The 113,672-nt window shown below is 62.3% G+C and carries 110 protein-coding genes and 1 tRNA gene (2 of these 111 running past the window's edge); 31 read left to right on the forward strand and 80 right to left on the reverse strand.

Annotated elements, in window-relative coordinates:
* From ABEB22_RS00530 to ABEB22_RS00545, 4 genes are all read right to left on the reverse strand, one after another.
* Positions 1-221: the start of an ATP-binding protein gene (locus ABEB22_RS00530; protein ID WP_406871158.1), read on the reverse strand. The gene continues 2,488 nt to the left of window position 1, outside the view; only the first 221 of its 2,709 coding nucleotides appear in the window; it begins with the start codon at positions 219-221; its stop codon lies beyond the left edge, outside the window.
* Between the two features lie 55 nt (positions 222-276).
* Positions 277-546: a hypothetical protein gene (locus ABEB22_RS00535; RefSeq protein WP_350934300.1), complete on the reverse strand. Its 270-nt coding sequence runs from the start codon at positions 544-546 to the stop codon at positions 277-279.
* A complete protein-coding gene (locus ABEB22_RS00540) occupies positions 533-958 on the reverse strand; it encodes a response regulator (protein WP_339112252.1) in 426 nt (141 codons plus the stop codon). The genes ABEB22_RS00535 and ABEB22_RS00540 overlap by 14 nt, the downstream gene beginning before the upstream one ends.
* Positions 959-1,029: 71 nt before the next feature.
* Positions 1,030-2,400, reverse strand: coding sequence for a short-chain fatty acyl-CoA regulator family protein (locus ABEB22_RS00545; protein ID WP_350934305.1), 1,371 nt, complete (start codon positions 2,398-2,400; stop codon positions 1,030-1,032).
* Positions 2,401-2,554: 154 nt separating this feature from the next.
* On the opposite strand from ABEB22_RS00545, the gene ABEB22_RS00550 reads away from it, so the two are divergent.
* Entirely contained in the window at positions 2,555-3,748 is a 1,194-nt protein-coding gene (locus ABEB22_RS00550) for a mechanosensitive ion channel domain-containing protein (RefSeq protein WP_339112250.1), read from the forward strand.
* Here ABEB22_RS00550 and ABEB22_RS00555 read toward each other — a convergent pair whose 3' ends face one another.
* The 10 genes from ABEB22_RS00555 to ABEB22_RS00600 all read right to left on the reverse strand — a co-directional run bounded on the left by ABEB22_RS00555 (position 3,749) and on the right by ABEB22_RS00600 (position 13,134).
* Complete coding sequence (locus ABEB22_RS00555) at positions 3,749-4,192, reverse strand: hypothetical protein (RefSeq protein WP_339112249.1); 444 nt, start codon at positions 4,190-4,192, stop codon at positions 3,749-3,751.
* A 119-nt stretch (positions 4,193-4,311) separates the two neighbouring features.
* Complete coding sequence (locus ABEB22_RS00560) at positions 4,312-5,295, reverse strand: ABC transporter substrate-binding protein (protein WP_350934310.1); 984 nt, start codon at positions 5,293-5,295, stop codon at positions 4,312-4,314.
* Positions 5,296-5,348: 53 nt separating this feature from the next.
* Positions 5,349-6,191: an ABC transporter permease gene (locus tag ABEB22_RS00565; protein ID WP_406870612.1), complete on the reverse strand. Its 843-nt coding sequence runs from the start codon at positions 6,189-6,191 to the stop codon at positions 5,349-5,351.
* The gene (locus tag ABEB22_RS00570; protein ID WP_406870613.1) at positions 6,188-7,051 is read right to left on the reverse strand and encodes an ABC transporter permease; all 864 of its coding nucleotides are present in this window, start codon (positions 7,049-7,051) and stop codon (positions 6,188-6,190) included. Before ABEB22_RS00570 ends, ABEB22_RS00565 begins: the two co-directional genes overlap by 4 nt.
* 108 nt (positions 7,052-7,159) lie before the next feature.
* Positions 7,160-7,939, reverse strand: a complete 780-nt coding sequence (locus ABEB22_RS00575) for an ABC transporter ATP-binding protein (protein WP_339112245.1) — start codon at positions 7,937-7,939, stop codon at positions 7,160-7,162.
* An 81-nt stretch (positions 7,940-8,020) separates the two neighbouring features.
* On the reverse strand, positions 8,021-9,475 hold the full coding sequence (gene hydA, locus ABEB22_RS00580) for a dihydropyrimidinase (RefSeq protein ID WP_406870614.1): 1,455 nt from the start codon (positions 9,473-9,475) through the stop codon (positions 8,021-8,023).
* Between the two features lie 64 nt (positions 9,476-9,539).
* The gene (locus ABEB22_RS00585) at positions 9,540-9,932 is read right to left on the reverse strand and encodes a tautomerase family protein (protein WP_339112243.1); all 393 of its coding nucleotides are present in this window, start codon (positions 9,930-9,932) and stop codon (positions 9,540-9,542) included.
* Positions 9,933-10,107: 175 nt separating this feature from the next.
* Entirely contained in the window at positions 10,108-11,358 is a 1,251-nt protein-coding gene (locus tag ABEB22_RS00590; protein ID WP_339112242.1) for a Zn-dependent hydrolase, read from the reverse strand.
* A gap of 499 nt (positions 11,359-11,857) precedes the next feature.
* On the reverse strand, positions 11,858-12,370 hold the full coding sequence (locus ABEB22_RS00595) for a hypothetical protein (protein ID WP_350934318.1): 513 nt from the start codon (positions 12,368-12,370) through the stop codon (positions 11,858-11,860).
* 137 nt (positions 12,371-12,507) lie between these two features.
* Positions 12,508-13,134: a TetR family transcriptional regulator C-terminal domain-containing protein gene (locus ABEB22_RS00600; RefSeq protein WP_339114493.1), complete on the reverse strand. Its 627-nt coding sequence runs from the start codon at positions 13,132-13,134 to the stop codon at positions 12,508-12,510.
* A 283-nt stretch (positions 13,135-13,417) separates the two neighbouring features.
* On the opposite strand from ABEB22_RS00600, the gene ABEB22_RS00605 reads away from it, so the two are divergent.
* The gene (locus tag ABEB22_RS00605; RefSeq protein WP_406870615.1) at positions 13,418-14,308 is read left to right on the forward strand and encodes a hypothetical protein; all 891 of its coding nucleotides are present in this window, start codon (positions 13,418-13,420) and stop codon (positions 14,306-14,308) included.
* 66 nt (positions 14,309-14,374) lie between these two features.
* On the opposite strand, the gene preA is transcribed toward ABEB22_RS00605, so the two are convergent.
* Both preA and ABEB22_RS00615 read right to left on the reverse strand, forming a co-directional pair.
* Positions 14,375-15,673 carry an NAD-dependent dihydropyrimidine dehydrogenase subunit PreA gene (gene preA / locus ABEB22_RS00610; protein ID WP_406870616.1) on the reverse strand — a complete coding sequence of 433 codons (1,299 nt, stop codon included), beginning with the start codon at positions 15,671-15,673 and terminating at the stop codon, positions 14,375-14,377.
* A 3-nt stretch (positions 15,674-15,676) separates the two neighbouring features.
* The gene (locus ABEB22_RS00615; protein ID WP_406870617.1) at positions 15,677-17,020 is read right to left on the reverse strand and encodes an NAD(P)-dependent oxidoreductase; all 1,344 of its coding nucleotides are present in this window, start codon (positions 17,018-17,020) and stop codon (positions 15,677-15,679) included.
* Positions 17,021-17,034: 14 nt separating this feature from the next.
* Here ABEB22_RS00615 and ABEB22_RS00620 point away from each other — a divergent pair, with 14 nt between their 5' ends.
* The 3 genes from ABEB22_RS00620 (at position 17,035) to accC (ending at position 19,135) form a co-directional block, all read left to right on the forward strand.
* Entirely contained in the window at positions 17,035-17,211 is a 177-nt protein-coding gene (locus ABEB22_RS00620) for a hypothetical protein (RefSeq protein ID WP_339112237.1), read from the forward strand.
* Positions 17,212-17,286: 75 nt separating this feature from the next.
* Positions 17,287-17,778: an acetyl-CoA carboxylase biotin carboxyl carrier protein gene (gene accB / locus ABEB22_RS00625; RefSeq protein WP_339112236.1), complete on the forward strand. Its 492-nt coding sequence runs from the start codon at positions 17,287-17,289 to the stop codon at positions 17,776-17,778.
* 10 nt (positions 17,779-17,788) lie between these two features.
* Positions 17,789-19,135 (forward strand): acetyl-CoA carboxylase biotin carboxylase subunit, encoded by a 1,347-nt coding sequence (gene accC / locus ABEB22_RS00630; protein ID WP_406870618.1) that lies wholly within the window; start codon positions 17,789-17,791, stop codon positions 19,133-19,135.
* Between the two features lie 91 nt (positions 19,136-19,226).
* Here accC and ABEB22_RS00635 read toward each other — a convergent pair whose 3' ends face one another.
* Positions 19,227-19,937: a class I SAM-dependent methyltransferase gene (locus ABEB22_RS00635; protein WP_406870619.1), complete on the reverse strand. Its 711-nt coding sequence runs from the start codon at positions 19,935-19,937 to the stop codon at positions 19,227-19,229.
* Positions 19,938-20,009: 72 nt separating this feature from the next.
* Between ABEB22_RS00635 and aat the strand changes: the two genes are divergently transcribed.
* Complete coding sequence (gene aat, locus ABEB22_RS00640) at positions 20,010-20,648, forward strand: leucyl/phenylalanyl-tRNA--protein transferase (protein WP_406870620.1); 639 nt, start codon at positions 20,010-20,012, stop codon at positions 20,646-20,648.
* Here aat and ABEB22_RS00645 read toward each other — a convergent pair.
* The 5 genes from ABEB22_RS00645 to uraH form a co-directional block, all read right to left on the reverse strand.
* On the reverse strand, positions 20,612-20,995 hold the full coding sequence (locus ABEB22_RS00645) for a DUF2155 domain-containing protein (protein WP_406870621.1): 384 nt from the start codon (positions 20,993-20,995) through the stop codon (positions 20,612-20,614). The genes aat and ABEB22_RS00645 overlap by 37 nt on opposite strands.
* A gap of 4 nt (positions 20,996-20,999) precedes the next feature.
* Positions 21,000-21,374, reverse strand: coding sequence for an NADH:ubiquinone oxidoreductase subunit NDUFA12 (locus ABEB22_RS00650; protein ID WP_339112231.1), 375 nt, complete (start codon positions 21,372-21,374; stop codon positions 21,000-21,002).
* A 133-nt stretch (positions 21,375-21,507) separates the two neighbouring features.
* Complete coding sequence (gene clpX, locus ABEB22_RS00655) at positions 21,508-22,773, reverse strand: ATP-dependent Clp protease ATP-binding subunit ClpX (protein ID WP_350934334.1); 1,266 nt, start codon at positions 22,771-22,773, stop codon at positions 21,508-21,510.
* Positions 22,774-22,899: 126 nt separating this feature from the next.
* Complete coding sequence (locus ABEB22_RS00660; RefSeq protein ID WP_339112229.1) at positions 22,900-23,529, reverse strand: ATP-dependent Clp protease proteolytic subunit; 630 nt, start codon at positions 23,527-23,529, stop codon at positions 22,900-22,902.
* A gap of 235 nt (positions 23,530-23,764) precedes the next feature.
* On the reverse strand, positions 23,765-24,121 hold the full coding sequence (gene uraH / locus ABEB22_RS00665; RefSeq protein WP_406870622.1) for a hydroxyisourate hydrolase: 357 nt from the start codon (positions 24,119-24,121) through the stop codon (positions 23,765-23,767).
* A gap of 148 nt (positions 24,122-24,269) precedes the next feature.
* Between uraH and puuE the strand changes: the two genes are divergently transcribed.
* The 3 genes from puuE to ABEB22_RS00680 are packed head-to-tail and all read left to right on the forward strand — an operon-like array spanning position 24,270 to position 26,994.
* A complete protein-coding gene (gene puuE, locus ABEB22_RS00670) occupies positions 24,270-25,685 on the forward strand; it encodes an allantoinase PuuE (RefSeq protein WP_406870623.1) in 1,416 nt (471 codons plus the stop codon).
* The gene (locus ABEB22_RS00675) at positions 25,685-26,518 is read left to right on the forward strand and encodes a bifunctional allantoicase/(S)-ureidoglycine aminohydrolase (RefSeq protein WP_406870624.1); all 834 of its coding nucleotides are present in this window, start codon (positions 25,685-25,687) and stop codon (positions 26,516-26,518) included. The genes puuE and ABEB22_RS00675 overlap by 1 nt, the downstream gene beginning before the upstream one ends.
* The gene (locus ABEB22_RS00680) at positions 26,515-26,994 is read left to right on the forward strand and encodes an ureidoglycolate lyase (protein ID WP_406870625.1); all 480 of its coding nucleotides are present in this window, start codon (positions 26,515-26,517) and stop codon (positions 26,992-26,994) included. Before ABEB22_RS00675 ends, ABEB22_RS00680 begins: the two co-directional genes overlap by 4 nt.
* A gap of 77 nt (positions 26,995-27,071) precedes the next feature.
* Here ABEB22_RS00680 and ABEB22_RS00685 read toward each other — a convergent pair whose 3' ends face one another.
* Positions 27,072-28,268, reverse strand: a complete 1,197-nt coding sequence (locus ABEB22_RS00685; RefSeq protein ID WP_350934647.1) for a deoxyguanosinetriphosphate triphosphohydrolase — start codon at positions 28,266-28,268, stop codon at positions 27,072-27,074.
* 100 nt (positions 28,269-28,368) lie between these two features.
* On the opposite strand from ABEB22_RS00685, the gene ABEB22_RS00690 reads away from it, so the two are divergent.
* From ABEB22_RS00690 to ABEB22_RS00705, 4 genes are all read left to right on the forward strand, one after another.
* On the forward strand, positions 28,369-28,701 hold the full coding sequence (locus ABEB22_RS00690) for an iron-sulfur cluster assembly accessory protein (RefSeq protein WP_339112224.1): 333 nt from the start codon (positions 28,369-28,371) through the stop codon (positions 28,699-28,701).
* 52 nt (positions 28,702-28,753) lie between these two features.
* Complete coding sequence (locus ABEB22_RS00695; RefSeq protein ID WP_350934345.1) at positions 28,754-29,368, forward strand: NYN domain-containing protein; 615 nt, start codon at positions 28,754-28,756, stop codon at positions 29,366-29,368.
* A 108-nt stretch (positions 29,369-29,476) separates the two neighbouring features.
* The gene (xth, locus tag ABEB22_RS00700; RefSeq protein WP_339112222.1) at positions 29,477-30,283 is read left to right on the forward strand and encodes an exodeoxyribonuclease III; all 807 of its coding nucleotides are present in this window, start codon (positions 29,477-29,479) and stop codon (positions 30,281-30,283) included.
* A gap of 41 nt (positions 30,284-30,324) precedes the next feature.
* Positions 30,325-31,743, forward strand: coding sequence for a hypothetical protein (locus tag ABEB22_RS00705; protein ID WP_350934347.1), 1,419 nt, complete (start codon positions 30,325-30,327; stop codon positions 31,741-31,743).
* A gap of 55 nt (positions 31,744-31,798) precedes the next feature.
* On the opposite strand, the gene proB is transcribed toward ABEB22_RS00705, so the two are convergent.
* The 10 genes from proB to ABEB22_RS00755 all read right to left on the reverse strand — a co-directional run bounded on the left by proB (position 31,799) and on the right by ABEB22_RS00755 (position 41,428).
* Positions 31,799-32,896 carry a glutamate 5-kinase gene (gene proB / locus ABEB22_RS00710; RefSeq protein WP_406871159.1) on the reverse strand — a complete coding sequence of 366 codons (1,098 nt, stop codon included), beginning with the start codon at positions 32,894-32,896 and terminating at the stop codon, positions 31,799-31,801.
* A 32-nt stretch (positions 32,897-32,928) separates the two neighbouring features.
* Positions 32,929-33,960, reverse strand: coding sequence for a GTPase ObgE (gene obgE, locus ABEB22_RS00715; RefSeq protein ID WP_350934349.1), 1,032 nt, complete (start codon positions 33,958-33,960; stop codon positions 32,929-32,931).
* A gap of 133 nt (positions 33,961-34,093) precedes the next feature.
* The gene (locus tag ABEB22_RS00720; RefSeq protein WP_350934351.1) at positions 34,094-35,122 is read right to left on the reverse strand and encodes a GNAT family N-acetyltransferase; all 1,029 of its coding nucleotides are present in this window, start codon (positions 35,120-35,122) and stop codon (positions 34,094-34,096) included.
* 27 nt (positions 35,123-35,149) lie between these two features.
* On the reverse strand, positions 35,150-35,689 hold the full coding sequence (locus ABEB22_RS00725) for a GNAT family N-acetyltransferase (protein WP_339112218.1): 540 nt from the start codon (positions 35,687-35,689) through the stop codon (positions 35,150-35,152).
* 231 nt (positions 35,690-35,920) lie between these two features.
* Positions 35,921-36,190: a 50S ribosomal protein L27 gene (gene rpmA, locus ABEB22_RS00730; RefSeq protein WP_339112217.1), complete on the reverse strand. Its 270-nt coding sequence runs from the start codon at positions 36,188-36,190 to the stop codon at positions 35,921-35,923.
* A 19-nt stretch (positions 36,191-36,209) separates the two neighbouring features.
* The gene (gene rplU, locus ABEB22_RS00735; RefSeq protein WP_339112216.1) at positions 36,210-36,593 is read right to left on the reverse strand and encodes a 50S ribosomal protein L21; all 384 of its coding nucleotides are present in this window, start codon (positions 36,591-36,593) and stop codon (positions 36,210-36,212) included.
* Positions 36,594-36,791: 198 nt separating this feature from the next.
* Positions 36,792-37,895: a histidine kinase dimerization/phosphoacceptor domain -containing protein gene (locus tag ABEB22_RS00740; protein ID WP_406870626.1), complete on the reverse strand. Its 1,104-nt coding sequence runs from the start codon at positions 37,893-37,895 to the stop codon at positions 36,792-36,794.
* 152 nt (positions 37,896-38,047) lie between these two features.
* On the reverse strand, positions 38,048-39,886 hold the full coding sequence (locus ABEB22_RS00745; RefSeq protein WP_406870627.1) for an ABC-F family ATP-binding cassette domain-containing protein: 1,839 nt from the start codon (positions 39,884-39,886) through the stop codon (positions 38,048-38,050).
* A 126-nt stretch (positions 39,887-40,012) separates the two neighbouring features.
* On the reverse strand, positions 40,013-40,750 hold the full coding sequence (locus tag ABEB22_RS00750) for a GNAT family N-acetyltransferase (RefSeq protein WP_406870628.1): 738 nt from the start codon (positions 40,748-40,750) through the stop codon (positions 40,013-40,015).
* Between the two features lie 198 nt (positions 40,751-40,948).
* Positions 40,949-41,428 (reverse strand): outer membrane protein assembly factor BamE, encoded by a 480-nt coding sequence (locus ABEB22_RS00755; protein WP_406870629.1) that lies wholly within the window; start codon positions 41,426-41,428, stop codon positions 40,949-40,951.
* Positions 41,429-41,659: 231 nt separating this feature from the next.
* On the opposite strand from ABEB22_RS00755, the gene ABEB22_RS00760 reads away from it, so the two are divergent.
* The 8 genes from ABEB22_RS00760 (at position 41,660) to ABEB22_RS00795 (ending at position 47,763) form a co-directional block, all read left to right on the forward strand.
* Positions 41,660-42,220 (forward strand): DUF177 domain-containing protein, encoded by a 561-nt coding sequence (locus ABEB22_RS00760; protein WP_339112211.1) that lies wholly within the window; start codon positions 41,660-41,662, stop codon positions 42,218-42,220.
* A gap of 313 nt (positions 42,221-42,533) precedes the next feature.
* On the forward strand, positions 42,534-42,740 hold the full coding sequence (rpmF, locus tag ABEB22_RS00765) for a 50S ribosomal protein L32 (protein WP_339107683.1): 207 nt from the start codon (positions 42,534-42,536) through the stop codon (positions 42,738-42,740).
* 150 nt (positions 42,741-42,890) lie between these two features.
* A complete protein-coding gene (gene plsX / locus ABEB22_RS00770) occupies positions 42,891-43,931 on the forward strand; it encodes a phosphate acyltransferase PlsX (RefSeq protein WP_339114490.1) in 1,041 nt (346 codons plus the stop codon).
* Positions 43,932-43,935: 4 nt separating this feature from the next.
* Positions 43,936-44,910 carry a beta-ketoacyl-ACP synthase III gene (locus ABEB22_RS00775; protein ID WP_339112210.1) on the forward strand — a complete coding sequence of 325 codons (975 nt, stop codon included), beginning with the start codon at positions 43,936-43,938 and terminating at the stop codon, positions 44,908-44,910.
* A gap of 123 nt (positions 44,911-45,033) precedes the next feature.
* Positions 45,034-45,333, forward strand: coding sequence for an integration host factor subunit alpha (ihfA, locus tag ABEB22_RS00780; protein ID WP_339112209.1), 300 nt, complete (start codon positions 45,034-45,036; stop codon positions 45,331-45,333).
* A gap of 90 nt (positions 45,334-45,423) precedes the next feature.
* Positions 45,424-46,419: a MerR family transcriptional regulator gene (locus ABEB22_RS00785; protein ID WP_406870630.1), complete on the forward strand. Its 996-nt coding sequence runs from the start codon at positions 45,424-45,426 to the stop codon at positions 46,417-46,419.
* A 102-nt stretch (positions 46,420-46,521) separates the two neighbouring features.
* Positions 46,522-46,599 (forward strand) — tRNA-Pro (locus ABEB22_RS00790).
* A gap of 84 nt (positions 46,600-46,683) precedes the next feature.
* Complete coding sequence (locus ABEB22_RS00795; RefSeq protein WP_350934366.1) at positions 46,684-47,763, forward strand: 2'-deoxycytidine 5'-triphosphate deaminase; 1,080 nt, start codon at positions 46,684-46,686, stop codon at positions 47,761-47,763.
* Between the two features lie 6 nt (positions 47,764-47,769).
* Here ABEB22_RS00795 and ABEB22_RS00800 read toward each other — a convergent pair whose 3' ends face one another.
* The 7 genes from ABEB22_RS00800 to ABEB22_RS00830 all read right to left on the reverse strand — a co-directional run bounded on the left by ABEB22_RS00800 (position 47,770) and on the right by ABEB22_RS00830 (position 55,696).
* Positions 47,770-47,988 (reverse strand): hypothetical protein, encoded by a 219-nt coding sequence (locus ABEB22_RS00800; protein WP_339112207.1) that lies wholly within the window; start codon positions 47,986-47,988, stop codon positions 47,770-47,772.
* 11 nt (positions 47,989-47,999) lie between these two features.
* Entirely contained in the window at positions 48,000-48,668 is a 669-nt protein-coding gene (gene scpB, locus ABEB22_RS00805; RefSeq protein WP_339112206.1) for an SMC-Scp complex subunit ScpB, read from the reverse strand.
* Positions 48,665-49,444, reverse strand: coding sequence for a segregation and condensation protein A (locus ABEB22_RS00810; protein WP_406870631.1), 780 nt, complete (start codon positions 49,442-49,444; stop codon positions 48,665-48,667). Before ABEB22_RS00810 ends, scpB begins: the two co-directional genes overlap by 4 nt.
* A complete protein-coding gene (locus ABEB22_RS00815) occupies positions 49,444-50,436 on the reverse strand; it encodes a glycoside hydrolase family 3 N-terminal domain-containing protein (protein ID WP_406870632.1) in 993 nt (330 codons plus the stop codon). The genes ABEB22_RS00810 and ABEB22_RS00815 overlap by 1 nt, the downstream gene beginning before the upstream one ends.
* Entirely contained in the window at positions 50,436-51,767 is a 1,332-nt protein-coding gene (locus ABEB22_RS00820; protein ID WP_339112203.1) for an SPOR domain-containing protein, read from the reverse strand. The genes ABEB22_RS00815 and ABEB22_RS00820 overlap by 1 nt, the downstream gene beginning before the upstream one ends.
* A 180-nt stretch (positions 51,768-51,947) precedes the next feature.
* The gene (gene argS, locus ABEB22_RS00825; RefSeq protein ID WP_339112202.1) at positions 51,948-53,690 is read right to left on the reverse strand and encodes an arginine--tRNA ligase; all 1,743 of its coding nucleotides are present in this window, start codon (positions 53,688-53,690) and stop codon (positions 51,948-51,950) included.
* A 110-nt stretch (positions 53,691-53,800) separates the two neighbouring features.
* Positions 53,801-55,696 (reverse strand): cation:proton antiporter, encoded by a 1,896-nt coding sequence (locus ABEB22_RS00830; RefSeq protein ID WP_406870633.1) that lies wholly within the window; start codon positions 55,694-55,696, stop codon positions 53,801-53,803.
* A 330-nt stretch (positions 55,697-56,026) separates the two neighbouring features.
* Here ABEB22_RS00830 and ABEB22_RS00835 point away from each other — a divergent pair, with 330 nt between their 5' ends.
* Positions 56,027-58,186: a DEAD/DEAH box helicase gene (locus ABEB22_RS00835; protein ID WP_406870634.1), complete on the forward strand. Its 2,160-nt coding sequence runs from the start codon at positions 56,027-56,029 to the stop codon at positions 58,184-58,186.
* Positions 58,187-58,329: 143 nt separating this feature from the next.
* Here the strand turns inward: ABEB22_RS00835 and ABEB22_RS00840 are convergent, their stop codons facing one another.
* The 23 genes from ABEB22_RS00840 to ABEB22_RS00950 all read right to left on the reverse strand — a co-directional run bounded on the left by ABEB22_RS00840 (position 58,330) and on the right by ABEB22_RS00950 (position 80,639).
* Complete coding sequence (locus ABEB22_RS00840; RefSeq protein WP_406870635.1) at positions 58,330-60,003, reverse strand: ribonuclease J; 1,674 nt, start codon at positions 60,001-60,003, stop codon at positions 58,330-58,332.
* Positions 60,000-60,779, reverse strand: a complete 780-nt coding sequence (locus ABEB22_RS00845; protein WP_339112199.1) for a type III pantothenate kinase — start codon at positions 60,777-60,779, stop codon at positions 60,000-60,002. Before ABEB22_RS00845 ends, ABEB22_RS00840 begins: the two co-directional genes overlap by 4 nt.
* Positions 60,780-60,791: 12 nt before the next feature.
* Complete coding sequence (locus ABEB22_RS00850; RefSeq protein WP_406870636.1) at positions 60,792-61,550, reverse strand: biotin--[acetyl-CoA-carboxylase] ligase; 759 nt, start codon at positions 61,548-61,550, stop codon at positions 60,792-60,794.
* On the reverse strand, positions 61,540-62,979 hold the full coding sequence (gene nuoN, locus ABEB22_RS00855) for an NADH-quinone oxidoreductase subunit NuoN (RefSeq protein ID WP_406870637.1): 1,440 nt from the start codon (positions 62,977-62,979) through the stop codon (positions 61,540-61,542). Before nuoN ends, ABEB22_RS00850 begins: the two co-directional genes overlap by 11 nt.
* Before the next feature lie 12 nt (positions 62,980-62,991).
* Positions 62,992-64,521 (reverse strand): NADH-quinone oxidoreductase subunit M, encoded by a 1,530-nt coding sequence (locus tag ABEB22_RS00860; protein WP_406870638.1) that lies wholly within the window; start codon positions 64,519-64,521, stop codon positions 62,992-62,994.
* Positions 64,521-66,635: an NADH-quinone oxidoreductase subunit L gene (nuoL, locus tag ABEB22_RS00865; protein WP_339112196.1), complete on the reverse strand. Its 2,115-nt coding sequence runs from the start codon at positions 66,633-66,635 to the stop codon at positions 64,521-64,523. Before nuoL ends, ABEB22_RS00860 begins: the two co-directional genes overlap by 1 nt.
* A gap of 3 nt (positions 66,636-66,638) precedes the next feature.
* The gene (nuoK, locus tag ABEB22_RS00870; protein ID WP_339112195.1) at positions 66,639-66,944 is read right to left on the reverse strand and encodes an NADH-quinone oxidoreductase subunit NuoK; all 306 of its coding nucleotides are present in this window, start codon (positions 66,942-66,944) and stop codon (positions 66,639-66,641) included.
* A 102-nt stretch (positions 66,945-67,046) separates the two neighbouring features.
* Positions 67,047-67,649 (reverse strand): NADH-quinone oxidoreductase subunit J, encoded by a 603-nt coding sequence (locus ABEB22_RS00875; RefSeq protein ID WP_339112194.1) that lies wholly within the window; start codon positions 67,647-67,649, stop codon positions 67,047-67,049.
* On the reverse strand, positions 67,646-68,068 hold the full coding sequence (locus tag ABEB22_RS00880; protein ID WP_339112193.1) for a carboxymuconolactone decarboxylase family protein: 423 nt from the start codon (positions 68,066-68,068) through the stop codon (positions 67,646-67,648). The genes ABEB22_RS00875 and ABEB22_RS00880 overlap by 4 nt, the downstream gene beginning before the upstream one ends.
* A 6-nt stretch (positions 68,069-68,074) precedes the next feature.
* On the reverse strand, positions 68,075-68,566 hold the full coding sequence (gene nuoI, locus ABEB22_RS00885; RefSeq protein WP_339112192.1) for an NADH-quinone oxidoreductase subunit NuoI: 492 nt from the start codon (positions 68,564-68,566) through the stop codon (positions 68,075-68,077).
* Position 68,567: 1 nt separating this feature from the next.
* On the reverse strand, positions 68,568-69,605 hold the full coding sequence (nuoH, locus tag ABEB22_RS00890; protein WP_339112191.1) for an NADH-quinone oxidoreductase subunit NuoH: 1,038 nt from the start codon (positions 69,603-69,605) through the stop codon (positions 68,568-68,570).
* 23 nt (positions 69,606-69,628) lie between these two features.
* Positions 69,629-70,030, reverse strand: a complete 402-nt coding sequence (locus ABEB22_RS00895) for a hypothetical protein (protein WP_350934394.1) — start codon at positions 70,028-70,030, stop codon at positions 69,629-69,631.
* 9 nt (positions 70,031-70,039) lie between these two features.
* Complete coding sequence (nuoG, locus tag ABEB22_RS00900; protein ID WP_406870639.1) at positions 70,040-72,037, reverse strand: NADH-quinone oxidoreductase subunit NuoG; 1,998 nt, start codon at positions 72,035-72,037, stop codon at positions 70,040-70,042.
* Between the two features lie 63 nt (positions 72,038-72,100).
* The gene (locus tag ABEB22_RS00905; RefSeq protein ID WP_339112189.1) at positions 72,101-72,397 is read right to left on the reverse strand and encodes a hypothetical protein; all 297 of its coding nucleotides are present in this window, start codon (positions 72,395-72,397) and stop codon (positions 72,101-72,103) included.
* Between the two features lie 17 nt (positions 72,398-72,414).
* On the reverse strand, positions 72,415-73,710 hold the full coding sequence (gene nuoF / locus ABEB22_RS00910) for an NADH-quinone oxidoreductase subunit NuoF (protein WP_339112188.1): 1,296 nt from the start codon (positions 73,708-73,710) through the stop codon (positions 72,415-72,417).
* 102 nt (positions 73,711-73,812) lie between these two features.
* Positions 73,813-74,571, reverse strand: coding sequence for a hypothetical protein (locus tag ABEB22_RS00915; RefSeq protein WP_339112187.1), 759 nt, complete (start codon positions 74,569-74,571; stop codon positions 73,813-73,815).
* Between the two features lie 43 nt (positions 74,572-74,614).
* The gene (nuoE, locus tag ABEB22_RS00920) at positions 74,615-75,505 is read right to left on the reverse strand and encodes an NADH-quinone oxidoreductase subunit NuoE (protein WP_339112186.1); all 891 of its coding nucleotides are present in this window, start codon (positions 75,503-75,505) and stop codon (positions 74,615-74,617) included.
* Positions 75,505-76,743, reverse strand: a complete 1,239-nt coding sequence (locus tag ABEB22_RS00925; RefSeq protein WP_339112185.1) for an NADH-quinone oxidoreductase subunit D — start codon at positions 76,741-76,743, stop codon at positions 75,505-75,507. Before ABEB22_RS00925 ends, nuoE begins: the two co-directional genes overlap by 1 nt.
* A 28-nt stretch (positions 76,744-76,771) precedes the next feature.
* Positions 76,772-77,398, reverse strand: a complete 627-nt coding sequence (locus tag ABEB22_RS00930; RefSeq protein ID WP_339112184.1) for an NADH-quinone oxidoreductase subunit C — start codon at positions 77,396-77,398, stop codon at positions 76,772-76,774.
* 12 nt (positions 77,399-77,410) lie between these two features.
* Positions 77,411-77,944, reverse strand: coding sequence for an NADH-quinone oxidoreductase subunit B family protein (locus tag ABEB22_RS00935; protein ID WP_339112183.1), 534 nt, complete (start codon positions 77,942-77,944; stop codon positions 77,411-77,413).
* Entirely contained in the window at positions 77,935-78,300 is a 366-nt protein-coding gene (locus ABEB22_RS00940; protein WP_339112182.1) for an NADH-quinone oxidoreductase subunit A, read from the reverse strand. Before ABEB22_RS00940 ends, ABEB22_RS00935 begins: the two co-directional genes overlap by 10 nt.
* 410 nt (positions 78,301-78,710) lie before the next feature.
* Entirely contained in the window at positions 78,711-79,904 is a 1,194-nt protein-coding gene (locus ABEB22_RS00945) for a DegT/DnrJ/EryC1/StrS family aminotransferase (protein ID WP_406870640.1), read from the reverse strand.
* A 60-nt stretch (positions 79,905-79,964) separates the two neighbouring features.
* A complete protein-coding gene (locus ABEB22_RS00950) occupies positions 79,965-80,639 on the reverse strand; it encodes an HAD hydrolase-like protein (protein WP_350934407.1) in 675 nt (224 codons plus the stop codon).
* 139 nt (positions 80,640-80,778) lie between these two features.
* Here ABEB22_RS00950 and glmU point away from each other — a divergent pair, with 139 nt between their 5' ends.
* From glmU to ABEB22_RS00965, 3 genes are read left to right on the forward strand one after another with little or no spacing between them, the layout of a single operon-like run.
* Complete coding sequence (glmU, locus tag ABEB22_RS00955) at positions 80,779-82,113, forward strand: bifunctional UDP-N-acetylglucosamine diphosphorylase/glucosamine-1-phosphate N-acetyltransferase GlmU (protein ID WP_339112179.1); 1,335 nt, start codon at positions 80,779-80,781, stop codon at positions 82,111-82,113.
* Between the two features lie 3 nt (positions 82,114-82,116).
* The gene (gene glmS, locus ABEB22_RS00960) at positions 82,117-83,931 is read left to right on the forward strand and encodes a glutamine--fructose-6-phosphate transaminase (isomerizing) (protein ID WP_406870641.1); all 1,815 of its coding nucleotides are present in this window, start codon (positions 82,117-82,119) and stop codon (positions 83,929-83,931) included.
* Entirely contained in the window at positions 83,928-84,848 is a 921-nt protein-coding gene (locus ABEB22_RS00965; RefSeq protein WP_406870642.1) for a DNA alkylation repair protein, read from the forward strand. Before glmS ends, ABEB22_RS00965 begins: the two co-directional genes overlap by 4 nt.
* Positions 84,849-84,964: 116 nt before the next feature.
* Here ABEB22_RS00965 and ABEB22_RS00970 read toward each other — a convergent pair whose 3' ends face one another.
* A complete protein-coding gene (locus tag ABEB22_RS00970) occupies positions 84,965-85,738 on the reverse strand; it encodes a gamma-glutamyl-gamma-aminobutyrate hydrolase family protein (RefSeq protein ID WP_339112176.1) in 774 nt (257 codons plus the stop codon).
* Between the two features lie 198 nt (positions 85,739-85,936).
* Positions 85,937-88,093 (reverse strand): malate synthase G, encoded by a 2,157-nt coding sequence (locus tag ABEB22_RS00975; RefSeq protein WP_406870643.1) that lies wholly within the window; start codon positions 88,091-88,093, stop codon positions 85,937-85,939.
* A 175-nt stretch (positions 88,094-88,268) separates the two neighbouring features.
* Here ABEB22_RS00975 and pepN point away from each other — a divergent pair, with 175 nt between their 5' ends.
* From pepN to ABEB22_RS00995, 4 genes are all read left to right on the forward strand, one after another.
* A complete protein-coding gene (gene pepN / locus ABEB22_RS00980) occupies positions 88,269-90,812 on the forward strand; it encodes an aminopeptidase N (protein WP_406870644.1) in 2,544 nt (847 codons plus the stop codon).
* 252 nt (positions 90,813-91,064) lie between these two features.
* Positions 91,065-92,582, forward strand: a complete 1,518-nt coding sequence (gene gatB / locus ABEB22_RS00985; RefSeq protein ID WP_339112173.1) for an Asp-tRNA(Asn)/Glu-tRNA(Gln) amidotransferase subunit GatB — start codon at positions 91,065-91,067, stop codon at positions 92,580-92,582.
* 179 nt (positions 92,583-92,761) lie between these two features.
* Complete coding sequence (locus ABEB22_RS00990; RefSeq protein WP_350934420.1) at positions 92,762-93,322, forward strand: DUF4177 domain-containing protein; 561 nt, start codon at positions 92,762-92,764, stop codon at positions 93,320-93,322.
* Between the two features lie 173 nt (positions 93,323-93,495).
* Positions 93,496-94,122 carry a DnaJ domain-containing protein gene (locus tag ABEB22_RS00995; RefSeq protein WP_339112171.1) on the forward strand — a complete coding sequence of 209 codons (627 nt, stop codon included), beginning with the start codon at positions 93,496-93,498 and terminating at the stop codon, positions 94,120-94,122.
* 107 nt (positions 94,123-94,229) lie between these two features.
* On the opposite strand, the gene ABEB22_RS01000 is transcribed toward ABEB22_RS00995, so the two are convergent.
* The 8 genes from ABEB22_RS01000 to acs form a co-directional block, all read right to left on the reverse strand.
* A complete protein-coding gene (locus ABEB22_RS01000) occupies positions 94,230-96,248 on the reverse strand; it encodes an exonuclease domain-containing protein (RefSeq protein WP_406870645.1) in 2,019 nt (672 codons plus the stop codon).
* A complete protein-coding gene (locus tag ABEB22_RS01005; protein ID WP_339112169.1) occupies positions 96,248-96,646 on the reverse strand; it encodes a response regulator in 399 nt (132 codons plus the stop codon). The genes ABEB22_RS01000 and ABEB22_RS01005 overlap by 1 nt, the downstream gene beginning before the upstream one ends.
* Positions 96,639-97,172, reverse strand: a complete 534-nt coding sequence (locus ABEB22_RS01010) for a hypothetical protein (protein WP_406870646.1) — start codon at positions 97,170-97,172, stop codon at positions 96,639-96,641. Before ABEB22_RS01010 ends, ABEB22_RS01005 begins: the two co-directional genes overlap by 8 nt.
* Positions 97,173-97,198: 26 nt before the next feature.
* The gene (locus ABEB22_RS01015) at positions 97,199-99,046 is read right to left on the reverse strand and encodes a DUF294 nucleotidyltransferase-like domain-containing protein (protein ID WP_406870647.1); all 1,848 of its coding nucleotides are present in this window, start codon (positions 99,044-99,046) and stop codon (positions 97,199-97,201) included.
* Positions 99,047-99,161: 115 nt separating this feature from the next.
* Complete coding sequence (locus tag ABEB22_RS01020; RefSeq protein WP_339112166.1) at positions 99,162-100,904, reverse strand: sodium:solute symporter family protein; 1,743 nt, start codon at positions 100,902-100,904, stop codon at positions 99,162-99,164.
* Positions 100,905-100,919: 15 nt separating this feature from the next.
* Positions 100,920-101,177 carry a DUF4212 domain-containing protein gene (locus tag ABEB22_RS01025; protein WP_339112165.1) on the reverse strand — a complete coding sequence of 86 codons (258 nt, stop codon included), beginning with the start codon at positions 101,175-101,177 and terminating at the stop codon, positions 100,920-100,922.
* A 122-nt stretch (positions 101,178-101,299) separates the two neighbouring features.
* The gene (locus ABEB22_RS01030) at positions 101,300-101,992 is read right to left on the reverse strand and encodes an adenylate kinase (RefSeq protein WP_350934432.1); all 693 of its coding nucleotides are present in this window, start codon (positions 101,990-101,992) and stop codon (positions 101,300-101,302) included.
* 4 nt (positions 101,993-101,996) lie between these two features.
* On the reverse strand, positions 101,997-103,931 hold the full coding sequence (gene acs, locus ABEB22_RS01035) for an acetate--CoA ligase (protein ID WP_350934649.1): 1,935 nt from the start codon (positions 103,929-103,931) through the stop codon (positions 101,997-101,999).
* A 508-nt stretch (positions 103,932-104,439) separates the two neighbouring features.
* Between acs and ABEB22_RS01040 the strand changes: the two genes are divergently transcribed.
* A complete protein-coding gene (locus ABEB22_RS01040; protein WP_339112163.1) occupies positions 104,440-104,982 on the forward strand; it encodes a pyridoxamine 5'-phosphate oxidase family protein in 543 nt (180 codons plus the stop codon).
* A gap of 33 nt (positions 104,983-105,015) precedes the next feature.
* Here ABEB22_RS01040 and ABEB22_RS01045 read toward each other — a convergent pair whose 3' ends face one another.
* The 3 genes from ABEB22_RS01045 to ABEB22_RS01055 form a co-directional block, all read right to left on the reverse strand.
* Positions 105,016-107,304, reverse strand: coding sequence for a glycosyl hydrolase family 28-related protein (locus ABEB22_RS01045; RefSeq protein ID WP_406870648.1), 2,289 nt, complete (start codon positions 107,302-107,304; stop codon positions 105,016-105,018).
* Between the two features lie 165 nt (positions 107,305-107,469).
* A complete protein-coding gene (locus ABEB22_RS01050) occupies positions 107,470-108,102 on the reverse strand; it encodes a hypothetical protein (protein WP_406870649.1) in 633 nt (210 codons plus the stop codon).
* Positions 108,103-108,216: 114 nt separating this feature from the next.
* Positions 108,217-109,863, reverse strand: a complete 1,647-nt coding sequence (locus ABEB22_RS01055) for a lysine--tRNA ligase (protein ID WP_406870650.1) — start codon at positions 109,861-109,863, stop codon at positions 108,217-108,219.
* A gap of 120 nt (positions 109,864-109,983) precedes the next feature.
* Between ABEB22_RS01055 and ABEB22_RS01060 the strand changes: the two genes are divergently transcribed.
* Positions 109,984-110,412, forward strand: a complete 429-nt coding sequence (locus tag ABEB22_RS01060; protein ID WP_406870651.1) for a tellurite resistance TerB family protein — start codon at positions 109,984-109,986, stop codon at positions 110,410-110,412.
* A 3-nt stretch (positions 110,413-110,415) separates the two neighbouring features.
* Here ABEB22_RS01060 and dacB read toward each other — a convergent pair whose 3' ends face one another.
* From dacB to ABEB22_RS01080, 4 genes are all read right to left on the reverse strand, one after another.
* Entirely contained in the window at positions 110,416-111,846 is a 1,431-nt protein-coding gene (gene dacB / locus ABEB22_RS01065) for a D-alanyl-D-alanine carboxypeptidase/D-alanyl-D-alanine-endopeptidase (RefSeq protein WP_406870652.1), read from the reverse strand.
* Positions 111,847-111,904: 58 nt separating this feature from the next.
* Positions 111,905-112,522, reverse strand: coding sequence for a nicotinate-nucleotide adenylyltransferase (locus tag ABEB22_RS01070; protein ID WP_406870653.1), 618 nt, complete (start codon positions 112,520-112,522; stop codon positions 111,905-111,907).
* Positions 112,523-112,608: 86 nt separating this feature from the next.
* Entirely contained in the window at positions 112,609-113,640 is a 1,032-nt protein-coding gene (locus tag ABEB22_RS01075; protein WP_339112156.1) for a GGDEF domain-containing protein, read from the reverse strand.
* A protein-coding gene (locus ABEB22_RS01080; RefSeq protein WP_339112155.1) for a heme NO-binding domain-containing protein crosses the window boundary here: on the reverse strand, positions 113,637-113,672 show its 3' portion. It continues 588 nt past the right edge of the window; only the last 36 of its 624 coding nucleotides appear in the window; its start codon lies off the right edge, out of view — the gene reads right to left on this strand; the stop codon is at positions 113,637-113,639. Before ABEB22_RS01080 ends, ABEB22_RS01075 begins: the two co-directional genes overlap by 4 nt.

Raw genomic sequence — 113,672 nt, forward strand, 5'->3', positions numbered from 1 at the left:
AGATAGATGGTCACGAACTCCAGCCCGGAGCGCGCGGCATAGCCCACGGCCCCGTAGAAGGTCCATGCAGTGCAATAGATTGACAGCGACAGTGTATAGACCCACGGGCTTTGCAGGATGCCCATATGTCCACGGCGCGCCCGCCCCTCGGCCCAGAAGGCCACCCCGAACAGGAGGATCACATAGGCCAGACAGACGAGGATCAGCCCATCAAAGCTCATGCCCGTAAGCGTCGCCTGCTCCAGCCCCGTTCCGAAGACGCCCGTCATCCGGGCGCTAGTCATCGCGGTCCTCTGGCTGCGTCCCCGCCTCGGCCAGCACATGCTCCAGCCTGCGCGAGAGGATTGCCGTTACCACGATCAGCCCGGCCCAGACGGCAAACAGATAGAGCCCGAGCACCGCCACATGTGCGGGCCGGAGGACGAAGAACCCGGGCAGCACGAACAGGACCAGCCCCAGAAGCGGCAGGAGCCGCAGCGCATCCATCACCCTCCGCAGCCGATAGGAGCGCCGCGCCAGAAACAGCGGGGCCTTAGCCGGTGCCATGCGAGAGCCCTTGGTTCAGGCCGGTCTCCGTCGTGCCACGCCCCGGGGCCAGAATCCCGTCGATCGCTTCCAGCAGATCGGCATTGGCGAAGGGTTTGGCCAGAAAGGCCGTAGCTCCCGCCTCATCGGCCGCAGCGCGGTCACGCGCCTGTCCCCGTGCGGTCAGCATCAGGACAGGGATCGCCTTCAGACCCGGATCCGCGCGCAGGGCCGCAAGTATCTCGAGCCCCGAGCATCCCGGCAGCATCATATCCAGAATGATCGCATCGGGCCGCGTCTCGGCAATGGCCGCCATCGCCCGCGCACCATCCGCCTCGCTGGACACCGCAAAGCCGCGCCGCGTCAGAATGAACCGCAGCGCTTCGGTGATATTCGGTTCGTCCTCAATCAGAAGAACATGGTCTTTCGGCATGCCCGTCTCCTTCTCCCGCTCCGACTATCCCCCGCGAGGGGAACCATGTCAAATCTTCCCGACACCCCACGCTACCCCAGATCCGAGCGCACGGTGCCGAGGATCGAGGGTTCCCGCCGTGCGGTGCAGGCCGTGCGCGGGCAGATCCGGCAGGTGACCCCGATAGGACGGCGCGGACCGCTGGCCAGCGCGGGAGAAAGCGGCACGATCAGCATATGCGAATGCAGCACCAGCGGCTGGCCAAATCCCTGCCCCGCCGCCTGCGGCACGGCGATGGAATAGGTGGCGAAACTCTGGCTCACCCGTCCCGCGATCTCTACGTCATGGCGCAGCGGCTGCATCGGCTGGCGCAACGCCTCATAGATCGGCCAGAGCCCGCAACCCGCCCCGTAACGCGGCAAGGCAAAGCCTGTGCAGGGCCTGCGGAAGATGATCGCGCCCGACGCATCGCAGATCACGAGACCCAGTTCGGGCGCATGCACATGGCCCGCCGGAAGCTGGGCCAGACGGCGCAGAACCAGACCGGCGGGCACGCCCAGATCCGTCGCAATCGCCCCGGGCGCGAGCCCGTGCCGCGCCAGCGCCGCCTCCAGCGCGGCCATCGGCAGCGCCCTGATATCTTCGCGCATGAGCCCCAGCCAGTTGCGCACCAGCGCGCGCGCCGCCTCGGAGGCAAGACTGCGCGCGCCCGTGACGATGGCATCGATACCGGCAGCGGGGTCGGCCTCCAGTTCGGCCACATGCCAGTCCCGTTCGCGCAACCATGCTTCCATCTGCTCGAAAGGGCCGGACTGGGCGAGATCCGCTCCGCTCTGGCTGTCGAGATAGCCCACCAGCGCCTCCGCCGCGCCCGACAGGCGCAGGCTCTCGCCGGAAATCGTCTGCAGGAACCGCGCCTGCCATTCTGGCTCGATCTGGGGCTCGTCGGTCAGGATGGCCGCCGTAGAGCGCAGGCTGGTGACGGCCGAGATCACCTCATGCAGCCCGTCGATCAGGAACGGATCCTCCGACAGCCGTTCGGAGAGTTGCTCGACCAGCCGGTTGAGCCCCGTAATCTGGCGCTGGCGGTCCGACAGGAGCGCCGCCCATCCCGGAAAACGGCCCACAAATTCCTCGATCCGGTCAAGCTCTGCCACAGGCGCCGCCAAGGGAGAGGACACCGCCCTGGCCGGGCTGGCAGCCTCGGTCGGCAGGGAGGCCGCCGCCTCGCGCAAATTGTCAAACAGCGCCCCCTCCGCCCCCTCGGCCAGCGCCAATGTTTCGATCTCTAGAGCCTCGGCGATCTGGACCAGAAGCGGATCGGCTACCCGCCTGCGGTTATGCTCGATCAGATTGACATAGGCCGCCGACATGCCAATGCGCTGCGCCAGATCCGCCTGTTTCATACCAAGTGCCATCCGCCTTTCGCGGATGCGCGTGCCGGTCAATGCCGCGCGTGCCATACCATTCTCCCCCAAACCCCTTTCGGGGCCTCTTCTCAAAGGGATAGCGCACCAAACCCCATGTTGGAAGCAAAATGCCGCTTATCACAGGCACCTGCCTTGACATCAGCGCGCTGCGCCGCAGCATATAGGCAAACCATCAGCGGAGAAGACTATGGCCACCGACACCACGCCCGAGGCGCTGGACGCGTTACCCGACGGATTGCAGACCCTCGAGACGGCGGTGAGCGATGTGATGGAGACAGCGGTCGATCAGGCCACGCTCTACCTGCCGGACTGGACCGTGTCCGTTATGGTTTTCGTCGTATGTTTTGTTGCTGCGCTCGCGCTGCACCGGATGGTGCGCTCGACACTGGACCGGATGGTGCGCAACAAGGATCTGTTCTGGCGCTCTCTGGTGACGCGTTCGACCAAGCCGCTCCGGCTGTTGCTGATCATCATCGCGCTTGGCGTGGGGGTGAATGCCGCCCCGATCTCCGCCGAGACAGCGCGGCTGTTCAGCCATCTTCTGCTGGTGGCCTTCATCCTCTGTCTGGCATGGATCGGCCATACCGCGCTCTATATCTGGACGACGCTGCATATGCGCCGGTTCAAGCTGGATGCCGAGGACAATCTTCTGGCGCGCAAACATGTGACCCAGACCCGTATCCTGTTGCGGGTGGCCAATGTGGCCATCGTCGTGCTGGCGGTGGCGGCCGCACTCATGACGGTGCCCGCCGTCCGTCAATATGGTGTCTCGCTGCTGGCGGCGGGTGGTGCCGCCGGTATCGTGGTGGGTCTTGCGCTCCAGCCGATCCTGAAAAACCTCATCGCCGGTATCCAGCTGGCCCTGACCCAGCCGATCCGCATCGATGATGCGCTGATTGTCGAGGGGGAATGGGGCTGGGTCGAGGAGATCACCTCGGCCTATGTCGTGCTCAAGCTCTGGGACTGGCGCCGTCTTGTGGTGCCCCTGAGCTATTTCATAGAGCAGCCGTTCCAGAACTGGACCCGCGACAATGCAGAACTGATCGGCACCTGCATGTTCTATCTCGACCATTCCGCAGATGTGGGCAAGCTGCGCAAAGTCGCGCAACAACTGGTCGCACAGAACCGCCTCTGGGATGGCAAGGTCTATGCGATGCAGGTCACGGATTTCCGCGAGCGGGTGATGGAGATCCGTGTGCTGGTCTCGGCGCGCACGGCGCCGCGCGTGTTCGACCTGCGCTGCGAGACCCGCGAGGCGATCATCGACTACATCCAGCGCGAGATGCCCCATGCCCTGCCACGCACCCGCGCAGAGGCCAGCATCAATGCCGAGCCGGGCACAGGACGCAGCCTGCAGGACAATCTGTCCCCCTTGGGCTGATCACTGGAACTCGCGGAATTTCATACCGTAATTCGTGGCCTTGTGGCTGCATTCGCCGACCGTGAATTCCAGCCATTCCTTCCGCGGATTGGGCCGCTGCACACGGTCGATATCGCGGGTCAGTTGCACCCGCGCCTTCACAAGCGCAGCGCCCATGCCGCTCCCGCTGATTTCGCGCAGACGCGTCATCCAGAAATTACGCGCCTCGCTCAGATAGGACCCGGGCGGCACACGGTTGGGATGGACATCCTCCGCCACCACCATGCAATAGGCCGCCTCCACAGCCTCCGAAGGTGTGTTGAACAGATAGGAGGCAGGTGCGGCGAACTGGCTTTGCGACACGGCATAGAACGCCCAGCCAAAGCCCCCCAGCATGGCCGGAAACAGCCCCCATTTGACCCAGGCGGGAAGCCCCTCTTCCTGATACGGTCTCGATCTACTCATCACGCCCTCCTTTGGGCCTCTATGCCCCAGAGTCGCAGAGCGCGATGAAAATACGATTAAAATGTAAAAGACGCGCGGGATTACTCCCGCGCGCCTGGACTTTCCCGATCAAGACCGCCTTATTCGAGCGCCTCGTCGGTGATCTCCAGCGTATAGGCTCCCTCCGGCTTTTTGGTGATGACCGGGTCGGAACCGCCATTCATAAGCACTTCGACCGTGCGATCATAATCTGCCGGATCAAGCGCGCCGTTCGAACCCGCGGTCAGCTTGGCGACCTCGGCCATCATGCGCTTCTGGTGTTCTTCGGTCTGCGCGCCGGTCATGTCGTTATCGAGCACAATCTCGGCCGCCTCGTCGGGATTCTCCTCGGCCCATTTCCAGCCCTTCATCGAAGCCCGGACGAACTTGACCATCTTCTCCTTGAAGGCCGGATCTTTTAGATTATCCTCAAGCACATAGAGACCGTCTTCCAGAGTGGCCACGCCCTCGTCCTCGTATTTGAAGGTCACGAGATCGTCGGGCGAAATCCCCGCATCGATGATCTGCCAGTATTCGTTATAGGTCATGGTCGAGATACAGGCCGCCTGCTTCTGCAGCAGCGGATCGACGTTGAAGCCCTGTTTGAGCACGGTCACGCCGCCCTCCGACCCATCGGTCGGGATACCCAGCGTGCTCATCCAGCTCAGGAACGGGTATTCATTGCCGCCAAACCACACGCCCAGCGTCTTGCCCTTGAAATCCTCGGGCGAGGTGATGCCGCTCTCCTTGAGGCAGGTGAGCATCATACCGGAAGATTTGAACGGCTGCGCGATATTGACAAGCGGGAGCCCCTTCTCGCGTGCGGCCAGCGCCGAGGGCATCCAGTCCACGGTCACATCGGCGCCACCACCGGCCATCACTTGCGTGGGCGAGATATCGGGTCCACCGGCGAGGATATCCACATCGATCCCCTCGTCATCGTAAAAGCCCTTGTCCTTCGCGACATAATAGCCCGCAAACTGCGCCTGCGTGACCCATTTCAGCTGCAGCGTCACATCGGCGGCAAAGGCCGGGCTTGCGGTGGCAAGGGCTGCAAGCGCCGCGCCCATCATCCAGTTCTTCATCTTACTCTCCTGTTGATTATCGTTTATTTCCATATCCCTGAAGCCCCCGCCGCTTATCCCCTTTGCGACGGATGCCAGAAGGTGAGCCCTTTCTCCACAAGCGCGATCAGCCCGTAGAATCCGGTCCCTGCCAGTGCTGCCACGGTAATCTCCGACCAAACGAGCGCCATGTCGAGTTGCCCCACCGCCGTCGAGATGCGGAAACCCATTCCCCGCGTCGGAGAGCCGAAAAATTCAGCAACAATGGCCCCGATCAGTGCCAGCGTGGTGGCAATCTTCAGCCCGTTGAAGAGGAACGGCAGCGCCGCCGGCAGGCGCATCTTCACCAGCGTCTGCATATAGCTTGCCCCATAGGTGCGCATCAGATCGCGCTGCAGCGGATCTGTGGCTTTGAGGCCCGCAACCATATTGACCAGCACCGGAAAGAACACGGTGACAATCACCACCGCTGCCTTGGACTGCCAGTCAAAGCCGAACCACATGACGAAAATCGGCGCGATCCCCACAATCGGCAAGGCGGCCAAGAAGTTCCCGACCGGCATCAGCCCGCGCTCCAGAAACCGCGAGCGGTCCACCAGAACCGCCACCACAAAGGCCGCGACACAGCCCATGATATAGCCCGAGAGCGCACCCTTGAGGATGGTCTGGCGGAAATCGATCCAGAGCACGCCGGTCGAGGCGGCAAAACGCTCGGCAATCAGGCTCGGAGCCGGCAGGATCACCTGGCTCACGCCAAAGCCCCGCACGATCCCTTCCCAGAGCACCAGAAGCGTCACCCCGAAAAGAGCGGGCACAAAATAGCGCGCCCAACGGCGTTCCGGCCAACGCGCGGCAATGAAGGAATTCAGCGCAATCGCCGCAATCCAGAAGACAATCGCACAGATCAGAACGCTCATCTTGCCAGCCCCATTCTCTTCAACACGATCCTCTCGACGAGCCCGACCAACGCCACCAGCACCGCCGCCAGACAGGCCGCCGCAATCAGCGCCGCCCAGATCTGGATCGTCTGCCCGTAATAGCTGCCCTGCAACAGACGCGCCCCGAGCCCCGCCACAGCGCCCGCAGGCAGCTCGGCCACGATCGTGCCCACAAGAGCCGCCGCCACCCCCACCTTCAGCGAGGCAAAGAAATAGGCCATCGAGCACGGCAGCCGCAGCTTCCAGAACATCGCGGCTTTCGGCGCGCCATAGGTGCGCAACAGATCGATCTGCATCGCATCGGGCGCCCTGAGCCCCTTCACCATGCCCACCAGCACGGGGAAGAAACTTAAGTAAGCCGCAATCAGCGCCTTGGGCAGCAGCCCCTTCACCCCGAGGGAGGCCAGCACCACAATCACCATCGGCGCAATCGCCAGAACGGGGATGGTCTGGCTCGCAATCGCCCAGGGCATGAAACTCATATCCAGCGCTTTGTTATGCACAAGCGCCACCGCCAGCAAAAGCCCCGCCACCGTCCCGATGATAAACCCGAGCCCCGTGGCCTCCAGCGTGATCCAGCCATGATAGACCAGAGACCGTTTAGAGGTGATCTTCTGCCCCGTGATCCCGTCCCATAGCCCTATCACCACCTGATGCGGCGCAGGCAATACGGGGCGGTCGAGCGCCATGGTCTGTCCGACCATCTCGCCAAAGCCCACGCTCTGCCCCGCCCGCTGCGCCTGATCATAGACCCATGCGCTATTGAGCCACACCGCCGCCCCGTACCAGAGAGCGATAATCGCCAGAATGACCGTCAGAACCGGAAAAACCCGCGTCATGCGCGCCCCTCCTTCCCGAGGTCCGCCCTTCCAGCGTCCCTAAATATCCCGGGGGGTTTGGGGGGCAGCGCCCCCCATCGGTTGATCATATCGTCGCGCATGGACCCCTCACACATGGGCATGCCCTGCATGCAGACCCTCACGCACACGCTGCGCGATCTCGAGGAATTCGGGCGTATCGCGGATCTCGAGCGGGCGCTCGCGCGGCAAAGGGCTCTCGATCACATCGGTGATCCGCCCCGGACGCGGGCTCATCACCACGATCTTGGTTGACAGATAAACTGCCTCGGGGATCGAATGGGTGACAAAGCCGATGGTCTTGCCGGTCCGTGCCCAGAGCGCCAGAAGCTCCTCGTTGAGCTTGTCGCGCACGATCTCATCCAGTGCGCCAAAGGGCTCGTCCATCAGAAGGATATCTGCATCAAAGGACAGCGCCCGCGCAATCGAGGCGCGCTGCTGCATACCGCCAGACAGCTGCCACGGGAACTTGCGGCCGAAGCCCTTCAGATCCACCAGCTCCAGCACCTTTTCCACCCGCGCATCCATCTCGGACTTGGGATAGCCCATGATCTCCAGAGGCAGCTTGATATTTCCGGCGATGGTGCGCCACGGATAGAGCCCCGCTGCCTGGAACACATAGCCATAGCTGCGCGCCTTGCGCGCCTCGTCGGGCGAGATCCCACCCACCGTCAGCGCACCCGATGTGGGCGTCTCGAGCGCGGCAATACAGCGCAAAAACGTCGTTTTGCCACAGCCCGATGGCCCGATAAACGACACGAACTCGCCGCGCTCGATGGAGAGGTTCACATCCTTGAGCGCCTGCACCGGCCCGTCATTGGTCTCGAAGACCAGATTGACGCCGCGGGCTTCAATAATCGGTTTCTTCATTTTCCCCGTTCTTCCATCCGACCCGTTTTCCGGGCTCTGTAGGTGAGGATGCCCAAGTTTATGGGCATCCTGCAAGAGATCTCAGACGCCGCTGGCCGGAATACCGGCGCGGACGACCGGCCGCGGTGCGGTCAGCTCTTTCCATGTCGACAGCGCCTTGGACACGGCCGTCCCCGGCGGGCGCGAGACAAACTGCCCATGCCCTTCGGGGGCCGCGACGCGGCCCTCGGTCGCGGCCACCACCCCGCGCGAAAGGGTATAACGCGGCAAGCCCTTCACCTCCTTGCCCTCGAAAACATTGTAATCGATGGAGGATACCTGCGTCTTGGCGGAAACCACCTTGCTGGCCTGCGGGTCCCAGACCACCAGATCCGCATCCGCACCCACAAGGATCGCGCCCTTCTTGGGATAGATATTCATGATCTTGGCGATATTGGTCGAGGTCACCGCCACGAATTCATTCATCGTGATGCGGCCCGTATTCACCCCGTAGGTCCAGAGCATCGGCATCCGGTCCTCGAGCCCGCCGGTGCCATTGGGGATCTTGGTGAAATCCCCCACGCCATAGCGCTTCTGTTCGGTGGTGAAGGCGCAGTGATCGGTCGCCACACAAGACAGCGTGCCGGAGGCCAGCCCCGCCCAAAGGCTATCCTGATGCTGTTTGTTGCGGAAGGGCGGCGACATCACACGGCGTGCCGAATGGTCCCAATCCTTGTCGAAATACTCGCTCTCATCGAGCACCAGATGCTGGATCAGCGGCTCGCCATAGACGCGGCGGCCCAGCATCTTGGCACGGCGGATCGCCTCATGGCTCTCCTCGCAGGAGGTATGGACCACATAAAGCGGCACGCCCGCCATATCGGCAATCATGATCGCGCGGTTGGTGGCCTCGCCCTCCACAATCGTCGGGCGCGAATAGGCATGGGCCTCGGGGCCGGTATTGCCCTCGGCCAGAAGACGCGCCGACATCTCGGCCACCACATCGCCATTCTCGGCATGGACCATCGGCAGCGCGCCCAGCTCGGCACAACGCTTGAACGAGGCGAAGAGCTCGTCATCATTGACCATAAGGCTGCCCTTATAGGCCATGAAATGCTTAAAGGAATTGATGCCGCGCTCGGTGATGGTCTTCATCTCGTCAAAGACCTGCTCGCTCCACCAGGTCACCGCCATATGGAAGCTATAGTCACAATGCGCGCGGGCAGCCTTGTTATCCCATTTACGCAGCGCATCGAGCATGCTCTCGCCCGGATTAGGCAGGGCGAAATCGATCACCATCGTGGTGCCGCCCGAAACCGCCGCCGCCGTGCCTGCGTCGAAATCATCCGACGAATATGTGCCCATGAAGGGCATCTCCAGATGGGTATGCGGGTCGATCCCGCCGGGCATCACATAGCAGCCCTCGGCCTCGAGCACCTTATCGCCCTTGAGGCCAGTGCCGATCTCGATGATCTGGCCGCCCTCGACCAGCACATCGGCCTTATAGGTCAGATCGGCGGTCACGATCGTGCCGCCCTTGATGACGGTTGTCGTCATTGAACTCTCCCTTGGTATCGCGAGACGGGCGGGAAATCCCCGATCCCGTCCCGCGAGGGAGAGATCAGGCCAGTTCGCCCGTCAGGAATTGCGCCTGACCGAAGCCGAAGCTCCAGTCGGCCTTGGTGTTGGACATGACCGACACCATCAGATCCTTGGGATCGAGCCCGATGGCTTTCTCCAGCTTGGTGCTGAGGATGTCGTAGAATTTCTGCTTCATCTCGTCGGTGCGCGGCGACGAGAACACCTGCACGAGGATCGGGCTGGGACCGCGCTTGAACCCCAGACCGGTATCCTCCAGAACCATATGGCCCGGCTTGTGCGGCGTCACGATCTGGTAGCGGTCGCCCTCCGGCACCCCGAAGGCTTCCAGAACCGCCTCGTGACCCATATCGAGCATGGCTTTGATCTCGGTCTCGGGGCGGCCCTCGATGACATGAAACTGGATAATCGGCATTTGGTCTCTCCTTCATTGTCGCAATGGCGCAACCCTTCGGGATCGCGTCTTCTTGGCAATGAGATCGGTCCATCAGCCCCATGTTTCAAGCATCCTTATTGCAGGTCTGGCTTTGCGAAAATGCTGGTATGCGTCAGGCGAATGCCATTGGATGCCACATTATCCGCAAAATACGTCAGCTCACGATCTCCGCGGTTTCCAGCACGGCGTGGCACAGCACATCGCAACCGGCCGCAGCCCATTCGGGGCTGATTTCCTCGGCCTCGTTATGCGACAAACCATCCACACAGGGGCACATGATCATCGTGGTCGGCGCCACTTTCGCCGCCCAGCAGGCGTCGTGACCGGCCCCCGAGATAATATCCATATGGCTATAGCCCAGACGTTCGGCCGCATTGCGGACATTGGTCACCAGTTCCGGCGCAAAGGTCACAGGGTCGAAATGGCCCACAGGATCGATAGCGCAGCCCACACCGATCTCGGCGCAGATCTCGGCGGCTCGGGCCTCGATCTCGGCGCGCATCGCATCGAGCTTGGCCTGATCGGGGGTGCGGATATCGACCGTGAACACCACCTTGCCCGGCAGCACATTGCGCGAGTTGGGGGTGAAGGTCACCTGCCCCACGCCGCCCACGGCGCCCGGTTGGTTCTTCATGGCCACATCCTGCACCATCTCGAAGATCCGGCTCATGGCAAGGCCCGCATTCACCCGCATATCCATCGGCGTGGAGCCCGTATGCGCATCCTTGCCGGTCAGCGTGAACTCGAGCCACCACAGACCCTGACAATGGGTTACAACACCAATGGATTTCTCGGCGGCCTCAAGGATCGGGCCCTGTTCGATATGATATTCGTAATAGGCATGCATCTTGCGCGCGCCAACCTCTTCCTCGCCCTTCCAGCCGATACGCTCCAGCTCGGCCCCATAGGTCTTGCCCTCCAGATCCTTGCGCGAATAGGCGTGATCAAGGCTGATTTCTCCGGCAAACACCCCCGAGGCCAGCATGGCAGGCGCAAAGCGCGCGCCCTCCTCATTGGCCCAGTTGGTCACCACGATCGGATGTTTGGTCTTGATATTGAGGTCGTTAAGAGTGCGCACCACCTCGAGCGCGGCCAGCACGCCCAGCACCCCGTCATATTTCCCGCCCGTGGGCTGGGTATCGAGGTGGCTGCCGATATAAACGGGAAGCGCATCGGGGTCCTCCCCCGCACGGGTGGCAAACATCGTCCCCATCTTGTCGACGCCCATCGACATCCCCGCCGCTTCACACCAACTCTGGAACAGGGCGCGTCCTTCGGCATCCTCGTCGGTCAGGGTCTGGCGGTTATTGCCCCCCGCGACGCCCGGCCCGATCTTGGCCATTTCCATAAGACTATCCCAAAGGCGTGCGGAATCGATGCGGAGGTTTTCTCCGGGTGCAGACATATTCAAATACTCCCTGTCACCGGAGCGTCTTGCGGGGGCGCTCTCTTTGTGACGAATTCGTTTCTGACCAAGTGGTCAACTTTATTGAGCACCCCTGCCCGAAACGGGTCAAGGCTTTGCCGGATCTGTCTCGGGATGAACGAAAAAACTGCGAAAAGACGCCTATTTTTTTGGCACCCACCTCCAGCGATATCCCGATGCTAGACGCTAGACCGCAGGGCCAGTCCGTGGCTGCAATGCCGGTCTGCGCCAGACGCAAAAAGTGCAGAGCGATGCGCTATGGACGAGTCGGGCCATGATGTGCCCGCCTAGCTCTGTCTCCGTTTGCAGACAAGCCGGATCGGACGTCCTCACGCACCAATGCGGAAGCCTGCCAAAGGCAGCTCCCGGCGTAAGAGATATTCTTGCGGCGCAGAAACAGGTTTATGCGGACCATGCGTCATCATTCGGGCCTGGCACCGCCCAGCGCGGGAAGCCACGATAGTTCCGCAGTCGCGCCCTAGCGGGTTACATCCAACACGGTCATCGCCGTAGCTCTCTCGGCTGCATGAGGCGACGCGCCGCCTACCCTATCTGCGGGCCCCGAAACCACGTCCACGGAAGGGTCTACAGACACGGACCAGCCCGTCTCTGTCTGGAAGAGTTCATGGGTTAAACTGGAATAGGCGGCACCAAATCCAGTTTCCATCTCGGCAGAGGACTGACTCGGGAAGGTGCTCGCCCGCACCCGTGCCGCCTGCTGCTCGAGCAGGGACACGCGAAAGGCGGGGCTAGGCCCCGCAGGCAGGGACAGGATCTCGTTATCCGCCACATTCGTCTCGACGTCTTCTTCCGACAGGCTATCGGAGAGCGTGTCGCGCGCCGCAACGGTCTTTGCCAGAGCCTCGGCCCTGCCAGAACCGGATTGACCCGATTGCGTGTCTACATTTGCCCCTTGCCCGCTATTGGTTGATGACGCCCCAACCATGGCTTCGACCGTCGTCGCAGGAGCGACTTTCGGCAGAGACGACATCAATAGCGGCGACCAACCAACCGGGGGCAGAAAACCCGATATGCGATCCATCACCATGGCCCTTTCCCAAGAGCCCCCACGTTCAAAGCGTGACTCGGAGTTGTTACCGAAACCTTAAGTGTTGCAGAAAGACGGGGTTATAGTGAATCGTCCCGAGCGTCCTTGCAGGGATCAACCGAAAGCAACCGGTTGAATAGGAACTCCAGAAATACCTCCGCCTCGGCGAAAGGATCGCGCTCCTGCCCCAGAACGGTGCGAACCTGCACATCGAAATCCGCATAATGCTGCGTCAGTGACCAGATGGAGAATATCAGATGATGCGGATCAAGGCGGGCGAGCTTTCCCTGATCGATCCATGTTTGAATGATACCTGCCTTCTCATCCACCAAAGTCTTAAGCTGTCCTGCCAGCCCCTCGTGGAAACGTGGCGCGCCTTGCAGAACCTCATTGGCGAACAGCCGTGATTCGCGCGGCATTTCGCGCGACATTTCCAGCTTGCGGCGCATATAGGTCATGATTTCGGTCTTCGGATCACCTTCGGCTGTCATCTCGTTCAGCGGCGCCAGCCACAGATCCAGGAGCCCCGACAGAAGCTCCACATGGATCGCCTCTTTCGAAGGGTAGTAATATAGAAGATTTGGCTTCGACAGCCCCGCCTCGGTGGCGATCTGGTCCAGCGTCGCGCCACGGAATCCATGTGCCGAAAATACCTCCAGCGCCGCCTCGAGAATTGTCTGGCGATTGCGTTTCTGGATACGGGTCAGGGGTTTTCCACTGCTTTTGCCCGCAGCAGCCTGCACCGCCGTCGAGACAGGCCCTTTTGCTCCGGTGGTCTTGCTTTGCTTGGCGGCAGACAAATTCTTATCGGTCACTCATTTCCTCCGGGCTTCCCTTCCGGCATAGCCAGCAATACAGATTTCATCAAGTTTCCATCTCGAAAAATGCCCTTACATGACACCGGAAATGCCCCTCCGCGCGAAACTGTCATTGGCTGGAGCACAAAGAGGCTGATATGATGCTTGGCGCAATTCTTTTTCGGTGCATATGATGAGATCACGCTCCCTGCCCTACCTGCTGACCGGTGCATTGGTGGCAGCCTTCCCTGCAACAGTTCTGCCCCTGCCCGCCCATGCGGCCTTGCAGAGCTGCGAAACCTCGATCCGCGGCAAGACGAGCCAGTTCGTCTATGACGACAGCAACCCGCGCGTGGAAGAAAGCCTCAGCCTGCGCGAGAAGATCTTCGGCTCGCGCGGCAAGGTCACCTGCCCCGGCATCGTGACCCTGCGTGCAATGACGCCCGAACTGGACGATACGGGCCGCGCGCCGTTCTGCCTGCAATGGGACAAGGATGCCGATACCTATATTGGCTATGCGCAGGGCGCGCGTGACGGGTTCGGCCATTGCGAGCAACCCTCGCGTAGCTTCTGCGAGAGGGTCAACGGCTCTGGCGACGCCGCCAAGCAGATGACCGAGAATACCAACGGTTTTGCCAAAGATGTTGCAGGTAATGTCGCAGGCGACAAGATCGGCTCCATCGTGGTCAAGACCACGGGCGACAAGCTGAAGGGGCGGCTGAAGGATGCGGGCGTGGCGGCCGTTGCGGCGGCTTCTCCGGTCGGCCTTGCCGCCGTGGCCGTGACAGCGGTGGCCGTGGGCGGCACGATGTATGTCTGCTCCGAGAAAGGCGCCAAGGGCGCGGATGTCGAGGGCACCACCGAGCAGATGCCCGATGGCACCAATGTCGACGCAGCGCTCGCCAATCCCGATGACGGGGCCGAGCTGCTGGGCTCGGAACTGCCGATGATGACCGATACCAAGGCCATTACCCCTTCCGTCACGCAGCCCGTGCAAGAAGGTCCGCTCAACGCCATCAATCCCGATACGGGGATCGGCGTGACCGAGCCCGATGCCGATATCTCCAACAAGAACAAGCACTGAGCCCCTCCACCCTGTGACACGATATCCCTACAATGGAAAAGGGCCGGATCGCTCCGGCCCTTTCGTTCATTCCGCTGCCTGCGAGGCCGGATTATTGGGATGGGTCGTCCAGTTCGCATAGGGCGCGACCTCGCGCCCCGTGCGCGGATCCATCTCGCCCAGTTCCAGCTCGCGCATTGTGATGCACTCCACCGGGCAAACATCGACACACAGATTGCACGCCACGCATTCCTCATCCTTCACCGAATAGACACGATCTTCGCTGACGGCGATGGCCTGATGGCTGGTATCCTCGCAGACCGCATAGCAACGCCCGCATTTGATACAGTCATCCTGATTGATCTCGGCCTTGGTCACATAGTTGAGGTTGAGATACTGCCAGTCGGTGGTATTGGGCACCGCGCGGCCCACCAGCTCGTCGATCGAGGTGAAGCCCTTCTCGTCCATATATTGCGACAGACCCGAGATCATCTCCTGCACCACCTTGAACCCGTAGGTCATGGCCGCCGTGCAGACCTGCACATTACCCGCCCCGAGCGCCATGAACTCGGCGGCATCGCGCCACGTCGTCACACCACCGATCCCCGAGATGGGCAGACCTGCGGTTTCGGGCGAGCGGGCGATCTCGGCCACCATATTCAGCGCAATAGGCTTCACCGCAGGGCCACAATAGCCGCCATGCGACCCCTTGCCATCAATCGTCGGCTGCGGCGCGAAACTGTCCAGATCCACGCTGGTGATGGAGTTGATCGTGTTGATCAGGCTCACCGCATCGGCGCCACCACGCTTGGCGGCCTCGGCGGGCTTGCGGATATCGGTGATATTGGGCGTCAGCTTCACGATCACCGGCTTATCGTAATACTGTTTGCACCAGCGGGTGACCATCTCGATATATTCCGGCACCTGCCCCACCGCAGAGCCCATGCCGCGCTCGGCCATGCCATGCGGGCAGCCGAAATTCAGCTCGATCCCGTCGGCGCCGGTTTCCATGACGCGCGGCAGGATCGCCTTCCATGCCTCCTCCTCGCAAGGCACCATGATCGAGGCGATCAGCGCGCGGTCGGGATAGTCCTTCTTGACGCGGGTCATCTCGTCGAGATTGGTCTGCAGGTCGCGATCGGTGATCAGCTCGATATTGTTGATCCCCAACAAGCGGCGGTCGGCCCCATAGACCACGCCATATCGCGGCCCCGAGACATTGACGACCGGCGGGCCTTCCATCCCGAGGGTCTTCCAGACCACCCCACCCCAACCGGCCTCATAGGCGCGGCGGACGTTATATTCCTTATCGGTCGGCGGCGCGGAGGCCAGCCAGAACGGATTGGGAGATTTGATACCGAGGAAAGTGCTCGACAGATCGGCCATGTCTCAGCCCTCCATCAGGAAAGAGTGGATATCTTCAGCCGCATCGCGCCCCTGCGCGACCGCCGTCACGGTCAGATCTTCGCCGGCATGGGTGCAATCGCCCCCCGCCCAGACGCGGGCCATGCTGGTGCGCCCGATCCCGTCGGTGATGATCTTGCCACCCGCAATCTTGATCTCCTCGGGCGTGTCACCCAGCGTCTGACCGATGGCCTTGAAGCACTGGTCCGCCTTCAGACGGAAGGTCTCGTCGGTCATCTCCAGCCCGTTCGGACCAGCTTTGGTATAGGCAAACTCGATCTCGCGGACCGCACCATTCCCGATGATCCCCACAGGCGCCGCATGTTCGATGATCCGCACGCCCTTGGACAGCGCCAGATCCTGCTCGAAGCTTGATGCCGGCATCTCGGCGCGCGAGCGGCGATAGACGATAGTGACGTTGAGCGCGCCGAGAAGTTTGGCCTGCACCGCCGCATCCACAGCCGTCATGCCGCCCCCGATCACCACCACATCGCGCCCGATCGGCAACGCGGCCAGATCGGAGGCCTGACGCAGATCGGCGATGAAATCCGTCGCCGGAAGGATGCCGTCCTTCTCCTCGCCCTCGAGGCGCAGCGCATTCACCCCCGACAACCCCATGCCAAGGAAGACCGCATCATACTCGGCCAGCAGTTCGGCCAGATCGCCGTCCCCCTTCCGGCCAAGCATCCAGTTCTCGACCATCGTGATGCCGCTGATCTGCATCAGCCACGCCACCTCTTTTTGCGCGAAATCATCGGGCGCCTTATAGGAGGCGATCCCGTATTCGTTCAGACCACCGGGCTTGCGGCGGGCATCATAGATGGTGACCTCATGGCCTTTCAAAGCCAGACGGTGCGCCGCCGACAGGCCCGCAGGCCCTGCGCCAACCACGGCCACCGAGCGCCCCGTCAGCGCCGCGCGGGTATAGGGATGGCTCTGTTTTGCCATCAGCGTATCGGTCGCATGGCGCTGCAGCAGGCCGATCTCCACCGGCTTGCCTTCGGCCGTCTCGCGCACACAGGAACCTTCACAAAGGTTTTCCGTCGGACAGACGCGCGCGCACATGCCCCCCAGAATATTACTGTCAAAGATGGTCCTTGCGGCAGCCTCGGGCGTGCCGGTCGAGATCTGCCGGATGAACAGCGGAATATCGATGGAGGTCGGGCAGGCCGTGACGCAGGGCGCGTCATGGCAGAAATAGCACCGGTCCGCGGCCACCCGCGCCTCGTGGTTATCCAGAGGCGGATGGAGATCGCTAAAATTCGAGGCCAGAGCCTCCGCGTCGGTCCGCCCCGCCACTATTCCGGCTGTGAGCTGGCTGTTGGACATGATGCCCTCCCTGCTTGCAACTTTTTCCCAGCTTGCGCACCTTTTATTTTTTATCAAATGGTAAAATAACAAATGCGGCAAAAATTTCGATCATTGCCAAAGAACTGGTCGATGACCCTCTCACTGCCGTGATTTTCAGCAGCGCCGAGATGGCTCTTGGCGCTTTTCACCGCGCCATGCTTGGCGTATAAGCCCCCCAGAACGCCTGTGGACAAAGGATCATTGGCATTCCACACAGGCTATAACACGCACCTTTCGAGGACCTCATGAGCAACAATATCCGTGAAACCGACGTCGCCTTCATCCAGGCGCTAGCCGAGCTTCTGAATACGAATGATCTGGCAGAGATCTCCGTCACCCGCGAATATGGCGAGGATGACAGCCTGAAGGTGCGCGTCTCGAAACAGTCGACTGTTGTGACCCAGGTCGCAGCTGCGGCACCTGTTGCGACGCCCGCACCTGCCGCAGCTCCCGCTGCCGCCCCTGCTGCTGCCGCTCCCGCCGCCGAAGATCTCAGCGCCCATCCGGGTGCGGTGACCTCGCCCATGGTCGGCACCGCCTATCTGTCGCCCGAGCCGGGGGCTGCCGCCTTCGTGACCGTCGGCGCGCAGGTCAAGGAAGGCCAGACCGTGCTGATCATCGAAGCGATGAAAACCATGAACCACATTCCGGCGCCGAAATCGGGCACCGTGAAGCGCATCCTCATCGATGACGCATCGCCCGTCGAGTTCGGCTCGCCCCTGATGATCATCGAATAAGGCAGAGCCAATGTTTGACAAGATCCTTATCGCGAACCGGGGGGAGATCGCGCTGCGCGTGATCCGCGCCTGCCGCGAAATGGGCATCGCCTCGGTCGCTGTCCACTCGACCGCCGATGCCGATGCCATGCATGTCCGCATGGCGGACGAGTCGGTCTGTATCGGTCCGAACTCGTCCTCCGAGAGCTACCTGAAAGTCAGCCAGATCATCGCGGCCTGCGAGGTCACCGGCGCGCAGGCGATCCACCCGGGCTATGGCTTCCTGTCCGAAAACGCCGCCTTCGTGCAGGCGCTCGAAGATCACGGCATCACCTTCATCGGCCCCTCGGCGGAACATATCCGCATGATGGGCGACAAGATCACCGCCAAGGAAACCGCAAAACGTCTGGGCATTCCGGTCGTTCCGGGCTCTGCCGGTGGTGTGCCCGATATCGAGACCGCGCGTGAGGTCGCCGAGGGTATGGGCTTCCCCGTTATCATCAAGGCCACCGCAGGCGGCGGCGGGCGCGGCATGAAGGTCGCGACCTCGCTCGAGGATCTCGAAGTAGCCTTCCGCACCGCGCGTTCGGAAGCCAAGGCCGCCTTCGGCAATGACGAGGTCTATATCGAGAAATACCTCCAGAAGCCGCGCCATATCGAGATCCAGGTCTTCGGTGATGGCAAGGGCCGTGGCGTCCATCTCGGCGAGCGTGATTGCTCGCTGCAGCGCCGCCACCAGAAGGTGCTCGAAGAAGCCCCCGGCCCCTGCATCACCCCCGAGGAACGCGCGCGTATCGGCAAGATCTGCGCCGACGCGATCGGCGAGCTGGGCTATGCCGGCGCCGGCACGATCGAGTTCCTCTACGAGGAGGGCGAGTTCTACTTCATCGAGATGAACACCCGTCTGCAGGTCGAACATCCCGTCACCGAAGCGATCTTCGGCGTCGATCTTGTACGCCAGCAGATCCGTGTGGCGGCAGGTCTCGGCATGGAGTTCACGCAGGACGACCTTAAGATCAACGGCCATGCTATCGAAGTCCGGATCAATGCCGAGCGCATCCCGAACTTCGCGCCCTGCCCCGGTAAGGTCACGGCCTTCCACGCACCGGGCGGTCTGGGTGTGCGGGTCGATAGCGCGCTCTATGCGGGCTACAAGATCCCCCCCTATTACGACAGCCTGATCGGCAAGCTGATCGTGCATGGTGCCGACCGTCAGGAAGCGCTTGCCCGCCTCCACCGCGCGCTTGGCGAGATGATTATCGACGGGATCGACACCACGATCCCGCTATTTGATGCGCTTCTGCAGGAGCCCGATATCCAGTCCGGCAATTACTCGATCCACTGGCTCGAGAAATGGCTGAAAGCGAAATACGAGTAACGGTTTCGCGTCCTGTCCGGACGGTGCCACAGGCGCCAGAATAGCAACAAGGCCGCCCGTTCAGGGCGGCCTTTCCGTTTGGTTTGCGGCGCTACAGATCCTTCGGGCGCAGCAGGCAGGTATAGCGCCGTTTCTCGCCTGCACGGTAGTAATCCCCCACAAAATCGCGCTGGCCTTCAGGCAGTTCCGCCCAATCGACCCATTCGATATCGAAGCCCTGCACCTCGGCGATCAGGTCCATTGCCTTGCGCGAGGGGATCCCGATCGCCGTCACCTCCTGCCCCGCGAACTGGGCAATCGCATTCAGGTCCTTATGCGTCCGCTCGCGCTGCAGCGCGATCACGGCACCCGGTCGGTCGAGAAACTCGCTATCGACCACCACCAGCTTCGGCCCCAGCTGACGCACCAGATCGAAGAGCCGCATATGGTCCATGACATGATAGAGAATGCCCAGCACACCCACGACATCATAGCGCCGGCCCGCATCGATCTCGGCCTGCATACCCGCAAAAATATCGCCGCATTTGAGCGTGACCTTTTTCTTCAGATGCTCGCGCGGAAACTCGGCAAAGCGGTCGATCAATGGCTGGCGGCCTTCGATCCCCACCACCTCCTCCGCACCCGCCGCCGCAAAAGCATAGGCCCAGCGGCCATCATGCGCGGCCAGATCCAGCACACGCTTGTCCGCAATCTCGGCCTCGAGCGGCTTGATGACCATGCGATGGCGGGCATTCATCCGCGCCACCGTTCCCGGATCTTCGGAATACCGGTCGATCTCCGGCAGAAAGTCAAAGAAACCCATTATTTGCGCTCGCTCTCAATTCGGTCCATCCTCACAATAGCACGACCCTAAAACGATAATGCAGGCAATAAAATGGCAGAATCGCTGACCGCAGAGCTCCTGCTTGCAGGCTATGCCAATGGCATTTTCCCCATGGCCGAAAGCCGCGACGACCCACGCCTCTACTGGTTCGAGCCGAAACTGCGCGGAGTGATTCCCCTTGAGGGTTTCCACCTATCGCGCTCGCTGGCCCGCGAGATCCGGCGCATGCCCTATCGGATCCGCGTCAATTACGCGTTCCGCGCCACGGTCGAGGGCTGCGCCGCGCGCGACGAGACATGGATCAATGAGGCGCTCTTCTCGCTTTATGACCAGCTCCACATGCATGGGTTTGCCCATTCGATGGAGGTCTGGGACGGCGATGCGCTTGTAGGCGGGCTTTTTGGGGTGAGCCTTGGCGGCGCATTCTTTGGCGAATCGATGTTCTCGCGGCGCAAGAATGCGTCGAAAATCGCGATTACCTATGTGGTGGACAGGCTCAAAACCTGCGGCTTCACGCTATTTGATACGCAGTATCTGACACCGCACCTCGCCAGCCTCGGCGGGATCGAGATCCCCCGCGCGCAGTATCGTGCGCAGCTGGAACAGGCTCTGGAGGTCAAGGGCGACTTCGCGCGCCGCCCTCTACCATCAGCTCAGGAGTTGGTGCAGCGGATGACCCAGACGTCGTAACGCTGGTTATCCAGCGCCGAGAGCGCAGGGCTCGACGCGATCATCCAGCCGGAAAAGGCTGTCTTGTCGGTCTGGTTGTCATGGATTGTCAGATGGGCAAAAGCGTTGGAGCTGGGGTCGTCGGACGGATAGCGGCACTGGTCCAGCGTCACTTCCAACGTGCCATAGGTCACCGATTGCCCCGTTTTCAGGGCAATATCGGAGGCGATGCCATTGATCTTGTCGAGCCCGCGCAGCTGCGCGCCCGACGCATCGGCCAACCCCGTCATCACGCCGGTCTCCTGTGCCATGGCAGCAAAAGGAGAAAGGCCGAGAACGGCCACACAAAGAGACGTCAGAATACGCATTCTTTTACTCGGGCTGCCAGGCTTCGTAATCACGGCGCTCGACCGGCATTACGCGGCGCAACGATCCCGCCGGCGCATAGGCTGCGGGCGTGCCGGTGAGGTTTTCCTCATGCGGCTTTTCCCATGTCTTATGGACCATAGGGCGCTCGGTCGGCGGCTCGGCGAAGGTATGGTGCAGCCAGCCATGCCAATCGGGCGACACGCGGCTTGCCTGGCTCTCGCCATTATAGATCACCCAGCGACGCTTGCCGTCCTTGGTCTGGTAGAAGATGTTGCCTTGCTCGTCCTCGCCGACTTTCTTGCCATTGCGCGACGACCAGATCCGCGTGTTAAGCGTCTGGCCATTCCACCAAGTCAGAATTTGAAGCAGGGTTTTCATCTTGTTCCTCCGCAGGCTTTCCCGAAGCCCCTTATATCGCAGCACGGGATAACGTCCAGTGCGCAGATATCCTCAAGCAACCGGAATCCGGTCACAAAAACGCCGCCCCAATCCCTTGGAGCGGCGTATGATCTCAGCTGGCAGAACTGCCTTCTTTCTTGGCATCCGCATAGATCAGCAGCGGCTTGGCGCTGGTCTGGGTGACAGCCTCTTCATTGACCACCACCTCGTTGACGCTGTCCATGCCCGGCAGTTCGAACATCGTATCCAGAAGGATATCCTCGAGGATCGAGCGCAAACCACGCGCACCGGTTTTCCGTTCGATCGCACGTTTGGCAATCGCCGACAGCGCATCCTCGGTGAAGGTCAGATCCACGCCCTCGATCTCGAACAGACGCTGGTATTGCTTGACCAGCGCGTTCTTCGGTTGGGTCAGGATGATGACAAGCGCCTCTTCATCCAGATCGGTCAGCGTCGCGATGACCGGCAGACGCCCCACGAATTCGGGGATCAACCCGAATTTCAGCAGATCTTCCGGCTCGAGTTCGCTGAACAGCTCGCCCACACCGCGGTCATCATTGTTCTTCACATCGGCGCCGAAGCCCATGGCCGACCCCTTGCCGCGCTGTGCGATGATCCGGTCGAGCCCCGCGAAGGCGCCGCCGCAGATGAAGAGGATATTCGTGGTATCCACCTGCAGGAATTCCTGCTGCGGATGTTTGCGCCCCCCTTGCGGCGGAACGCTGGCCACGGTGCCTTCCATGATCTTCAGAAGCGCCTGCTGCACGCCCTCGCCCGACACGTCGCGGGTGATCGAGGGGTTGTCGGACTTGCGCGTGATCTTGTCGACCTCGTCGATATAAACAATACCGCGCTGCGCGCGCTCGACGTTATATTCCGACGCCTGCAGAAGTTTCAGGATGATATTCTCGACATCCTCGCCCACATAGCCCGCTTCGGTCAGCGTGGTCGCGTCGGCCATCGTGAAGGGCACGTCGAGAATGCGTGCCAGTGTCTGGGCCAGAAGCGTTTTACCGCAGCCGGTCGGGCCGATCAGCAAGATGTTCGACTTCGCAAGCTCGATATCCTGTTTCGTGCCGTGATTGAGACGTTTGTAATGGTTATGCACCGCGACCGAGAGAACGCGCTTGGCCTTCTCCTGACCGATGACATAATCATCCAGCACGTTGCAGATATCCCGCGGGGTCGGCACGCCTTCGGAGGATTTCAGCCCTGCCGATTTCGTTTCCTCGCGGATAATGTCCATGCAAAGTTCAACGCATTCATCGCAGATGAATACAGTCGGCCCGGCAATCAGCTTTCGGACCTCGTGCTGGCTTTTGCCGCAGAAGGAACAGTAAAGGGTGTTCTTGCTGTCGGAGCCTGTAGTGTTCGCCATGATATCCCTCTGCAGTAACGGCCGGGCGGGTCCGGACCTTCTGGGCGGCGGGCCACCCGCTGCCAAAGTCTAGGGCAGCCCGACCGTCATGCCAATGTCAAATTACCTCTCCCGGTTAAGGGAGGGTCACTTCTTCTCTTCAGATTTCCCGCGATTTTCGAGAATATCGTCGATCAGACCCCAGTCTTTGGCCTGCTCTGCCGACATGAAGTTATCGCGCTCGAGTGCGGCTTCAACGGTCTCGTAGTCATTGCCGGTATGCTTGACATAGATCTCGTTGAGGCGGCGTTTCAGTTTTGCCGTTTCCTGTGCGTGGATCATGATATCGGTCGCCTGACCCTGATACCCGCCAGACGGCTGGTGGACCATGACACGCGAGTTAGGCAGCGAGAAACGCATGTCTTTTTCGCCTGCGGTCAGCAGAAGCGAGCCCATCGAGGCTGCCTGACCGATGACCAGCGTCGACACCTTCGGCTTGATGTATTGCATGGTGTCATAAATCGACAGACCTGCCGTCACCACACCGCCGGGGCTGTTGATATACATCGAAATCTCTTTCGACGGATTCTCGGCCTCGAGGAACAGAAGCTGCGCGCAGATCAGCGTCGACATGCCATCATGCACGGGGCCGGACAGGAAAATGATGCGCTCTTTCAGCAGGCGCGAATAAATGTCGTAGGAACGCTCACCGCGCGAGGTCTGTTCGACCACCATCGGCACGAGCGTGTTCATGTAGGTATCCATCGGGTCTTTCATGGAAATCTGCCCTTCCCTGTCATTAGTCAGACATGTCTAACGCCAAAATCGTTACTTGAGTCTTATGATCGCGCACCGCCCTTCGCAAGGGACGTTCACGGTTTGCTCAACGCTTTCGTATTAAAACCTCTCGATTTTTCCTGTGACTGCAAGCTCAGCCCAAACCGCTTTGGACCGTTCCGCATCGAAGGCGTCAAAATTTTCATCTGTCACCGTATAAATTTCGGTCATCGCCTCAACTGCCTCGATAGGTCGACATACCGAAGGCCGAAAGCAGCAGCGGCACATGGTAATGCGCCTGCGCATCGCTGATACCGAACCGGATCGGCACCTGATCGAGAAAGAGCGGCTCGGGCCCGCCTTGTCCGCTCTCGCGCAGATACTCGCCCGCCTCGAACAGCAGTTCATAGGTTCCCACCTCGAAACCCTCCGTTGGAAGAATCGGCTGATCCGTTCGTCCGTCGGCATTGGTGCGCATCACGGCAAGCTTTTCACGGGCCTCGCCCTTCAGCCGGTAAAGCGTCACCTGCAGGCCTGCCGCCGGACATCCCCGCGCGGTGTCCAGAACATGTGTGGTCAGATAGCCGCTCATCGGGAGCCTCCTCGTTTTGTCACAGCTTGGCGCGGGCGCGGGGAAGGTGCAACCCGTTCTCTGCCGCTTTGTCGCGCCCGTTTCCGTAAGCGGGCTCTTGAAACCCCGCGCATTTGGACGTTTGATCACCGCAGGACAGGAGAGCGAAATGACCCGATATCCCAGAAACATGCGTGGCTATGGCCGCAACGCCCCCGATGCCGCCTGGCCCGGCGGCGCGAAGATCGCGATATCGCTGGTCCTGAACTACGAGGAAGGTGGCGAGAACAACATCCTGCATGGTGATGCCGCCTCCGAGGCCTTCCTTTCCGACATCGCAGGTGCGGCCCAATGGCCCGGCCAGCGGCACTGGAATATGGAATCGATCTACGAATATGGCGCACGCGCGGGCTTCTGGCGGCTGCACCGCCTGTTCACCCGTATGAACCTTCCGGTCACCATCTACGGCGTCGCCACAGCGCTGGCACGCAGCCCCGAACAGGTCGATGCCATGAAAGAGGCCGGATGGGAGATCGCCAGTCACGGGCTCAAATGGGTCGAACACAAGGATATGCCCGCCGAGGAGGAGACGCGCCAGATTGCCGAGGCGATCCGCCTGCATACCGAGGTCGTGGGCACCCCGCCCAAGGGCTGGTATACGGGCCGCTGCTCTGCCAATACCGTGGCGCTTACTGCAAAAACCCACGCGTTCGACTGGATCTCGGACACCTATGATGACGATCTGCCCTATTGGCTGACGCTCGATGGGCGTGATCAACTGGTGATCCCCTACACGCTCGAAGCCAATGACATGCGCTTTGCCACGGCGCCCGGCTATATCGAGGGCGAGCAGTTCTTCCAGTATCTCAAGGACAGCTTCGACACGCTCTATACCGAAGGCGTGGCAGGGCAGGCCAAGATGTTCTCGATCGGCCTGCATAACCGCCTGATCGGGCGTCCGGGCAAAATCGCGGGACTCAGGCGCTTTCTCGATTATGCACGCGCCCATGAGGGTGTCTGGTTTGCCACCCGTGGCCAGATCGCAGCGCATTGGGCCGAGGCGCATCCGCCGGTCCATAAACCGCGCCCGAGCGAGATGGACCAACAGAGCTTCGCCAAGACCTTCGCCCATATTTTCGAGCATTCCGAATGGATTGCCTCGCGCGCATGGGAGCTGGAGCTGGGCCCTGCCCATGATTGTGCCGCAGGCGTTGCCAATGCGCTCTCGCGGATCTTCCGCAGCGCGGGCCATGAGGCACAGCTGGCCGTCCTGCGCGCCCACCCCGATCTGGCGGGAAAACTGGCCCAAGCCAAGCGCCTGACCGCCGAGAGCACCTCCGAACAGGCCAGCGCAGGGCTTGACGCGCTCACCGATGACGAGCGCGGCCTCTTCGAGGAACTCAACGCCGCCTATGTCGAGAAATTCGGCTTCCCCTTCATCATCGCCGTGCGCGACCATGACAAGGCCTCGATCCTGAGCGCCTTCCGCACCCGCCTCACCCATGACGCCGATACCGAGTTCAAGGCCGCCTGCCAGCAGGTCGAGCGGATCGCGCGTCACCGCCTGAACGATATGGATATCTGATGAGTTCTCTTTACTACGCCCCGCCGGGTGGTCTGCGCGACCAGAATTCGCGCACCGTCGATCGTGCCGTCTTCACCGAGGCCTATGCCTTCCTGCCCGCCCATACGCTGTCGGATATCACCACCTCCTACCTGCCGGGATGGGAGAAATCCCGCGCATGGGTGCTGGCGCGCCCGATGTCGGGCTTTGCCGAGACCTTCGCCCAGATCAGCGTCGAGATCGCCCCGGGCGGCGGGGCGAAAAAGCCCGAACCCGATGCGCAGGCCGAAGGGGTGATCTTTGTCCTCAAAGGCGCGCTTGAGCTGACCCTTAAGGGCGAGACGCATCAGATGAGCGATGGCGGCTATGCCTTCCTCGCACCGGGCGAGGACTGGTCACTGGCCAATACTTCCGATGCGCCCGTCTCGCTGATGTGGATCCGCAAGATCTGGGAGCCTGCCGAGGGCATCGCGAAACCCGAAAGCTTCGTCACCTCCGATCAGGTGACCGCCGCCCGCCCGATGGAGGGCACCGAGGGCAAATGGGCCACCACCCGCTTTATCGAACCCGATGACATGCGCCACGACATGCATGTGAATATCGTCACCATCCAGCCCGGCGCCACGATCCCCTTCGCAGAGACCCATGTGATGGAACACGGGCTCTATGTGCTGCAAGGGCGCGGTGTCTATTTGCTCAACAAGGACTGGGTCGAGGTCGAGGGCGGCGATTTCATGTGGCTGCGCGCCTTCTGCCCGCAGGCCTGCTATGCGGGCGGCACCGGACCGTTCCGTTACCTGCTTTATAAGGACGTGAACCGCCATATGCCCCTGCGCGGGATGCTGGGCCGATGATCCGGACCGAACCGCTGACCGCCGAGGCTTTCGCCCCTTTCGGTGATGTGCTTGATGCGACGGGCGCGCCCGACAAGATCATCAATGCGGGCAAATGCGGACGCTATCACGACCGCGCCAATCTGAGTTTCTTCGAGGGCCGCGCGGGTGTGTCGATCTTCAAGGCAGAGATCCGCACCCTGCCCTATGACTGCGACCTGCTGGAACGTCATCCCGATGGCAGCCAGTGTTTCATTCCGATGTCGGAACACCCGTTCCTGATTATCGTGGCCCCTGATGCGGGCGGCACACCGGGCGCACCGCGTGCCTTCCTGTCGGATGGCGCACAGGCGATCAACTTCCACCGTGGCACATGGCATGGCGTGCTGACGCCGCTCGACGGGCCGGGCCTCTTTGCCGTGGTCGACCGTATCGGCGCGGGCGCCAATCTGGAGGAGGTCCCCTGCGATCCGCCCTTCACCGTGGTCGCTGGCTAGCCCTGCCGCCGGCCCTCGGGCACCAATAAAAAGGGGGGCCTGCGCCCCCCTTTTCCGTCAGCTCTCCCGGACCCGGCTCACAGATCCGGATCGATCAGCCGGTGATATTCCTGAATGGCGAAACGGTCGGTCATGCCTGCCACATAATCGAGCACCACCCGCGCCAGCAGGATCTCGGCATCACCACCCGAGGCCAAGGCCTTGCCCACATCGCCCTGCCAATCCGAGGGCAGATGCTGCGGGTTCTCCATGAAATAGGGGAAGAGCCCGTTAACCATCGTGGTCACCCGCTTGCGCTCCACGATCACCGAGGGCGCGCGATACATACGGGTGAACAGGAAGCGCTTGATCGCCTTGAGGTTCTGGTAGAGCGGCTTCGAAAAGCGGATGATCGGCCCGTCCATCGAGCGGATGTCATCCACCGTCTCGGGACGCAGCGATTCCAGCCGGTTCTGCGCCACCGCGATCACATCCTCGACCATCACGCCGAAGACACGGCGCAGGGCCTCATGCTGGCGGCGCGAACGGTCGAGCCCCGGATAGAGCTTGTCGACCGCCTCGAAACACTCGCCAATGACCGGCAGCTCGCACAGATCATCCTCGGTGAAGAGCCCCGCGCGCAACCCGTCATGCAGATCATGGTGGTTATAGGCGCAATCATCGGCCACCGCCGCCACCTGCGCCTCGGCGCTGGCATTGGACGCCAGTTCCATATCCCACATCGCATCCACCTCGGCCAAGGCGTAAGGCAGATCCTCGCGGCGTGCGACGGTGTGGCTTCCGCCTTTGTCGGAGATCACCGGACCATTATGTTTGGCAATGCCCTCAAGGGCTTCCCATGTCAGGTTCAGCCCGTCGAACTCGGCATAGTGGCGTTCCAGCTTGGTCACGATGCGCAGGGCCTGCGCGTTATGGTCAAAGCCGCCATAGGGCGCCATCAGCTCGTGCAGCGCATCCTCGCCGGTATGGCCGAAGGGCGGATGGCCCAGATCATGCGCCAGCGCCACGGTCTCCGCCAGATCGGTATTGAGCCCCAGATGGTTGGCAATCGTGCGCGCCACCTGCGCCACCTCGATCGTATGGGTCAGGCGCGTGCGGTAGTAATCGCCCTCATGTTCGACAAACACCTGCGTCTTGTGTTTGAGCCGTCGGAAGGCCGAGGAATGGATGATCCGGTCGCGGTCCCGTTGAAACGCGGTGCGGAACGTGGAATAACTTTCCGGAATAAGTCGGCCCCGAGTCTTTTCGGGGTGACAGGCATAAGGCTTGAGCACGGCAACCTCTTCTTGTCGCGGCATATGAGACTACCTATATCCCCCACCCTAGGGAAGAACTAGGGAAGAACAGGCCCATCGGGGCAGAAAGCGTGTGAAAATGCTGCAGATTCCGCCAAAAGTGACCGAGCGCGCCTTCGCGCGGCTCGCCGAGATCAACGAAGATGCCGATACACCGCGCGCGCTGCGCGTGGCCGTCGAGGGCGGCGGCTGTTCGGGCTTCCAGTATGACATCAAACTCGAGGAGCAATCCGCAGAGGACGACCTGATCCTGCAGGGTGCAGGCCAGAAGGTCCTGATCGACCCTGTCTCACTGCCGTTTCTGGAAAACGCGGTGATCGATTTCACTGACGAGCTGATCGGCGCGCGCTTTGTGGTCAACAACCCCAATGCGGTGTCATCCTGCGGCTGCGGGATCTCCTTCTCGATGTGATAACAAGGGGGCCTCCAGTATTCCGGAGGTCCGCTCTTTTTGAAGGCCGCCCATGCGGATACCGTTCATTCTTCTTGTCGGGTCGGTGATTGGCGCAATTACAGCCTTTACCCTGAACCAGCCCGACCTTGCGCTTGTTCTTGTTTTTGCCGCGATTGCCGCCCTGATCCTCGCCCTGCGCGGGATCTCTGCGCGCGATTTTTTCCGAGGCGCGTTCTCGCGACCTAGACGTGCGGCAAGGCCCCGTCCGGTCAAGCCCCCCGTTCGCAGACGCAAACCCGTCGTCATCGACGGATCGAACGTCATCCACTGGCGCAGGAACCTGCCCGAACTCCTGCCCCTCCAGCGCGTCATTGCCCGTGCCAAGGCTGCCCATTACACGCCTCTCGTGATTTTCGACGCGAATATCGGCTACAAGATCTCCGATCACTATATGTCGGAGGCCGAACTTGCGCCGCTGCTGGGCCTCGAGCCCGACCAGATACAGGTTGTCGATCGTGGCGCCCCCGCCGATCCCGAGATCCTGCGCCATGCCACCCGCCTCGGCGCGCCTGTCATCACCAATGACCGCTATCGCGACTGGCTCGATCAGTTCGCCCGTCACAAACGCGGCATCAAACTGATCCGTGGCCATTACAAAGGCCAGAGGCTTGTCCTCGATCTCTAAGCCAATCTGCTGAGATCAATTCAGCAGGAAATCCTGTTTCTCAGCACGGTTCATGGTTGTTACGTCAGCGCCTCTTGCCTATCACGGGGAAAAGAACGGGAGAGCCGCATGAAGATCGCGACATTCAACATCAACGGTATCAAGGCGCGTATCAATGCGCTGGTCGACTGGCTCAAGGAAGCCGATCCCGATGTGGCCCTTCTACAGGAAATCAAATCCGTCGATGAGGCTTTCCCCCGCGAGATCATCGAAGATCTGGGTTACCGTGTCGAAACCCATGGCCAGAAAAGCTTCAACGGTGTGGCGATCCTGTCGAAACTTCCGCTCGAAGACATCATCCGCGGTCTGCCCGGAGACGAGAGCGACGAACAGGCCCGCTGGATCGAGGCCACCGTGATCGGGGATCGCGCGGTGCGCGTTTGCGGGCTCTACCTACCCAATGGAAATCCCGTCGAATTCGATGCCGATGGCACGCCGATTGCGGAGGGAAAATACGGCTATAAACTCGGCTGGATGGAGCGTATGCACGCCCGCGCCACCGAGCTTCTGGCGCTGGAAGAGCCGCTGGTTCTTGCAGGGGATTACAATATTATCCCGCAAGACGAGGATGCCGCCAAGCCCGAGAGCTGGCAGAAGGATGCCCTCGCTCTCCCCGAAAGCCGCGCCGCCTTCCGCCGAATCCTGAACCTCGGCTTCACCGAAGCCTTCCGTGCCCGCACCTTCGGCCCCGGTCATTATTCCTTCTGGGATTATCAGGCAGGCGCATGGGCGCGCAATAACGGCATCCGCATCGACCATCTGCTGCTCAGCCCGCAGGCCGCCGATCTGATGACCGATTGCCAGATCGACCGCGAGATCCGCGGCCGCGATAAGCCCTCGGACCATGTGCCCGTCTGGATCACCCTTAACGCCTGACCGCTTTCACGATTAGCCTCTTTTCCATAAGGACCCCGATCATGGCCACCAGCCTCGAACAGCTCAAAGCCACAAAGCTGTTGGACAAAACCATAGGGGTCATGCTCGGGCTGATCATCGTCTTCACCATTCTGTCGAATTGGGACGTGTTTTTCTTTGCCGGGCCTGCCGCCAAAGTGCTGACCGTGCTCTCGGTGCTGGCGCTGGTGCCGAGCGTAAAGGGATCGCGCCGTGTCTTCGTGGTGGTGGCCTTCGCACTGGTGGTCTATGCCTTTGTATTCTACAGCGCGCCTTGGACCGTAATTTCCGAGGGGCTTGCGCGGGCCAGCTTCATCGTTGCCTTTTTCTGCGCACTGGCCACGCTGCGCCACGTTGCGGGCATTTCCGACAAGATCACCCGCGCTGCGGTTTTTCTGGCCAGCCAGCCCCCCGGACGGCGCTATAGCGCGCTCACGCTCGGGGTGCAGGCCTTTGCACCGATGCTGAATTACGGCGCGATCTCGGTTCTGGGCGGGATGTCACGGGCCTCCTCGGACCGCGAGCCCGACCCCGAAATCCGCAAGATCCGCATCCGCCGTATGCTGCAGGCTGTCCATCGTGGTTTTGCCGCGAGCCTGTGCTGGTCGCCACTCGGCTTTGCCATGGTCATCTCCACCTCCATCGTCGATGGTGCCGAGATCAACCATATCATCCTGCCCGCACTGGTCTCCTCCGCGATCCTGATCGGGGTGGGCTGGACGATGGACCAGATCTTCAAACCCACCATCCCCGCAGGCCATCACGCCACGCCTCTCTCGGCCACTCTGCCTACCACTGCCCGCGACCTCCTGCCTGTCCTGTGGCTGATCATCCTGATCGCCATTCCGGTGATCGTGCTCGATCTGGTGGCGGGGCTTTCGGCGGCAATGTCGGTGCTGCTGATCATCCCGCTTCTTTCGGCAGGCTGGCTGCTGGTGGGTGCGCCCCCCAAGGAGCGCGGCCACCATTTTGCGCTCCATGCCTGCGAATTCGGCTTTATCGAGCTGCCGTCCTTCCGCAACGAGATCGTGCTTTTGTCGATGGCCGGCTTCATCGGCTCGACCGCAGGCACCATGCTGGCACCGATCGTCGCGGCCAGCGGCCTTGATCTGGCGGCGCTGCCGGTCTGGCTCCTCCTGATCCTGCCGATCCTGCTGATCCCGCTGGGCGGGCAGCTGGGGATGAACCCGATCCTCTTTGTCTCGCTGTTCGGGCCGCTGTTGCCGAGTGCAGCAGAGCTGGGCATCTCGCCCACCGCCATCGTGCTCTCGATCACCGCGGGCTGGGCGCTGTCGGGGGTAACCTCGCCCTTCACCGCCTCGGTCATGCTGGTGGCGCGGCTCGGAGATGTAACCCCGGCTACGGTCAGCTGGCGCTGGAACGGCCTCTATACCGCCACCTGCGCCGTGGCGCTGGCCGTCTGGCTGATGTTCTGGGCCTGACATGACAAAAGGCGCGCGGATCGCTCCACGCGCCTTTTCAATCCGTTGATCCGGTTCAGGTCAGCGAGACCATGTCATCACGATGGATCAGCGCCGCCCGTCCCGGATAGGTCAGGATCTCGGCGATCTCCTGCGACTGGTGGCCCGCAATGGCGCGCGCCTCCTCGGACGTATAGCGGGTCAGACCCTTGGCCACGATCTGCCCGTCAGGCGCGATCACCGTCACCGGCTCGCCACGACCGAACTGCCCCGACACGCGGGTCACACCGGCCGGCAGCAGCGATTTGCCCCGTGCAAGCGCCTGCACCGCGCCCTGGTCCACATGGATCTGGCCCTGTGGTTTCATCCCCGAAATCCAGCGTTTGCGCGCGGTTCTCGGGTCGCCCTCGGGCAGGAACCAACTGGTGCGCGCGCCCTCTTCGAGCGCCTTGAGCGGGTGCTGCACGAACCCATCGGCAATCGCCATCGCGCAACCGCCTGCCACCGCCACCTTGGCCGCCAGCAGCTTGGTCTTCATGCCCCCCTTGGAGACGCCGGAGATCGGATCGCCCGCCATCGCCTCGATCTCGGGGGTGATATGCGGCACGATCGGGAAATGCTGCGCCGAGGGGTCGGTTTTCGGATTGGCCGAATAGAGCCCGTCCACATCCGACAGGAGCACCAGCTGATCGGCCCCGATGGTCACCGCGATCGAGGCGGCCAGACGGTCGTTATCGCCGAAGCGGATCTCGTCGGTGGCCACGGTGTCGTTCTCGTTGACGATCGGCACGACACCGAGCCCCAAAAGGGTTTCGAGCGTCGCGCGCGAGTTCAGATAGCGACGGCGATTGGCCGTGTCATCGAGCGTCATCAGCACCTGCGCGGTGGTCACCCCATGCGGCGCCAGCATCTCCTGATAGCCCTGTGCCAGCCGGATCTGGCCTACGGCTGCGGCTGCCTGCGACTGCTCCAGCGCGAGATCGCCCGAGGCAAGCTTCAGGATCCGGCGTCCAAGCGCGATGGAGCCCGAAGACACCAGCACCACATCGGTCCCCTGCCCTCTGAGCCACGCCACATCCTCGGCCAGCGCCTGTAGCCAGGCAGTCCTGAGCCCGGCCTGATCGACCAGAAGGGCCGATCCGATCTTGATCACTACCCGTTTGGCTTGCGACAGGCGCGGTGCCTGCCCTGCCGTGATGCCCGCAGTTAGGGTTGCCACGATCCGCCCTCATCCTCGCCATTGCCGCCGCGGTCTTCCACAATCTGCGCCCAGAGCGCGCGCAGCACCCCCTGAACATTCTGTTGCGCGACGCTCGACATCAGATAGACCTTGCCGCCCACGGCCTCTTCCAGCTCGGCCTTGCGTTCGGCCAAGGTATCCTCATCCAGCGCGTCGATCTTGTTGAGAACGGTCACGCGGGGCTTGTCGAAGAGCGCCTCGGAATAGGCTTCCAGTTCGCCCACGATGGTCTCCCAATCCTCGGCCACCGTCTCGGAGGTGCCATCGACCAGATGCAGCAGCACCGAGCAGCGCTCGACATGGCCCAAGAACTGGTCGCCCAGCCCACGGCCCTCGGAGGCGCCCTCGATCAGACCCGGAATATCGGCCATGACGAATTCGCGCCCATCCACACCCACAACGCCGAGGTTAGGCACGAGCGTCGTGAACGGGTAATCCGCGATTTTCGGGCGGGCATTGGAGACCGTCGCGAGGAAGGTCGATTTGCCCGCATTGGGCATGCCCAGAAGCCCCGCATCCGCGATCAGCTTCAGGCGCAGCCAGATGGTGCGCTCGACGCCTTCCTGACCGGGATTGGCCTTGGAGGGCGAGCGGTTGGTGGAGGATTTGAAGCGCAGGTTGCCCCAGCCGCCATTCCCGCCTTTGGCCAGCAGGATGCGCTGCCCGACCTCGGTCAGATCGGCGATGACGGTTTCCTCGTCTTCCTCGATGATCTCGGTGCCCACCGGAACCTTCAGTACGATATCGTCGCCATCCTTGCCGGTGCGCTGGCTGCCCATGCCGTGCTGACCGGTTTTCGCGAAGAAGTGCTGCTGGTAGCGGAAATCGATGAGCGTGTTCAGCCCCTCAACCGCCTCGACATAGACCGAGCCGCCCTTACCACCATCCCCGCCATCGGGACCGCCGAATTCGATGAATTTTTCGCGCCGGAAGGAGACACAACCGGCACCGCCGCCGCCGGAACGGATATAGACTTTGGCGAGGTCGAGAAATTTCATCGGATAGGTCCCTTCGGGGTTCGGCTTGGATTTGGGGCGTGATGTGGCGTTGATACCAAGCGCGCTGGATACGCTGCCTGCGCGCGCGGATCAAGGTCGGAAGTGGGGGCCAGCCCCCACACCCCCGGGATATTTATGGACAGTGGAAGACCGGATCGGGAGCAGTGTAGCACATTTCCCAATCAGAGGCGGACCGGTCCCGCTGCGCAGATTGGCCGCGACCGGAGCCCGTATGTCGGAAACCCGCCTTTTCGAGAAGGTGGCGGGAGGCGGGGTTATCGGTGAAGACGCGCGCTTGCAATTGGCGAAGCCCCCAGAAGCTTTCGAGCCACGCGATGAAGCTTGCGAGGGCTTCGCCCATAAGGCCCTGCCCCGAATGGGCGGGGTCGAGGAAATAGAAAAGATGCGGGCAGTCCCCGAGGCCGATCCCGATGGAGCCTATGAGCCGTCCCTCTCGCCGCAGCGCCAGACGACAGGGCCGCGCTGCCTGCCAGGCAGCGCGCGCAACGAAGCCTTGCGCCTCGGGAAGCGCCCAGTCGGCAGGAAATATCTGCAACATACGCCCGACCTCCGGCAGGGTGACCAGCCGGTGGAAGGCGCCTGCATCGCTGCTCTTGAGGGGCGTGATCTCCAGACGGTCGGTTATCAGGCGCGGGACGGCGCGTGCCGCCCAATCGCTGCGGGACAGGCGGAGCGGCTGATGCGGACGAAGACTGCCCCATGCGACGCTGAGCCGTTTGTCGGGGGCGCCATCGGGCTGAAAGCCCAGCCGGTGCAGGATGCGGGCCGAGGCTCCATTGCCGATGAAATAACCCGCAGCAAGGTCAAGAACCCGCGGATCTGCGAAATGACGCGCCACCAAAAGATGCGCGGCCTCAAAGACATAGCCATAGCCGCGCGCATGCGGGCTGATCCAGTATCCCAGCTCGCCCACCATACCGATCATGCCGGCAAAGCCTCGCGCATCCTCGATCGCCCAGACCAGATCACTGGTCATACTCCGCTCGAGAAAGGCCATGGCATCGGACATCCGGTAGGGATGCGGCGCACGGCCCAACCAGCGCGTGGTCTCGAAATCCGAAAGACCTGCGACAATATCGGGGGCATCCTCGGGCCGGAAAGCCCGAAGGTTCAGGCGCGAGGTATAAAGGGAACGCGCCATGGTATCCTGGCGCGTCCCGATCATGGGTCAGGCCATTTTTCGCAGATAGGTCCAGGTCGGCACCGAGGCATTACGCGCCACCGACCAGCTTTCGGCATCACCCAGATATTCGAAGCCCGCATTTGTTACGACGCGACCCGAGCCGGGATTGTCCTGGAACACCTCGGCCAGAAGGGTGCGTGCGCCATGCGGATTGGCATCGACGATGGCCTGCACCGCTTCGGAAGCATAGCCCGCATTCCAGAAGCCCGCGCCGAGCCAGAAGCCCACTTCGGATTGCGTCTCGGAGATGCGGGTCAGCGAGACCACGCCCAGCAATTCGCTGGAGCCCTGTGCCGAACCGTCGATGGCCCAGACATCCTCGTCGCCCTGTTTGCCAAGGATCCGCGCGATGAACTGCTCGGAGGCGCCCGGTGGCAGCGGATGCGGAATGGCGCGGGTGCCAGAGGCGACACGTTTGTCCGAAGTATACATGGTCATGAGGCCCGCGTCGGATTTGCGCAGCGGGCGCAGGATGAACCTTCCGGCTTCGATTACAGGTTGGTCAGGGATCGCTTCCTGATACATGTCGTCCTCCGTGATGCCCCTGAGTTTAATCCATTTTCGGGGCGAGAGATGGCAATTAGTATGCCAAGGTAAAAATCATATGAAGACCTTACGTCACCCCGTCGGACAAACCGACTTGCGCAAGAGTATTCGGCAGGTTTTCCCGCATTGCTCCTCCACAATGCAGAAAAGAAAAAGGGGACCGGCAGATGCCGATCCCCTTTCGATGTTCCGTATGACGGAAAGGTCGGCTTACTCGGCCGCCTCCGCAACAGGAAGAACCGAGACGAAGGTGCGGCCCTTGAGGCCCTTCTTGAACTCGATCTTGCCTTCGGCAACGGCGAAGAGGGTGTGGTCTTTGCCCATCATGACGTTCTCGCCGGCCCAGACTTTGGTGCCGCGCTGACGCACGATGATGTTGCCCGGGATAGCTGCCTGACCGCCATAGAGCTTGACGCCAAGACGACGACCTGCGGAATCGCGACCGTTACGGGACGAACCGCCTGCTTTCTTGTGTGCCATGGGTGGTTAACTCCCCTGATTACTTGGTTTCGTGAGCCGCACGACGTGCGACGGCGGTGCCAACAGCTTCTTTGACCGAAGCATCTGCGCCCGAGGCGACGATGTCGGTGACGCGCAGCAGCGTCAGCTTCTGGCGGTGACCACGGGTACGCTGCGAGGAGTGCTTCCGGCGGCGCTTGTGGTAGGTGATGACCTTGTCGGCTTTGATCGAATCGATCACTTCGGCCTGAACGGCTGCACCTTCGACGAAGGGCGCGCCGACGACCAGATTGTCGCCGCCAACCATCAGAATTTCATTGAACTGGACTTTGTCGCCAGCTTCGGCTGCAATCAGTTCCACGCGGAGCACGTCGCCCGCCTGAACCTTGTATTGCTTGCCGCCAGTCTTGAGGACCGCAAACATCGCGTCTTCCTTTACGTTTCCGCGTCCTATGGCCCCTTGCGGAGTTCCTTGGCCGTGAGGCCGCCTTCGGACAGCGCGCCCCTCTCGGAGCGATGACAATGATAAACCCGGCAGACAGAATCATGCCGGGTTGGCGCCTTATGCAAGATCACAGACCGTAAGTCAACCGTAGCGCGACAGAGCGCGCCCGACAGGCGGTCAGACCGGATCGCGGGTCTCGCGCGGCCGGAAGCGGACCGCCACCGCAAAGCCCGCCGCGACCGGCACGATCTCGTAGGTTCCGGCAGCCTGCGCCGCGGAGGCCTCCATGATCTGCAGCCCCAATCCTTTGCGTTTCACGCCCCCCTCCGGCAACCCGACCCCGTCATCGGACAGCTCGAGAGAAGCATCCTCGGGGCCAAGCATACGCAGAACCACACGGATATTGCCGCGACGCCCGTCAGGATAGCCATGTTTGATGGAATTGGCGACGAACTCGTTGACCAGCGTGCCCAAGGCCGCTGATTGCTCGGCCACCACAGCCAGATCGCAGGTTTCGCAGGCGATACTTACGCGGTCGGGCGTCTGCCCTTCAAGATAGCGCGCCACATCCGTCAGATAGACCCCCAGATTGACCGCCGCACCGCTGTCGGAACGATAGAGCTGTTCGTGCAGCATCGCGACCGTCTGGATCCGGCGCTGGATCGCGCGCAAAGCCTCCCGCCCTTCGTCGGAGGCTACGTTACGCGCCTTGATCGACGCCAGCGCCGCCAGCGATTGCAGCGAGTTCTTCACGCGATGATCCACCTCGCCGCGCAACTCGCGCGCAAGCCGCAGCGTGCGGCGCAATTCCAGCTGGGCCATCACCTGACGCGCCATCACCCGCAGGGTCTGGCGCTGCAGATCGCTCAGCACACGCGGACGGTGATCGAGCGCGCAAAGGCTGCCGATAGCCAGACCGTCCTTGTTGATCAATGGCATCCCCGCATAGAACCGCAGATCGGGATCATCGGTGCACAGACAATTGGTCTGTGTCCGCGGATCTGCCAGCGTATCCTCGATCTCGAGGATGTCGTCCTGCAGCACGGTATACGCGCAGATCGCCTGCTCGCGCGGCGTCTCGGCAGCTTCCAGCCCGCGTTTTGCCTTAAACCATTGCCGATCCTCTTCCACGAGAGAGATCAGCACCACAGGCACATCACAGACCTCGCGCACGAAATCGACAACTTCCTCGAATTCCGCCTCGAATTCGGTATCGACGATATCATAAGAACGCAGCGCCTTCAGGCGCTCGGCTTCACGCGGGTGCAGCGGGGCTTGCATGGTCGTCTCGTTCACTCACTCAGGGCAAAGGTCACAGGCTCAACAGTTTGTGAAAGCTAGTCGCCGGACCCGCATCTGACAAGGCGACAATTCCCGCCCTGTCATCACTTTTCCGGGCCATGCTCTGTCAGGCTCCCCCGTTTGCGGTCCGTTCAGCCCTGAGCCTTCTCTTCCAGCTCCATCCATTCCTCCTCGGCACTGGACAAGGCATCCTGCCGCTCGACCAACGCATCGGTGGCTTTCTGGAATTTCACCGGTTCCTTGGCAAAGAGATCGGGCGCCGAGAGAAATTCCTCCAGCTTGGCGATCTCGGCCTCGAGCCGTTCAATGACTTTCGGCAATTCTTCCAGCCGGTGCTTCTCGGTGAAACTCAGCTTGGCCTCCGGTTTCGCGACGGATACGGCGGCAGGCCCGGCGGCGGCCGCAGCTGGCTTGGTCGAGGATGCCGAAGGCTTGGTGCCGGCCTTTTCCTCCGCCGCGGTCAGCGAGCGCTGGTGACGGTAATCGCTCCAGCCACCGGCATAGACCACCGCACGGCCATTGCCCTCCATCGCGATCGTGGTCGAGGCCACCCGGTCGATGAAATCACGATCGTGGCTCACCAGCAAAACGGTGCCGTCATAATCGCCCAGAATATCCTGCAGAAGATCAAGCGTCTCCACATCGAGATCGTTGGTCGGCTCGTCGAGCACCAGCACATTCGAGGCCTTGGCCATAATCCGTGCCAGCAAAAGCCGCGCGCGCTCGCCGCCCGAAAGCGATTTGATCGGCGCGCGCGCCTGGGCCTCGTCAAAGAGGAAGTCCTTGAGATAGGCCACCACATGTTTGGGTGTGCCGCGCACCATCACCTGATCCGATGCCCCGCGCACCGCCATATCGGGGTCGTTCACCAGCCCCTCCCACAGCGTCTGCTCGGGATCGAGCGCCGCACGGGTCTGGTCGAAAATCGCGATCTCCAGATTGGTGCCCAGCGTGATCGTGCCGGCATCAGGCTCAAGCTGCCCCATCAGCATTTTCAGAAGCGTGGTCTTGCCCACCCCGTTCGGGCCGACAAAGGCGATCCGGTCGCCACGCAGCACCCGCAGGTCGAAATCCTCCACGATGGTCTTGCCACCAAAGACCTTGGTCAGGCCCTTGGCCTCGATCACGCGCTTGCCCGAGGCCTTGCCCGAATCGATCTCCATCGCGGCCACGCCCTGCCGCTTGATCTGGCTCGAGCGCTCGGCGCGCATATCCTGCAATGCCCGAAGACGCCCCTGATTGCGCTTGCGCCGTGCGGAAATCCCCTCCACGGCCCATTTCGCCTCGACCTTGATCTTCTTGTCCAGCTTGGCACGTGCCTCGTCCTCGGCCGCCCAAACCTCTTCGCGCCATTCCTCGAAATGCTCGAAGCCGCGCTCCAGGCGCCGCACTTTCCCGCGATCGATCCACAGGGTCGCCCGCGTCAGCGCCTTCAGGAAGGCCCGGTCATGCGAGATTACCACATAAGCGGCTCTGGTGGATTTCAGCTCCTCTTCCAGCCAGCCGATCGCCTCGATATCAAGATGGTTGGTCGGCTCGTCCAGAAGCATCAACTCGGGCGCCTCGGCCAGCAGTTTCGCCAGAGCGGCACGGCGGCGCTCGCCGCCAGAGGCCGTCTCGGGCGAGGCCTCCATGTTCAGCTTCAGCCCCTCGGCCACCATTTCGACCCGGTAACTCTCGGCCGGATCGAGCCCCGAGGCCGCATATTCGCCCAATGTCGCATAGCCCGACAGATCGGGCTCCTGCTCCATATAGCCGACCGAGATCCCCGGCGGGATCACCACATCGCCATGATCGGCTTCGACAAGCTTCGCCATGACCTTCATGAGCGTCGACTTGCCGGTGCCGTTGCGGCCCACAAGCGCCACACGGTCGCCCTGCTGGACAACAAGATCGAGACCGTCGAACACGGGATCGCCGCCATGGGCCAGCGAAATATCGGAAAGCTGTAAAATAGGTGCACGTGCCATAAGGCGCAGCTAATCACGCGTCGCGCAAAGGTCAATCACCCTTCGCACGGCGGCCCTCTTCCAATGTCCATAAATATCCCGGGGTGAATTGGGGCAAAGCCCCAAGAGGGGCAGCGCCCCTCCCCCTCAGCCCGCCACAGCCCGCAAGGCCCGGGCACGGGCTGCCGGAATGGCCGCGATCTCGAGACCGGTAAACACATGCAGCGTGCCCAGATCGGGATCGATCACCGCATGATCGGACACCCATCCCCCCATCGCCAGATAGCTGCGCAGCAGCGCCGGCATGCGCAGCAGGGCCTGTTTCCGGTCCCCTGCCACACCCGAGAGCGCGCGGGCATAGGGCACCACTGCACCAGCCTTGACCTGCGGCAGCCAGCGCGCGGGCGCCAGATACCCCTGCGCCAGATGCACGAGACTATCGGCATGGGCGCGCCAGTCGGTCCCCTTGAACGACGAGCATCCAAACAGCATCCCCACCTGCGCCTCGTCCACAAAATGGGTAACCGCCCCCCATGCCACACGCAGGATATCGGCGTCATGATGCTCGGGATGGATACAGAACCGCCCCATTTCGACCATCGGCGCAGGATAGGCCCGCAAAGGATCCAGCCCGTAGAACTGCGCCGAATAACTCCGCCCGATCTGCGCGCCGGAGGCGAGCTGCAAAAGCCGCAGACAGCACACAAGCTGCCCCGAGCCGCTCTCCTCGATCATCACATGCTGGCAGATCGCATCATAGGCATCGGCATCCACCGCCCCTGCCCCCCGGAAGCACAGCCCCCTGAGCGCCTGCACAGCCGCCAGATCCTCCGCCGAGCCTGCCAGCCGCGCCAGATAGCGCCCCCTCATCAGCGAATAGCTCATCCATGCCTCCGATACCGCCTCACGGCCCTGACCGTCCTGCGTCCATACTACTCCAAGACTAGCTTTCGCGCGTGAAGAAAACGCGTCATATACCCCGCCACTCCGCCCCGCGCCGCTTTTCGCGCCACACTACAGGCGAAAATGCAAAACGCGCCGCAGATGCGACGCGTTTCGTAAAACCCGCAACCCGAGAGCAGATCAGTTGCTCGGGCTATTATCCCCGAGGAGCGACCCCGCATCCATGCGGCCCACCGAGCCCAGAAGCTGGCGGATCAGGCCGATGCCCTTCACATTCGCTTCGGTCACACGATGGGTCGGCGAGACCACATGACCATCTTTGAGCGAGTAGCGCTCGATATCGGAAACAACGCCCGACTGGGTGAAGCTGACAGCCAGCACCTGACGGTCGATCTCTTTCGACGCGCTCCAGCCCATCCGCTTCCAGCGCGAGCCCACATAATACCAGTCGGATCCTTCCAGCACGCCCGAGGAACTGGGACGCCCGACAAGTGTATCGAGCTCTTCCTTGGTCGTCTGGCCGACTTTCACCTGCGACAGGTCCTCGTCGGTCGGCACATAGCCGTGATTGCGATAGATAGGCGAACATGCGCCAAGCCCGATCACTGCACAAAGGGCTGCCCCCTGCATCAGGCGGCGCGGTGCGAAACCAATGCTCACTGTATCCCCCTTGCCTCGCGGCCATTGGCCTTTTATCTCGATTACAATACCTGCACACGGCCCTCAAGACCGTAACCGCAAGGTTATAGGATGCTTGGTGCCGGAAATTGCCGGAGAAAACAACCCGCCTTTGCGGCGCTCGGGGGGCGTTCCCTCCGCCGCACACGGCCGATAACAGACCCGAAAGGCTGCCCGACCCTGCCGGACAGCCCCCATAGAAGGACACGCGTCATGACAGACGGCACGCCACTCGAAATGCCTTGGTCCCATCCGGTGACGGTAAAAGACCTTAATGCACGCAAGCCCCTGCGCTTCGAAATCTCGCCCGACAAGGCGCAGCGCAAGGCCATCGCCGACTGGGCGGATATCGTCTCGGTCGGGACGCTGATGTTCAAGGGCGAGCTTGCTCCCGCCGGCAAGCATGATTTCATCCTGACCGGCAAACTGATCGCCCAGATCACGCAATCTTGCGTCATCACGCTCGAGCCGGTGCCGGGCGAGGTGCGGGAATCGGTCAGCCGCCGCTACCTGCGTGACTGGGTCGAGCCCACGGCAGAAGAATCGGAGATCCCCGAGGATGACAGTGCCGAGGCCCTGCCTGCTGTGATCGATCTGGCGCATGTGGCACTCGAGGCCTTCGAGCTGGGCCTGCCGCTCTATCCGCGCAAGGAAGGTGTGGAACTGGGCGAGACCGTCGTTACCAAGCCCGGCGAGGCACCTTTACGCGACGCGGATCTCAAACCTTTCGCAAACCTGAAGGCTTTGATGGACAAAAAGGGCGGAAACGCGTAAGCGGGCGGTGAACGCGCGAATCCCGGCCCTTCCACAAGGCCGAACGGCAGGGGCCAAGCCCCCGAAGGACGGAGCATCGCACGATCATTCTGCCCTCTCTATGGGCAGGCCGGACCTTGCCGCGAATTTTCTGCGTCACCGCCTCAATAAAGGGCTTGCACGCTGGGAAAATCGCAGTATGTTCCCGGCCTCATTCGAGTTTTGGGTTCACACCAGAGTCGTCCCTTGTGGAGACCCCGTGAAACCTAGGAAAATCAAGGCCATATGGCCAATCACCGCGGGCGATGCGCCCCCTAACATCCGAGGTTGAGACATGGCTGTCCCTCAGAATAAAGTCACGCGCTCCCGCCGCAACATGCGCCGCGCGCATGACGCACTTGTCGCTGCAAATCCGGCTGAATGCCCGAACTGCGGCGAGCTGAAGCGCCCGCACCACGTTTGTGGCGCTTGCGGCCACTACGACGACCGTGAAGTCGTCGCAGCTGCTGACGAAGTCGATCTTGACGACGACGCGGCATAAGCCGCGTTGCCCGACGATACAGCTATCGGCATGCTTAACCGGCAAGACCAGTCGCTGGACGCAGGGCAGGATACGACTGCTGTGACGCAGGGTCGCGATGCGACCGCAGCGCCGGAGCAATCCGGCGCTATCGTCATTTCTGTCGACGCGATGGGGGGCGATCATGGCCCCTCTGTCGTGGTCGACGGTATCGCGCGCGCCGCGAAGAAGTCTCCTGATCTGCGCTTCCTGCTCAATGGCCCCGAAGCGGAGCTTCGCAGCCTCGTTGCGGCACGCGGTCTGGAGAATATTGTGACCATCCGCCACGCGAAAGACGTGGTGCGGATGGAGGACAAGCCTTCCCAGGTCATGCGTAATGGCAAGGACAGCTCCATGTGGGCCTCCGTCGATGCCGTGCGCGAGAAATCTGCACAGGTTGCCGTGAGCTGCGGCAATACCGGCGCGCTGATGGCGCTGTCGATGTTGCGTCTGCGCAAACTCCCGGGGGTCAACCGTCCGGCCATCGCAAGCTTCTGGCCCTCGCAGAATACGGCGGGCTGGTGCGTCATGCTCGATATGGGCGCCGACATCAAAGCCGATGCGCCCGACCTTCTGACCTATGCGCTGATGGGCAGCTCCTATTGCCGCAACGCGCTCAATATCGAGCGTCCGCGTGTGGGCCTGCTGAATGTCGGCACCGAGGAACATAAGGGCCGCGCCGAGATCCGCGAGGCCTATGGCCTGTGCCGTGATGCCCAAGAGCGCGGTGATTTCGAATTCGTAGGCTTTGTTGAGGGCAGTGATCTGTCGTCGAACAAGGCTGACGTGATCGTGACCGACGGGTTTACCGGCAATATCGCCCTGAAAACCGGCGAGGGCACCGCCAAGCTTGCGGGGCGTCTTCTGAAGGAGGCGCTGACCTCTTCGGTGATGTCCAAACTCGGCGCGATGCTTGCCATGAAATCGCTCAAACGCCTGTCCGAAAGGATCGATCCACGTCGTGCCAATGGCGGGGTCTTCCTCGGCCTGAACGGCACAGTGGTGAAATCGCATGGCTCGGCCGATGCGCTGGGGGTGGCAGCCGCCATCGATCTGGCGGCACGTCTGGCCGCTTCGGGCTTTGCTGAAAGACTCGCGGCGCGGGTTGCAAGTGACCTCCCCCTTGGGCAGGATGCCGCAACTACCGACGCTGCCACTTATAAAAACGAGTAACCCTATGACGATCAGAGCCGTGGTCCGTGGTGTCGGGCATTACCTGCCCGAACGCATTGTTGAGAATGCAGAATTCGAGGCCACGCTCGAGACGTCCGATGAATGGATCCGCTCGCGGACCGGCATCGAGCGGCGCCATTTCGCCGCCGAAGGGGAAACCACCTCGCAACTGGCGGTCAAGGCCGCCGAGGCCGCGCTGAAAAGTGCCGGGATGGAGGCCAATGAGATCGATGCGATCGTCGTGGCAACATCCACTCCCGATTTCACCTTCCCTTCTGTCGCCACCATGGTGCAGGCCGGTCTCGGTTCGACCAACGGCTTTGCCTATGATGTGCAGGCTGTCTGCGCAGGCTTCATCTTCGCGCTGACCAATGCCAACGGGCTGATCGTGTCGGGTCAGGCCGAGCGCGTGCTGGTGATCGGCGCCGAGACCTTCTCGCGGATCATGGATTGGGAAGACCGTTCTACCTGCGTGCTCTTCGGAGATGGCGCAGGCGCGCTGATCCTCGAAGCCGCCGATGGCACCGGCACCTCCGATGACCGCGGCATCCTCGCCTCGGATCTGCATTCGGACGGGCGCTACCGCGAACTCCTTTATGTCGATGGCGGTGTGTCGAGCACCGGCCAGTCGGGCCATCTGCGCATGCAGGGCAATCAGGTCTTCCGCCATGCGGTGACCAAGCTCGCCCAGACCGCGCATACCGCTTTGGGCAAGCTGGGCATGACCGGCGAGAATGTCGACTGGATCGTGCCGCATCAGGCCAATGCCCGGATCATCTCGGCCACCGCCGAGAAGATGGGCGTGCCGATGGAGCGCGTGATCGTCACCGTGCAGGACCATGGCAACACCTCGGCTGCCTCGATCCCGCTGGCCCTCTCGGTCGGTGCTTCCGAGGGCAAGCTGAAGACCGGCGATGTGGTCGTGGTCGAGGCGATCGGTGGTGGATTGGCATGGGGTTCGGCCGTCCTTCGCTGGTAATCGGGCGGCTTTTACGGGACAATCGCGCGAAATATCGCAATAATCCCTGCCAAGCCACTGGCGATATTGACTTTGCTGGCTGACATGCCCATCCTTGAATGAAAATTCTCTTCAGGGGGCACCATGTCCAAGACACTGACGCGTATGGATCTCAGCGAGGCCGTCTTCCGTGAAGTCGGTCTCTCCCGCAATGAATCGGCCCAGCTGGTCGAAGATGTGCTGCAGCATGTCTCCGATGCGCTCGTCGCGGGCGAAACCGTGAAGATCTCCTCTTTCGGCACCTTTTCCATCCGCGACAAGGCCTCGCGTATGGGTCGCAATCCCAAGACCGGCGAGGAAGTTCCGATCAGCCCGCGCCGTGTGCTCAGCTTCCGCCCCTCGCATCTGATGAAGGATCGCGTGGCCGAAGGTAACTCGAAATAATCCATAACCGATGATCAGCGCCCCGCAAGGGGCGCATCATGCTATATAGGCCCGGGAATATCCGATTTTCGGGAAAGGAATTCACAAGTCATGGCAAAATCTGCCGATGCCTTCCGGACGATCTCCGAGACCTCCGAGATTGTGGGCGTGCCCTCGCATGTCCTGCGCTTCTGGGAGGGGAAATTCCCGCAAATCAAGCCGACCAAGCGCGCGGGCAACCGCCGCTATTATCGTCCGGACGACATTGCCCTGCTCTGTGGTATCCGCCAGCTTCTCCACGAGGACGGTCTGACCATCCGCGGCGCGCAGAAAGTGCTGAAGGAACAGGGCATCCGGCATGTGAGCGATTTGGGTCGGGAACGGCTTGAGGCGGCAGAGCCGCTGATGGAGCCGTCCGAAAACCTCTTGGCAGAGCGCGAGGCCAAAGAGGCCGATGCGGTTTCTGACAGCATGCCAGTGCTGTCCGCAGACGATGAAGCGCCACAAACTGCTCCGGTCGAAGACGACGCCCCGCATCAGCCCCATAGTTTCCTGCCGGAATTTGACCCCCTTCCCGGCGAAGAGGTCATGGACAGCGTCCCCGAAGACACGGCCGAAGCCGCCCCCGGGATGCACGACGCCGCCTCCCCTTCAGACCTGCCGCCAAGCTTTGACGATGTCTGGGCGCAGACACCGCTTTTCGACGATGAGCCGGAGGAGGAGGAAGACTTCTCCCCGCTGATCGAGGACGAGACCGACGCGCCGGAAACAGAAGCCGCTGCCGGGGACGACGCCGCGCGGGGAGCGGAAACACCCCCGGTCGATGCCCCGGTCGATGCCCCTGTGCCGCAGGCAGAGGCCGTGATGCCGCCCGCGCCCCGCCCGAGCCCCGAGCAGAGCGCCGCAGCCCTTGCCGAGATCTCGGCGCCGCAGGCCAGCGCCGAGGAACCCGACCATCTGCCGCCCACCCGAATCTCGGTGGTCGTTGCGCGAATCTCCACGATCCGCCCTGAGCAGATGACGCGCACCGAACAGGTTGCCCTGCGCCGCGCCGCCGACAAACTGCATGCGCTGCGCCGTGAACTGTCGCGCGAAATCCGTCCCTGACGTGTTTTTAGGGGGCCCGGGAAAGCAGATGAAAAAAGACGGAAAAATCTTCGTTTTCGCTCTTGCACCCCGCGCCGCTTTCCCTCTATATGCGCCTCATGTCGGGCCATGGCGCAGCCTGGTTAGCGCGTCCGTCTGGGGGACGGAAGGCCGTGAGTTCGAATCTCGCTGGCCCGACCATCAGAACAGCCCACCCTTCGGGGTGGGCTTTCCTGTATCTAACCGACAGTTTTCGAAAGACATTTCCCGAAGGAGATCCGCCCCGTGACGATTGGTGTTCTTTCCGACAGCGCCATCGAGGCGATGATCTCCAAGGGCGAGATCTCCGCCGATATTGCGGTAACTCCCGAGCAGATACAGCCTGCCAGCCTCGACCTACGGCTGGGCCTTGTGGCCTATCGGGTGCGCGCCTCCTTCCTTGCGGGACGTGGCATCTGTGTGACCGACAAACTTGCCGATTTCGAGATGCACCGGATGGATCTCTCCAATGGGGCGGTGCTCGAAAAGGGGTGTGTCTATCTTGTGCCTTTGATGGAATCGCTTGCGCTGCCGCAGGGCATCAGCGCGGTGGCTAATGCCAAATCCTCCACCGGTCGTCTGGATCTGCTGACCCGCGTCATCACCGATCACGGCACCGAATTCGACCGTATCCCCGAAGGCTATAGCGGCCCGCTTTTTGCCGAGATCTGCCCGCGCAGTTTCTCGGTTCTGGTGCGACCGGGAATGCGGCTTAATCAGATCCGTTTCTCGGGCGGTCAGGCGGCACTCTCGGATGACGAGTTGCGCGCCCTGCATATGCTGGAGCCGCTTGTCAGCGGTCAGGCGGTGATTGACCACGGTCTGGGCTTCTCGGTCGATCTACGCCCCGAGACGGGCGATCTGGTGGGCTACCGCGCCAAACCCCATACCGGCGTGATCGATCTGGACCGGATCGGCGAATACAATCCGACCGAGTTCTGGGAAGAGCTGCGCACGACCGAGGGCCGGATCATCCTTGATCCCGGCGCGTTCTATATCCTTGTCTCGCGTGAGGCGGTGACCATTCCGCCCGATTTCGCGGCCGAGATGGCACCCTATCTGGCGATGGTGGGCGAATTCCGCGTGCATTACGCGGGCTTCTTCGATCCGGGGTTCGGGCATGGGGCCGCTGGCGGGCAAGGCTCGCGCGGCGTGCTGGAAGTGCGCTGCCATGAGGCACCCTTCGTTCTGGAACATGGCCAGATCGTGGGCCGGCTGGTCTACGAGCACATGGCCGAGCGCCCCAAGCGTCTCTATGGCGCCGATCTCAAGTCGAACTATCAGGGACAGGGCCTGAAGCTCGCCAAACATTTCCGGGCGAGCTGAGCAGCCTCAGAGGCGCCGCCCCATCTTGGTCATGCGCGAGAGCTTCTTCGCGCCCCCTGCCATCTTCTGCAGCTTTTTCTGGCGCTCGCGTTCCTCGGGTGTCATCGGAGTGTCGTCGCCCGCATTGCGGCCACGTTTGGAGGCCATCTTGATCCCCCGATTGACGCCGTAATTGACCCCTTTGCGGATCAGCTGATTCATAATCATTCGCAGGATCTGGTTCATTTCTAAGGCTCCTATTCCTCGAACATCTCGCTTTGCCCTGCACCGTTATCCGAGACCTCGTCATCGTCATCCTCGGGCTCATCTTCACCGGGCATGCGTCTACTATCAAGCAATCCGGCGCTGCGAAGTTCCGCAAGCTGCGGAAGATCGCGGGCGGATTCGAGGCTGAAATGGTCAAGGAATCCTTGGGTCACCACAAATGTGACCGGACGACCCGGCGTCATACGGCGGCGACCGAACCGGATCCAGTCCAGCTCCAGCAGCAGATCGATCGTCCCGCGCGAGACGGCCACGCCACGGATCTCCTCGATCTCGGCGCGGGTGACCGGCTGGTGATAGGCGATGATCGCCAGCGTCTCGGTGGCCGCGCGCGAGAGTTTGCGGCTCTCGACCGTTTCTTTCTGCAACAGGAAGGACAGATCGGGCGCGGTGCGCATGGCCCAGCCTTCGCCCACCCGCACCACATGCACGCCGCGCCCCTCGTAGCGGGCACGCACGCGCTCCAGAGCCTCGCGCGGGTCCGCGCCCACGGGCATACGCGTCTGCATCTCGCGTGTGGTGATCGGCTCGGGCGAGGCAAAGAGCATCGCCTCGACCATCCGCTCCTGCGCCTCCATCGGCGGGGCCGAGAAGAGCTGCGGTTCGCGGTCTTCGACCATGGTCTCTACGGGATCGCTCATGATGTCTTCCGGATTGAGATGGGAGAGAAGGTATCGCTCTGGCGGATCTCGATGGCGCCCTGTTTGGCCAGTTCCAGCGAGGCGGCAAAAGTGGCCGCTGTCGCAGACCGCCTGCGCGCGGGATCGACCCGCCAGCTCTCGGGCAGATAGCTCGACAGATCCATCCACTCGCCCGAGAAGCCGATCAGATCGCGCAGCTGGTCGAGCGCCTGTTCGAGGCTGAAAATATTATGCCGGTCAAACGCATAGGGGCGGAACTCGTCGCGTGTGCGCACGCGCGAATAGGCGCGCATCAGATCCATCAGCGTGGCCGAATAGGTGATCTTCTTCACCCGCACCACTTCTTCGGAGATCCCGCGCGGGAAGATATCGCGCCCCAGCTGGTCGCGCGCCATCAGTTGCGCGGCTGCATCCCGCATCGCCTCCAGCCGTTCCAGCTGGAAGGCAAGATGGGCGGCCATATCTTCGGCGGAGGGGCCCTCGGCATCGGGCTCGGGCGGCAGCAGCAGGCGTGATTTCAGATAGGCCAGCCACGCTGCCATCACCAGATAATCGGCGGCCAGCTCGATACGCAGTTCGCGCGCATGATCGACAAAGGCCAGATATTGCTCGGCCAGAGCCAGCACCGAGATCTTGCGCAGATCGACCTTCTGGCTGCGCGAAAGCGTCAGCAGGAGATCGAGCGGGCCCTCGAACCCGTTCACATCGATGATCAGCGCCTCGGCGGCCAGACGCTCGGCCACGCGCATATCCTGGGGTTTGGGGGACGTGGCCATCAGACCCCGCTTGCCTGCAAGAGGTCTGCAAGCTCCCGCTCCAGCACCGCGATATCCACGGCCTCGCGCATCGCGCGGCGCGCGATGGCCGCTGCGGCACGGGTCTTGGCGGCATCGCTCAATGTCCCTGCTCCCACCACGGCCTCTTCCATCTCGGACCGTTCGCCATTGCAGTGGAGCGTAATATCGCAGCCCGCAGCCATCGTGGCCTCGGCGCGCTGGCGGATGCTGCCCGAGAGCGCCTGCATCGAGAGATCATCGGACATCAGCAGACCGTCAAACCCGATCACCTGCCGGATCAAATCGACCATCACCGGCGACTGGGTCGCAGGGGCATCATCGAAAGCGGCAAAGCGGATATGGGCGGTCATTGCCATCGGCATATCATGGAGCGGCTGGAAAGCCGCGAAATCCTGTGCGATCAGATCCTCGGCGCAGGCCTCGACCAGCGGCAGATCCTTATGGCTGTCGGCCGTGGCCCGACCGTGGCCCGGAATATGCTTGATCACCGGCAGCACACCGCCTGCCAGAAAGCCCATCGCGCTTGCACGGGCATTGCGGGCCACGGTGGCGGCATCCTCGCCCATACAGCGGTTGCGCAGGAACGGATGTGTCTGCGGTCCCGCAATATCGCAGCAGGGCGCACAATTGCTATCGACACCCACGGCGCGCAGCTCGTCCGCCATAATCCGCGCCCGCAGCCAGAAGCTGCGCTCGGGATCGGGGAATGCCGCCTGTTCGAGCGGCGGCAGCCATTCGCGCCAATGGGGCGCACGCATCCGCTGAACGCGCCCGCCCTCCTGATCGATCAGCACCGGCGCATCCCGGCCCACGGCCTCGCGCAGATCGGAGGTCAGGCGCAGCACCTGATCGGGCGTATCGATATTGCGCGCAAACAGAATGAACCCCCAAGGCTGCGCCTCGCGGAAAAATGCGCGCTCGGTCTCGGTCAGGGTCAGGCCCGACAGTCCAAGGATCGTGGCTGAAGTCATTATCGCACCGTTGCCGGAATACAGGTTGCACCCTCGGCGACAAGTGCCGCGCAGAACTGGCGCGCCTGCGCCAGATCATCGAAGCCCTGCACCCTGAGGCGGAAGAAGGTCCGGCCACCCGCGGTGGCCTCCTGCACCACGCGCTTCTTGCCTTCCATCAGGGGGCCGAAACGGGTGGCGGTCTGGTCCCAGGCGCTGCGCGCCTGATCGATATTGTCGAAGGCCCCGATCTGCACGAGCCGCGTGCCTGCCGGAAGGCTGCCCGCATCGATCTCCACGGGACCGGAGCTTTCGGAGGGTGAGGCAGACGCCCCGCCACCGCCCAGCGAGGCGGCCACCGCCTCGGCCACCAGATCATGATCGGGGCGGGCCAAGGGACGCGGCGAACGGATCACACCGGGAATGGTGTCGGCGATCGCATCGGCCGAGGGCGGCGCCACCGCCTCCTGCGTGCCCTCTTCGGCATCATCGACCACCAGAGCGGTGCTATCGGTCATATCGGCATCTTCTGCCGCATCCTCATCGATCGCATTGGGCACGGCCAGCGAGCGGGTCGCGCTCTGCATTTCGGGCGTGGGCGCGGCATCGCTATCGGGGACCGGCACGATGACCTGATCGGGCGCGTCCTCGGCTTCCATCGGAGCGGTCGCCGCATCGATCGGCTTCAGGTCGGACATCGCCTTATCGCCTTCGGCCAGCACGGCCTCGGGCGGGGCGAGCGTTACGCGCTCGGGCGCGGGAGCGGCCACACCGGTGCCCGCCACGCCATTGACCGACAGGCCCACATGCTCGGCCAGCTCGCCACCCGGATCCTCGGGGGCCACGCGCGCGGGGCCGTCCATCGCCTTGATCACCGGCACGCCCTGAATGTCGCGCATCGCGAGCTTGTAGCCCCAGACCACCACACCGAGGATCAGCGCGACCGAGGTCAGTGCCCCTGCCACATTGACCCAGCGCTGCAGCGGGCGTGCGCGAGCGGGCAACTCCTCGTCCTCGAACACCTCCGCGCCATAGCGGGGATCGAAGGCAGGCGCTTGCGAGGGATGCGGCTGGTTGCTGTAATTGGGGGTAAAGCTGCGCGCAGGTGCCGTGCGCGCCTCGCTTTGCGCTGTTACGGGTTCTTGCGGCTCTGTCCCCTGTTCGGACTGCTCCCACGGATCGTAATCATCATCCGCCGTGATGAATTCGTGATCGTCGGGCTGGCGGTTGGGACGGTAGGCGCCGAATTCCAGCGCCTCGTCATCCACATCGTAATCGTCGCGTGGCCGGAACGCCTGAGACGGCATGAAGAAGCTCGACTCGCCACCAGCGCCCACAGAATCGCGCCGCATACGCCCTGCCGACGGCATGGAATAGCCGGAAGCGCGCCGCCGTGGCCGCGCGCTCTCGTTTCCGGATGCTTCCTCCTCATAGGAGGCATCATCCCCCTCGAAGGGTCTGTGAAAGACTGCCATATTCCGCCTCGCCGCCGGTTTCCCGGTCCACTACCTTCTCATCCAGCGGCGTGCGTTTTAGCGCATCTCTTCAGCCGGAGTGACACCAAGGATACCAAGTCCGGCAGAAATCACAACCGCCGTGGCGCGGGCCAGAGCGATTCGTGAGGTGGTCGCAGCCTCGTCACCTTCCTGGAAGAAGCGCAATTCGGGCTTGTCATTGCCGCGATTCCACAGGCTGTGGAGGTCGGAGGCCAGCTCGTAGAGGAAGAAGGCCACGCGGTGCGGCTCATTGGCACGGGCGGCGATTTCCACCAGACGCGGCCATTCGGCGATCTTGCGTGCAAGCGTGGCCTGTGCGGCATCCTCAAGCATGATATCGGCCTGCGAGAGCTTGGCATCATTGAGATCCCAGCCCGCTTCCGCCGCCTTGCGCATGACCGAACAGACCCGCGCATGTGCGTATTGCACATAGAAAACGGGGTTATCCTTGGACTGCTCGAGCACTTTGTCGAAATCGAAATCGAGGGCTGCGTCATTCTTGCGGGTCAGCATATGGAAGCGGGTCACATCGGCGCCCGCCTGCTCGACCACATCGCGCAGGGTCACAAAGGTGCCTGCACGTTTGGACATCTTGAAGGGCTCGCCATTCTTGAACAGCTTCACCAGCTGGATCAGCTTGATGTCGAGCGGAACGCGACGGTCCGAAAGCGCCGCCACGGCCGCCTTCATCCGCTTCACATAGCCACCGTGATCGGCGCCGAAGACGTCGATCAGCATGTCATAACCGCGTTCGACCTTCGTCCAGTGATAGGCGATATCGGGCGCGAAATAGGTCCAGCTTCCGTCGGATTTTTTCACCGGACGGTCGACATCATCCCCGAACTGGGTCGATTTGAACAGCGTCTGCTCGCGCTCTTCCCAATCCTCGGGCAGCTTGCCCTTCGGCGGCTCAAGCACACCCTCATAGATCAGACCCATATCTTCTAGGCGCTTGAGCGCCGCCTCGATTTGGCCCGTGCCATAGAGCGATTTCTCGGAATAGAAGACATCCATCTTCACACCTAGCGACGCCAGATCACTGCGGATCATCTCCATCATCGCTTCGGTGGCGAACTCGCGGATATCCTCAAGCCAGAACTGCTCGCCTTTTTCCAGCAGGCTGTCGCCATATTTATCCTTGAGCGCCTGCCCCACCGGAATCAGGTAATCGCCCGGATAGAGACCCTCGCGGATCTCGGGCTCGAGGCCGCAGGCCTCCCGGTAGCGCTCATAGGCAGAGCGCGCCAGCACATCGACCTGCGCGCCACCATCGTTGATGTAATATTCGCGCGTGACATCATAGCCCGCGAAATCCAGCAGGCTCGAGAGCGCATCGCCGAAGATCGCGCCACGGGTGTGCCCGACATGCATCGGACCGGTCGGATTGGCCGAGACATATTCGACATTGACCTTCAGACCCTTGCCCAGATCGGCACGGCCGAAATCAGGGCCTGCGGCGAGCGCCGCACGGGCCACATCGCCCCAAACGGACGCATCGAGACGCAGGTTCAGGAAACCGGGCCCTGCCACTTCGGCGGAGGTCACACGCGGCTCCTCGCGCAGCTTGGCAGCCAGCGCCTCGGCCAGATCGCGGGGCTTGGCGCCTGCGGGCTTGGCCAGCACCATCGCGGCATTGGTCGCCATATCGCCATGCAGCGCGTCTCGCGGCGGCTCGACGGTTACGTTGCTCAGGTCCAGCCCCTCGGGGAGCGTGCCGTCCTTCGTCATCTCGTTCAGCGCGTTGATCACGACCGCGCGGATATTGGCAAACAGGTTCATCTGGGTCTTCCTCTGGTTGCCTCTCCACTGCCAGAGGCGGCGGTCAAGGTCAACTGTTGCGGCACGGACCACGGGGTTTTGCGTGGGTCACTGCCCCGTATCGCGCCACATCAGGGCAGCGGCGCGACCGGACCGGGGGCGGTGTCGGGTTTCTCGTCTACCTCGGTCACCGCCACGCTGGCCGCCTCGTCGGAGCCTGCATCGGGCGGCAGGAGCGACAGTATCCGCACCCCCGCATCGGCCTTCAGCTCCTCGGGCTTGTCGATGAAACCGATCTCCCCTTTTGGAGAAATCCGCAGAAGCGGCACGGCCATCGGGCGCAGCGCGCGCCATTGTGCCAGCGTGAACTCCTCGGTCAGGCGGGTCACGCGGAAGCTCCAGCCCTCGCGCACCATATCGCGGAACATATCGAAGGTCCGCCCCGCCCCGAAGGGCTGTCCGCCCAGCTGCGCAGGCAGCGCATGACGGCGCTGGTCCTCGCGCTGACGGGCGACCTGCCAGACGTTGGCACGGCCCAGCTCTGCGCCGAGATCGGTGCAGACCAGCGTGTTGTAGGCGTCGTTATCGGTGACCGCCAGAACATTGGAATAGGAGAGCCGCTCGATCGTATCCTCGGCGGCCTCCCCCAGAATATCGCCATAGAAGGTCTTCAGCCCCGCCGCCCGTGGCCGGATCAGGTGCTGGTGGTTGGAATCGGCGATCAGCACCGGCACATCGGCCTTTTGCAACGCCTCGCCCAGACGGGTGGAAAACCGCGAGCCGCCCACGATCAGCACGCCCGGCTTCTCGGTATCGGCCAGTCCCAACGCCCGCGCCAGAGGTGCCAGTGTGAACCCGTGCAGCACCACCGTGACCGTCACCAGCAGGAAGGCCAGCGGCGCGATCATCGCGCCATCGGCCACGCCGGCATCGGCCAGACGCTGCCCGAAGAGCCCCGCCACCGCCACCAGAACCACCCCGCGCGGGCCGGTCATGGCGATAAAGACGCGCTCTTTCCACGGGATTTTGGTGCCCAGAAGCGACAAAAGCACCGTAGCAGGGCGCGCGATGGCGATCACCGCCACTAGGAAGCCCAGTGCCTTCCAGTTCAGGAGCCGCAGCTGCGAGATATCGAGGCTCGCTGCCAGCAGGATGAACACCCCCGACACCAGCAGAACAGTGGCATGCTCCTTGAACCGGCGCAGTTCGGTATAGGAGGGGAGATCGGCATTGCCGATCACCAGCCCCATCATGGTCACTGCCAGAAGCCCGCTTTCATGCAGCACCGCATCACTCAGCGCGAAGGTAAACAGCAGCGCCACGAACAGCACCGGCACCTTCATGAATTCCGGCACCCGCCCGCCCTCGAACGCCCAGACCATCGCCCGCCCGCTGGCAAGGCCGAAGACCAGCGCGAAGAGAATGCCGAGCCCTGTCTCGAGCGCGGCCTCGCCCAGCCCCAGATCGGCATGGAACACCAACACGACCCCATAGGCCAGCACAGCAGCCAGCGCGCCGATCGGGTCGTTGACGATGGCCTCCCATTGCAGAAGCTGTGCCGGTCGCCGTGCCAGACGCGCGGAGCGCAGAAGTGGTGCGATCACCGTCGGGCCGGTGACGATCATGATGCCACCGAAGACGGCGGAGCTTTCCCAGGAGAGATTGGCTGCCAGCCGCAGGGCAAGCGTCGACATCAGCCAGCCCAGAGGCGCACCGATCAGCACGAGCCGCATCACACCGGCCCGCGCATCGCCCAGTCGGTGGAGGTCAAGCGACATGCCCCCCTCGAACAGGATCACCGCCACCGCCAGACTGATCAATGGGCCGGTCAGGTCACCGAAATCGCGCATCGGGTCGATGAGCCCCGTCACCGGCCCGACGATAACGCCCGCGATCAGCATGAAGACGATGGCCGGAAGGCGGAGCCGCCATGCCAGCCACTGGGCACCGACGCCGACCGCGCCCACCGTGGCGAAGGCCATGACAGGACCGAGGCCTGCAGCATGCGTGACGATCTCTGAAGTCATTCCAAGTCCTCGCTTTCGGGGGGACGCCAAGCTTTGTCACCTTGGGTCATGGCTGTCAAAACCAAAGCAAGGAGATAGCGCTCCCGGACGGCGCAGGCAATTGCGCTGATCGGTCGCACGGGTCCGCCGGGCTGCATTGCAGGCATAATGGCCACCATTATGGCGAAACAATCGCTACATCCGCCGCTGCATGGCCCTTTACATTGACCTTTTGCTGAAATTCGGCTAGTGCACACGCCATCCCATAATCCGGTGGGAGCTAGCCGGGGCGCCTGAACCGTCGCGTCCCTTATTTTCTGCAGACATTGCTCTGCTGTTATCAGGACGCGTATGACCAAGTTTTCCGAGCTGAAACTCGACCCCAAGGTTCTTCTTGCCATCGAAGAGGCGGGATACACTTCGCCCACTCCGATTCAGGAAAAAGCGATTCCCCCTGCCCTCGAGGGCAAGGATGTTCTGGGGATCGCCCAGACCGGGACCGGCAAGACCGCGTCCTTCACCCTGCCGATGCTGACCCGCCTGCGCCGTGGCCGTGCCCGCGCGCGGATGCCGCGGTCGCTGGTGCTCGCACCGACGCGCGAACTGGCCGCGCAGGTCGCCGAGAATTTCGACCTCTATGCCAAACATACCAAACTGACCCGCGCCCTGCTGATCGGTGGCGTGGCCTTTGGCGAGCAGGACAAGCTGATCGACAAGGGTGTGGATGTGCTTATTGCCACTCCGGGCCGCCTTCTGGACCATTTCGAGCGCGGCAAGCTGATCCTGACCGATGTGAAGGTGATGGTGGTCGACGAGGCTGACCGGATGCTGGATATGGGCTTCATCCCCGATATCGAGCGCATCTTCCAGCTGACGCCTTTCACCCGTCAGACGCTGTTCTTCTCGGCAACGATGGCTCCCGAGATCGAACGTATCACCAATACCTTCCTGCAGGCGCCGGTGCGCGTGGAAGTGGCCCGTCAGGCCACCACCTCGCAGACCATCACTCAAAAGCTCATCGAGATCACCCCGCCCCGCAAGGATCAGGCCGCCAAGACCAAGCGCGAACTGCTGCGCGCGGTGATCACCGCCGAGGGCGAGAAGCTCGATAACGGGATCGTCTTCTGCAACCGCAAGACGGATGTGGATATCGTTTCGAAATCGCTGCAAAAATACGGTTTTGATGCGCAGCCGATCCATGGCGATCTGGACCAGTCGCAGCGGACCCGCACGCTGGAAAGCTTCCGCGATGGCAAGCTGAAAATCCTTGTGGCCTCCGATGTGGCGGCCCGCGGTCTGGATGTGCCCAGCGTCAGCCACGTCTTCAACTACGATCTGCCGATGCATGCCGAAGACTATGTGCACCGCATCGGGCGAACCGGTCGCGCGGGCCGTCTGGGCACCGCGATCTCGCTGGCGACGCCTTATGACGAGAAATTCCTCGGCCAGATCGAGGATCTGGTCAAGACGACCCTGCCCCGCGCGGAAATTCCCGAAGGGTTCGAGCTGTCCGACGCCGCAAGCCAGGCTCCGCGCCCGCGCACCGAACGTGGTGGCCGCTCGTCCTCCTCGCGCAGCGAACGCGGCGGGCGCAATGGACGTGACCACAAACGTCCCGTCCCCGATCACGGTCAGGAAGCGTCGAAAGAGCCGCTGAACGTGGCTGTCCCCGAGGCAAAATCCGTCGAGGCTAAAACCGCCGAACGCCGCTACGATGACCGCCGCGACAGCGAGCGCCGCGAAGAGGCTCCGCGCGCCGAAGCCGAGACCCCGCGCAGCCCCCGCCATGATCATGGAAAATCCTACGAACACGGCCGTGCGCAGCCGGAGCGTCATGGCTCCGACCGCTACCGCCGCAATCGTCGTGATGATGGCCCCGATGTGGTCGGCATGGGCGACCATGTGCCGGAATTCCTGCTGCGCGAATTCGTGATTTCGCGTCCGAAGGATGACGAGCATGACGAGGACAGCGTAGTCGAAACGACGGCCGAGGTGACAGTCGAGGCCGCGGCTCCGGCAGCCCCGGTCGAGGCGAAGGCCGATATTCAGGCCGAGGCTCAAACGCAGGTGCAGGAAGAGGCAGAAGCGCCGAAACCCACCCGTTCGCGTCGCCGCAAGGCTGCTCCGAAAAAGGCCGAAGAGACCAGCGCCGAGGCGGCAGTCGAAGCGTCGACCGACGCGGCTGCTCCGGTCGCAACGCCCGAGGCGGACGTAGCCTCCGAAGCCGTCCCCGCGGAACCGGTTGCAGCCGAGCCTGCAGGAGAGACAGCAGCATCTGCCGAAGCTGCGGCAGAGGAACCCGCTGCAAAGCCCAAGCGCACGCGCACCCGCTCGACAACGGCAAAGCCCAAAACGCCCAAGGCCAAAACCACGACCACCAAGGCCGCAGCCAAGCCCAAGGCGACCACCACGCGCAGCCGCAAGAAGAAGACCGATGAACCGGTCGAGGCCGCAGGGGACGCCACCGCCGCTCCGGCAGCGGAAACGCCGAGCGAAAGCAGCGAAAGCTGATCGATCAATCCAGATGCAAGAAAGGCGGCCCCGCGGGCCGCCTTTTTCATGTCTGCTCTATCGTCACGCGCCGCAATGGGCCGACATAAAAATACCCGCCGCGTGCCAGGCACGGGCGGGTATCAATGGCAGGTATTGGGTGCCTATTCGTCCATCAGACGCGAGACGACGACGGTCACTTCCGGCTTCTTGCCGATCTCCTCGAGCGAGCAGGTGCGGGCCTGGCGGCGCAGCACATCCTCGATCTTGTCGTCATCCTTCATCACTTTGCCCGGTGCGCGATCGAGTGCCTCGGAGAGTTCCTGTTCGAGAACCTCCTCGAGCGCGATGCCAGAACGGCCCTTGACCGGCAGGCCCATCGTCTCGACCCACGGATCGCCCAATGGCGCCCCGTCTTCGTCGATGATCACATTCACCATGATATGCCCGTTCAGTGCCATGCGGATACGCTCGCGCACCACACCGTCCAGCGCGCCGATCAGAACGGTGCCATCCAGATAGAGACGGCCCGTCTCGATATATTCCACGACCTTCGGCTGGTCGCCGGTCAGATCAAGCATGGTCCCGTTGGTTGCGATTTCCGAGGCGATACCTTTGGACTGCGCCAGTTTCATATGCTCGCGCAGATGACGGTGCTCGCCATGCATCGGGATCAGGGTCTTGGGCTTGAGCAGATCATGCACCGCCTCCAGATCGGGACGGTTGGCATGGCCCGAAACGTGATAGAGCCCGCCGCGATCACCGATCACCTCAACCCCCATCTCGGAGAAGGCATTCATGATCTTGATCACGCCGATCTCGTTGCCGGGAATGGTTTTCGAGGAGAAGAGGAACGCATCGCCCTCTTTCATCTCGAGACCCAGATATTTACCGCGCGACAGCGCCGCCGAGGCCGCGCGCCGCTCGCCCTGCGAGCCGGTCACGATCAGCATCAGGTTTTCGCGCGGGATGTCGGCGGCCTCTTCGGGTTGCACCACGGAAGGGAAATCCTTCAGCACGCCGGTTTCCTTGGCGGTCTGAACCATCCGTTTCATCGAACGGCCGAGCAGGCAGATCGATCGGCCCGCCGCGACCCCCGCATCGGCCAGCGTTTTCAACCGAGCGACGTTCGAGGCGAAGGTGGTCGCGACGATCATGCCATCCTGCATCTGGATGAGCTTCGTCAGCGGCTCGATCAGAGTCGCCTCCGACTTGCCCGGCAGATGGCTGAAGATATTGGTGGAATCGCAGGTCAACACCTTGATGCCGCCCGTTTCCTGCGCGATCTCGTGCCACATCTGCACGTCGAAGGGTTCGCCGACGATCGGATTTGCGTCGAGCTTGAAATCCCCCGAGTGGACGATCCGGCCTTCGGGCGTGTCGATGATCAGCGCCGAGCTTTCGGGGATCGAATGCGAGATCGGCGCGAATTGCACCTTGAACGGACCCGCCTCGATCACGTGCGGACGCGGCTCGACCACGTTGATCTGCGTGTTCACGCCGTTCTCGTTGAGTTTCTGCTGGCCAAGGCTCGCCGTAAAGGCACGCGCATAGACCGGCTTGCGCAATTTGGGCCACAGGAAGGGCAGCGCCCCGATATGGTCCTCATGCGCGTGGGTAATGAAGATCGCCTCGATGCGCTCGGCATTCTGTTCCAGCCATGCCGCATCGGCCATGATCAGATCGACACCCGGCGATCCGTCCATATCCGGAAATGTCACGCCCAGATCGACGACGATCAGCCGTTCGGACCCTTCGGGACCATAGCCATAGACATAGGCATTCATCCCGATTTCGCCTGCCCCGCCTAGCGGGAGATAGATCAGCCTGTCGCTCATGCGCTTGCCAGCCCCTTGTTATAATCATGGATCAATCGCAGACCATGGATGGTTAGGTCGTACTCGACACTGTCAAAGAGATCAAACCCTTGCTCGAAAAGTTCTGCAAGCCCGCCGGTGGCAATCACCTTCATCGGGCGCGCACGTTCCAGCCGGATCTGGCGCACAATGCCTTCGACAAGACCGATATAGCCCCAAAAGACGCCGGATTGAATACAGGCGACGGTATTTGTGCCCACAGCCTTCTCCGGCATGGTGACATCCACATGCGGCAGGGCCGCCGCCGAGGCATGCAGCGCCTCCAGCGACAGATTGACGCCCGGAGCAATGACACCGCCGATATAGGCCCCGTCGGGCGCCACCACATCGAAGGTAGTTGCCGTACCGAAATCGACGACGATCAGATCACCGCCATGCCGGTCGAAACCTGCCACCGTATTCACCAGCCGGTCCGGACCAACGGTGGTGCCGATATCGACACGCGGCGCCACAGGGAGCTGGCATTCAGGCTTACCCACCACCAGCGGCCGGCAGTCGAAATAGCGGTTGGCCAGAACCCTCAGGTTGAACACCACACGCGGCACAGTCGAGGAAATCACCACCGCCCCTATCCGCACCTTCATATCGTGCAGCATCATCAGCGAGGTCAGCCAGACATAATATTCATCGGCCGTGCGTTTGTGATTGGTCTCGATGCGCCAGGTGCTCAGAAACTCGGAACCGTTCCAGATGGAGAAGACCGTATTGGTGTTCCCGCAATCGATACAGAGAAGCATCGCGCCCCCCTTTCAGAAAAAGATATCAGCGGCAGAGATTGCCAGCCGTCCCTCGGGACGGTTCAGGATCATCGCACCGCTCTCGTCGATGGTTTCAAAAATGCCGTCATGGCTCTGGGTGCCCGTCCGTGCGCGGATAGGCTGGCCAATACGCGCGGCACGTGCCAGCCAAGCCGTGCGGATCGGCGCAAAACCATAGGTCTGGTAATCTGTGGCAAAGCGGTCGAAAGCGGGGGCGAGATAGGCCAGAAACTCGTCCGGCGTCGGCGCATATCCCAAGGCCTGTGCCACGCTTACCGGCGCCACGGCGCCCGCTTCCACGAGCCCCGCCTCGGGCGCCTGTGCCAGATTGACGCCGATACCGATGCAGAGCCATGCCTCCGGCCCCTGTCCGATGGTCTCGAGCAGGATGCCCGACACCTTGCCACCGTTCAGAAGCACGTCATTGGGCCATTTGATCGCCAGTTGCGCCTGAGGCCCACAGATCTGGCCGAGCGCCTCGTCGAGCGCCAGCGCCGCGACAAAGGAATATAGCGCCGCCCGGGCGGGCTCCATGCGGGGCCGGAACAGATAGCTCGCGGAGAAATTCCCCGAGGGCTGCACCCATGCACGTCCCCGCCGCCCATGACCCGCCATTTGCTCATGCGCCAGAATCCAGATTGGCCCCGCTTGTTGCGGAGCCATTCTGGCCGCTTCGGCCATCGTGCTATCGACCCGGGGCAGGACCTTGCGCGCCACTGCCTCGGGCCATTGGGGTAGATCAGTGGACAAGTGCTGCTGCTGCCGCCTGTGCGACACCCTCGATACCGAAGAGGTTGATCGAACCTGCCACCATGATGATCCCGGACCCGATGAGGAGCACGCGCTGCGGTGTCGCGATGCGCTTGTCGATGCCCAGCTCTTCCTCGTCACCGAAATACATGTAGTAGACGATACGCAGGTAGTAGAAGGCGGCGATGGCCGAGCCGATCACGGCAAAGACCGCAGGCCAGACATAACCCGCCTGAACGGCCGCCACCAGCACCGAGAACTTGGCCCAGAAGCCCATCATCGGCGGCACACCGGCCAGCGCGAAAAGCAGGATCAGCAGCGCCCATGCCCGCATCGGACCACGGCGCGCCAGCATGCTGAGGGCCTTGATATCGGTGACCGGCTGGCCGTCGCGCTCCATCGACAGGATGAAGGAGAACATGCCGATATTCATCGCCACATAGACGGCCATATAGATCAGCATCGCAGCCACACCCTGTTCGGTGCCCGCCATCAGCCCCAGAAGCGCGAAGCCCATATGGGTGATCGAGGAATAGGCCATCAGACGTTTGATATTGGTCTGCCCGATCGCACCGATGGAGCCCAGAAGGATCGAGGCCACCGACAGGAGCGCCACGACCTGACCCCATTGGTCGGTCACGCCACCGAAGGCATCGAACAGGAGCCGCGCGAAGAGCGCCATCGCCGCCACTTTGGGTGCGGTGGCAAAGAAGGCGGTGATCGAGGAGGGCGAGCCCTCATAGACATCCGGCGTCCACATATGGAACGGCACGGCGGAGACCTTGAAGGCCAGCCCGATCATCATGAAGACAAGGCCGAAGAGCACGCCCACGGGGATCTGCCCCTCTTTGACCACCGACAGGATACCGGCGAAATCGGTCGTGCCGGCGAAGCCATAGGTGAGCGAGGCACCGTAGAGCATGATCCCCGAGGAGAGCGCACCGAGGACGAAGTATTTCAGACCGGCTTCCGAAGAACGGGTGCTGTCGCGACGCAATGCCGCTACCACATAGAGCGATAGCGATTGCAGCTCGAGCCCGATATAGAGCGACATCAGGTTGCCCGCCGAGACCATCATCATCATACCCACCACGGCCAGCGTGATGAGGATGGGATATTCGAACCGCATCAACCCGCGACGTTCCTGATAATCCACACCCATTGCCAGCACAGCCGCCGCCGAGAGCAGGATCAGCACCTTCGCGAAGCGCGAGAAGTTATCCTCGATGAAGAGCCCGTCAAAGGCCACATTCGTGAGATTGTTGAGACCGATCAGCGCCGCGAAGAGCACAAGGATCGCGACCGTGAGCCACAGGATGAACCCCGCGACCTTGTCCTTGCCAAGCCAGACACCACCCAGCAGAGCCACCATCGCGTAAAGCGACAGCAGGAACTCCGGCATCACCGTGGCGAAATCCGTAGAAGTCATTGTTGGCTCTCCTTACTGCACGGCCACGCCAGCGGCGGCGAGATCGGCATGGTAGTTATTGACCAGATTGGCAACCGTCGGGCCGATGATATCGGTCAGGAAGGCAGGATAGACACCGAGCAGCAGCACGATCGCGACCAGCGGGATCATCATGCACATCTCGCGACCATCGAGATCCTTCACGCTTTTCAGGCTTTCCTTCAGCAACTCTCCGAAGAAGATCCGGCGATACATCCACAAGCCATAGGCCGCCGACAGGATCACACCTAGCGTCGCCAGCGTCGCCGCAATGGTGTGCGCCTTGAAGGCACCGGTCAGGGCGAGGAACTCACCCACGAAGCTCCCCGTTCCCGGAAGGCCAAGATTGGCCATCGTGAAGAACATATAGAAGAGCGCATAGACCGGCATCCGCTTGACGAGGCCGCCGAAGGCCGACAGCTCGCGGGTATGCAGGCGTTCGTAAATGATCCCGACGCCCAGGAACATCGCGCCCGACACGAAACCGTGGCTGAGCATGATATAGACCGCGCCGTCGATCCCCTGCTTGTTGAAGGAGAAGATACCGAGCGTGACAAAACCCATATGGGCGACCGAGGAATAGGCGATGACCTTTTTCATATCGGTCTGCGCCAGCGCCACGAGCGAGGTGTAGATGATCGCGATGACCGAGAGCCACATGATGAAATCGGACATCAGGTCGGCGGCCACGGGGAACATCGGCAGCGAGAAGCGCAGGAAGCCGTAGCCGCCCATTTTCAGCAGGATCGCTGCAAGGTCGACCGAACCGGCCGTTGGCGCTTGAACGTGCGCATCGGGCAGCCATGTATGGAGCGGCCACATCGGGATCTTCACAGCAAAAGACGCGAAGAAGGCAAGGAAGAGGAGCGTCTGCACACCGCCCGGAATGTTGATCCCCAGCACCGAGAAGGCCTCGGAGGAGAAATCATAGCTCATCAGGGTCGGGATATCGGTGGTTCCCGTGATGGCGAACATCCACGCGATCCCCACCAGCATGAAGACCGAGCCCACGAAGGTGTAAAGGAAGAACTTGAAGGTCGCATAGACGCGGCGCCGCCCGCCCCAGACACCGATGATCAGGAACATCGGGATCAGCGAGGCCTCGAAGAAGAGGTAGAACAGCACGATATCGAGGGCGGTGAACACGCCCAGCATGAAGGTTTCCAGCACGAGGAAGGCGATCATATATTCCTTCACGCGGCGGTCATTGACCCATGCGGAGAGAATGGTGATCGGCATCATGATGGTGATCAGCATGACGAAGACGAGCGAGATGCCGTCGATCCCGACCTTGTAGTTCATGCCGAGGATCCATTCCGCCTGTTCGACGAACTGGAAATCAGGGTTGGAGGGGTCGTAGCCTGCCAGCAGGAAGAGCGAGGCCAGAAGCGTCACCAGCGTGGCGGTCAGCGCAAACCATTTCGCGTTACGGTCTGCCGCCTCGGTGCCCCCGCGCATGACCACCGCAAGGATGATCGCCGACAGCGCGGGGATGAAGGTGACGATGGAAAGCAGGTTCTGCATTACTGCGACCCTCCGGCCAGAACGACCCAGAACATGAGCACCACGATGCCGATGACCATGGTGAATGCGTAGTGGAAGAGGTAGCCAGACTGCATCCGGCCAGCGAGACGGGTGAGCGCGGGAATGACCTTGAACGCGAGCCCGTTGATGGCACCGTCGATGGTGGCCTCGTCGATCTTCTTCCAGAAGAAGCGCGCAAGGCCGACCGCGGGACGGCGGAAGATGTATTCATAAAGCTCGTCGAAATACCACTTGTTGAGCAGGAATTTGTAGAGCGGATAGAAGGTCGAGGCCATTTTCGCCGGAAGCTTGGGCTGCGCGATATACATCACCCATGCCACGGCAAAGCCGATGACCATCGCGATGAAGGGCGAGACCTTCACCCAGGCAGGGGCCTCATGTGCATCGTGGATCACATGGTTATCGGGCGCGATGAACACAGCCCCCTCACCCGTCGGACCCATCGCAGGCATCTCGTGCGCGCTCTCGGCGGCGTCACCTGCCTCCGTTGCCTCGGCACCGGTCGCCACAATCGCGCCAGCCCCTTCGGCAGCTTCGGGAGCTTCGACAGCGGCCACTTCATGTGTCGGCATGTTGAAGAACTTGGCCATTTTCTCTTCGTTGCCGAAGAACGGACCATACCAGATCATACCGGCCAGCACGGCCCCCAGACCAAGAATGCCCAGCGGCACGGTCATCACGGGCTTGCTCTCACGGGCATGCTCATGCTTGTGCTTGTCGCCGCGCGCGGTGCCGAAGAAGGTCATGAACATCAGGCGCCACGAGTAGAAGGAGGTAAACAGCGCCGCAATGACCAGCATCCAGAAGGCATAGCCGCCTGCGGTGCCCGCCCATGCGCTCTCCACGATCGCGTCTTTCGACAGGAAGCCTGCAAAACCGATATGGGTCAGCGGGATACCGACGCCGGTAATGGCCAGCGTGCCCACCATCATCGCCCAGAAGGTCAGCGGCAGTTTCTTACGCAGGCCGCCATAGTTGCGCATGTCCTGCTCGTGATGCATCGCGGTGATCACCGAACCTGCAGAGAGGAACAGCATCGCCTTGAAAAACGCATGGGTCAGCAGGTGGAACATGGCAACCGGATAGACCCCCACACCAGCGGCCACGAACATATAGCCCAGCTGCGAGCAGGTCGAATAGGCGATCACGCGTTTGATGTCGTTCTGCACGAGGCCGACGGTCGCGGCGAAGAAGGCCGTGGTCGCACCAAGGAAGACGATGAAGGATTTGGTCTCGGGCGCGAACTCGAAGAGCGGCGACATCCGGCACAGCAGGAACACACCTGCGGTGACCATGGTCGCTGCGTGGATCAGCGCGGAGACGGGCGTCGGGCCTTCCATTGCGTCGGGCAACCAGGTGTGCAGCAGAAGCTGCGCCGATTTGCCCATCGCACCGATGAAGAGGAAGATCGCGCAAAGCTCGACCGCATTCACCGAGAAGCCCCAGAAATCGATGCTGCGCTCGGCAAGCTGCGGCACCATCTGGAAGATCGTATCGAAATCGACCGACGAGCTCAGGAAGAACAGCGCGAAGATCCCGATCAGGAAGCCGAAATCACCCACACGGTTGACGATGAAGGCCTTCATGGCCGCCGCCCCTGCCGAGGGGCGCTTGTAATAGAAGCCGATCAGCAGATAGGAGGCCAGACCCACACCTTCCCAGCCGAAGAAGATCTGGATCAGGTTATCGGCGGTGACCAGCGTCAGCATCATGAAGGTGAAGAGCGAGAGATAGGCGAAGAAGCGCGCTTTATACTGCTCGCCCTCACCGAAATTCTCGTCATGCGCCATGTAGCCGATAGAATAGACATGGACGAGTGCGGAGACGGTGTTGATCACCACCAGCATGATCGTGGTCAGACGGTCCAGACGGATTGCCCAGGAACTGTCGATATCACCCGACTCAATGAAGCGGAACAGCTCGATATGCTGGGTCGGACCATCGAAGGACAGGAACACCACCCAGCTGAGAAAGGCCGCCAGCACCAGAAGCGCGGAGGAGACATACATCGCCCCCTTCTCGGTGATGATCCGCCAGCCAAAGCCCGCGATAAGCGCGCCCAAGAGCGGCGCGAACAGAATGATCGTCGGCATCGCTTATCCCTTCATCACGTTGACATCGGAGACGTCGATCGAGCCACGGTTGCGGAAGAACACCACCAGGATCGCCAGACCGATCGCGGCCTCGGCCGCAGCCACGGTGAGCACGAACATGGTGAAGACCTGCCCCACCAGATCGCCCATATGGGTCGAGAAGGCGACAAGGTTGATATTCACCGCAAGAAGCATGAGTTCGATCGACATCAGGATGACGATGACGTTCTTCCGGTTCACGAAAATTCCGAAAATACCGATGACGAACAGGATCGCCGCCACCCCAAGATAATGCTCAAGTCCGATCATCGTTGTCCCTCCGGGTCATCGCCCCGTACTCCGTCTTTGGCAGGCATCCTGCCGAATTCTTTGGGGCGCGAGGTTCCGCGCCCGATCTGTGTCACGGCAGGCTTAGAGCCCCTGCCCCGGCTTCACATCGATCAGCTTCAGCTGTTCTTTCGGGTCGCGCTGCATCTGCATCATCGGATCCTGACGCTTGATATCCACACGGTGGCGCATGGTCAGCATGATCGCCCCGATCATCGCGACCAGAAGCACAAGGCTCGAGGCCTCGAAGAGATAGAGATACTGGTCATAGAGGATCAGACCGAGCGCACGGGTGTTATCCACTCCCTCGGGCGCCACGGCGGCCCGCAGGCTGGTTGCGCCATCGGCCATCTTCCACGTCCCGATCGCCCAGCCCAGCTGCACGAGGATCACGATCCCGATCAGCACGGCGATGGGCAGATATTTGACCATCCCGCTCTTGAGCGCCGTGAAGTCCACATCGAGCATCATCACCACGAAGAGGAACAGCACCGCGACCGCGCCGACATAGACGATGACCATCAGCATCGCGACGAATTCAGCGCCCATCAGGATGAACAGCCCCGCCGCCGAGAAGAAGGCCAGGATCAGCCAGAGCACCGAGTGCACGGGGTTGCGCGCCAGCACAACCATCAACCCCGACACCACCACGAGGATGGCGAAGAGATAAAACGAAAATACCATCATGCGTCATCTCCCGCAGATTCTTCTGCCTGCTCCGCAAAGACCGCCTTGGCGATCTCGAAGGCACGGCTCATGGCGGGCACCCCGCCAAACATGCTCATCTGGAAGATCGTCTCGGCGATCTCCCGCTGTGTTGCACCGGCTTCCATAGCGTGGCGGATCGTCAGCCGGATCTGGCCGTCGGCCTGCGCACCCATGGCGGTCAGTGCCGCGAGGGTCAGCAGAAGACGCGTCTTCGCATCCAGACCATCGCGATTGAATGTATTGCCAAACCACATCTCCATCATGTCGCGCGACATGGTGGGGAAATAGCTATCGAAAGCCGCAGGATTGAAGCTCTCCAATGCGGGATTGAAGCGGCGGGCCATCTCGGCCCCCTGCTCCATCATCGTCTGGAAAAGTTTGGTGAAATCCTGCGTCATGGCACCTTACCTGTAGGGGGCGTCGATTTCGATATTGCGGGCGATCTCGGCTTCCCAGCGGGCGCCGTTATCGAGAAGCTTGGCCTTGTCGTAGAAGAGTTCCTCGCGGGTCTCGGTCGAGAACTCGAAATTCGGGCCTTCGACGATGGCATCCACAGGGCAGGCTTCCTGACAGAAGCCGCAATAGATGCATTTCGTCATGTCGATATCGTAGCGCGTGGTGCGGCGCGAGCCATCGGCGCGGGGTTCGGCATCGATGGTGATCGCTTGCGCGGGGCACACGGCCTCGCACAGTTTGCACGCGATGCAGCGCTCCTCGCCATTGGGATAGCGACGCAGCGCATGTTCGCCACGGAACCGCGGCGAGAGCGGCCCCTTCTCATGCGGGTAGTTCAGCGTGGGCTTCGGGCTAAAGAAATACCGCATACCGATGCCGAAGCCTTTGATGAAATCGACAAGCAGGAAGTATTTCGCGGCGCGGGCATAATCGAATGCCATATTAGCCTCCAATCGCGAAGCGGGCCCAGAAGGCACCGAGGATTTCGAATTTCGCCAGGAACGAGATCACCACGACCCAGCCCAGCGAGAGCGGAAGGAACACCTTCCAGCCGATGCGCATCAGCTGGTCGTAGCGATAGCGCGGCGTGATGGCTTTCACCATGGCGAACATGAAGAACCAGAAGACCATCTTCAGGAACATCCACAAGACGCCATCGGGCAGACCAGGGATCGGCGAGAGCCAGCCACCGAAGAACAGGATCGAGATCAGCGCACACATCAGCCAGATCGCGATATATTCGCCCGCCATGAAGAGCAGATAGGGGGTGGAGCTATATTCCACCATGAAGCCCGCAACCAGTTCGGATTCCGCTTCCGGCAGGTCGAAGGGCGGGCGGTTCGTCTCGGCCAGTGCCGAGATGAAGAACAGCGCGACCATCGGCAGATGCGGCAGCCAGTACCAGTTGAAGAGGCCGAACGAGCCATCCTGCGCGCGCACGATGTCGGACAGGTTCATCGAGCCGGTCGAGATGATCACCCCGATGATGATCAGACCGATCGAGACCTCGTAGGAGATCATCTGTGCCGCCGAGCGCAGCGAGCCCAAGAACGGATATTTCGAGTTCGACGCCCAGCCGCCCATGATCACGCCGTAAACCTCGAGCGAGGAGATCGCGAAGACGAAGAGGATCGCCACATTGATATCGGCCAGCACCCAGCCATCGGCCATCGGCACCACGGCCCATGCCAGAACGGCCAGCACCATCGACATCAAGGGCGCAAGGAAGAACACGAATTTATCGGCACCGGCGGGAACCACGATCTCCTTGAGAACGTATTTCCCCGCATCGGCGAAGGTCTGGAACAGACCCCACGGACCGACAACGTTGGGGCCACGGCGCATCTGCACCGCTGCCCAGATCTTGCGGTCGCCATAGACCAGAAAGATCAATGCAACCATCACGAAGGCGATCAACGCGACCGCCTGCAGGAGGATGATCACGAATGTGCCAAAGGGTGTAGCGATAAACTCGGCCATGGTGTTCCTCAGATCGCCTTCTCTTAAACCGTCGGGATGCCGCGATCCGCGCAATCGGAGACCGTTACTTCGGCATCGATGGTGCGCAGGCCCCGCGGCAATGCGGGTGAAATGGTGTATACGGCATCTGCCCGCCAGAAACCGTCTTTGTCATCAAGGGTCGTGCGGATATGCCGCGCGAACCCGAAGCCCCTGATCAGGGAATATTGTGCCGCCGCACAGGCCGCGAATTCGGTCGCAGCCTCCGCATCGGCGCCCGGACCGCCAACCGATGCACGGAATTCCACAAGATCATCCTGCAGAAGCCGCGTCTCGACCGGCTGATAGGTCACCCCCTTGCGCGCCGCCTTGGCCGAGGCACAGCCCGACAGTCCGGCGCTAAGGCCGGCGGTCAGGAGCGCGATCTGGCTAAGGCTGGAGCGCATCGGATGTCCTTATTCCGCCGCGAGCGGCGCGTTGGCGCGGGCCTTGGCACTGGCGGACAGCTCCGCCATCAGCACCGAAGCCCGTGCGATCGGGTTGGTCAGGTAATAGTCGCGGAACGCCGGACGGAAGGTCGCTCGGCCCATGTCGCGGGTCTCGAGGGCCGTCCATTCGCTCTCGACGATTTCGTCGACGCGCGCCAGATGCGGCACGGCCGACACCATCGCGCGGCGAAGCCCCGCCAATGTGTCCCACTCCTGCTTGGCGTTCAGCTCGGCTGAAAGCGCCCGCAGGATCGCCCAGTTCTCCTTCGCCTCACCCGGCGGGTAAGCGGCGCGGAAGGCAAGCTGCGGACGGCCTTCGGTATTCACGAAGAGACCGTTTTCCTCGGTATAGCAGGCCGAGGGCAGGATGATATCGGCGCGGTTGGCGCCACGGTCGCCATGGCTGCCCTGATAGATGACCAGCGGGCCACCCTCGGAACGCGGCGCGATCTCGATCTCGTCGGCCCCGAGGTTATAGATCACCTCGGCGCCCTCGATCGCGACCGGCAGACCGCCTTCCGTGACCGCGCCCACATCCATTGCGCCCACGCGACCAGCCGCCGTGTGCAACACCAGCATCTTCGCGCCCGTGGCCATGACAGCGGCGATCACTGCCTCGCCATCGGCCTCGTTCACGGCGCCCTGCCCCACGATCACCAGCGCGCCCTCGCCCACCGACAATTCGGCCAGCGCGGCACGGTCGGTGCCCAGATGCGTGTAATCATAGGTCAGATCCGACGCTTCGCCGATCACCCTGATCTTCGCGCCGTTCAGCCAGGCCTTGCGGATTCGGGCATTGAGCACCGGCGCCTCGATACGCGGATTGGACCCGAGGATCACGATGTCCTTGGCGCCATCGATATCGGCAATCGCGGCATTGCCGATATAGGCCGAGCGGTTGCCCACGGGCAGACGCGCACCATCGGTGCGGCATTCCACGCGGCCACCTTGCGCCTCGATCAGCTGTTTCAGCGAGAAAGCGGCTTCCGTCGAGGCCAGATCACCGATCAGACCGGCAACTTTCTTGCCCCTGATCGCCTCGGCCGCCGCCGAAAGCGCCTCGCCCCAGCTTGCAGGGGTCAGCTTGCCGTCCTTGCGAATATAGGGTTTGTCGAGACGCTGGCGTTTCAGACCATCCCAGACATAGCGCGATTTATCGCCCAGCCATTCCTCGTTCACCGCATCATTGTTGCGCGGCAGGATACGCATGACCTGACGGCCCTTGGTATCGACGCGGATATTCGAGCCAAGCGCATCCATCACATCGATGGATTCGGTCTTGGTCAGCTCCCACGGACGGGCCGTAAAGGCATAGGGCTTCGAAACCAGCGCGCCCACGGGGCAGAGATCGACGATATTGCCCTGAAGATTGCTGTCGAGCGTCTGATCGAGATAGGAGGAAATCTCGCTATCCTCGCCACGGCCGGTCTGGCCCATCTGACTGATGCCCGCGACCTCGGTCGTGAAGCGCACGCAACGGGTGCAGGAGATGCAGCGCGTCATATGGGTCTCGACCAGCGGGCCGAGATTCAGCTCGGTCGCGGCCCGTTTGGGCTCGCGGTAGCGCGAGAAATCGACGCCGTAAGCCACGGCCTGATCCTGCAAGTCGCATTCGCCGCCCTGATCGCAGATCGGGCAATCGAGCGGGTGGTTGATGAGCAGGAACTCCATCACCCCTTCGCGCGCCTTCTTCACCATGGGCGATTTGGTCTTCATGACCGGCGGCTGGCCCTCGGGGCCGGGACGCAAATCACGCACCTGCATCGCGCAGGAGGCGGTGGGTTTAGGCGGACCGCCCACGACTTCTACCAGACACATCCGGCAGTTACCGGCAATCGACAGGCGCTCGTGATAACAGAACCGCGGCACTTCGATGCCTGCTTCCTCGCAGGCCTGTAGAAGTGTCAGGCCGCCATCCACCTCGTAATCGGTGCCGTCGATATTGATCTTTCTGAGGTCTGCCATGTCACAATCCGTCAGTCTGCTCGGGCGCGGTCATCCGCGCGGTGATATCTGTGCGAAGGGCCATCACTTACAGCCCCCCGGGAAGATCCAGGACCCGTCCTCGAACCGGTCATCCAGACCCGAATTCACGCCATTCGGGCCGCACCAGCCATTGACCGTCCGCTTGGCCTCGATGCCCTCATCGGCGCGGAAGGGCGTGGCCACCCGCTGCACGATCAGCCCCGAAGGCGATTGGGCGATCTGGTAGCCCTGCGGCACCCCGCGCGACACCGGAACCGGTGTCTCGGGGGCCACGAGCGGCTTGGTGTCACAGGCGGCAAGAGCCAGAAGCGCTGCCCCCAATGCCATACCGCGGGCCATATGTCCGGTCGTCACATTCATTCGGCTGCAAACGCCCCCATGCGGCCGGTCTTGCGAGCCTTGATCCGGTCCTCAATCTCCTCGCGGAAATTGCGGATGAGACCCTGGATCGGCCATGCGGAAGCGTCGCCAAGCGCGCAGATCGTGTGGCCTTCGACCTGTTTGGTCACCGATTGCAGCATGTCGATCTCTTCGATCTCGGCATCGCCGGTCACCAGACGGTCCATCAAGCGGCTCATCCAGCCGGTGCCCTCACGGCAGGGCGTGCACTGGCCGCAGCTTTCGTGATGGAAGAATTTCGACAGGCGCGCCACGGCTTTGATGACATCGGTATTCTGGTCCATGACGATCATGCAGCCGGTGCCGAACACGGTCTGTTTCTCGCGCATGCCGTCGAAATCCATGATCGCGTCCTCGCACATGGAGGCCGGCAGGATCGGACAGGACGCCCCGCCCGGAATAACCGCCTTGAGGTTCTTCCAGCCGCCGCGCACGCCGCCGCCATGTTTCTCGATCATCTCGCGCATCGACAGGCCCAGAGTCTCCTCGACGACGCAGGGCGTGTTGATATGGCCCGAGAAACCGAAGAGCTTCACGCCCACATTGTTGGGGCGGCCGAAGGACGCGAACCACTCGGGGCCACGACGCAGGATGGTGGGGGTCACGGCGATGGATTCGACGTTATTGACGGTGGTGGGGCAACCATAGAGACCCGCGCCTGCGGGGAATGGCGGCTTCATGCGGGGCATGCCCTTCTTGCCTTCGAGGCTTTCCAGAAGCGCCGTTTCCTCGCCGCAGATATAGGCGCCGGCCCCGTGATGCAGGAACACATCGAACTGGTAGCCCGAACCGCAGGCATTCGGCCCGAGGAAGCCCGCATCATAGGCCTCATCGATCGCGCGCTGCAGCGCCTCTTTCTCACGGGTATATTCCCCGCGCTGGTAGATATAGGCCGCGCGCGCGCCCATTGCGTAACCGGCAACCAGCGCCCCCTCGACCAGCGTATGCGGGTCATGACGCATGATCTCGCGGTCCTTGCAGGTCGCGGGTTCGGATTCATCTGCATTGATCACGAGGAAGGACGGACGCCCGTCGGTTTCCTTGGGCATGAAGGACCATTTCAGACCCGTCGGGAAGCCCGCGCCGCCACGGCCACGCAGGCCCGATGCCTTGATCTGGTCCACGATCCACTCGCGACCATTGGCCAGAAGACCGGCGGTATTGTCCCAATGCCCACGCTTCATCGCGCCAGCAAGCGACTGGTCATACATCCCGTAGAGGTTGGTAAAGATCCGATCCTGATCTTTCAGCATGTCACTTTCCTCACTTCCGCGGCCCTCATGGCCGGATATTGCCGGACTTCCGGCGGCAGATGCGCCGATCCGACCAGCGCGGTATACTCGTCGAGCTTGCGCTCAGTAATCATTCGTCTTTGCGCGTTCCAGAAAGGCATCCTTGCCCTCCTGCGCGATCACTTTGGCCTGTTCGACCCATTTGTCCAGCGTGCAGCGCCCTTTGAAACGCGGCACATTGGCATCGGCATAGGCCACCTCGTCGGGGCCCCATCCGGCGATCTGGTCGTAATGCCAGATGCCCCATGCGTTCAGCCGCTCTTCCAGTTTCGGGCCGATCCCCTCGATCAGCTTCAGATCGTCGGCCTGTCCCCCGCGCGGCGCCTCGAGCCCCACAGGCGCAACACCTTCGCCGCTGGCCTCCTCGGCCTCCGCATCTTCCTCGTCGGGATCATGCCAACCGGGCTGGTCCTTCTGGTGACGGATGCGGCTTTCGGCCTCGGCGGCCGTGATATCGACCTTGTCCATATGGACCTTGGCCTGCCCCTCGGCCGCCTCGAGATCCGCATCCAGCGTCTCCTTCAGTTCGGCTGCCGGCTCGCTTTTATGCGTATAGGCGAGGACCGCATCATGACCAACCGAATGGGCAGGCGGCACCGCACGCGCGGCCAGCCCCACCTCGATCTCCGCTTCCTGAAGATCGAGCGTTCCATCCACAAAAGCCCATTTCAGGAAACCACGGAACAGGAAGAACCCGATCAACCCGATAAACAGCGCCGCCAGAAATCCCGTGCCAAGATTGAACAGAAACAGGACAACGCCCAGAACAGCGCCCCAGAGAGTCGCTGTTTGTCGCGCTTGGCTCTTCATTTCGTTCAGCATCTCATTAGGCCTTTCAGGCTGCGGCATGCCCTATCGCGGGCGGTTAAAGCGGCTTGGAATCTTCGGTCGGTTTTCCTTTGGAGTCAGCTTCGGCTTCTTGTTCGGTGATACCGGTGCTATCGGCGGGCACACCCTTGGCGGGGCGCGGACCACGGGCAGCGGCCTGCTGGGCGGCGGTCTTGGGGCGCGGTTCCGCCCCCATCAGACCCACCGGCCCGATCTGGCCATTCACCTTCCAAGGCGCGGTCAGCTCGACTTCGGTCCCGTCGATCTTTTTCAGATAGGTGCCGTATTTCAGGGCGATGGAGGTCGTCGCATTATGCTCTTCCTTATCACCTTCAACCTCGACACAGGCATTCGGACCCGAGAGCGGCTCGGAGGAGAACCGCCCCTTACGCGAGCCCGGCACCGGGCGCTCTCCCGCTTTCAGCTGGTCGATCAGCTCACCGATGCTCTCTTCCGAGAGATCCTCGTAGTAATCGCGGCCGATCTGGGCCATCGGCGCATTGGCGCAGGCACCAAGGCACTCGACCTCTTCCCAGGACAGCGTGCCATCCGCCGACAGCTCGTGCGGATTGGGCGCGATCTTTTCCTTGCAGACCTTCATCAGGTCCTCGGACCCGCAGATCATGCACGACGTGGTGCCGCAGATCTGGATATGCGCGACCGAGCCCACAGGGGCCAGATGGAACATGAAGTAGAAGGTCGCAACCTCGAGCGCGCGCATGTAAGGCATCTCGAGCATATCGGCGACATACTCGATAGCCGGACGGCTCAGCCAGCCCTCCTGCTCCTGCGCGCGGAACAGCAGAGGAATGATGGCCGATGCCTGACGCCCGACCGGATATTTGGTCATCTGCGCCAACGCCCATTCATGGTTGGCGGGCGTGAACTCGAAGCTCTCGGGCTGTTCGTGATGTAGACGGCGAAGCATTAGCGGTCGACCTCCCCGAACACGATATCCATCGTGCCGATGATTGCGGCCAGATCGGCGAGCATGTGCCCCCGTCCGACATAGTCCATGGATTGCAGGTGCAGATAGCCTGGTGCGCGGATCTTGGCGCGGTAGGGCTTGTTGGTGCCGTCGGATTTGAGGAACACGCCGAATTCGCCCTTGGGCGCCTCGACGGCGGCATAGACCTCGCCCGCCGGCACCTTGAAGCCTTCGGTATAGAGCTTGAAGTGGTGGATCAGACTCTCCATCGAGGTCTTCATATCGCCGCGCTTGGGCGGCGTGATCTTGCCACGCGCCAGAATATCACCCTTTTCCACGCGCAGCTTGTCGAGCGCCTGACGGATGATCTTCACCGACTCGCGCATCTCGGCCATGCGGACGAGATAGCGGTCATAGCAATCGCCGTTCTTGCCCACCGCCACGTCGAAATCGAATTCGTCATAGCATTCATAGGGCTGGCTGCGACGCAGATCCCATGCAAGCCCCGAGCCGCGCACCATCACGCCGGAATAGCTCCAGTCGATAATGTCCTGCTCGGTGACGATGGCGATATCCACGTTCCGCTGCTTGAACACGCGGTTCTCGGTGATCAGCGTGTCGATATCGTCCAGCTTTGCGGGGAATTCCTTCGCCCATGTGTCGATATCCTCGATCAGCTCGGGCGGCAGATCCTGATGCACGCCGCCGGGCCGGAAATAGGCCGAGTGCAGACGCGCGCCACAGGCCCGCTCGTAGAAAATCATCAGCTTCTCGCGTTCCTCGAAGCCCCAGAGCGGCGGCGTCAGCGCGCCCACATCCATGGCTTGGGTCGTCACGTTCAGCAGGTGGTTGAGCACACGCCCGATCTCGCAGAAGAGCACACGGATCAGCGAGGCACGGCGCGGCACCTCGGTGCCGGTCAGCTTCTCGATCGCGAGGCACCACGCATGTTCCTGATTCATCGGCGCAACATAATCGAGCCGGTCGAAATAGGGCAGGTTCTGCAGATAGGTGCGGCTTTCCATCAGCTTCTCGGTGCCGCGATGCAGCAGGCCGATATGCGGGTCCACACGTTCCACGATCTCGCCGTCAAGCTCGACCACCATCCGCAGAACGCCGTGCGCGGCAGGGTGCTGGGGACCGAAGTTGAGGTTGAAGTTCCGGATACGCTGCTCGCCGGTCAGGGCGTCCTGCGTGCCGTCGTCATAATGGTTCTGCCGGATATCGCCGTCCATCATGCGCCCATCTCCATGCAAATCTTGGCCATTACTTCGCCCCCTTCTCGTCGCCCGGAAGGATGTATTTCGCCCCTTCCCACGGGCTGAGGAAGTCGAACTGGCGGTATTCCTGAACAAGCTTCACAGGCTCGTAGACTACGCGCTTTTGCACCTCGTCCCAACGCACCTCGACATAGCCGGTGGTGGGGAAGTCCTTGCGCAGCGGGTGGCCACGGAAGCCGTAATCGGTCAGCAGGCGGCGCAGGTCGGGATGGCCCGAGAACAGGATCCCGAACATGTCGAAGACCTCGCGCTCGAACCAGTTGGCGCATCTATGCACCTCGGTGATCGAGGGGACCATCTCGTCGGCGCGGACCTCGGCCTTCACGCGGATGCGCTGGTTGCGATACATCGACAGGAACTGCCAGACCATATCGAAACGCTTGGCGCGCTGCGGGTAATCCACCGCCGTCAGATCGGTGAGCGAGGAGAACATGCAATTGGGGTCTTCCTTGAGGAAGGCCACGAAATTCGCGATCCCCGAAAGCGTCACATTCACCGTCAGCTCGCCAAAGGCGATTTCGGTCGAGAGCACGTCATCGGGACGGCGCATCTCGATATGCGCGGCCAGCTCGGCCAGCGCATCGGTTTTGGTATCGGTTGCGTCAGTGGTCATCTGCGTCCCTCCTCAGCGCACCAGCGTGCCGGTGCGGCGGATCTTGCGTTGCAGCTGCAGCAGCCCGTAGAGCAGCGCCTCCGCCGTGGGCGGGCAGCCCGGCACATAGATATCCACGGGCACGATGCGGTCACAGCCGCGCACGACCGAATAGCTATAGTGATAATAGCCACCACCATTCGCGCAGGAGCCCATCGAGATCACATAGCGCGGCTCGGGCATCTGGTCATAGACCTTGCGCAAAGCGGGCGCCATCTTGTTGGTCAGGGTGCCTGCCACGATCATCAGGTCCGACTGGCGCGGGCTGGCGCGTGGGGCCATGCCGAAACGTTCCACGTCATAGCGCGGCATCGATACCTGCATCATCTCGACGGCGCAGCAGGCCAGTCCGAAGGTCATCCAGTGCAGCGAGCCATTGCGTGCCCAGTTGATCACATCCTCGGTGGAGGTCAGCAGGAAGCCTTTGTCCTGCAACTCCTTGTTGATCGCTTGCGTGGCGAATTCCTTGTCCACGGCGGCGGTATTGGCAGAGGTCATCACGCCCATTCCAGCGCCCCTTTCTTCCATTCATAGGCAAAGCCCACGGTCAGCACGGCCAAGAAGACCATCATCGACCAGAACCCCGTCATCGACAGATCAGCAAAGGACACAGCCCAAGGGAAGAGGAAGGCCACTTCCAGATCGAAGATGATGAAGAGGATCGAGACGAGGTAGAAGCGCACGTCGAATTTCATGCGCGCATCGTCAAATGCATTGAAGCCGCATTCGTAGGCCGACACTTTCTCGGGGTCGGGATTGCGGATCGCGATGACCGCAGCAGCCCCCAGAAGCAGAAGCGCCAACGCAATGGCAACGCACAAAAAGATGAGGATGGGAAGATATTCGCGCAGGTAGTCGTGCACTGTCTGGCTCCCTAGACTCGCGACGTATCGTCGCGCCGGTTCAAGCTGCGGTGAGCAATAGACGTGTGTCGCACCGGGGTCAACAGATGTCGGGGTAATTTCGTATCTTTCGAGGCATCCGGCCCTCCGGCCCGGTCACGAAAAAACGAATATCGACAATAAGATCCGGTTTACACCTCGCCGTCCAACTCCCCTTTCAGGATATGATATGACAGCTAGCGGGCAAGCGTGAATCGACCGTTTATGACGAAATCTTTTCGTGAAAAAGATGTATCGATTAACCCTGTTTCTGCCAAACAACTCGTTTCGCTTGAAAAAATGCCTCTTGAACTTTTTATAAAGCCGTCCCATCTCAGGCGGTTTTTTACAAAATTACTGAGCATCGCTAGGATTTTATGCACAATCCTGGGTTATATCACCGGCGTTTTTAACAACTCCGCGCGAATGATCCGCGAAATCAGCGAGATATCCTCGGGATCGAAGCTCAATGGCAGGCGCATATCGACCAGGGTATCGAGCACCGCCCCTGCCCGCGGCAGATCTGCCTCGGGCACATAGCGCCAACTCTCATGGCGGGAGGTAAAGCCCATCGGCTCGCGCGCGCCGAACCATTTCAGCTCCACGCCGCGCGCAAGGCAGCGGGTGATGAAATCCACCACCATCGCGGCAGAGAACCCCGGCAGCCGGAACTGGAAAGACGATCCCACAAAGGATTCGCCCTCGGGCCGCGCGACGAGTTGCAGCCGCTCGAGATCTGCAAGCCCCGCTTCCATCCGCCGGTAAAGCGCATTCCAGCGTGCGATCTGCGCGGGCAGATCGGCCAGCTGCGGGCGCAGGATTGCGGCGCGCAGGTTGTCCATCCGTCCCGACACATTGGGCGTGTCATATTTCAGATGCTCGAAATACCCGTTTGCGGGAGCGGCACGATGGCGGGGATAGAGCATATAGCTTCCCGACAGCAGGATCGCCCGCGCCATCACCATCGGATCGTCGCTGACGATCAGCCCGCCCTCCCCCGAATTCATATGCTTGTAGGTCTGGGTCGAATAGCAGCCGATCAGCCCATGCCGCCCGGAGGGCGTGCCCTTCCACGCCGCGCCCATCGTATGCGCGCAATCCTCGATCACCGTCAGCCCGTGGCGCCCGGCAATCGCCATCAGCCGGTCCATGTCACAGATATGGCCGCGCATATGGCTGAGCATCAAGACCCGCGCCTGATCCGCCTTGGCCTCCAGATCGTCGAGATCGATCACCAGATCCTCGGTCACCTCCACCAGCACCGGCACGCCGCCAACACTCGCAATCGCACCCGGCACTGGGGCGAGTGTGAAAGCATTTGTCAGCACCTTCTCGCCGTGTTTCAGCTCGATCGCGCGTAACGCACAGGCCAGCGCATAGCCCCCCGAGGCCACAGCCAGCGCAAAGCGCGCCCCGGTAAAATCGGCAAACTCGACTTCCAGATCGGCCACCTCGCCATGCTCGCCCGGCAATGTGTTGTAGCGGTGGAGCCGCCCGTGCCGCATCACCTCCACCGCGCGGGCGATCGCCGCCTCCGGCAGGGGCTCCTGCTGGGTGAAGGGCTTTCGGAAGATCTCGTCGCTCATATGCGCGTCCTCTGGCGATGCGGTTCTGGCCTTGCGAATATCAATGCAGCATTTGCACCCTCAGGCAAGTTTCGGCAGCAACTGCGCCACAAGATTGGGTAGGATTGCATAGCTGGCCATCGACGCCTCGGGCTTGAGCCGCAGGATCTCCTCTCCCTCGGGGCCGAAGGTCACCAGCACACAGGGCACGCCCACGGCCTCGGCCGTCTTGCGGTCGGTCACCGTATCGCCGATCAGGATCGAGCGCCCCACATCGCCGCCCGCCTGCACGACAGAGGCGATATAGGGTGCGGGGTCGGGCTTGCGGGTGGGCAGCGTATCGGCACCGATCAGCGCATCGAAGAGCGGCGCGATGCCTAGCTCCGCCACCAGCTTCACGGCCAGTGCCTCGGGTTTATTGGTGCAGATCGCGGTCTTGTAGCCCGCCGCGCGGAGTGCCTCGATGGCTGCGCGCGCGCCCGGATAGAGCTGCGTATGAACGCAGATATGCTGGTCGTAATGGCCAAGGAGAGCTTCGAAGTCCTCCTCGATCGCGGCCTCGATATCGGCAATCCCCGCCCGTTCGAACCCCTCGCGCAGCATCGCACGCCCGCCATGGAAGGCGATGAGCGCATCCGCCTCCGGATCGAGCCGCGCCTCCAGACCGCGTTCGGCAAAGCAGGCATTGGCCGCCGCCAGAAGATCGGCCGAGGTATCGGCGAGCGTTCCATCCAGATCGAAGACTACGGTTTCCATCTTGTCCTTCCTGCCCCGCTACCGAGGGCCAATTGAAACACGGCGAAAGACGACGTGATGATCAGGCACCTTGCGGCGCGTCCGACTATGGGTAAAACGGGGATGAGCAGAAGAAAAGGCCAGAAGAAAAGGCAGACCCATGGCGAACGCGCTGATCATCCTTGCCGCAGGGCAAGGCACCCGCATGAATTCCGACCTGCCCAAAGTGCTGCATCAGGTGGGCCGCGCGCCGCTGGTGGCCCATGCGCTGGCCGCAGGGCGCGCCCTCGATCCCGAGCGCGTGGTGACCGTCACCGGCCACGGGGCCGAGCTGGTCGAAAAGGCCGTAGCGGAATGGGCCCCCGAGGCACAATGCGTGCGTCAGGACGAACAGCTGGGCACCGGCCATGCCGTGGCGCAGGCCCTGCCCCATCTTGATGGCTATCATGGCCGGGTGATCGTGCTCTATGGCGACACCCCCTTCATCCGCCCCGAAACGCTGGAAGCGATGGCCGAGTCGGATGCCGCCGTTACCGTGCTGGGGTTCGAGGCCGAGGATCCGGGCCGCTACGGGCGGCTGGTAACCCATGGCCATGCCCTCGAGCGGATCGTCGAATACAAGGACGCCACCGAGGAAGAACGCGAGATCACCCTGTGCAATTCGGGTGTCATCGCCTGCGATGCGGTGCTGCTGACCGAGCTGGTGCAGGGGCTGGGTAATGACAATGCGGCGGGCGAATATTATCTCACAGATATCGTGGGCATGGCGCGGGCGCGCGGGCTGACCACCGAGGTGGTGACCTGCGACGAGGAAGAGACGCTGGGCATCAATACCCGCTTCGAGCTTTCCGTGGCCGAGGATCTGTTCCAGGACCGCCAGCGCGCCGACGCGCTCGAGAACGGCGTGAGCATGGTCGACCCCTCCACCGTCTATTTCGCGCTCGACACCTATCTGGGGCGCGATGTCACCGTGGGGCCGAATGTCGTCTTCGGCACCGGCGTCACCGTGGAGTCGGGGGCCGCCATCGAGGCCTTCTGCCATCTGGAAGGCTGCCATATCTCGCGTGGCGCGACGGTCGGGCCCTTCGCCCGCCTGCGTCCCGGCGCGGAACTGGCCGAAAACGTCCATGTCGGCAATTTCGTCGAGGTGAAGAACTCCTCGCTCGCCGAGGGCGTGAAGGTGGGCCACCTGACCTATCTGGGCGATGCCGAGATCGGCGCGCGCAGCAATATCGGCGCGGGCACCATCACCTGCAACTATGACGGCGTCTTCAAGCATCGCACCGTGATCGGTCAGGATGCGTTCATCGGATCGTCGACAATGCTGGTTGCCCCCGTCACCGTCGGCAATCAGGCGCTGACCGGCTCGGGCTCGGTCATCACCGAGAACGTCCCCGACGAGGCACTGGCCATCGCCCGCGGCCAGCAGGTCAACAAGCCCGGTCTTGCAGCAAAACTCATGGCGAAGCTGCGCGCCGCCAAAGCGAAAGGCTGAGATATGTGCGGAATCATCGGCGTCCTCGGCACGCATGAAGTCTCCCCCCTACTGGTCGAAAGCCTCAAGCGGCTGGAATATCGCGGCTATGACAGCGCAGGCATTGCCACGATCAACGAGGGCCGCCTCGACCGTCGCCGCGCGGTGGGCAAACTGTGGAACCTCTCGGATCTTCTGGTCCACGAACCGCTGCCGGGCAAATCGGGCATCGGCCATACCCGCTGGGCCACCCATGGCGCGGCCACAGTGGCCAACGCGCATCCGCATCGTTCGGGTCCGGTGGCGGTGGTCCATAACGGCATCATCGAGAATTTCCGCGAGCTGCGGGCCGAGCTGGCTGAAGCCGGCATCACCCCCGAGACCGAAACCGATACCGAAACCGTCGCCCAGCTGACCCGCCTGATGATGGATCGCGGCATGGCGCCGCGCGAGGCCGCTGTCGCCACGCTGAAAAAGCTCGAGGGTGCCTTCGCGCTTCTGTGGCTCTTTGACGGTGAGGCCGATCTGATGATCGCCGCCCGCAAGGGCTCGCCTCTTGCCATCGGTCATGGCGATGGCGAGATGTTCGTGGGCTCGGATGCCATCGCGCTCTCGCCGATGACCGACCGTATCACCTATCTCGAAGAGGGCGATTACGCCTTCATCACCCGTGCGGGCGCCGAGATCTTCGATCACGAGGGCCGCCGCGCCAATCGCGACGAGGCCCGCATCGATCTGGGCCAGACCCGCGTCGAGAAAGGCGGTTACAAGCATTTCATGGCCAAGGAGATCGCCGAACAGCCGGTGGTTCTGGCCGATGCGCTGACCCATTATCTGCAGGGCGATACGATCAACCTGCCGGAAACAGTCGATTTTACGGGGATCGAACGGCTGACGCTGGTGGCCTGTGGCACCGCCTTCTATGCCTGCCAGACCGCCAAATACTGGTTCGAGAAACTCGCGGGCATTCCCTGCGAGATCGATGTGGCCTCCGAGTTCCGCTACCGCGAGCCGCCAATGCCCGCCCGTTCGGTGGCGCTGTTTGTCAGCCAGTCGGGCGAGACCGCCGATACGCTGGCCGCCCTGCGCTATTGCAACGAGAAGGTCGAGAAGACCATCGCCGTCATCAATGTGCCGACCTCGACCATGGCGCGCGAGGCCGATATCGCCCTGCCGATCCATGCCGGTATCGAGGTGGGCGTGGCCTCGACCAAGGCGTTCACCTGCCAGCTTCTCACGCTGGCCGTGCTGGCGCTGAAGGCGGGGCTCGACTGCGGGCATCTCAGCCCCGAGGCGGCCCGTAAACATATGGAGGTGCTGCGCGCCCTGCCCGGCCTGATGAATGCGGGCCTCGGTATCGGCGAGCGCATCGCCGAGCTGTCGAACCAGCTGGCCGAAGCGCAGGATATCCTCTTCCTCGGGCGCGGTCCGCTTTATCCGCTGGCCATGGAAGGTGCGCTGAAACTCAAGGAAATCAGCTATATCCACGCCGAAGGCTATGCCAGCGGCGAGCTGAAACACGGGCCTATCGCTTTGATCGAGCGCACCGTGCCGGTGATCGTCTTCGCCCCCCATGACGGGCTCTTCGACAAGACCGTGTCGAACATGCAGGAGGTCATGGCGCGCCATGGCAAGGTGCTGCTGGTGTCCGATGCCCAAGGTCTGGCCGAGGCCTCCGAGGGCACATGGGCCACGCTGCAACTTCCGGAAGTGCTTGAACCATGGGCGCCGATCCTCTATGCGCTACCAGCTCAGCTTCTGGCCTATCACACCGCCATCGCCAAAGGCACGGATGTGGACCAGCCCCGCAACCTTGCAAAATCGGTGACTGTCGAATGAGCCGCAAACGTGGGGGCCGCAAAGGCCCTAAACCCGAGATCCTTCAGGATGATGGCACCCGCTTGCCCCCCGAGGAAGCCGCAAAACTCAGCGCCGAGGCCGCAGCTTACGCCGCCTCCGACGCCGATTACGAATATTTCGAGGAAGAGGCAGAGGCGGAGGATGCCCTGCCTCCGCCCACGATCGAGGACGCGCTCTATGCGCTCGAGGCATGGGCGGATGCCGATCGCGCCGCCCAGATAAAGGCCCAGACCGGCACCAGCTGCCGCGTGATCGGCGTCACGGCGACCGGCATCACCGATATGGCCGCCATGTGGCGCGAGGCGCTCGACAATGAGGGCCGCGTGAGCCTGGCCCACGAGCTCTGGCAATCGGGCATCTTTGAGGCCCGCATCGCCGCCGCCAAGTTGCTGACTCAGGCGCGGATGCGCCCTGACGATATGGCATGGCAACTCCTGACCCAATGGATCGAGGAGGCCGATTGCTTCGCGCTGATCGATGCGCTGTGCAAACCGGCTGCCAAACGCCTGCAGGGCAATCTGGCGCGCCTAAGCCAGCTCGATGCCTGGGCCGCCGACGGCCAGCCGACCCTCTCCGGCGATCTCGAGGAAGACGAGCTCGATGATGACGCAATCGAACCACCCCAAGGCCCTGTCGGTCCGAAGATCGCGATCTTCCTGATGACGCGCCCCTATACCAAGCTGCGCAACCCCAAGCCCGAAGACCACCGCGTGCAGGATCACCTGCTGACGCTGGCCGCACGGCTTGCCCCCGGCGCACCGGTCGAGCTGTCGCGTGCCATCGGGCGCTGGCTGGCGGATCTGGCCAAGTTCGAGCGCGCCCGCGTCGAACATTTCCTCGCCACGCAGGAACATCTGCCGCGCACGCTGCGCCGCGAGGCCCAGAACGGTCTTTGAGCATTCCAGCGTCTCTAAATATCCTCGGGGGATGAATTTCATAGTCCCCGACTATGAAAGAAGGGGGCGAGATCGCCCCCTTTTCTACATCAGCCGGTTCCGCATCGGCAGCCGGATCACGCGACTTTTGCCGCACCCCGCCGCGCCATGGCCCAAGACCGCACCGCATGGCCGAACGCCTCGAACAGCGGCCGAGAGACCGGATCTTGCGCCGCGCGATGTTCGGGATGCCATTGCACCGCCATCGTGAAGCCCGGCGCGTCCTTCACATAGATCGCTTCCATCGTGCCGTCCTCGGTGCGGCCCTCGACCACGATCCGCGGACCGGGGATCATGATCCCCTGCCCGTGCAGCGAGTTGGTCTCGACCTCCTCTGCCCCGAAGATCCGCGCAAACCGCCCGCCCGGCGTCAGCTGCACCATATGACGGTTGGAGAAGCCCTCATCGAGCGGCACATCCACCGGCATCCGGTGATTACGCCGGCCCGGCAGCTCACGGATCTCGGGATGCAGCGTCGAGCCCATCGCCACCGCGATCTCCTGAAACCCGCGGCAGATCCCGAAGACCGGCTGGCCGGTGGCCACACAGGCGCGCACCAGCTCCAGCGCGATGGCGTCGCGCTTGCGATCGAAGGTGCCATGCGCCTCGGTCTCCTCATCACCATATTCTGACGGGTGCACATTGGGCCGCCCGCCCGGCAGCAGGAACCCGTCACAGGTCTCCATCAGCTCGGCCACGGTCATCCAGCAGGGATCGGGCGGGATGATCATCGGGATACAGCCCGAAACCTCCGCCACCGCATCGCAGACCATCGTGCCCACCTCATGGACGGGATAGCGATCATTGATCAGTCCGGTATTTCCGATGATGCCTACGATGGGTCTGGTCATGCCTGCTCTCCTTTGACGGACAAGCTAGGCAGTCCGGCTACGCAGGAAAAGGCCTCAAATGCGCAGCAAATGTGCGCAATGGCGAAGAGACCTCACGCTCTGCGCACCTTAGGCCATATTTCACAGCCCTGCCCGATAAAAGAGCACATAAAAACTGGATCTGCCCGCCGCGCAGGCAGATCCGGAACGGCGCCGAGATCAGTGGGCCGCCTTCCATTGCAGCCGGCGGTGATGCAGGACCGGCTCGGTATAGCCCGAGGGCTGGTTGCGGCCCTGAAAGATCAGATCGCAGGCCGCCTGGAACGCCACACCATTATAATCGGGCGCCATCGGCACATAGGACGGATCCCCCGCATTCTGGCGGTCCACCACTTCCGCCATCTCGCGCAAACCATGCATCACAGCCTCTTCCGAGACCACACCATGATGGAGCCAGTTCGAGAGCGCCTGCGCCGAGATCCGGCAGGTCGCGCGGTCTTCCATCAGCCCCACATCATGGATATCTGGCACTTTGGAGCAGCCCACCCCCTGATCGACCCAGCGCACCACATAGCCCAGAATCCCCTGGGCATTGTTGCGCACCTCGCGGGCGATCTCTTCCTCGGAGAAATTGCGCCCGACGGCCACCGGAATGCTGAGAAGATCCTCAAGGCGCGCAGGCCGGTTCTCGGCAGCAATCTCGCGCTGGCGGGCCAGCACATCGACTGCGTGGTAATGCGTGGCATGGAGCGTGGCCGCAGTGGGCGACGGCACCCAGGCGCAATTGGCGCCCGCCTTCGGGTGGCCGATCTTCTGCTCGAGCATCGCCGCCATCAGATCGGGCATGGCCCACATGCCCTTGCCGATCTGCGCCCGTCCCGACAGCCCGCAGCGCAACCCGATATCCACATTGCGATCTTCATAGGCGGCAATCCATGCCTGCCCCTTCATCTCGCCCTTGGGAAGCATCGGACCCGCTTCCATCGAGGTGTGGATCTCGTCACCGGTGCGGTCGAGGAAGCCCGTATTGATGAAGGCCACCCGATGTTTGGCCGCGCGGATACATTCCTTCAGGTTGACCGAGGTGCGGCGCTCCTCATCCATGATGCCAAGCTTTACGGTATAGCGCGGCAGGCCCAGCACCTCCTCGACATGGTCGAACACCGCGCAGGCAAAGGCGACCTCCTCCGGCCCGTGCATCTTGGGCTTCACTACATAGACCGACCCCGTTTCCGAGTTGCGCGGACCAGCCGTCTTGGCCAGATCGGGCATGGCGCAAAGCACGGTCACCAGCGCATCCATCAGCCCTTCGGGGATCTCGCGCCCGTCCGCATCAAGGATGGCAGGGTTGGTCATCAGGTGTCCGACATTGCGCACCAGCATCATCGAGCGGCCCTTGAGCATACCCTCTCCGCCTTCAGGCAAGGTGATCTCCAGATCGGGGTTCAGAGCACGGGTGAAGGTCCGGCCCTCCTTCTCGACGCTCTCGGTCAGATCGCCCGCCATCAAGCCCAGCCAGTTGCCATAGGCCAGAACCTTATCCTCGGCATCGACAGCGGCGACCGAATCCTCGCAATCCATGATCGCCGAGATCGCGGCTTCCATCACCACATCCGAGATATGCGCCGGATCGGTGCGCCCGATGGAATGGCTCGCATCGATCTTCACGATCACATGCAGCCCGTTATTCTTCAGGACCACTGCGGTCGGCGCATCCTGCGCTCCCTGATAGCCCGCGAATTGCGCGGGGTTCATCAGGCCTGTCATGTCATCGGTGGTCACGAACAGCCCGCCATTTGCCACCGTGATCGCAGTGACATCCGCCCATTTGCCCGACACAAGCGGGAAGGTTCTATCCAGAAACGCCTTGGCCGCCGCGACAACGCGCGCGCCCCGTGCGGCATCGAACCCCTTGCCCGCGGGAAGGTCGCCAAGCGCATCGGTGCCATAATAGGCGTCATACAAGGAGCCCCAGCGGGCATTGGCCGCGTTGAGCGCGTAGCGCGCATTCATGATCGGCACCACCAACTGCGGTCCGCAGATCTGCGCGAATTCCGGATCGGTCGCGGGGGTTTCCACGGTGAAATCCTCGCCCTCGGGCAGGAGGTATCCGATCTCCTCCAGATAGGCCTTATAGGCCGCCGCGTCATGGGGCTGGCCGCGCCGCTCCAGATGCCACGCATCCAGTCGGGACTGCATTTTCTCGCGCGTTTCCAGCAGATCACGGTTCTTCGGCGCGAACTCGGCCATCAGAACCGACATCCCCGCCCAGAATCGCGCGGGGGCGACCCCGCTTTGCGGCAAGGCCCGCCCCTCGATGAACTCGGCCAGTTCCCTGGCAACCTGCAATCCTGCGCGTTCGATCCGTTCGACCATCGCGACCTCCTTATATCTGTAACTTGGCTTACAACCTGACGATAGATAGCCGCCCTGTCCAGAGACACAAAGGCCCCCGCACAAACACATGACCCTGTCTTGAACCTCCCCGCGCCCGCGCCTACCCTGTGCCGCCAGACAATACGTCACGAGACGAAGCAAAGGAGCCACCCCGATGGACGGCACGATCTACCTGAAAGACTATACGCCCTATCCGTTCGATCTTGATCAGGTTCATCTGACCTTCCGGCTGGCCCCGTCGGCGACCCGCGTCCTTGCGCGGCTGCACCTGACCCCTAAAGGCGAGGGGGCCTCGCTGCATCTCGATGGCGAGGAACTGAAACTGATCTCGCTCGGGATCGATGGCACTGCACTGCAGCCCGCCGATTATCTGCTGACCGAGACGGGGCTGACCGTGCATGCCGCTGCCCTCCCCGAAGGCGCCTTTACACTGGAGACCGAGGTCGAGATCGCGCCCAATGCCAATACCGCCCTCGAAGGGCTCTATATGTCGAACGGCATGTATTGCACCCAATGCGAGGCCGAGGGGTTCCGCAAGATCACCTTCTATCCCGATCGCCCCGATGTGATGGCGCGCTTCCATGTGCGCATCGAGGGCGACCTGCCGGTGCTTTTGTCCAATGGCAATGCGGGGGCTTCGGGCGAGGGATGGGCCGAATGGGATGACCCATGGCCGAAACCGGCCTATCTGTTTGCGCTCGTGGCGGGCGATCTCGTAGCAACCTCGGGCACATTCACCACGAAATCCGGCCTCGAGGTCGATCTGAACATCTGGGTCCGTCCGGGCGATGAAGACCGGTGCGATTTCGCGCTCGAGAGCCTGAAACGCTCCATGGTCTGGGACGAGGAAGCCTATGGGCGCGAATATGACCTCTCGGTCTTCAATCTCGTGGCGGTCGATGATTTCAACATGGGCGCGATGGAGAACAAGGGGCTGAATATCTTCAACTCCAAACTCGTGCTCGCCTCCCCCGAAACCGCGACCGATACCGATTATGTGCGCATCGAGGCGGTGATCGGACACGAGTATTTCCACAACTGGACCGGCGACCGGATTACCTGCCGCGACTGGTTCCAGCTCTGCCTCAAGGAAGGCCTGACCGTCTTCCGCGACCAGAGTTTCACCCGTGATGTGCGCCTCGGGCCGGTCAAGCGGATCGAGGATGCCGCTACGCTGCGCACCCGCCAGTTCCGCGAGGACCAAGGCCCGCTCGCCCATCCACCCCGGCCCAATCACTACCGCGAGATCAACAACTTCTACACGGTCACCGTCTATGAAAAAGGCGCCGAGATCGTGGGTATGCTCAAACGGCTCGCGGGCGACGAGGCCTATCGCCAGGCGCTCGATCTCTATTTCCAGCGCCATGACGGGCAGGCCTGCACGATCGAGGACTGGCTGAAGGTTTTCGAGGATGTGACGGGACGTGATCTCACACAATTCGCGCTGTGGTATACCTCCGCAGGCACGCCGCATCTGAAGGTGACCGATGCCTATGCCGATGGTCGCTACACACTGACCTTCCGCCAATCGACGCCCCCCACTCCGGGCGAGCCCGAGAAAGCCCCGCGCCATATCCCGATTGCCGTGGGTCTTCTGGACCTGCAGGGCCGCGAGGTCCTGTCCACGCAACTGCTGGAGATGACCGAAGAAAAGCAGAGCTTCAGCTTCGATGTGGCCGAAAGACCCGTACCGTCGATCCTGCGCGATTTCTCGGCGCCCGTCGTGCTGCAACGCGACCAGAGCCCCGAGGAACAGGCCTTCCTGCTGGCCCATGACACAGATGGCTTCAACCGGTGGGAGGCAGGGCGCAGCCTTGCCCAACGCACCCTGATCGCGATGACCAAGGGCGCGCGCCCGGCGCAGGGATATATCGACGCGATCGGCAACCTGTTGGCAGATGACACGCTGGAGCCTGCCTTCACCGCGCATTGCCTTGCCCTTCCGGGCGAGGATGAACTGGCACAGGCACTCTTTGCCGCAGGCGAGACCCCCGACCCCGATGCCATCCACAGCGCACGCAGCGCCCTCTCCAGGGCCATCGCCACCGCACATGAGGCCCGCCTGAGCGCGCTCTATGATGCGCTGGAGGTCAAAGGTCCCTACTCGCCCGATGCAGAACCCGCCGGCAAACGCGGCCTGCGTCTGGCCTGCCTGAGCCTGCTGACCAAACTCGATAACGGTGCCCGCGCCAAGGCCCTGTTCGATGCGGCCGATAACATGACCGAAAGCTTCGGCGCATTGTCGATCCTGATCCGCGCAGGTCTGGGCGATGAGGCCTCCGAAACCTTCCGCGCCCGCTGGCAGGACAACCGTCTTGTCATGGACAAATGGTTCATGGTGCAGGTCGCCGCCTGCCCGCCCGAAGACGCCGTGGCAAAGGCCGAGGCGCTGTCGCAAGACCAGGCCTTTGACTGGAAAAACCCCAACCGCTTCCGGTCGCTCATTGGCGGCCTAACCGCCAATCACGCAGGTTTCCATGCCAAGGACGGATCGGGCTATGCCTTCCTTGCGGACTGGCTCATCAAACTCGACCCGATGAACCCGCAGACAGCCGCGCGTATGTCGACCAGTTTCGAGACATGGCGCCGCTATGACAGCGCCCGTCAGAACCTCATCCGCGAGGAACTCACCCGCATTTCCCAGACCCGCGGCCTCTCGCGCGATCTCTCCGAGATGTCCCAGCGTCTCTTGGGCTGACCCCGAGCATCAGGGGGCGCTCGCGCCCCCTCTTGGACTTTGTCCAATTCACCCCCGAGGATATTTAGGGACGCTGGAATGCCGTTTTCCAGCGTCCCTAAATATCCCGGGGGAGCGCCTGCAAGGCGCGGGGGCAGAGCCCCCTCGCGCGATCCGGCCAAAGCAGGCACTTGCCCCCGCATCGCCCCTGTCCTAGAAGGCGGATAGCACGTTGGGGCGCAAAGCCCGGCCAAAGACACGAGGAATGCGGATATGCTCGACCATCTCGCTTATGAAGCGCCCAAACCGAAAGTCATCGCAGGGGCCAAGTCGGACTGGGAACTGGTGATCGGTCTCGAGGTCCATGCGCAGGTCCATTCGAATGCCAAACTGTTTTCGGGTGCCTCTACCACCTTCGGTGCCGAGCCGAACTCGAATGTGGCCTTTGTCGACGCTGCCATGCCGGGGATGCTGCCTGTTATCAACGACTATTGCGTCGCGCAGGCCGTACGCACCGGTCTGGGTCTGAAAGCAAAGATCAATCTCTTCTCGGCCTTCGACCGCAAGAACTACTTCTATCCTGACCTGCCTCAGGGCTATCAGATCAGCCAGCTTTACCATCCCATTGTGGGCGAGGGCGAGATCCTCGTCGACATGGGGCCGGGTGTTGGCCGCAAGGTCCGTATCGAACGCATCCATCTCGAGCAGGATGCCGGCAAATCGATCCACGATATGGACCCGCATATGTCCTTCGTCGATCTCAACCGGACAGGTGTGGCGCTGATGGAGATCGTCTCACGCCCCGATATCCGTGGCCCCGAAGAGGCCGCCGCCTATGTTGGCAAGCTGCGCCAGATCCTGCGTTACCTGGGCACCTGTGACGGCAATATGCAGAACGGCAATATGCGGGCCGATGTGAATGTGTCGATCTGCAAGCCGGGCGATTACGAGAAATTCATCGAGACCGGCGATTTCGGGATTTTGGGCACGCGCTGCGAGATCAAGAACATGAACTCGATGCGCTTCATCCAGGCCGCGATCGAGGTCGAGGCCCGCCGCCAGATCGCCATCGTCGAGGATGGCGGCAAGGTCGTGCAGGAGACCCGCCTTTACGATCCGGACAAGAACGAGACGCGCTCCATGCGCTCGAAGGAAGAAGCGCATGATTACCGCTACTTCCCCTGCCCCGATCTGCTGCCGCTGGAGATCGAGCAGGCTTGGGTCGATGATATCGCAGCCTCCATGCCCGAACTGCCCGATGCCAAGAAGGCGCGGTTCGTGAAGGAATTCGGCCTGTCGGAATATGACGCCTCGGTGCTGACCGCCGATGTCGAGAATGCCGATTACTTCGAGGCGGTGCTGGCTGTGGGCGGTGATGGCAAGCTGTCGGCCAACTGGGTGATCAACGAGCTCTTCGGCCGTCTGAAGAAAGACGACCGTGATGTGACTACCTCGCCGGTTTCGGCAGAGCAGCTGGGTAAGATCGTCAAGCTGATCAAATCGGGCGATATTTCGGGCAAGATCGGCAAGGATCTGTTCGAGATCGTCTATACCGAAGGTGGCGATCCGGAAGCGCTGGTCGAGGAGCGCGGCATGAAACAGGTTACCGATATGGGGGCCATCGAGACCGCCGTGGACGAGGTGATTGCCGCCAATCCGGCGCAGGTCGAGAAGGCCAAGGCCAACCCCAAACTCGCAGGCTGGTTCGTCGGTCAGGTAATGAAATCCACCGGCGGCAAGGCCAACCCCGCTGCTGTGAACGAACTTGTTGTGAAGAAGCTGGGCCTTTGAGCACAGCGCTTCATCCGCAGGCAAAGGGCGCTCCGGCGCCCTTTTTCATGCGCATGTTGTGGCGGAACTCCACCGATCCTCACCCTTGTGTCACTTGACCCAAGGGCCCGAATGCACGACAAGTCTGCCCCGAAGCATGGCGAAAGCCAGAGGTGTGGGCCAGAGGGTGTGAGGCAGAGATGCAAGAGTACGAGTATAAGGTAATCCCCGCGCCCGTGCGCGGCGAGCGAGACCGTGGCATGAAGACGCCCGAGGACCGGTTTGCCAACACGCTGACCGCAACGCTCAATGCGATGGCCGTCGATGGTTGGGACTATCTGCGCGCCGAGACCCTGCCCGCCGAGGAGCGCAGCGGGCTGCGTGGCAAGGCCACTGTGTATCACAACATGCTGGTGTTCCGCCGTGCGAAACCGGCAGCCGCCCCGAAAGCACCGGCCTCTTCGGAAGAGACCCAAGCGGCCAAGCCCGCAGCCAAAGCCCCGCTTGTGGCCGAGCCCAGATCCATGAGCAGCGTCTCCGACGGGATCAGGCAGGAGGCGCCGCGCGCCGAGCCGGTTCTGGCGCCCCGCAAGAGCCCTGATCCGATGCTTGATCCGGCCAATCAGGGCGATCCTTCGGGCAGCCCGCAGCCGCTGCGCATCCCCAGTGCCATCGAGCGCCGTGCCCGCGCGCTCTCGGCCAAGGTGCAGGAAGGCACAACGCCGAAGCTTGGCGCGGCCACGCCCGGCACTTCCGGCTGAGGCCGCGCGCGGGGTCGGAATTGCGCTTCCGGGAAGCGATCAATTTTTGGCATCCGGGGCTTTCACCCGCCTGAAAATAACATAGAATGCGTGACCCGAGTCGGAGGGGCCCCGGGGCCTCGCCGAATGCTGTCAGATACCCCGAGCCGTCAGATTACGGAGACCCACCCCTTATGGAAAAGAACGACCCGTTTGGTTTTAATATCTCGGCGAAGGCAGATAAGAAACGCCGCCAGAAGGGCCGCCGTGGCATGTCGGGGGCATTCGAGACCTCGACCCGCGTCTGTGACAAGGCAGGCTGTGAGGAGCAGGCCCAATATCGCGCACCCAAGAGCCCCAAGGTTCTGGACGAGTATTTCTGGTTCTGCAAAGAGCATATCCGCGAATACAATCTGAACTGGAACTATTTCCAGGGCCAATCGGAGGAGGAATTCCAGGCCTTCCTCGACAATGCCACCGTCTGGGAGCGCCCGACCAAGCCCTTCAACCGCGCCAATGACGAGAAGCTGGGCCTCGCCCGCCATGGCGTGACCGACCCGCACGAGATCCTGGGCGATAATGCCACACAGAACCCGGGCCGCCGGTCCGTGGGACGCAAGCTACCGCCGACCGAACGCAAGGCCGCCGAGATCCTCGAGGTGACCAATGCCGAGACCAAGGCCGAGGTGCGCAAAGCCTATAAGGCGCTGATCAAGGTGCTTCACCCCGACATGAATGGCGGCGACCGCAGCCAGGAAGAGATGCTGCAGGAAGTCGTCTGGGCATGGGACCAGCTTAAAGACAGCCGTTTCTTCAAGTAAACCGGCGCGAGAGGGCTCTGCCCCCCTTGGGGCCTGACGGCCCCAATTCCCCCCGGGATATTTGACGACAATGGAAGCAGGAGCGGGCGCCGGTATGGCGCCCGTTTTTACAGGTTCAGGTCACGGATCAGGCGCCCATGCTTGCGCGCGGCGATGATGAGGTCCGCCAGCCGGTGCAGACCTTTGGACTTGAGGGCAGGCAGCATGCGCAGGAAGGCGCGCGCGGTGGCATCGGTATCGCCCATCGCGCTGTGGCGGGCCTCGGGCGGGATCAGGATGCCGAGCCTGTCGCAGAGCGCATCGAGCGTGTGTGACTGGCTCTGGCCGAACAGGATGGCCGAGAGAAGGACCGTATCGAGCACGGGATGCTCGAAGGTCAGCGGTTGCGGATGGCGGCGGAGTGCGGCGCGGAGCAGGCCGATATCGAAGGGGGCGTTATGGGCAACCAGCACCGCATCGCGTGCGAAATGATGGAACCTCCCGATTGCTATGGCGGCGGTCGGGGCGGTAGCGACCATCTCGTCACTGATCCCGTGGATGGCCTGTGCCGAGGCGGGGATCGGACGGTCGGGGTTGACCAGCATCTCGAAGGTTTCGCAGACGCGGCCATTGACGATCCGCTGTGCCGCGATCTGCACGATAGCATCGGTTTCGGGATCGAGCCCCGTGGTCTCGGTGTCAAAGACCACATAGGTCAGTTGCTCCAGCGGCGTCAGGCGGATATCGCCCGGGGGCTGGCGGTCGAGAAGGTCGAAATCATAGGTGACGCGGCGGGGGTAGCGGTCGGGCCGGTCCGCAGCCGGCGCCAGATCGCGTAGCGGCAGACAGAGCCGCGCCCGCCCGTCATGCAGGGTTTCGGGCCAGATATCGCTGCGATGGCGGTCGAGCACCTGCCGTTCGGACGGGCCCAGGAGCGCGTCGAGCTGTGCGAATGGCAATGGCGCTCCCTGCCATTCGAGCGCCATGAGCGCCCCCGCCCCCTCGGCCGTGATTTCCAGCCGGAACTCCCCGCGCCCGTCGCGATCCACGGCGGGAACAATCCGGCCCCAGAGATCGAGCAGCGCCTCGGCATCGGCGCGCAGGATCAGCGAGCTGGTGGCGAGCGTCAGCGGGCGGCCGATCCGCGCGCGCACGGCCTCGGCCAGATCGGAGGCACGGATCTCGGCCATCGTCCAGTCGGGGATCCGCTCGGCCTGCTGGCCCAGCCGGTGCAGATCGCGCGTCAGGCTGCGGACCTGCGCCTGCGCCGCCATGCGCACGCGGCTGCGGTCCTCGCCCTGCGGCCCCTGCGGATCGGTCAGGGTATCGAGCAGCGAATGCAGGGCCGCAATCGCGGGCGTGATCGTTGCAAGGATCTCGGCATTGAGGGCCATTGCAGCACGGCTGGCCGAGCTCTGGGCCGAGACATCCTGCAGGGTCAGCACATGACCGCCCTCCGCACCGCTTCCCGGCAGGCAGCGCAGATGGCCTGTCAGGACCTGCCCCGCATGGGTGGTGCAAAGAAGATCCGAGCGCGCCTCCGGATCCTCTTCGTGCGACAGGCGGTCTATGGCATGCAGGATCGGCGCGAGTTCCACGAAATCGGCCAGATTGCGCCCCAGTCCGGGTCTGGCCTCCCCCGCCACCAGCAAGGCCGCTGCCTGCGGATTATAGAGCACGACGCGCAGATCCCGTGACAACAGCAGCACCGCCACCGGCATATCGGCGAGCAGCACTTCGAGCCGCGCCTGCGAGGTAGCGGCCTGGGCAAGCGCCTGTTCGACCTCGCGGGCCATGCGCGTGTTCTGCGCCGACATCGCCTCGCCCAATGCGGCGCCCGCAGGCCCAAGATCGCCCAGATAGGGCGCGTCAAAGGCGGCGCTATCGCCCCATCCGGCCAGACGCATCGCGCCTGCAAGAGCCTCGATCGGACGGGCCACATGTTCATCGAATAACAGCCACAGCCCCGCGACCAACGTGACCCCCAAAAGCCCCGAGACCAGCGCCATGACCACCAGCCGCTCCTGCCCCTGCCGCCCGCCCAGCCATGCTCCGGCCAGCAGTGCCAGCACCAGACCGACAGCCAGAGCCGCAAAAAGCAGAAAGACCCGCAAACGCAACCCCAGCCGCGCCCCCCAAGCCTCCATCAGGCGGCCTCATCGAGCAGGCGATGCAGCTCGGCGCGCAGCTCCTTGAGCTCGAAGGGTTTCGCGATGAACCCGTCCGCCCCGAGCGCCAGCCCCTTGCGACGCTCCACCGAGGAGCCCCGCGCGGTCATCATCAGGATTTTCACCGCCCGCAGATCGGGATCGAGGCGCATGGCCTCGCAGATCTCGTAGCCCGACACCTCGGGCAGCATGATATCGAGAAGCACCAGATCGGGGCGCATGTCGCGGATCAAGTCGATAGCACCTGCCCCCGTCGAGATCCGCGCATGCTCGAACCCCTCGCGCCCCATCAGGAAATCGAGCGCCATGGCGATATTGTCCTCGTCCTCGACGATCAGTATCCGCCGCGCCATGCCATCGTCGCCCCGTTCAGCCATGGCCCACCCCCCCGCAGATCGCGGCCATCGCCGGGTCATCAGGCGCGATATCGCGCCAGTCACCGCCCGTCAGATCGCTCCCCGACAGCTGCGCGCCGCCGATCAGATCGGCGCGGCGATGGCCTGCGCAATCATAGGCCACCGGCACCGCCTGAACAGGCTGCCAGCGCGAGACCAGCAATAGCCGCCCTTCGCGCAGGCCGGGGGCGGGGTCACTCACCTGCGCCAGATCCACCGCCATGAACCGTGTGGTGACCGGTTTGGCATAGGTCCACGGGCGCCACCAATTGCTATCCTCGACGGTCATCACCACGCTCATATCGCCCCCGAGCCCCGCCTTCAGATCGGGATACCAGCGATATTCGGCATGGACCGTGTAGCCCAGCATGGCGAGACCGGCCATCGCGGGCATCACCCATTTGGGCAAAGTCACACCGGCCCATTTGCGCAACCCGTGGCGCGCCGCGAAGACCACCAGCACCGCCAGTGCCGCCGCCGAGAACATTGCGATAAAATCTATGATCATGAAGGGTCTCCTTGAGCTGACGCTTGCTACTGGCCGAGATTGGCCTTGCCATGGCCCATGGCCGATTGCAGAGAGCGCACCACCACGAAGGCGTCACGCAGATGCGAGCGTTCGAAATCGGGAAGCGCCGAGGGCGCAAGGTAATTATCGGGGGCCTGCCCCTGACGGATCTGGCGGGCCTGGGTCTCGAGCCGCGTCTGGGCGATCAGATCATAGGCCGCCAGCAGGTCCTGCCCGCCACTGACCGAGAGCGTGCCCGCCTCGCGCGCCGCCATCAGCCGCGCGCGGGTATTGACCGCAACAAGCCGGCCGCGCAGCGCATGGACACGGGCCAGATTGGCCACGGGCACCACGCCGTTATGTTTGAGATCAATATGGTTGCGATGCTCGCCGGAGCGGATCGTGGCAAAGCCGCGGATCAGCCCCAGAGGCGGCGTATGTTTGAGGCTATTGGCGATCATATGCGCCACGAAGATCGAGTTTTTGGCAGCATTGACCAGTGTCTGGGCCTGTAATGCCTCAAACAACGCGGGCGCCGTGCCGCCGATCACCCGCAGGTCGAACATCACCGAGGCCAGCATCTGCGCCTCCGGATTGGGCGTGGCGATCCAGCTACGGAAGTAGCGCGCCCAGACTTCGGTCCGCTGGCACCATCGCGGGTTGGTGGCCATCATATCGCCCGGGCAATAGACATAGCCGCAGGCCTGCAACCCGTCCGAGACGATACGGGCGAATTTGCGAAAATACTCCATATCCGCATCCGATGCGCTGTCATCCACGATCAGGCAGTTATCCTGATCCGATACGCCCGTCTGTTCCTGCCGCCCCTGGCTGCCGCACGCCGCCCAGACCCAGGGCGCGGGCGCGGGACCCAGCTGCGCCTCGGCCATCCCCAACAGGCGGCGCGTGACGGCATCGGCGATATCGGTGATAAGCCGTGTAGTGACCTCATGGGCGTGATGCGCCCCCACCAGCTGCACCAGAAGCTGCGGGATGCGGGCGGTGATCGCGGCCATCTGCGCCACATCCTGCGCGCGCGCGATCTCGTGGATCAGCCCCGCCGAGCTGACCGCCTGAAAACGCGTCAGATCGGTCTGGGTGATCATGCCGATCAGTCGCCCGCCCTCGGTCACCGGCAGATGGCCGATGCCATGCTCGAACATCCGGTGCAGGATATCCGATCCCAGCGCCTCGGGACCGAGGCTCACCGGATCGGGGGTCATCACGCGGCCTACCTCGGCCGAGGTCGGGAAGTTGCCGGCCAGAACCTTATTCGACATATCACGTTGCGTAACGATACCCAGAAGCCTTCCTTCCGCATCTGTTACGCCCAGCGAGGACACATGATGGTCGCGCATCAGCCGCGCAGCCTCCACCACATTGGTCTCGGGGCGGCAGGCCACAACCTTGCCCGATAGCAGGTCCGCCACCCGCATACCCGCCAGATCCGCCCCTGACCGCGCGCGCGCCGATAGCGAGGCCGCCGGCGAGCGGTCGAAAAACCGGTGGAAGCTTTCGACGGCCGCGCATAATGCCGTGAATTCGGCAACAGGCAGCATCAGGAGCAAACCGGCCTCCTCCATCCGCGCCGTGGTGGCCGCCCGCCCGTCGCGCATCAGCCCGCGCTCGCCGAAACTGTTGCGCGGCCCCAGATGCGAGACGAGCCCGCCATTGGCATCGCGGATCTCGACGGCACCGGAGCAGACCAGATAGAGCCCCTCCAGCGGCACGCCGTGATGATAGATCTCGGTGCCCTCGGACAGTTCCCTGCGGACAAAGGATCGGGCCACGCGGACCAGATCGTTACGCGGCAGGGTATCGTAGGGGTGGACCCCTTCGAGAAAAGTCACGACTGAGGCAAGATCGTCACGCATGATCTTATCCGTTCTTTGGTCATGATTGCGGATCGGAATGGGCGCCGGAAACCGAATGGGCCTTCGGCCTCCGGCGCTCTACGGGCGGTGAGGCCGCCCGTAGGTCTTTTCCCGTTCAGTGATCGACGGCCTGACCCGCCCCTTTGGGGATACGGATCGACTCGACCAGATCCTGGATCTCTTCCGGCGGCTCCTCGGTGGCCGAGGACACCAGATAGGCGACCACGAAGTTGATCACGGCCCCCACCGCCCCGAAGGAGGTGGATTTGATCGACAGCAGCAGCGGATCGGTATCATCGAAGCTGTTCGTGCCCGGAACGAAGAACCAGCCCTTATGCAGGAAGATATAGATGATGGTCACGATCAGACCGGTCAGCATCCCGGCCACGGCACCCTTGTTGTTGATGCGCTTCGAGAAGATGCCCATCATCAGCGCGGGGAAGATCGAGGAGGCTGCAAGGCCGAAGGCCAGTGCCACGGTCTGCGCCGCAAATCCGGGCGGGTTGAGACCCAACCAGGTTGCCACCGCAATCGCCACCGCCATCGCGATCCGCGCCGATAGCAGCTCGCCCTTCTCCGAGATCCCCGGATTGATCTGGCTCTTGATCAGATCATGGCTCACCGCCGAGGAGATCGCCATCAAGAGGCCCGCCGCCGTGGACAGTGCCGCTGCCAGACCACCCGCCGCGATCAGCGCGACCACCCAGCCCGGAAGATTGGCGATTTCGGGATTGGCCAGCACGATGATGTCGTTATTGACCGACAGTTCATTGGCCGAGGCCGGATCTTCGGCTTTGCCATTGACGTAGTTGATCAGGCCATCGCCATTCTTGTCCTCGAACTTCAGAAGACCGGTCTGCTCCCAGTTTTTCATCCAGTCAGGACGCGCCTCATAGGAGAGCGGAGCCGATTGGGTGCCTTCGGGATAGACCGTGTTGATCAGGTTCAGACGGGCCATCGCACCCACCGCAGGCGCGGTCAGGTAAAGCAGTGCGATGAACACCAGCGCCCAACCTGCGGAGGACCGTGCATCCGAGACCTTCGGCACGGTGAAGAAGCGCACGATCACATGGGGCAGACCCGCGGTCCCGATCATCAGCGACATGGTGAACAGGAACATGTTCAGCATCGTGTCCGATTGCGCGGTATAGCTCGCAAAGCCCAGATCGGCGAGCAACCCGTTGAGTTCCTGCAGGATCGGCTGGCCGGTCGCGGTGCTCTCGGAGAACAGGCCCAGACCCGGGATCGGGTTACCGGTGAGTTGCAGCGAGATGAAGACCGCCGGAATGGTATAGGCGATGATCAGCACGACATATTGCGCCACCTGCGTATAGGTGATGCCCTTCATGCCCCCAAGCACGGCATACATGAACACGATCGCCGCGCCGATATAGAGGCCGGTCTCGTTCGACACTTCGAGGAAGCGCGAGAAGGCCACGCCCACACCGGTCATCTGGCCGATGACATAGGTGACGGAGGCGATGATCAGGCAGATCACGGCCACGGTGCGCGCGGTCTGGCTGTAGAAGCGGTCACCGATGAATTCCGGCACGGTGAACTTGCCGAACTTGCGCAGGTATGGCGCCAGCAGCATAGCCAGAAGCACATAGCCGCCGGTCCAGCCCATCAGATAGGCCGAGGTATTGAACCCACCGAAGGCGATGATCCCCGCCATCGAGATGAAGGAGGCCGCCGACATCCAGTCCGCGCCGGTGGCCATGCCGTTGAGCACGGGATGCACGCCGCGCCCTGCGGCATAGAATTCCGAGGTCGAACCCGCGCGGGCCCAGATCGCGATGCCGATATAAAGCGCGAAAGTCGCGCCGACGAACAGCAGGTTGAGGGTAAACTGATCCATCTGTCGCCCCCCCCCTTATTCTTCGACGCCGTGTTCGCGGTCGAGCTTGTTCATCTTTGCCGCATAGGAAAAGATGAGCACGAGGAACACGAGGATCGAGCCCTGCTGGGCAAACCAGAAGCCCAGATCGGTTCCGCCGACGGGGATGCCCGCCAAAAGCGGACGCAGCAGGATGCCGAAGCCGAAGGAACAGACGAACCAGATCACCAGATAGATCTTGATCGTGCGGATATTGGCCTTCCAATAGGCATTGGATGATGATTGATCAGCCATTTTTGGTGTCTCCCTTTGGATTTTCTCCATAAGCCAGCCGCGCACGGACAGATGCCGCGCGAGGCCAACCCCTCCCTAAAACCGGATCGGGCGGCCGGTCGGTCAACCGGCCCTTCGATCCGTCAGACGCCTGTGGTCACGCCCTTCTCCTCCATGACCACCTGCAGTTCCGAGGCGACAGATTCGATACTCCCCATCGCATCCACCACCTCGAGTTTGCCCAAGGCGCGATAATGCGCGATGAGCGGTGCCGTCTGTGCGTGATAGGCCTCCAACCTATGGCGCGCAGTCTCGGCATTATCGTCGGCCCGACGTTTGAACTCGGTGCCGCCGCATTTGTCACAGCATCCCGCCACCCCGGGCTGCTTGAAGCTGTCATGATATCCTTCGCCACATTTGGCGCAGGTATAGCGACCAGAGACGCGGGCGATCATCGCCTCGTCATCGACCGCCATGGAGATCGCCGCCGTGACCTCCTGATGGGTGTAATGCAGCAGGTCATCGAGCGCCGCCGCCTGCCCCGCCGTGCGGGGGAAGCCATCAAGGATCACGCCCGAACGGGTATCTGGGTTGGAGAGCCGGTCGCGCAGGATCGCCAGAACGATCTCGTCGCTCACGAGCCCACCAGCCTCCATCACCGATTTCGCGGCCAGACCCGCCGGCGTGCCCTTGGCCACCGCCTCGCGCAGCATGTCACCGGTCGAAAGCTGCACCAGCCCGAATTTCTCCTCCAGCATCCGGGCTTGCGTGCCTTTGCCGGCCCCCGGAGGGCCAAGCAGGATCAGAACGGCAGGTGTCGTTGCGGTCTCGGCCATAGGCTCACCCTTTGTTTGCACGGTTGGCGATCAGATCGTCGACCACGGACGGGTCGGCCAGCGTCGAGATATCGCCCAAAGCGCCGGTATCGTTCTCGGCGATCTTGCGCAGGATACGGCGCATGATCTTGCCCGAGCGGGTCTTGGGCAGACCGGGCGCCCACTGGATGACATCGGGCTTGGCAATCGGGCCGATCTCGGTGCGCACCCAGCGCTCCAGATCCTTGCGCAGATCATCCGAAGGCTCCACATCGTTCATCAGGGTGACATAAGCGTAGATGCCCTGCCCCTTCAGCTCGTGCGGGAAGCCCACCACCGCGGCCTCGGCCACAGCCTGATGCGCCACCAGCGCCGATTCCACCTCGGCCGTGCCCATCCGGTGGCCCGAGACATTGATCACATCATCCACACGACCGGTAATCCAGTAATAGCCATCGCTGTCACGGCGGCAGCCGTCACCGGTGAAGTAATAGCCCTTATACTGGCTGAAATAGGTCTCCTGGAAGCGCTCGTGATCGCCCCAGACGGTGCGCATCTGGCCGGGCCAGCTATCGGCGATACACAGCACGCCCTCGGCCGCCGTCTCGTCCTGTTTGACCGCCGTGGTCGGGTCGAGGATCACCGGTTTCACCCCGAAGAAGGGCCGCGTGGCCGAGCCGGGCTTGGTGGGTGTGGCTCCCGGAAGCGGCGTGATCATATGGCCGCCGGTCTCGGTCTGCCACCAGGTATCCACGATCGGGCATTTGCCGCGCCCGACATATTTGTCATACCATGCCCAGGCTTCGGGGTTGATGGGCTCGCCCACCGTGCCCAGCACCTTCAGCGAGGACAGGTCGTATTTCTCCACATATTGCGGCCCCTGCCCCATCAGCGCGCGGATCGCGGTGGGCGCGGTGTAGAACTGGTTGACCTTGTGCTTCTCGCAGACCTCCCAGAACCGTCCTGCATCCGGATAGGTCGGCGTGCCCTCGAACATCAGCGTGGTCGCACCATTGGCCAGCGGACCATAGACGATATAGCTGTGGCCGGTGACCCAGCCTACATCCGCCGAGCACCAGTAGACATCGCCATCATGGTAATCGAAGACATATTCCTGCGTCATCGCGGCATAGACCAGATAGCCGCCGGTGGAATGCACCACCCCCTTCGGCTTGCCGGTCGAGCCGGAGGTATAGAGGATGAACAGCGGATCCTCGGCATTCATCGGACGCGGCGGGCATTCGGGCGAGACCTCTTCCATCATCGCCTTCACATCCACATCGCGGCCCGAGATCCAGGTGATCTGGTCGCCGGTATGTTTGATCACCAGACAGCGCACCTTGTCCGAGCAATGCAGGAGCGCCGCATCGGCATTGGATTTCAGCGGCGTGCGACGCCCGCCCCGCGGGGCGGTATCGGCGGTGATCACCAGCTTCGCGCCGCAATCATTGATCCGGTTGGCCAGCGCATCGGGGGAGAAGCCCGCAAAGACGATCGAATGGATCGCCCCGATCCGTGCACAGGCCAGCATCGCATAGGCGGCTTCGGGGATCATCGGCAGATAGATCACCACACGGTCGCCGCGCATCACCCCTTGGGACAGCAGCACATTCGCCATCCGGTTCACCTTGTCGCTGAGCTCGCGATAGGTGATGTGCTGGGCAGGATCTTTCGGGTCATCGGGCTCGAAGATGATCGCGGTCTGGTCACCACGCTTGGCCAGATGGCGGTCGACACAGTTCACCGAGGCGTTGATCACCCCGTCATGGAACCATTTGATCGAGACATTGCCGAAGGTGAAATCGGTGTCCTTCACCTTGGTATAGGGGGTGATCCAGTCCAGACGCTTCCCCTCGCGGCCCCAGAAGGCCTCCGGATTCTCCACCGACTCGCTATACATCTCGCGGTATTTCGCGGCATCCACATGCGCCGGCCCGAAATGGCTGGGCACCTCGCGCATATCCGGCGCCTCGAGCACCTGTTCCTGAGCAGCCATAAGCTTTCCTCCCTCAGCTATGTCATGCGGCCCGTCTGGACCACGCGGCGCCTCCGACCTCCATCAGAGCCGCCATTCCCCAAGGACAAGTGTAAACATGAGTTTCTATTTTTGATAACCCCCTTTTTTAGCTAGTTTTTTCTGTCAAATATTTGACGCCACAAAACCGGTATTTGTAAATTTTATCATCCTTGCCGCGAAATTCCCCGCAAGTTCCGTCTCTTGCCTGTATATCAAAATGACATATTTACCGATGCCATCGCGCGCATAGATGAGTCGTAAAAACACGTTAGGCGTGTGATGCGTGAAAGCCTGCCAGAAGTGATTCGTTTTACGGGGTCGCGCGGGCACAGCCCTGTCACCGCCCGGGCCCACCCGGTCCTGTCCCGCATTGGGGGCGCCATCACGCTCTTGCCAAGCGGGTCTCCCGCACCTACCATTTTACCCCAAGGCCTTAGCGGAGCGGATCTCGATGCCCACACCAATCGACTTGCCCAAGGACCAGATCCCCCTTTCCGGTGCCCGCCAACCCGTCGATCCGGTGCATGAGGCGGATGCGGACTCGCGCGCCCTTGCCCGCAAGCTGATCGCCCAATCGCAATTCGCCGCCATCGGCACCCTCGATCCGCAGACCGGCTTTCCCCATGTCTCGCGTATCGCCATCGGCACGGGGCCACAGGGCGGGCTCTGGTCGCTGGTCTCGGGGATTTCCGTCCATGCCCGCGCACTCGAGGCCGATCCGCGTGCCGGTATCCTGATCGGCATTCCGGGTGCCAAGGGCGATCCGCTGACCCATCCGCGCCTCAGCCTGCAGGTCGAGGCGATCCCGCTCGACCGGCTCGACCCGCGTCACCCCAGCCTTCGCGACCGCTGGCTGGCCGATCACCCCAAATCGAAACTCTATATCGATCTGGGGGATTTCCATTTTATCGAATTCCGCATCCTCGCCGCCCAGCTCAATGGCGGTTTTGCCCGCAGCTACCGGCTCACCCCCGCGGATCTCGTCGAAAACTGAAGGCCGCCTCCCGAAGGAAGCGGCCCGCCCATGTCATACCGGTGTGTCCATCCTGAGCCGCACCTGCACGCGGCCCTGTGTCGCCTGTGACCAGTTCAACCAGACCTGCTGGCTACCCGTGCCCTGCTCGACCTGCACATAGGGCATCTCTGTCACGCGGGCTGAGCTGCCATTTCGCACCATGCCCTCGGCCACCAGCCCCTCCACATTGCGCGCCCATCCGCCAAACGGCAGATAAGCCGAGGCATCGAGCACCCATGTCTGCGCCGCGGTGGACTGGTTCATCTCCAGCGTGACCGGCGAGCAGGTGAACTTGGTCACCCCGTTATACATATTGCCCTCGATCATCACATTGCGGATGCGCGAATAATCCAGGTCGGCAAAAGTCGTATCGACCTTCTCGATCTTGTCGATGGTGCCGTTGAGCGATTTGAACACATTGTTCGAGATATTCAGCCCCTGAATGAAATGACCAGTTCCGTAGGGCTTGATCGAGAACCAGGTGAACCACGCCGCCGTGTTGATGCACACACAGGTATTGCCAGTCACCGTCAGCCCGCCAAAGCTGTATTCATTTGAGAAATCCGGCGTGGCATCATGCTCGTTGGTCCATTCGATGATATTGTTGTCGATATAATTACCGGTGACCGCGGATTGCACATTGGTCTGGGTAAAGACGAGCCCCGCCACCCGCGTGGCCGAGGTCTCGTTATCGCCTTGGAACCAGTGATTGCCCACAATCAGATGCCCCGAGCCATTGAGCACAAAGGTGGTGCCGAACCGGACAAACCGGCTATCGCGGATCTTCACATCATTGGCGTTTACATTCAGCACCACGGATTTGCGGTCCTGGGCGGGGGTGGACTGCTCATCGGATAGGAACTGGCAGCCGTCGATCAGGAAATCCTGACACCCCCGCCCGATCGAGGTGAAAACCCGATCCTTGGGTCGCACCACATAGCTGTCGCGGATCTGGTTCATCTGGCCATCGGGCGCGAACATCCACGCACTTGCGAGCCCGTTACACAGGAATTCCAGATTGGCGATATTGAACCGGTCGAGCTTCTCCATCCCCGAGAAATCCAGCACATACTGGTAACGAGTAAAAGTATAGGTCCGCGTGCCCGCCCCACCGTAAAGCGGCTGGCTCAGCGTGACGGTCTGCGCACCCACATTCTTGGACCGCACATAGACCTCGCGCCCGACTCCGGTGCCGGTCACATGCGCGCCCACGGGGATATTGGCCACATTGGCAACACCGGTCAGCATGGTCGGCTGGGCGATGGCATAGGTTGCCTGCGAGGTTACCTTCACATCGTCCCACGCGGTGCCGTCAATCACATTCAGCTGCCCGTTTTGCAGCATACGGCGGTTGGAAAAGCTGGTTACATCAGGAGCATATTCCTCGATCCGCAAAGGCTTCGTGATCTCGACGCGCCGCCCCTTCAGATCGAGCACATTGTGATCCACATAGCCGAACAGCGCCTGCAGCGCCTTGCGCAGCCCCAGTTCCTCATCGCCAAAAGCCGCCGCATAAGTCGGGAAATCATAGCTCGTCATCAGCGCGAGCCGCGCCGCATCGGGCATCACCAGCGTGCCGATAAACCGCATGGGCGATTGCAGCGAAAGCGTCGAACCGATGTAGAAAATGCCCGCAGGCACCAGAATGCTGCGCCCGCCCGCATCGCTATCGGCCGCCGAGAAGGCTGCCCTGTCATCGGTCGTGCCATCGCCCACCGCGCCATAGTCGCGCACATCGACCATCCCGATCAGATCGCGGAAGAAGTAATCACTCACATCCTCGATCACCAGATCGTCGATCCGTACCACTCCGCCGGTCTGGCCCGTCAGGTCGATCCCGAAATGCCCATAGGCAGGGTCCATACCCCAGCCCATATCGACCCCCTCGCGGGTGGCCACCGACACGATCGCCCGCACCGTGACCACCTCGCCATAGGTCTCGAGCGCGGTCGCCGTGCCCACCTCGGTCAGCCCGCTCACATGGGCCGAGCCACTCATCGCATAGCCCGCAATCCGCACGCTCGGCAGATTGCCACTCACCGCTTTCACCCGTGCCGTGATCTGCAGGTAAAGACCGGGCCGGATCGGCACCTGCCCCATCCAGCGCAGCTTCTGTGTGGCCTGCGTTTTCTGCAGCTCCAGACAGCCGCCGAAATCGGCATCCGAGGGCACATAGGCCGCCGTCGCCGAACCATCATATGTCGCCGACCCGCTGGTGCCGTTCTCCGACGACCAGACATCCAGCCCTTCCGAAAATGCGGGGGGCATCAGATCCAGCCCCTCGGTTATCGCGACATTCATAGCAGCCTCCTCATGGATCATCCGGCATCACCCGCTTTGCGTGCTCCGGATCGCTCCGGCCAACGCGACTGCGTGGATCTTCTGCCGCCTGATCACAGGCTGCGCGTGAGGCATGAACATTGTCCGACGCCACCGTGCGCCCGCAACAGCGCGCGCAACGCGGTCCTAGAATGCAAATCCCAGCGAGAGGGCCATGAACGGAATGACCGGCAGATCATCAAGCTCGTCATTGATCCGCGCGCGTTCGGCCTCGACCGCCGCGCGATCCTCGGGTGACAGCCCCTCCAACCCGTCGAGCCGCAACCTGTGCGCAGCAATCTTGCCCCCCAGCTCGACCCCTGCCACCAGCCCGCCATCCGACAGGTAGCGGTAGCCCATGGACACCACCGGTGCCACATCCCGAGGCTGCATGAACTCGAAGCCGAACGGGCCGTCGACGGGGCCGCTCTCCGTCTCGATCCGCTCCAGATCGCCCGACAGATCATACCCCCCCGCCATTACCCCGCCCGAGAAATAGACCCCGTTATCCCACGGCTCATACTCCAGCATGACACCGCCCTGCACCGAGCCCAGATCGCCCCTGAACGCCGTGCCATCTTGGTTAACAGAAACGCCGCCCATCTGCGCCAGATAGAGCGGCACCCTGAGCGAGAGATTCGGCGTCAGTTCCAGCCTCGGCGCGACATAGGCCCCCAAGCTCGATACACCCGTTTCGAGAAAGAATTCACGTTCCAGATCAGTCGCGTAAGCGAAAGACGCGCTGATCATCAGAAAGGTCAGGCAAAGCGGAAGGATCATGGCAGCACCTCTGGCAGGAGATCGGCCAATTCTCGCTCATAGATCTCAACCTATGGTTAACAAAAACGCCCCGAGCCAGAGGCCCGGGGCGTTTTGCATCACCTGTCATGGCGTTCAGCCAACCAGCTCGCCCTTCAGCGCGCGCTCGATCAGCACCACCGTCTCATCGGCACCGTAAAGCGCGATGAACCCGCCAAAACGCGGACCCTGCGACTGGCCCAGAAGCACCTCGTAAAGGGCCTGGAACCACGCGCGCAGGTTGTCAAACCCGTGGTTCTTGCCGATTGCGAAGACCAGCGTCTGCAGGAAGTCGTCCGAGGTCATATCAGCTTCCGGCGCCGGCTCGTCCTTGCCATCCGCCTCGTTCTTCTTGACGATCTCGGCCACCGCACGCGCGGGATCCTTCAGGCAGGCCACCAGATCTTCCAGCGCCGCGCGCTCCTGATCGCTGGGAAGCCGGAACTCGAGCGTGGGCTTCACGAAATCGTCGAAATAGCGCAGCGCGAAGCCCGCCGCCTGATCCAGATCGGGATGGGTTTCGGGCGTTGCTTCCGGTGCATAGCGGCGGATGAAGCCCCACAGACTTTCCTTATCGGCCGCCCCTGCCACCGAAGCCAGATTGAGCAGCATAGAGAAGGGCACCACCATCTTGCTCTCCGGCGGCTGGCCGCCATGGATGTGCCAGACGGGGTTCGCCACCTGCTGCTCCAGCGTCTGCTCGGGATAGGCGCGCAGCTGCTGGTGATATTCATCCATCATCTTCGGGATGACATCGAAATGCAGCCGCTTCGCGGTCTTGGGCTTGAGGAACATGAAGTAACCCAAGCTCTCGGTCGAGGCATAGGTCAGCCATTCATCGATGGAAATACCGTTGCCCTTGGATTTCGAGATTTTCTCGCCATTGGCATCGAGGAATAGCTCATAGGTAAAATGCTCGGGCTTCTTGCCGCCGAGGATCTCGCAGATGCGGTCATAGATCGGGGTGTTGGTGGAATGGTCCTTGCCATACATCTCGAAATCGACGCCAAGCGCCGCCCAACGGGCCCCGAAATCCGGCTTCCATTGCAGCTTCACATTGCCGCCCGTCACCGGCAGCGTCCATTCACGGCCATCCTCGTCATCGAAGGTGATCGTGTAATCCGCGACATTCACCGATTTCATCGGGACATAGAGCACGCGGCCCGTCTCGGGATGGATCGGCAGGAAGATCGAATAGGTGGACGCCCGCTCGTCACGCAGCGATTTCAGCATCACCTTCATCACGGCATCATAATTCTCGACGGCGCGTTTGAGCACCTCGTCGAACTGGCCGGATTTATAGAATTCCGTCGCCGAGTAGAACTCGTAATCGAACCCGAATGTATCGAGGAAACGACGCAGCATGGCGTTGTTATGATGGCCGAAGCTCTCGAATTCCTCGAAGGGGTCGGGCACCGAGGTCAGCGGCTTTTGCGCATTCTCGTGCAGCATCTCCTGGTTCGGCACGTTCGAGGGCACCTTGCGCATACCATCCATGTCATCCGAGAAGCAGATCAGACGCGTCGGAATATCCGAGATCGCCTCGAACGCGCGACGGATCATGGTCGTGCGCGCAACCTCGCCAAAGGTGCCGATATGCGGCAGCCCCGAAGGCCCGTAGCCGGTCTCGAACAGCACCGATCCGCTGGCCGGCGGCTCTTTCTCATAGCGTTTGAGGATATTGCGCGCTTCCTCAAAGGGCCATGCTTTGGACTTCATTGCGGCGTCGCGCAGAGTGCTCATGCTATACCTCGACAGAGTGGAAATGGGCGAAAACCCGCCCCGTTGCCCTTCCCCTATTGAACGCGGGCAGGGTCGTCAATAACTCAGCAGGTATAACCCTGTTGCAAAGGACCAAAGACAATGCCGGATGCCCTTCCCCCGCTTTCGCCGCAAGATGCCCTTGTGGCGGTCATGGTGGCGGTTTCCGCCTCCGATGAAGAGATCCGCACCTCGGAACTGCTCGCCATCGAGCGGATCGTGAACAACCTGCCCGCCTTTGGCGGCTATGACGCGGACCGTATCGGCACGATCGCCCGCACGGTCTATGCGCTGTTCGAGGAAGAGGACGGGCTGGAGGCGCTGTTCGGCCTTGTGCGCGAGGCGCTGCCCGACGCCGCATTCGAGACCGCCTATGCGCTGGCCTGCGATGTGGCCGCAGCCGATGGCACGCTCAACCAGCCCGAACTGCGGATGCTGGAGGAGACCCGCATCGAGCTGGGCCTCGACCGGCTGCATGCGGCGGCCATCGAACGCGGTGCCCGCGCCCGTCACATGCCCCTGCCCGCCTGACGCTCAGCCGTAAACGGCACCCCAGCGCATAAGTAGCTGCGATTGCAGGATCTTTGAGCGCTTGACCCATTGCACGGAACCGGCAGGGCGATCCTCGTCCTGGGTCCGGCGGCGGCGGTCCACGTCGCCGGTCAGGATCGAGAAGACCAGTTCGCGCCCGTTGGGGGCCGTCATATAGCCCGTCAGCGTGGAGACGAAATTCAGCGTGCCGGTCTTGGCATCCACCCGGAACGGCTGGCTGGCATAGGTCTTGCCCGAAGCATCGCGCATCTTGAACGGCTTCACCAGATTGCGCAGCCCCACCGGCTGACCTGCGGCCATCACCCGCACCATGTCGAGGGGCGTGACCCGCGAATTGCCGCCCAGCCCCGAATGATCGACCAGATCGATGGCCTGCGTGCCCGCGCGTGCGGCAATCCATTGGCTCATCGACGCACCCGACCGCCCGACCGAGGCCGGAAGCCCGCGCACGGTCGAAGAAGTCATACCCACAGCCTCCGCCGTGAGATTGGTCGAATATTTCAGCATATCCTCCAGAATATCGGGCAGGCGATGCGAGGCATGGGTCACCAGAACCGTGCCTGCAGGCTGCGATCTGGCCTCTTCGGCTGCGGGCAGCGGACAGCCCTGAGACCGTGCCAGCGTCTGGAACACATCGCCCGCATAGGCCACCGGATGGCGCACGGGCAACCAGCGCGAGCCCGAGCGCCCCAGCGCCGAGGCCGCAACCGACCATTGCTCCTTGCCACCCCGATCCGAATAGGAAAACAGCGGTGCCTGCCGCGCGGCGACCGTCATCGAGGCGGTATAGGCGCGGGGTTTATACGCATCGCCCGGCGCATCCATCGTCACCTGATAGCCGTTGCCCGCCCGCTTCCACGCGAAATAGACACGGTTGAAGTTGAGGATCAGGCCCGACACGGCGGGGTTGTAGCTCACATAGACCGGCTGGTCGCGCGCGATCTCCTCGGCATAGGGAATCGCCCCGCCCCAGACCAGAAAGCGCCCAGTGATCCCGCGCACGCCGATGCGCGACAGTTCCGCCGCCATCGCCCCCAGATCATCGGTGGACAATGTCGGATCGGCCCCGCCCGAAAGCACCAGATCGCCCTGGATGACCCCGCCCACAACCGGACCCGTCGCGATCAGACGCGTGCCGAAGCGGTAATCGGTGCCAAGGGTTTCAAGGGCATAGAGGGTGGTGACCGTCTTGGCGGTGGAGGCGGGAGGCATATGCAGATCGGGGTGACGCTGCTCCAGCACCTGCCCGCTGCGCGCATCCATAACCACAAATCCCACATCGCCGCCAAGCTGGGCGGCCTGCACATAGGCCTCGGAGGACGACACCTGCGCCTGAGCGATAGAGGGTGGCGCCGCTAGCCCCAAGCCTGTCGCTGCCAAACCCGTGACGAAACCGCGCCGAGATACCTGCATAATGCCTAACTGCCCTTTCGTGGAATGGCCACAAGGGTAGCGCGGGCTGGGCTATGGTTCAAGCGCCGCGCGCGGGACTTTTCCACTCGCCTGCGGCACGGATACGGGTCGAGGATTCCGCCGACATCGGCATATTGATGAAGCACCATTGGGGTGCGCCACTCCCGGCCAGCTCGCGCGAACGCCACCCCGGCAGCTTCGCATTGGCAAAAACCCGCGCAGCCTTGGAATAGCGCGCCCGCATCAACAGGCCCGGGCGCGCCAGCACCCCGACCGGCATCCGGTGGAAGATATCGCGCCAGTGATCCCAGCGGTCGATCTGGATCAGGTTATCCGCGCCCATCAGCCACACGAAATTCACGCCGCGATAATGCGATTGCAGCGCATTCAACGTATCGGCGGTGAAATGTGTCCCCAAACGCTGTTCGAGATCGGTGATCTTTACGCGCGGGTCGGGCATGACCTCGCGGGCCCGCGCCATCCGGTCGGCAAGCGCCGCCGGTCCCTGCGGCTTCAACGGATTGCCCGGACTGACCAGCCACCAGACCTCATCCAGCGCGAACCGGCGTAGCGCGATCCGGCTGATATGCGCATGGCCGGCATGAGCCGGATCGAAAGACCCGCCCAACAAACCGATACGCATGCCCGGACGGGCTATGGGAAAATTCTGGCTCATGCGCGAAGACCTAGCCAAAGCGCATGGGGTTGGAAAGCCCTAATGCGACAAATTGCCACCCGCGGGCATGCAAATCGGCAGTGTTCTCAGAGGGCAAGCCCCATGCCCGGCGTCGAGAGAGTGCAGCGTGCACGCCCCTCGCGCTTGGATTTGTAAAGGGCCGCATCCGCATCCGCCATCATCTCCTCGGCCAGCGGGTCGGCGTAATCCTTCGACATGGCCACACCGATGGAGCCCGAGATGCGGCATTCATGCCCCTCGAAGGGGATCGGCACCTCGAGCCGCGCGATGATGCGCTCGCCCATATGCTGCAGACGGCTGGGCTCCAGCGAATCCCGCAGAAGCATTACGAATTCATCGCCCCCCACGCGCGAGACGACATCCATCTCGCGGGTCTCCTCGCGCAGGATCTTGGCAACCTCGGCCAGCACATGATCGCCCGCCGCATGACCCAGAGTATCATTGACCGCCTTGAAATGATCGAGATCGAGTTGCGCCAGCGCAAATGGTGCGCCGCCGCGGCGCGATGCCTCGAGTGTAGCCTCCAGCGCGATATCGAAGGCGCGTCGGTTGGACAGCCCTGTCAGCGGATCGGTGCGCGCGGCATCCTCGGCCGAACGGCGCGCCCGCTCCAACCGGCTGTTCAGCGCGCGCAGCTCTCCCAGCACGGCAGTTTTAGCCTCCTGCAGATAGAGAAGCTCCATCGTCAGGTCGGAGGTAGTGAAATCAGCCTCGGTCAGGCGGAAGGCGCGGATGGCCTTGTTAAGATGGACCCCGAAGGTGAGGTTGAGCATCAGCCCCTCCTCGACCAGTGGCACGGCCACACCGCGCAGCGACACGTCGGGCCAGCTACGCGGTGTCAGATGCAGCCGGTGCGAGGGCGACAGATCGAACGCCGCCTGCCGCATCCGTCCCCGCCCCATCTGGAAGCAATCGGTCACCGAATGACCGATGGCCGATGGCCCGCCCACAACTTTCGAGAGCGTCGGGCCCATCCCGAGGATCGTCCCTTCGGCATCGAGCCAGAGGAACATCGGCATCAGCTCCCCCAGCGCCTTGATCGAAAGGCGCGGCAGAGAGGGTTTGCGCGCGGTATCACTGGAATTTACCAACATCATGACTGACCTATCGCCAGATCGAAACTGCGTCC

The sequence above is a fragment of the Thioclava sp. 'Guangxiensis' genome (assembly GCF_045348365.1).
In the GTDB taxonomy this organism is placed as follows: domain Bacteria; phylum Pseudomonadota; class Alphaproteobacteria; order Rhodobacterales; family Rhodobacteraceae; genus Thioclava; species Thioclava kandeliae.

Coding starts and splice junctions, on each gene's coding strand:
- uraH (WP_406870622.1), bottom strand. CDS start 24,121: ATGAGCGGCTATCTGACCACACATGTTCTGGACACCGCGCGGGGATGT.
- scpB (WP_339112206.1), bottom strand. CDS start 48,668: ATGAGCGATCCCGTAGAGACCATGGTCGAAGACCGCGAACCGCAGCTC.
- ABEB22_RS00560 (WP_350934310.1), bottom strand. CDS start 5,295: ATGAAGAACTGGATGATGGGCGCGGCGCTTGCAGCCCTTGCCACCGCA.
- ABEB22_RS00800 (WP_339112207.1), bottom strand. CDS start 47,988: ATGAACCAGATCCTGCGAATGATTATGAATCAGCTGATCCGCAAAGGG.
- preA (WP_406870616.1), bottom strand. CDS start 15,673: ATGGCCGATCTGTCGAGCACTTTCCTCGGTATCAAATCTCCCAATCCG.
- ABEB22_RS00575 (WP_339112245.1), bottom strand. CDS start 7,939: ATGAAGAAACCGATTATTGAAGCCCGCGGCGTCAATCTGGTCTTCGAG.
- acs (WP_350934649.1), bottom strand. CDS start 103,931: ATGCGCGAGGTGCCCAGCCATTTCGGGCCGGCGCATGTGGATGCCGCG.
- ABEB22_RS00690 (WP_339112224.1), top strand. CDS start 28,369: ATGCTGCAGATTCCGCCAAAAGTGACCGAGCGCGCCTTCGCGCGGCTC.
- ABEB22_RS00635 (WP_406870619.1), bottom strand. CDS start 19,937: ATGGGTTTCTTTGACTTTCTGCCGGAGATCGACCGGTATTCCGAAGAT.
- ABEB22_RS00680 (WP_406870625.1), top strand. CDS start 26,515: ATGATCCGGACCGAACCGCTGACCGCCGAGGCTTTCGCCCCTTTCGGT.
- ABEB22_RS00860 (WP_406870638.1), bottom strand. CDS start 64,521: ATGCAGAACCTGCTTTCCATCGTCACCTTCATCCCCGCGCTGTCGGCG.
- ABEB22_RS00695 (WP_350934345.1), top strand. CDS start 28,754: ATGCGGATACCGTTCATTCTTCTTGTCGGGTCGGTGATTGGCGCAATT.
- ABEB22_RS00645 (WP_406870621.1), bottom strand. CDS start 20,995: ATGCGTATTCTGACGTCTCTTTGTGTGGCCGTTCTCGGCCTTTCTCCT.
- ABEB22_RS00740 (WP_406870626.1), bottom strand. CDS start 37,895: ATGCAAGCCCCGCTGCACCCGCGTGAAGCCGAGCGCCTGAAGGCGCTG.
- accB (WP_339112236.1), top strand. CDS start 17,287: ATGAGCAACAATATCCGTGAAACCGACGTCGCCTTCATCCAGGCGCTA.
- ABEB22_RS00540 (WP_339112252.1), bottom strand. CDS start 958: ATGCCGAAAGACCATGTTCTTCTGATTGAGGACGAACCGAATATCACC.
- plsX (WP_339114490.1), top strand. CDS start 42,891: ATGGGGGGCGATCATGGCCCCTCTGTCGTGGTCGACGGTATCGCGCGC.
- ABEB22_RS00775 (WP_339112210.1), top strand. CDS start 43,936: ATGACGATCAGAGCCGTGGTCCGTGGTGTCGGGCATTACCTGCCCGAA.
- ABEB22_RS00945 (WP_406870640.1), bottom strand. CDS start 79,904: ATGAGCGACGAGATCTTCCGAAAGCCCTTCACCCAGCAGGAGCCCCTG.
- ABEB22_RS00815 (WP_406870632.1), bottom strand. CDS start 50,436: ATGACTTCAGCCACGATCCTTGGACTGTCGGGCCTGACCCTGACCGAG.
- ABEB22_RS00925 (WP_339112185.1), bottom strand. CDS start 76,743: ATGATGGACGGCGATATCCGGCAGAACCATTATGACGACGGCACGCAG.
- ABEB22_RS00555 (WP_339112249.1), bottom strand. CDS start 4,192: ATGAGTAGATCGAGACCGTATCAGGAAGAGGGGCTTCCCGCCTGGGTC.
- ABEB22_RS00830 (WP_406870633.1), bottom strand. CDS start 55,696: ATGACTTCAGAGATCGTCACGCATGCTGCAGGCCTCGGTCCTGTCATG.
- ABEB22_RS00615 (WP_406870617.1), bottom strand. CDS start 17,020: ATGTCCAACAGCCAGCTCACAGCCGGAATAGTGGCGGGGCGGACCGAC.
- nuoN (WP_406870637.1), bottom strand. CDS start 62,979: ATGACTTCTACGGATTTCGCCACGGTGATGCCGGAGTTCCTGCTGTCG.
- nuoH (WP_339112191.1), bottom strand. CDS start 69,605: ATGGCCGAGTTTATCGCTACACCCTTTGGCACATTCGTGATCATCCTC.
- ABEB22_RS00750 (WP_406870628.1), bottom strand. CDS start 40,750: ATGAGCTATTCGCTGATGAGGGGGCGCTATCTGGCGCGGCTGGCAGGC.
- ABEB22_RS00880 (WP_339112193.1), bottom strand. CDS start 68,068: ATGACGCAGGATTTCACCAAACTTTTCCAGACGATGATGGAGCAGGGG.
- dacB (WP_406870652.1), bottom strand. CDS start 111,846: ATGCAGGTATCTCGGCGCGGTTTCGTCACGGGTTTGGCAGCGACAGGC.
- pepN (WP_406870644.1), top strand. CDS start 88,269: ATGGACGGCACGATCTACCTGAAAGACTATACGCCCTATCCGTTCGAT.
- ABEB22_RS01075 (WP_339112156.1), bottom strand. CDS start 113,640: ATGATGTTGGTAAATTCCAGTGATACCGCGCGCAAACCCTCTCTGCCG.
- ABEB22_RS00970 (WP_339112176.1), bottom strand. CDS start 85,738: ATGACCAGACCCATCGTAGGCATCATCGGAAATACCGGACTGATCAAT.
- gatB (WP_339112173.1), top strand. CDS start 91,065: ATGCTCGACCATCTCGCTTATGAAGCGCCCAAACCGAAAGTCATCGCA.
- ABEB22_RS00535 (WP_350934300.1), bottom strand. CDS start 546: ATGGCACCGGCTAAGGCCCCGCTGTTTCTGGCGCGGCGCTCCTATCGG.
- ABEB22_RS01025 (WP_339112165.1), bottom strand. CDS start 101,177: ATGGCTGATCAATCATCATCCAATGCCTATTGGAAGGCCAATATCCGC.
- ABEB22_RS00605 (WP_406870615.1), top strand. CDS start 13,418: ATGAGATCACGCTCCCTGCCCTACCTGCTGACCGGTGCATTGGTGGCA.
- ABEB22_RS00585 (WP_339112243.1), bottom strand. CDS start 9,932: ATGCCGATTATCCAGTTTCATGTCATCGAGGGCCGCCCCGAGACCGAG.
- ABEB22_RS00935 (WP_339112183.1), bottom strand. CDS start 77,944: ATGGGCGTGATGACCTCTGCCAATACCGCCGCCGTGGACAAGGAATTC.
- ABEB22_RS00705 (WP_350934347.1), top strand. CDS start 30,325: ATGGCCACCAGCCTCGAACAGCTCAAAGCCACAAAGCTGTTGGACAAA.
- puuE (WP_406870623.1), top strand. CDS start 24,270: ATGACCCGATATCCCAGAAACATGCGTGGCTATGGCCGCAACGCCCCC.
- ABEB22_RS00720 (WP_350934351.1), bottom strand. CDS start 35,122: ATGGCGCGTTCCCTTTATACCTCGCGCCTGAACCTTCGGGCTTTCCGG.
- rpmA (WP_339112217.1), bottom strand. CDS start 36,190: ATGGCACACAAGAAAGCAGGCGGTTCGTCCCGTAACGGTCGCGATTCC.
- ABEB22_RS01015 (WP_406870647.1), bottom strand. CDS start 99,046: ATGCGTGACGATCTTGCCTCAGTCGTGACTTTTCTCGAAGGGGTCCAC.
- accC (WP_406870618.1), top strand. CDS start 17,789: ATGTTTGACAAGATCCTTATCGCGAACCGGGGGGAGATCGCGCTGCGC.
- ABEB22_RS01060 (WP_406870651.1), top strand. CDS start 109,984: ATGCCGGATGCCCTTCCCCCGCTTTCGCCGCAAGATGCCCTTGTGGCG.
- ABEB22_RS00745 (WP_406870627.1), bottom strand. CDS start 39,886: ATGGCACGTGCACCTATTTTACAGCTTTCCGATATTTCGCTGGCCCAT.
- nuoE (WP_339112186.1), bottom strand. CDS start 75,505: ATGCTTCGCCGTCTACATCACGAACAGCCCGAGAGCTTCGAGTTCACG.
- ABEB22_RS00565 (WP_406870612.1), bottom strand. CDS start 6,191: ATGAGCGTTCTGATCTGTGCGATTGTCTTCTGGATTGCGGCGATTGCG.
- ABEB22_RS00760 (WP_339112211.1), top strand. CDS start 41,660: ATGACAGACGGCACGCCACTCGAAATGCCTTGGTCCCATCCGGTGACG.
- nuoK (WP_339112195.1), bottom strand. CDS start 66,944: ATGATCGGACTTGAGCATTATCTTGGGGTGGCGGCGATCCTGTTCGTC.
- ABEB22_RS00915 (WP_339112187.1), bottom strand. CDS start 74,571: ATGCTGAACGAAATGAAGAGCCAAGCGCGACAAACAGCGACTCTCTGG.
- ABEB22_RS00545 (WP_350934305.1), bottom strand. CDS start 2,400: ATGGCACGCGCGGCATTGACCGGCACGCGCATCCGCGAAAGGCGGATG.
- argS (WP_339112202.1), bottom strand. CDS start 53,690: ATGAACCTGTTTGCCAATATCCGCGCGGTCGTGATCAACGCGCTGAAC.
- ABEB22_RS00660 (WP_339112229.1), bottom strand. CDS start 23,529: ATGAAAGACCCGATGGATACCTACATGAACACGCTCGTGCCGATGGTG.
- ABEB22_RS00650 (WP_339112231.1), bottom strand. CDS start 21,374: ATGAAAACCCTGCTTCAAATTCTGACTTGGTGGAATGGCCAGACGCTT.
- ABEB22_RS00950 (WP_350934407.1), bottom strand. CDS start 80,639: ATGGAAACCGTAGTCTTCGATCTGGATGGAACGCTCGCCGATACCTCG.
- ABEB22_RS01005 (WP_339112169.1), bottom strand. CDS start 96,646: ATGGCTGAACGGGGCGACGATGGCATGGCGCGGCGGATACTGATCGTC.
- ABEB22_RS00845 (WP_339112199.1), bottom strand. CDS start 60,779: ATGCTTCTCTGTATCGATTGCGGGAACACCAATACGGTCTTCTCCATC.
- ABEB22_RS01000 (WP_406870645.1), bottom strand. CDS start 96,248: ATGGAGGCTTGGGGGGCGCGGCTGGGGTTGCGTTTGCGGGTCTTTCTG.
- rplU (WP_339112216.1), bottom strand. CDS start 36,593: ATGTTTGCGGTCCTCAAGACTGGCGGCAAGCAATACAAGGTTCAGGCG.
- ABEB22_RS01070 (WP_406870653.1), bottom strand. CDS start 112,522: ATGAGCCAGAATTTTCCCATAGCCCGTCCGGGCATGCGTATCGGTTTG.
- ABEB22_RS00725 (WP_339112218.1), bottom strand. CDS start 35,689: ATGTATCAGGAAGCGATCCCTGACCAACCTGTAATCGAAGCCGGAAGG.
- ABEB22_RS00990 (WP_350934420.1), top strand. CDS start 92,762: ATGCAAGAGTACGAGTATAAGGTAATCCCCGCGCCCGTGCGCGGCGAG.
- aat (WP_406870620.1), top strand. CDS start 20,010: ATGGCAGAATCGCTGACCGCAGAGCTCCTGCTTGCAGGCTATGCCAAT.
- ABEB22_RS00965 (WP_406870642.1), top strand. CDS start 83,928: ATGAGCCGCAAACGTGGGGGCCGCAAAGGCCCTAAACCCGAGATCCTT.
- ABEB22_RS00550 (WP_339112250.1), top strand. CDS start 2,555: ATGGCCACCGACACCACGCCCGAGGCGCTGGACGCGTTACCCGACGGA.
- ABEB22_RS01055 (WP_406870650.1), bottom strand. CDS start 109,863: ATGAGCACTCTGCGCGACGCCGCAATGAAGTCCAAAGCATGGCCCTTT.
- obgE (WP_350934349.1), bottom strand. CDS start 33,960: ATGAAATTTCTCGACCTCGCCAAAGTCTATATCCGTTCCGGCGGCGGC.
- glmU (WP_339112179.1), top strand. CDS start 80,779: ATGGCGAACGCGCTGATCATCCTTGCCGCAGGGCAAGGCACCCGCATG.
- ABEB22_RS01045 (WP_406870648.1), bottom strand. CDS start 107,304: ATGAATGTCGCGATAACCGAGGGGCTGGATCTGATGCCCCCCGCATTT.
- ABEB22_RS00820 (WP_339112203.1), bottom strand. CDS start 51,767: ATGCGGCGCGATTCTGTGGGCGCTGGTGGCGAGTCGAGCTTCTTCATG.
- xth (WP_339112222.1), top strand. CDS start 29,477: ATGAAGATCGCGACATTCAACATCAACGGTATCAAGGCGCGTATCAAT.
- ABEB22_RS01020 (WP_339112166.1), bottom strand. CDS start 100,904: ATGGATCAGTTTACCCTCAACCTGCTGTTCGTCGGCGCGACTTTCGCG.
- hydA (WP_406870614.1), bottom strand. CDS start 9,475: ATGACGACAACCGTCATCAAGGGCGGCACGATCGTGACCGCCGATCTG.
- clpX (WP_350934334.1), bottom strand. CDS start 22,773: ATGGCGAACACTACAGGCTCCGACAGCAAGAACACCCTTTACTGTTCC.
- ABEB22_RS00835 (WP_406870634.1), top strand. CDS start 56,027: ATGACCAAGTTTTCCGAGCTGAAACTCGACCCCAAGGTTCTTCTTGCC.
- nuoF (WP_339112188.1), bottom strand. CDS start 73,710: ATGCTGAAAGATCAGGATCGGATCTTTACCAACCTCTACGGGATGTAT.
- ABEB22_RS00675 (WP_406870624.1), top strand. CDS start 25,685: ATGAGTTCTCTTTACTACGCCCCGCCGGGTGGTCTGCGCGACCAGAAT.
- nuoL (WP_339112196.1), bottom strand. CDS start 66,635: ATGCCGACGATCATTCTGTTCGCGCCGCTCTTGGGCGCGCTTATCGCG.
- ABEB22_RS00840 (WP_406870635.1), bottom strand. CDS start 60,003: ATGAGCGACAGGCTGATCTATCTCCCGCTAGGCGGGGCAGGCGAAATC.
- ABEB22_RS00895 (WP_350934394.1), bottom strand. CDS start 70,030: ATGCGCTCCAGCCTTAGCCAGATCGCGCTCCTGACCGCCGGCCTTAGC.
- ABEB22_RS00595 (WP_350934318.1), bottom strand. CDS start 12,370: ATGTCGTCTCTGCCGAAAGTCGCTCCTGCGACGACGGTCGAAGCCATG.
- ABEB22_RS00930 (WP_339112184.1), bottom strand. CDS start 77,398: ATGACCACTGACGCAACCGATACCAAAACCGATGCGCTGGCCGAGCTG.
- ihfA (WP_339112209.1), top strand. CDS start 45,034: ATGTCCAAGACACTGACGCGTATGGATCTCAGCGAGGCCGTCTTCCGT.
- ABEB22_RS00785 (WP_406870630.1), top strand. CDS start 45,424: ATGGCAAAATCTGCCGATGCCTTCCGGACGATCTCCGAGACCTCCGAG.
- ABEB22_RS01050 (WP_406870649.1), bottom strand. CDS start 108,102: ATGATCCTTCCGCTTTGCCTGACCTTTCTGATGATCAGCGCGTCTTTC.
- nuoG (WP_406870639.1), bottom strand. CDS start 72,037: ATGGCAGACCTCAGAAAGATCAATATCGACGGCACCGATTACGAGGTG.
- ABEB22_RS00590 (WP_339112242.1), bottom strand. CDS start 11,358: ATGTCTGCACCCGGAGAAAACCTCCGCATCGATTCCGCACGCCTTTGG.
- ABEB22_RS01040 (WP_339112163.1), top strand. CDS start 104,440: ATGCCCACACCAATCGACTTGCCCAAGGACCAGATCCCCCTTTCCGGT.
- ABEB22_RS00905 (WP_339112189.1), bottom strand. CDS start 72,397: ATGGCCCGCGGTATGGCATTGGGGGCAGCGCTTCTGGCTCTTGCCGCC.
- ABEB22_RS00975 (WP_406870643.1), bottom strand. CDS start 88,093: ATGGTCGAACGGATCGAACGCGCAGGATTGCAGGTTGCCAGGGAACTG.
- ABEB22_RS01030 (WP_350934432.1), bottom strand. CDS start 101,992: ATGGCCGAGACCGCAACGACACCTGCCGTTCTGATCCTGCTTGGCCCT.
- ABEB22_RS00875 (WP_339112194.1), bottom strand. CDS start 67,649: ATGATGGTATTTTCGTTTTATCTCTTCGCCATCCTCGTGGTGGTGTCG.
- glmS (WP_406870641.1), top strand. CDS start 82,117: ATGTGCGGAATCATCGGCGTCCTCGGCACGCATGAAGTCTCCCCCCTA.
- rpmF (WP_339107683.1), top strand. CDS start 42,534: ATGGCTGTCCCTCAGAATAAAGTCACGCGCTCCCGCCGCAACATGCGC.
- ABEB22_RS01010 (WP_406870646.1), bottom strand. CDS start 97,172: ATGATCATAGATTTTATCGCAATGTTCTCGGCGGCGGCACTGGCGGTG.
- ABEB22_RS00570 (WP_406870613.1), bottom strand. CDS start 7,051: ATGACGCGGGTTTTTCCGGTTCTGACGGTCATTCTGGCGATTATCGCT.
- nuoI (WP_339112192.1), bottom strand. CDS start 68,566: ATGGCATTCGATTATGCCCGCGCCGCGAAATACTTCCTGCTTGTCGAT.
- ABEB22_RS00995 (WP_339112171.1), top strand. CDS start 93,496: ATGGAAAAGAACGACCCGTTTGGTTTTAATATCTCGGCGAAGGCAGAT.
- ABEB22_RS00810 (WP_406870631.1), bottom strand. CDS start 49,444: ATGGCCACGTCCCCCAAACCCCAGGATATGCGCGTGGCCGAGCGTCTG.